The organism is Streptomyces echinatus, assembly GCF_014203595.1.
Classification (GTDB): Bacteria; Actinomycetota; Actinomycetes; order Streptomycetales; family Streptomycetaceae; genus Streptomyces; species Streptomyces echinatus.
On record NZ_JACHJK010000004.1, the window covers coordinates 338660 to 453715 of the forward strand.

Annotated in this window: 98 protein-coding genes and 1 riboswitch (1 of these 99 running past the window's edge); of the genes, 51 read left to right on the plus strand and 47 right to left on the minus strand. The window is 72.8% G+C overall.

The features are described 5' to 3' along the window. Positions 1-13: the end of an ADP-forming succinate--CoA ligase subunit beta gene (gene sucC / locus FHS34_RS14090; RefSeq protein ID WP_184964899.1), read on the plus strand. The gene continues 1169 nt to the left of window position 1, outside the view; the window shows 13 of its 1182 coding nt (coding positions 1170-1182); its start codon lies beyond the left edge, outside the window; its stop codon occupies positions 11-13. A 27-nt stretch (positions 14-40) separates the two neighbouring features. Continuing rightward, positions 41-925, plus strand: coding sequence for a succinate--CoA ligase subunit alpha (gene sucD / locus FHS34_RS14095; protein WP_184964901.1), 885 nt, complete (start codon positions 41-43; stop codon positions 923-925). A gap of 249 nt (positions 926-1174) precedes the next feature. Here sucD and FHS34_RS14100 read toward each other — a convergent pair whose 3' ends face one another. After that, complete coding sequence (locus FHS34_RS14100; RefSeq protein WP_184964903.1) at positions 1175-2152, minus strand: RNA polymerase sigma factor; 978 nt, start codon at positions 2150-2152, stop codon at positions 1175-1177. 110 nt (positions 2153-2262) lie between these two features. Here FHS34_RS14100 and FHS34_RS43795 point away from each other — a divergent pair, with 110 nt between their 5' ends. Next, positions 2263-4359 carry a cell division protein PerM gene (locus tag FHS34_RS43795; RefSeq protein ID WP_221508880.1) on the plus strand — a complete coding sequence of 699 codons (2097 nt, stop codon included), beginning with the start codon at positions 2263-2265 and terminating at the stop codon, positions 4357-4359. A gap of 93 nt (positions 4360-4452) precedes the next feature. Here FHS34_RS43795 and FHS34_RS14110 read toward each other — a convergent pair whose 3' ends face one another. Continuing rightward, positions 4453-5493, minus strand: a complete 1041-nt coding sequence (locus FHS34_RS14110; RefSeq protein ID WP_184964907.1) for a hypothetical protein — start codon at positions 5491-5493, stop codon at positions 4453-4455. A gap of 281 nt (positions 5494-5774) precedes the next feature. Between FHS34_RS14110 and purN the strand changes: the two genes are divergently transcribed. The 4 genes from purN (at position 5775) to FHS34_RS14130 (ending at position 10185) form a co-directional block, all read left to right on the plus strand. Continuing rightward, on the plus strand, positions 5775-6413 hold the full coding sequence (gene purN / locus FHS34_RS14115; RefSeq protein ID WP_184964909.1) for a phosphoribosylglycinamide formyltransferase: 639 nt from the start codon (positions 5775-5777) through the stop codon (positions 6411-6413). Beyond that, positions 6410-7996, plus strand: coding sequence for a bifunctional phosphoribosylaminoimidazolecarboxamide formyltransferase/IMP cyclohydrolase (gene purH, locus FHS34_RS14120; protein WP_184964911.1), 1587 nt, complete (start codon positions 6410-6412; stop codon positions 7994-7996). Before purN ends, purH begins: the two co-directional genes overlap by 4 nt. Positions 7997-8254: 258 nt before the next feature. Further along, complete coding sequence (locus FHS34_RS14125; RefSeq protein WP_184964913.1) at positions 8255-9577, plus strand: sensor histidine kinase; 1323 nt, start codon at positions 8255-8257, stop codon at positions 9575-9577. Next, complete coding sequence (locus tag FHS34_RS14130; RefSeq protein WP_184964915.1) at positions 9541-10185, plus strand: LuxR C-terminal-related transcriptional regulator; 645 nt, start codon at positions 9541-9543, stop codon at positions 10183-10185. Before FHS34_RS14125 ends, FHS34_RS14130 begins: the two co-directional genes overlap by 37 nt. Positions 10186-10294: 109 nt before the next feature. On the opposite strand, the gene FHS34_RS14135 is transcribed toward FHS34_RS14130, so the two are convergent. Further along, on the minus strand, positions 10295-10915 hold the full coding sequence (locus FHS34_RS14135) for a hypothetical protein (protein ID WP_184964917.1): 621 nt from the start codon (positions 10913-10915) through the stop codon (positions 10295-10297). 241 nt (positions 10916-11156) lie between these two features. Between FHS34_RS14135 and FHS34_RS14140 the strand changes: the two genes are divergently transcribed. From FHS34_RS14140 to FHS34_RS14165, 6 genes are all read left to right on the plus strand, one after another. Further along, complete coding sequence (locus FHS34_RS14140) at positions 11157-12011, plus strand: bifunctional methylenetetrahydrofolate dehydrogenase/methenyltetrahydrofolate cyclohydrolase (protein WP_184964919.1); 855 nt, start codon at positions 11157-11159, stop codon at positions 12009-12011. Beyond that, entirely contained in the window at positions 12001-12474 is a 474-nt protein-coding gene (locus tag FHS34_RS14145) for a DUF3017 domain-containing protein (protein WP_184964921.1), read from the plus strand. Before FHS34_RS14140 ends, FHS34_RS14145 begins: the two co-directional genes overlap by 11 nt. 216 nt (positions 12475-12690) lie before the next feature. Then, positions 12691-13860 carry a sensor histidine kinase gene (locus FHS34_RS14150; RefSeq protein WP_225817586.1) on the plus strand — a complete coding sequence of 390 codons (1170 nt, stop codon included), beginning with the start codon at positions 12691-12693 and terminating at the stop codon, positions 13858-13860. Between the two features lie 34 nt (positions 13861-13894). Continuing rightward, a complete protein-coding gene (locus FHS34_RS14155; protein WP_184964923.1) occupies positions 13895-14560 on the plus strand; it encodes a response regulator in 666 nt (221 codons plus the stop codon). A gap of 139 nt (positions 14561-14699) precedes the next feature. After that, a complete protein-coding gene (locus FHS34_RS14160) occupies positions 14700-16133 on the plus strand; it encodes a helix-turn-helix domain-containing protein (protein WP_184964925.1) in 1434 nt (477 codons plus the stop codon). Positions 16134-16502: 369 nt separating this feature from the next. Next, positions 16503-17492: a malate dehydrogenase gene (locus tag FHS34_RS14165; RefSeq protein WP_184964927.1), complete on the plus strand. Its 990-nt coding sequence runs from the start codon at positions 16503-16505 to the stop codon at positions 17490-17492. A gap of 286 nt (positions 17493-17778) precedes the next feature. Here FHS34_RS14165 and FHS34_RS14170 read toward each other — a convergent pair whose 3' ends face one another. Next, positions 17779-18603, minus strand: a complete 825-nt coding sequence (locus tag FHS34_RS14170; protein WP_184964929.1) for a serine hydrolase domain-containing protein — start codon at positions 18601-18603, stop codon at positions 17779-17781. 405 nt (positions 18604-19008) lie between these two features. Between FHS34_RS14170 and FHS34_RS14175 the strand changes: the two genes are divergently transcribed. The 6 genes from FHS34_RS14175 to FHS34_RS14200 all read left to right on the plus strand — a co-directional run bounded on the left by FHS34_RS14175 (position 19009) and on the right by FHS34_RS14200 (position 27662). Beyond that, on the plus strand, positions 19009-19632 hold the full coding sequence (locus FHS34_RS14175; protein ID WP_184964931.1) for a histidine phosphatase family protein: 624 nt from the start codon (positions 19009-19011) through the stop codon (positions 19630-19632). Positions 19633-20372: 740 nt separating this feature from the next. Then, the gene (locus FHS34_RS14180; RefSeq protein ID WP_184964933.1) at positions 20373-21893 is read left to right on the plus strand and encodes an aldehyde dehydrogenase family protein; all 1521 of its coding nucleotides are present in this window, start codon (positions 20373-20375) and stop codon (positions 21891-21893) included. A 43-nt stretch (positions 21894-21936) separates the two neighbouring features. Beyond that, positions 21937-23469 (plus strand): GMC family oxidoreductase, encoded by a 1533-nt coding sequence (locus FHS34_RS14185; RefSeq protein ID WP_184964935.1) that lies wholly within the window; start codon positions 21937-21939, stop codon positions 23467-23469. Further along, positions 23466-24755 carry a quaternary amine ABC transporter ATP-binding protein gene (locus FHS34_RS14190; protein WP_184964937.1) on the plus strand — a complete coding sequence of 430 codons (1290 nt, stop codon included), beginning with the start codon at positions 23466-23468 and terminating at the stop codon, positions 24753-24755. The genes FHS34_RS14185 and FHS34_RS14190 overlap by 4 nt, the downstream gene beginning before the upstream one ends. Then, the gene (locus FHS34_RS14195) at positions 24755-26701 is read left to right on the plus strand and encodes an ABC transporter permease (protein WP_184964939.1); all 1947 of its coding nucleotides are present in this window, start codon (positions 24755-24757) and stop codon (positions 26699-26701) included. The genes FHS34_RS14190 and FHS34_RS14195 overlap by 1 nt, the downstream gene beginning before the upstream one ends. A 1-nt stretch (position 26702) precedes the next feature. Then, a complete protein-coding gene (locus FHS34_RS14200; RefSeq protein ID WP_184964941.1) occupies positions 26703-27662 on the plus strand; it encodes an ABC transporter substrate-binding protein in 960 nt (319 codons plus the stop codon). Between the two features lie 6 nt (positions 27663-27668). Here FHS34_RS14200 and FHS34_RS14205 read toward each other — a convergent pair whose 3' ends face one another. Further along, positions 27669-28391 carry an isocitrate lyase/PEP mutase family protein gene (locus tag FHS34_RS14205; protein WP_184964942.1) on the minus strand — a complete coding sequence of 241 codons (723 nt, stop codon included), beginning with the start codon at positions 28389-28391 and terminating at the stop codon, positions 27669-27671. Further along, the gene (locus FHS34_RS14210) at positions 28388-28900 is read right to left on the minus strand and encodes a carboxymuconolactone decarboxylase family protein (RefSeq protein ID WP_184964944.1); all 513 of its coding nucleotides are present in this window, start codon (positions 28898-28900) and stop codon (positions 28388-28390) included. Before FHS34_RS14210 ends, FHS34_RS14205 begins: the two co-directional genes overlap by 4 nt. 47 nt (positions 28901-28947) lie before the next feature. Here FHS34_RS14210 and pdxR point away from each other — a divergent pair, with 47 nt between their 5' ends. Continuing rightward, on the plus strand, positions 28948-30438 hold the full coding sequence (pdxR, locus tag FHS34_RS14215; RefSeq protein ID WP_184964946.1) for a MocR-like pyridoxine biosynthesis transcription factor PdxR: 1491 nt from the start codon (positions 28948-28950) through the stop codon (positions 30436-30438). Between the two features lie 267 nt (positions 30439-30705). Here pdxR and FHS34_RS14220 read toward each other — a convergent pair whose 3' ends face one another. Beyond that, positions 30706-31530, minus strand: a complete 825-nt coding sequence (locus tag FHS34_RS14220; protein ID WP_184965310.1) for a DMT family protein — start codon at positions 31528-31530, stop codon at positions 30706-30708. Positions 31531-31648: 118 nt separating this feature from the next. Here FHS34_RS14220 and FHS34_RS14225 point away from each other — a divergent pair, with 118 nt between their 5' ends. Then, positions 31649-32071, plus strand: a complete 423-nt coding sequence (locus FHS34_RS14225) for a hypothetical protein (protein ID WP_184964948.1) — start codon at positions 31649-31651, stop codon at positions 32069-32071. Positions 32072-32085: 14 nt separating this feature from the next. Then, positions 32086-33270 carry a glutathionylspermidine synthase family protein gene (locus tag FHS34_RS14230; protein WP_184964950.1) on the plus strand — a complete coding sequence of 395 codons (1185 nt, stop codon included), beginning with the start codon at positions 32086-32088 and terminating at the stop codon, positions 33268-33270. Positions 33271-33318: 48 nt separating this feature from the next. Here the strand turns inward: FHS34_RS14230 and FHS34_RS14235 are convergent, their stop codons facing one another. Next, on the minus strand, positions 33319-33888 hold the full coding sequence (locus tag FHS34_RS14235) for a TetR/AcrR family transcriptional regulator (RefSeq protein WP_184964952.1): 570 nt from the start codon (positions 33886-33888) through the stop codon (positions 33319-33321). 83 nt (positions 33889-33971) lie between these two features. Between FHS34_RS14235 and FHS34_RS14240 the strand changes: the two genes are divergently transcribed. Next, on the plus strand, positions 33972-34433 hold the full coding sequence (locus tag FHS34_RS14240) for a nuclear transport factor 2 family protein (RefSeq protein WP_184964954.1): 462 nt from the start codon (positions 33972-33974) through the stop codon (positions 34431-34433). 16 nt (positions 34434-34449) lie between these two features. Here FHS34_RS14240 and rocD read toward each other — a convergent pair whose 3' ends face one another. Next, on the minus strand, positions 34450-35658 hold the full coding sequence (rocD, locus tag FHS34_RS14245) for an ornithine--oxo-acid transaminase (protein ID WP_184964956.1): 1209 nt from the start codon (positions 35656-35658) through the stop codon (positions 34450-34452). A gap of 130 nt (positions 35659-35788) precedes the next feature. After that, positions 35789-35877: riboswitch (ZMP/ZTP riboswitch) on the plus strand. A gap of 32 nt (positions 35878-35909) precedes the next feature. On the opposite strand from rocD, the gene FHS34_RS14250 reads away from it, so the two are divergent. The 3 genes from FHS34_RS14250 to FHS34_RS14260 all read left to right on the plus strand — a co-directional run bounded on the left by FHS34_RS14250 (position 35910) and on the right by FHS34_RS14260 (position 39233). Next, a complete protein-coding gene (locus tag FHS34_RS14250) occupies positions 35910-37358 on the plus strand; it encodes a glycine hydroxymethyltransferase (protein WP_184964958.1) in 1449 nt (482 codons plus the stop codon). Positions 37359-37476: 118 nt separating this feature from the next. After that, positions 37477-38502, plus strand: coding sequence for a tryptophan--tRNA ligase (gene trpS / locus FHS34_RS14255; RefSeq protein WP_372478594.1), 1026 nt, complete (start codon positions 37477-37479; stop codon positions 38500-38502). Between the two features lie 149 nt (positions 38503-38651). Then, positions 38652-39233 (plus strand): 2'-5' RNA ligase family protein, encoded by a 582-nt coding sequence (locus FHS34_RS14260; RefSeq protein ID WP_184964962.1) that lies wholly within the window; start codon positions 38652-38654, stop codon positions 39231-39233. Between the two features lie 145 nt (positions 39234-39378). Here FHS34_RS14260 and dprE2 read toward each other — a convergent pair whose 3' ends face one another. Beyond that, positions 39379-40143, minus strand: a complete 765-nt coding sequence (gene dprE2 / locus FHS34_RS14265; RefSeq protein WP_184964964.1) for a decaprenylphospho-beta-D-erythro-pentofuranosid-2-ulose 2-reductase — start codon at positions 40141-40143, stop codon at positions 39379-39381. Between the two features lie 85 nt (positions 40144-40228). Between dprE2 and FHS34_RS14270 the strand changes: the two genes are divergently transcribed. Beyond that, positions 40229-41158: a YihY/virulence factor BrkB family protein gene (locus FHS34_RS14270; protein ID WP_184964966.1), complete on the plus strand. Its 930-nt coding sequence runs from the start codon at positions 40229-40231 to the stop codon at positions 41156-41158. Here FHS34_RS14270 and FHS34_RS14275 read toward each other — a convergent pair. Further along, a complete protein-coding gene (locus tag FHS34_RS14275; protein WP_225817585.1) occupies positions 41106-42356 on the minus strand; it encodes a D-alanyl-D-alanine carboxypeptidase family protein in 1251 nt (416 codons plus the stop codon). The genes FHS34_RS14270 and FHS34_RS14275 overlap by 53 nt on opposite strands. 172 nt (positions 42357-42528) lie before the next feature. On the opposite strand from FHS34_RS14275, the gene FHS34_RS42555 reads away from it, so the two are divergent. Together FHS34_RS42555 and FHS34_RS14280 are read left to right on the plus strand one after the other, a co-directional pair. Continuing rightward, positions 42529-42768: an SCO4848 family membrane protein gene (locus tag FHS34_RS42555; protein WP_225817584.1), complete on the plus strand. Its 240-nt coding sequence runs from the start codon at positions 42529-42531 to the stop codon at positions 42766-42768. A gap of 226 nt (positions 42769-42994) precedes the next feature. Continuing rightward, positions 42995-44539 carry an ABC transporter substrate-binding protein gene (locus tag FHS34_RS14280; protein WP_184964970.1) on the plus strand — a complete coding sequence of 515 codons (1545 nt, stop codon included), beginning with the start codon at positions 42995-42997 and terminating at the stop codon, positions 44537-44539. 24 nt (positions 44540-44563) lie between these two features. Here FHS34_RS14280 and FHS34_RS14285 read toward each other — a convergent pair whose 3' ends face one another. Together FHS34_RS14285 and FHS34_RS14290 are read right to left on the minus strand one after the other, a co-directional pair. Beyond that, positions 44564-46009 carry a sensor histidine kinase gene (locus FHS34_RS14285; RefSeq protein ID WP_184964973.1) on the minus strand — a complete coding sequence of 482 codons (1446 nt, stop codon included), beginning with the start codon at positions 46007-46009 and terminating at the stop codon, positions 44564-44566. Beyond that, entirely contained in the window at positions 46006-46692 is a 687-nt protein-coding gene (locus tag FHS34_RS14290) for a response regulator transcription factor (RefSeq protein WP_184964975.1), read from the minus strand. The genes FHS34_RS14285 and FHS34_RS14290 overlap by 4 nt, the downstream gene beginning before the upstream one ends. 167 nt (positions 46693-46859) lie before the next feature. On the opposite strand from FHS34_RS14290, the gene FHS34_RS14295 reads away from it, so the two are divergent. Then, positions 46860-49274 (plus strand): MMPL family transporter, encoded by a 2415-nt coding sequence (locus tag FHS34_RS14295; RefSeq protein ID WP_184964977.1) that lies wholly within the window; start codon positions 46860-46862, stop codon positions 49272-49274. Positions 49275-49424: 150 nt separating this feature from the next. On the opposite strand, the gene FHS34_RS14300 is transcribed toward FHS34_RS14295, so the two are convergent. The 9 genes from FHS34_RS14300 to FHS34_RS14340 all read right to left on the minus strand — a co-directional run bounded on the left by FHS34_RS14300 (position 49425) and on the right by FHS34_RS14340 (position 55943). Next, a complete protein-coding gene (locus FHS34_RS14300) occupies positions 49425-50165 on the minus strand; it encodes a TetR/AcrR family transcriptional regulator (protein WP_184964979.1) in 741 nt (246 codons plus the stop codon). 11 nt (positions 50166-50176) lie between these two features. After that, on the minus strand, positions 50177-50686 hold the full coding sequence (locus FHS34_RS14305; protein ID WP_184964981.1) for a thiol-disulfide oxidoreductase DCC family protein: 510 nt from the start codon (positions 50684-50686) through the stop codon (positions 50177-50179). A 5-nt stretch (positions 50687-50691) separates the two neighbouring features. Further along, the gene (locus FHS34_RS14310) at positions 50692-51099 is read right to left on the minus strand and encodes a hypothetical protein (RefSeq protein ID WP_184964983.1); all 408 of its coding nucleotides are present in this window, start codon (positions 51097-51099) and stop codon (positions 50692-50694) included. A 95-nt stretch (positions 51100-51194) separates the two neighbouring features. Beyond that, positions 51195-51605: a VOC family protein gene (locus FHS34_RS14315; protein ID WP_184964985.1), complete on the minus strand. Its 411-nt coding sequence runs from the start codon at positions 51603-51605 to the stop codon at positions 51195-51197. Between the two features lie 177 nt (positions 51606-51782). Further along, positions 51783-52562, minus strand: coding sequence for a succinate dehydrogenase iron-sulfur subunit (locus FHS34_RS14320; protein WP_184964987.1), 780 nt, complete (start codon positions 52560-52562; stop codon positions 51783-51785). Beyond that, positions 52562-54316: a succinate dehydrogenase flavoprotein subunit gene (gene sdhA / locus FHS34_RS14325; RefSeq protein WP_184964989.1), complete on the minus strand. Its 1755-nt coding sequence runs from the start codon at positions 54314-54316 to the stop codon at positions 52562-52564. The genes FHS34_RS14320 and sdhA overlap by 1 nt, the downstream gene beginning before the upstream one ends. 19 nt (positions 54317-54335) lie before the next feature. Continuing rightward, positions 54336-54818, minus strand: coding sequence for a succinate dehydrogenase hydrophobic membrane anchor subunit (locus FHS34_RS14330; RefSeq protein ID WP_184964991.1), 483 nt, complete (start codon positions 54816-54818; stop codon positions 54336-54338). A 5-nt stretch (positions 54819-54823) separates the two neighbouring features. Then, positions 54824-55204 carry a succinate dehydrogenase, cytochrome b556 subunit gene (sdhC, locus tag FHS34_RS14335; RefSeq protein ID WP_184964992.1) on the minus strand — a complete coding sequence of 127 codons (381 nt, stop codon included), beginning with the start codon at positions 55202-55204 and terminating at the stop codon, positions 54824-54826. Between the two features lie 190 nt (positions 55205-55394). Further along, positions 55395-55943 carry a 2-oxo-4-hydroxy-4-carboxy-5-ureidoimidazoline decarboxylase gene (locus tag FHS34_RS14340; protein ID WP_184964994.1) on the minus strand — a complete coding sequence of 183 codons (549 nt, stop codon included), beginning with the start codon at positions 55941-55943 and terminating at the stop codon, positions 55395-55397. 158 nt (positions 55944-56101) lie between these two features. On the opposite strand from FHS34_RS14340, the gene FHS34_RS14345 reads away from it, so the two are divergent. From FHS34_RS14345 to FHS34_RS14365, 6 genes are all read left to right on the plus strand, one after another. Further along, entirely contained in the window at positions 56102-57763 is a 1662-nt protein-coding gene (locus FHS34_RS14345; RefSeq protein WP_184964996.1) for a beta-N-acetylhexosaminidase, read from the plus strand. A gap of 64 nt (positions 57764-57827) precedes the next feature. Beyond that, positions 57828-57953 carry a hypothetical protein gene (locus FHS34_RS43440; protein ID WP_263978425.1) on the plus strand — a complete coding sequence of 42 codons (126 nt, stop codon included), beginning with the start codon at positions 57828-57830 and terminating at the stop codon, positions 57951-57953. A 92-nt stretch (positions 57954-58045) separates the two neighbouring features. After that, positions 58046-58615 (plus strand): hypothetical protein, encoded by a 570-nt coding sequence (locus FHS34_RS14350; protein WP_184964998.1) that lies wholly within the window; start codon positions 58046-58048, stop codon positions 58613-58615. Positions 58616-58757: 142 nt separating this feature from the next. Further along, positions 58758-59144: a hypothetical protein gene (locus tag FHS34_RS14355; RefSeq protein ID WP_184965000.1), complete on the plus strand. Its 387-nt coding sequence runs from the start codon at positions 58758-58760 to the stop codon at positions 59142-59144. A gap of 165 nt (positions 59145-59309) precedes the next feature. Beyond that, positions 59310-59951 carry an RNA polymerase sigma factor gene (locus FHS34_RS14360; RefSeq protein WP_184965002.1) on the plus strand — a complete coding sequence of 214 codons (642 nt, stop codon included), beginning with the start codon at positions 59310-59312 and terminating at the stop codon, positions 59949-59951. A gap of 80 nt (positions 59952-60031) precedes the next feature. Next, on the plus strand, positions 60032-60382 hold the full coding sequence (locus FHS34_RS14365) for a hypothetical protein (RefSeq protein WP_225817583.1): 351 nt from the start codon (positions 60032-60034) through the stop codon (positions 60380-60382). 52 nt (positions 60383-60434) lie between these two features. On the opposite strand, the gene FHS34_RS14370 is transcribed toward FHS34_RS14365, so the two are convergent. The 4 genes from FHS34_RS14370 to FHS34_RS14385 all read right to left on the minus strand — a co-directional run bounded on the left by FHS34_RS14370 (position 60435) and on the right by FHS34_RS14385 (position 63666). Next, a complete protein-coding gene (locus FHS34_RS14370; RefSeq protein ID WP_308288309.1) occupies positions 60435-60677 on the minus strand; it encodes a ferredoxin in 243 nt (80 codons plus the stop codon). A 4-nt stretch (positions 60678-60681) separates the two neighbouring features. Continuing rightward, positions 60682-61860, minus strand: a complete 1179-nt coding sequence (locus tag FHS34_RS14375; protein ID WP_184965315.1) for a cytochrome P450 — start codon at positions 61858-61860, stop codon at positions 60682-60684. 94 nt (positions 61861-61954) lie between these two features. Then, positions 61955-63286: a cation:proton antiporter gene (locus tag FHS34_RS14380; RefSeq protein ID WP_184965004.1), complete on the minus strand. Its 1332-nt coding sequence runs from the start codon at positions 63284-63286 to the stop codon at positions 61955-61957. Next, positions 63283-63666, minus strand: a complete 384-nt coding sequence (locus FHS34_RS14385; protein ID WP_184965006.1) for a DUF6191 domain-containing protein — start codon at positions 63664-63666, stop codon at positions 63283-63285. The genes FHS34_RS14380 and FHS34_RS14385 overlap by 4 nt, the downstream gene beginning before the upstream one ends. Positions 63667-63831: 165 nt before the next feature. Here FHS34_RS14385 and FHS34_RS14390 point away from each other — a divergent pair, with 165 nt between their 5' ends. From FHS34_RS14390 to FHS34_RS14400, 3 genes are all read left to right on the plus strand, one after another. Continuing rightward, positions 63832-75252, plus strand: a complete 11421-nt coding sequence (locus FHS34_RS14390) for a non-ribosomal peptide synthetase (RefSeq protein WP_184965008.1) — start codon at positions 63832-63834, stop codon at positions 75250-75252. Positions 75253-75398: 146 nt separating this feature from the next. Further along, positions 75399-75944, plus strand: coding sequence for a DUF3995 domain-containing protein (locus tag FHS34_RS14395; RefSeq protein WP_221508883.1), 546 nt, complete (start codon positions 75399-75401; stop codon positions 75942-75944). Positions 75945-76124: 180 nt separating this feature from the next. After that, positions 76125-77396: an NB-ARC domain-containing protein gene (locus FHS34_RS14400; RefSeq protein ID WP_184965010.1), complete on the plus strand. Its 1272-nt coding sequence runs from the start codon at positions 76125-76127 to the stop codon at positions 77394-77396. Here the strand turns inward: FHS34_RS14400 and FHS34_RS14405 are convergent. The 15 genes from FHS34_RS14405 to FHS34_RS14475 are packed head-to-tail and all read right to left on the minus strand — an operon-like array spanning position 77382 to position 87830. Beyond that, positions 77382-77894, minus strand: a complete 513-nt coding sequence (locus tag FHS34_RS14405) for a 3-hydroxyacyl-ACP dehydratase FabZ family protein (RefSeq protein WP_184965012.1) — start codon at positions 77892-77894, stop codon at positions 77382-77384. The two genes, FHS34_RS14400 and FHS34_RS14405, sit on opposite strands and share 15 nt — an antisense overlap. Further along, a complete protein-coding gene (locus FHS34_RS14410; protein ID WP_184965014.1) occupies positions 77891-78340 on the minus strand; it encodes a hypothetical protein in 450 nt (149 codons plus the stop codon). The genes FHS34_RS14405 and FHS34_RS14410 overlap by 4 nt, the downstream gene beginning before the upstream one ends. Continuing rightward, positions 78337-78720: a hypothetical protein gene (locus FHS34_RS14415; protein ID WP_184965016.1), complete on the minus strand. Its 384-nt coding sequence runs from the start codon at positions 78718-78720 to the stop codon at positions 78337-78339. The genes FHS34_RS14410 and FHS34_RS14415 overlap by 4 nt, the downstream gene beginning before the upstream one ends. After that, on the minus strand, positions 78721-79146 hold the full coding sequence (locus FHS34_RS14420; protein WP_184965018.1) for a DsrE family protein: 426 nt from the start codon (positions 79144-79146) through the stop codon (positions 78721-78723). It abuts the gene before it with no gap. Next, positions 79137-79472: a hypothetical protein gene (locus FHS34_RS14425; RefSeq protein WP_184965020.1), complete on the minus strand. Its 336-nt coding sequence runs from the start codon at positions 79470-79472 to the stop codon at positions 79137-79139. The genes FHS34_RS14420 and FHS34_RS14425 overlap by 10 nt, the downstream gene beginning before the upstream one ends. Beyond that, complete coding sequence (locus FHS34_RS14430; RefSeq protein WP_184965022.1) at positions 79469-79729, minus strand: acyl carrier protein; 261 nt, start codon at positions 79727-79729, stop codon at positions 79469-79471. The genes FHS34_RS14425 and FHS34_RS14430 overlap by 4 nt, the downstream gene beginning before the upstream one ends. Before the next feature lie 41 nt (positions 79730-79770). Then, positions 79771-80487: a 2-hydroxychromene-2-carboxylate isomerase gene (locus tag FHS34_RS14435; protein ID WP_184965033.1), complete on the minus strand. Its 717-nt coding sequence runs from the start codon at positions 80485-80487 to the stop codon at positions 79771-79773. A gap of 29 nt (positions 80488-80516) precedes the next feature. Then, complete coding sequence (gene fabG, locus FHS34_RS14440; protein WP_184965035.1) at positions 80517-81263, minus strand: 3-oxoacyl-[acyl-carrier-protein] reductase; 747 nt, start codon at positions 81261-81263, stop codon at positions 80517-80519. Next, positions 81256-82317 (minus strand): beta-ketoacyl synthase N-terminal-like domain-containing protein, encoded by a 1062-nt coding sequence (locus FHS34_RS14445; protein WP_184965037.1) that lies wholly within the window; start codon positions 82315-82317, stop codon positions 81256-81258. Before FHS34_RS14445 ends, fabG begins: the two co-directional genes overlap by 8 nt. Continuing rightward, the gene (locus FHS34_RS14450; protein ID WP_184965039.1) at positions 82314-83321 is read right to left on the minus strand and encodes an acyl-CoA thioesterase family protein; all 1008 of its coding nucleotides are present in this window, start codon (positions 83319-83321) and stop codon (positions 82314-82316) included. Before FHS34_RS14450 ends, FHS34_RS14445 begins: the two co-directional genes overlap by 4 nt. After that, a complete protein-coding gene (locus FHS34_RS14455) occupies positions 83321-84193 on the minus strand; it encodes an alpha/beta fold hydrolase (RefSeq protein ID WP_184965041.1) in 873 nt (290 codons plus the stop codon). The genes FHS34_RS14450 and FHS34_RS14455 overlap by 1 nt, the downstream gene beginning before the upstream one ends. Beyond that, a complete protein-coding gene (locus tag FHS34_RS14460; protein ID WP_184965043.1) occupies positions 84190-85188 on the minus strand; it encodes a beta-ketoacyl synthase N-terminal-like domain-containing protein in 999 nt (332 codons plus the stop codon). The genes FHS34_RS14455 and FHS34_RS14460 overlap by 4 nt, the downstream gene beginning before the upstream one ends. Continuing rightward, a complete protein-coding gene (locus FHS34_RS14465; RefSeq protein WP_184965045.1) occupies positions 85185-86327 on the minus strand; it encodes a beta-ketoacyl synthase N-terminal-like domain-containing protein in 1143 nt (380 codons plus the stop codon). The genes FHS34_RS14460 and FHS34_RS14465 overlap by 4 nt, the downstream gene beginning before the upstream one ends. After that, entirely contained in the window at positions 86324-87550 is a 1227-nt protein-coding gene (locus FHS34_RS14470; RefSeq protein ID WP_184965047.1) for a beta-ketoacyl-[acyl-carrier-protein] synthase family protein, read from the minus strand. Before FHS34_RS14470 ends, FHS34_RS14465 begins: the two co-directional genes overlap by 4 nt. Before the next feature lie 25 nt (positions 87551-87575). Continuing rightward, complete coding sequence (locus tag FHS34_RS14475; protein ID WP_184965049.1) at positions 87576-87830, minus strand: acyl carrier protein; 255 nt, start codon at positions 87828-87830, stop codon at positions 87576-87578. 223 nt (positions 87831-88053) lie between these two features. Here FHS34_RS14475 and FHS34_RS14480 point away from each other — a divergent pair, with 223 nt between their 5' ends. Both FHS34_RS14480 and FHS34_RS14485 read left to right on the plus strand, forming a co-directional pair. Beyond that, a complete protein-coding gene (locus FHS34_RS14480) occupies positions 88054-88812 on the plus strand; it encodes an amino acid hydroxylase (protein ID WP_184965051.1) in 759 nt (252 codons plus the stop codon). A 39-nt stretch (positions 88813-88851) separates the two neighbouring features. Beyond that, on the plus strand, positions 88852-89514 hold the full coding sequence (locus FHS34_RS14485; protein WP_184965053.1) for an O-methyltransferase: 663 nt from the start codon (positions 88852-88854) through the stop codon (positions 89512-89514). Positions 89515-89536: 22 nt separating this feature from the next. Here FHS34_RS14485 and FHS34_RS14490 read toward each other — a convergent pair whose 3' ends face one another. The 3 genes from FHS34_RS14490 to FHS34_RS14500 are packed head-to-tail and all read right to left on the minus strand — an operon-like array spanning position 89537 to position 93514. Beyond that, positions 89537-91219 (minus strand): phytoene desaturase family protein, encoded by a 1683-nt coding sequence (locus FHS34_RS14490; RefSeq protein ID WP_184965055.1) that lies wholly within the window; start codon positions 91217-91219, stop codon positions 89537-89539. 22 nt (positions 91220-91241) lie between these two features. Further along, positions 91242-92306, minus strand: a complete 1065-nt coding sequence (locus tag FHS34_RS14495) for a beta-ketoacyl synthase N-terminal-like domain-containing protein (protein ID WP_184965319.1) — start codon at positions 92304-92306, stop codon at positions 91242-91244. Positions 92307-92311: 5 nt separating this feature from the next. After that, positions 92312-93514 (minus strand): beta-ketoacyl-[acyl-carrier-protein] synthase family protein, encoded by a 1203-nt coding sequence (locus tag FHS34_RS14500; protein WP_184965057.1) that lies wholly within the window; start codon positions 93512-93514, stop codon positions 92312-92314. Between the two features lie 223 nt (positions 93515-93737). On the opposite strand from FHS34_RS14500, the gene FHS34_RS14505 reads away from it, so the two are divergent. The 5 genes from FHS34_RS14505 to FHS34_RS14525 all read left to right on the plus strand — a co-directional run bounded on the left by FHS34_RS14505 (position 93738) and on the right by FHS34_RS14525 (position 105234). Further along, the gene (locus FHS34_RS14505) at positions 93738-93941 is read left to right on the plus strand and encodes an MbtH family protein (protein WP_184965059.1); all 204 of its coding nucleotides are present in this window, start codon (positions 93738-93740) and stop codon (positions 93939-93941) included. 43 nt (positions 93942-93984) lie between these two features. Further along, positions 93985-101604 carry a non-ribosomal peptide synthetase gene (locus tag FHS34_RS14510; protein ID WP_184965061.1) on the plus strand — a complete coding sequence of 2540 codons (7620 nt, stop codon included), beginning with the start codon at positions 93985-93987 and terminating at the stop codon, positions 101602-101604. Between the two features lie 11 nt (positions 101605-101615). Then, entirely contained in the window at positions 101616-103106 is a 1491-nt protein-coding gene (locus FHS34_RS14515) for a tryptophan 7-halogenase (RefSeq protein WP_184965063.1), read from the plus strand. Positions 103107-103399: 293 nt separating this feature from the next. Continuing rightward, a complete protein-coding gene (locus FHS34_RS14520; protein WP_184965065.1) occupies positions 103400-104062 on the plus strand; it encodes an RNA polymerase sigma factor in 663 nt (220 codons plus the stop codon). After that, positions 104062-105234, plus strand: coding sequence for a hypothetical protein (locus FHS34_RS14525; RefSeq protein WP_184965067.1), 1173 nt, complete (start codon positions 104062-104064; stop codon positions 105232-105234). Before FHS34_RS14520 ends, FHS34_RS14525 begins: the two co-directional genes overlap by 1 nt. A gap of 457 nt (positions 105235-105691) precedes the next feature. Here the strand turns inward: FHS34_RS14525 and FHS34_RS14530 are convergent, their stop codons facing one another. Beyond that, complete coding sequence (locus FHS34_RS14530) at positions 105692-106516, minus strand: L,D-transpeptidase family protein (RefSeq protein WP_184965069.1); 825 nt, start codon at positions 106514-106516, stop codon at positions 105692-105694. Between the two features lie 80 nt (positions 106517-106596). Between FHS34_RS14530 and FHS34_RS14535 the strand changes: the two genes are divergently transcribed. Further along, positions 106597-108177 (plus strand): acyl-CoA mutase large subunit family protein, encoded by a 1581-nt coding sequence (locus FHS34_RS14535; RefSeq protein ID WP_184965071.1) that lies wholly within the window; start codon positions 106597-106599, stop codon positions 108175-108177. Positions 108178-108225: 48 nt separating this feature from the next. Further along, positions 108226-108876: a leucine efflux protein LeuE gene (leuE, locus tag FHS34_RS14540; RefSeq protein ID WP_184965073.1), complete on the plus strand. Its 651-nt coding sequence runs from the start codon at positions 108226-108228 to the stop codon at positions 108874-108876. A 37-nt stretch (positions 108877-108913) separates the two neighbouring features. On the opposite strand, the gene FHS34_RS14545 is transcribed toward leuE, so the two are convergent. Further along, positions 108914-110290, minus strand: a complete 1377-nt coding sequence (locus FHS34_RS14545) for an FAD-dependent monooxygenase (protein WP_184965075.1) — start codon at positions 110288-110290, stop codon at positions 108914-108916. Positions 110291-110361: 71 nt separating this feature from the next. Here FHS34_RS14545 and FHS34_RS14550 point away from each other — a divergent pair, with 71 nt between their 5' ends. The 3 genes from FHS34_RS14550 to FHS34_RS14560 all read left to right on the plus strand — a co-directional run bounded on the left by FHS34_RS14550 (position 110362) and on the right by FHS34_RS14560 (position 113605). Next, positions 110362-111012 (plus strand): TetR/AcrR family transcriptional regulator C-terminal domain-containing protein, encoded by a 651-nt coding sequence (locus FHS34_RS14550; RefSeq protein WP_184965077.1) that lies wholly within the window; start codon positions 110362-110364, stop codon positions 111010-111012. Positions 111013-111212: 200 nt separating this feature from the next. Continuing rightward, on the plus strand, positions 111213-112199 hold the full coding sequence (locus FHS34_RS14555; protein WP_184965079.1) for a glycosyltransferase family 2 protein: 987 nt from the start codon (positions 111213-111215) through the stop codon (positions 112197-112199). Further along, a complete protein-coding gene (locus FHS34_RS14560) occupies positions 112196-113605 on the plus strand; it encodes a polysialyltransferase family glycosyltransferase (protein ID WP_221508886.1) in 1410 nt (469 codons plus the stop codon). The genes FHS34_RS14555 and FHS34_RS14560 overlap by 4 nt, the downstream gene beginning before the upstream one ends. Positions 113606-113687: 82 nt before the next feature. Here the strand turns inward: FHS34_RS14560 and FHS34_RS14565 are convergent, their stop codons facing one another. Further along, positions 113688-114869 (minus strand): acyltransferase family protein, encoded by a 1182-nt coding sequence (locus FHS34_RS14565; protein WP_184965081.1) that lies wholly within the window; start codon positions 114867-114869, stop codon positions 113688-113690. Positions 114870-115056 lie beyond the last annotated feature (187 nt).

Consider the following 115056-nt stretch of genomic DNA (forward strand, 5'->3'; position numbering starts at 1 on the left):
CGCCGCCAAGTAAGCACTCAGGACGAGGACACAACACACCATGGCTATCTGGCTCAACAAGGACAGCAAGGTCATCGTCCAGGGCATGACCGGCGCCACGGGCATGAAGCACACCAAGCTCATGCTCGGTGACGGCACCAACGTCGTGGGCGGCGTCAACCCGCGCAAGGCCGGTCAGAAGGTCGACTTCGACGGCACCGAGGTACCGGTCTTCGGTACCGTCAAGGAGGCCATCGAGGCCACCGGCGCCAACGTCTCCGTCATCTTCGTGCCGGAGAAGTTCACCAAGGACGCGGTCGTCGAGGCCATCGACGCCGAGATCCCGCTGGCCGTCGTCATCACCGAGGGCATCGCCGTGCACGACACGGCGTCCTTCTGGGCGTACGCGGGCAAGAAGGGCAACAAGACCCGGATCATCGGCCCGAACTGCCCCGGCATCATCACCCCGGGCCAGTCGAACGTCGGCATCATCCCGGGCGACATCACCAAGCCGGGCCGCATCGGCCTGGTGTCGAAGTCCGGCACGCTGACGTACCAGATGATGTACGAGCTGCGGGACATCGGCTTCTCCACCGCCGTCGGCATCGGTGGCGACCCGATCATCGGCACCACGCACATCGACGCCCTGGCCGCGTTCCAGGACGACCCCGACACCGACCTGATCGTCATGATCGGTGAGATCGGTGGCGACGCCGAGGAGCGCGCGGCCGCGTTCATCAAGGAGAACGTGACCAAGCCGGTCGTCGGTTACGTCGCGGGCTTCACCGCGCCCGAGGGCAAGACCATGGGCCACGCCGGCGCCATCGTCTCCGGTTCCTCCGGCACCGCGCAGGCCAAGAAGGAAGCCCTGGAGGCCGCGGGCGTCAAGGTCGGCAAGACCCCGACCGAGACGGCCAAGCTCGCCCGCGAGATCCTGAGCGCCTGAGTCTCCAGCCGGCCTTTCCCGGTCGGCTGCCGGTGGGCCCGCCCCCTGAGGGGACGGGCCCACCGCCGTCTCCGCCCACGGCGCCACCAAGCCGACGGAGCCGCCGAGGCCAACGGCGCGGCGGCTCCCCGGAGGCGCGGGGAACTGTGCGAGCGACCACGACGGCGCCGCACCCGGCCGCTGCCACGAGGCGCCACGGCGGGTCGCTGACGGCCGGTACCTCGCGGTGCCACGGCGGGTGCCGACTCGTCAGCGGGTGTCCGGTGTCAGTCTTTCCGGGCCGCTCGCCTCCGATCGGTGGAGCTTCGTGCGCAGCGCCTGCTCCTCCTGCGACAGCGGACCCAGCCCGGCAGGGGGCGGAACTCCGTGAACCGCCTGGGCCGGGGCCACCGGCGCCTCGTACCGCGTCGGTGCCGTCCTGAGCGTGAGCGCCGTCGCGCCGATGATCGTCACCGTGAACGCGATCGCCGCCCGGGTCCAGAAGACGTTCCGGCGTTCGCAGCCGGTCCGCACGGTCGGCGGCCTGGGCGCGCTCAGCCGCTCGGCCGAGGCCAGCACGAGCAGCCGGCGATGGAGCTCGGCGGGATCGGCCAGCTCCGGCACCCGCGCGGCCACCGCCTCCCGCGCGTGGGTCAGCCGGGTCGCCGCGGCCGGTGTGCTCGCCTCCGTCTCCGCCGCCGTCTCCGGCAGGTCGAGGCCCACACCGTCGTACAGCACCAGCGTGCGCCGGTACGACGGCGGCAGCGTGAGCAGCGCGTGCAGCAGTTCCCGCGCGGCCGGGTCGGCGGGCGGGGGCTCCGGGGACCGGTAGCGGGGGCGGAAGCGGTGCCAGGGGGAGAGCGCGCAGTCGTACGCGACTGCCCGCACCCAGCCGGCCGGATCCCGGTCCTGGGCCACCTCCGGCCAGCGCTGCCAGGCCAGCTGGAAGGCCCGTTCCACGGCCTCCCGGGCCAGCTCCCGGCGCCCGCTGAGCAGATACGTCTGGCGTACGAGGGCGGGGGCGCAGAACGCGTACAGCGCGTCGAATGCCTGATCGGGCGTCAGGGGCTGGGGAGGGCCGGACGCGGCGGGCACGTCGGCCTGTTGCTCCGGTTCCGCCGTCGGGGTGGCCGGACTCGTCCGCGCCGACATTTTATGATCCGGCGTCAGCGCGCCGGAGCGGCGCAGGCGTCGGCGTCTGCCCGTCGGTGGCGGCGGGCCGGCAGGGGTCTGCTTCGTCGTCACCATGCGCCCTTTCGTGCGATAAAGAACATAAACGTATATTGAGCGACACTTCGGGGGTTCGCCTGTTACGCCGGGAAAGCGCGTGTCGTTGGGAGCATGGCGGTGTGATCCGGATGACCGCTCGCCACTCGTCGTTGTCGCCCCTGCGCTCCCGGCTGCGTGACCGCTCGCCCGGCCTCGCCGCCGGCGTGCTGAACGGCGCCGTCGCGGCCGGTCTGGGCCTCGGCACCCTCGCCGTGCTCGTCATGATGCTGTGGGTCAGCTCGCCGTATCCGGACAGCGGGCCGGACGGGGCGCTGCACGTCGCCGCCGCCCTGTGGCTGCTGGCGCACGGCGTGGAACTGGTCCGCGTCGACACGCTCTCCGGTGCGCCCATGCCGGTCGGTGTCGCCCCGCTGCTGCTGCTAGTCCTGCCGGTGTGGCTGCTGTACCGGGCGGCACGGGACGCCACCGACGCGTCCGGCGACCCGGACGGCCCGCCGCCGGTGCCGGCGCGTACCGCGTGGGCGGGCGTGGTCCTCGGCTATCTGGGTGTCGGCGTCGCGGTGGGGCTGTACTGCTCCAGTGGTGAACTGCGGCCGGAATGGACCTGGGTGACGGTGTGTCTGCCGGCCGTCGCGGCGAGCGCGGCCGGCGCCGGGGTGTGGGCGGCGTACGGCTGCCCGCGCGAACCCCTGCTGCGCGCGCTCGGGGTGCTGCCCGGGCCGGTGCGGCGGCTGCTGTTCGGCACGGACGAGCGGGCCCGGCTGGGCGCGGCCGTGCGGGCCGCCGGTGCCGCGACGGCGGTGCTCTTCGGGGGCGGGGCCCTGCTGGTCGGGGGGTCGCTGGTGTGGCACGGCGACCTGGCGCGGGCCTCGTTCCTGCAGCTGACGGCGGGGTGGACCGGGCGGTTCGCCGTACTCCTGCTCGGTGTCGCGCTGATTCCCAACGCCGCGGTATGGGCCGCGTCCTACGCGCTCGGCCCCGGCTTCGTCCTCGGCGCCGGCCACCTGGTCAACCCGCTCGCGTCCCACCCCGCCCCGCTGCTGCCGCCGTTCCCGCTGCTGGCCGCGGTGCCGGAGCCGGGCGTCGGCACGCAGCAGAACTGGGCGGTGGGGCTGGTGCCGGCGGTGGCCGGGATGACGGCGGGGTGGTTCGTGGCGCGGGCGGCGGTACGGCGGGCGGAGCCCGGGGAGCGGGCGCGGGCCCGCTGGACGGCCGCCCGGACCTGCGGTGTGGTCGTGCTGACGGCGACGGTCTGCGCCGTGTCGCTCGCCCTCCTCGCCCTGCTGGCGGGCGGCAGCCTGGGGGAGGCCGCACTGGCCCACCTCGGCCCGCTGTGGTGGCTGACCGGGGGAGCGGCCGGCGTCTGGACTCTGGTCTTCGCGCTGCCGGTGGCGCTGGTCGCGCGGGCCTGGCGACTGCGCCGCCGACGCCCGCGTCAGGGCGCCATCCCGGCGCAGGGGACGGGGGCGGGGGCAGGGGGTACGGCGGTGAAGGGACCGCCGGCCGCCGACGGGGCGAAGGCCGGCAAGGCGGCCGTGGCGCCGGTGCCCGCGCCCACGGCGGAGGCGGCGGCGGAAGCAGGGAAGACGGTGACCGCGGAGAAGGCGGGACCGGCGGGGCCTGAGAGCACTGCGGGCAACGAGGGTACGGCGGGGACCGAGAGCACTACGGGGACCGAGAGAACCGCGGGGAACGGTACGGCGGTGGCGGCGGCGCCGGTTCCGGAGGCGGCCGATGCCGTCGGCGAGGCGGCGCGCACCGACGGTGTGCCGGCGGCCAGGGCCGACGGGACCGCAGGCGAGGGGGCGGACGCGGTCGGCGGGGCCGCCGGTGGGAGCGGCCTCTGGGCCACGTCCAAGAACGCGGGCAAGGAGAAGGAGACGCTGGGGGAGAAGGCGGCGGCGTCCACCGGGAGGGCGGCCTCGCCCGGTACCGCCGAAGTCGCGGAGGAGGACCTGTACGACTTCGTCCCCGCCGAGGACCCGTTCCCGACCCCGTTCTCCGAGCCCTTCCCCGCGGACTGGCACGACGACGTCGCCCGCGCCTCCCGCTGGGCGGCCCTGAGGGCGGCCGCGTCCCGGGACGCGGCCGGAACCGCTCCCTGGCCGGCCGCCGAGCCCCGGTCGGAGACTCACTCGAGGTCCCGGCCGGAGTCGGACCCCGAGCCCCGGCCGGAGTCCCGTCCCGACCCGCGTCCCGACTCCCGGCCGGACCCCGCCGAGTGAGCGGCCCCCGTCGTGCGGGCGGCCCTGTCGAGCGACCGGACCTGCCGTGTGGGCGGCCCCGTCGAGTGAGCGGCCGCCGTCGAGTGAGCGGCCTCAGTCGTCCTGCGTGCCCAGGACGCCCCGCAGCTCCCGCGGGAGCAGGGTCTCGCAGGACTGCTTGGCCTCATGGGTGAGGGCGTCGCCGACGCAGGTGTAGTAGTCGCGGTAGACCAGCTGGACGGTGAACGTCGAGGCCACCAGGACCAGTGCCAGGGACGCCGTGACCAGACCGCTGACGGCCGCCGTCCGCTGCGGCTTGCCGACCGCCGCCGGTGCCGCCGGTGCCGCCGGGGCGTCCGGGGACGGGCGGCGCGGCTTGGCGCGCAACGCGCTGCTGCCCCAGTACAGGGCCAGGGCGCCCAGCAGCAGGGCCACGTACGGCCAGCTGAACAGGGCGAAGAAGACGGCCCACATGCCGGAGAGCAGGGCGTACCGCGCGCGGCGCTGGGCCGGGTCCGTCGGATCCCAGCGCATGCCGGGGCCCTGCGGTCCGCCGGGCCCCTGCGGTCCGCCGCCCGGCCGCTCGCCGAACCCACCGGGGGAACGGCCCGGCTGCCGGTCGCTCCACTGACCGCCCCAGGGCGCGCCACCCTCGGGCCCATGACCACCGCCGGGCCCCTGCCCCGGCCCGTGACCCGGACCCTGTCCAGGCCCGTAACCCGGCTGTTCCTGCCCCTGTCCCTGACCCTGCCCCGGGCCGTAACCCGGCTGTCCCTGTCCCGGAGGGCCCCAGCCCGGAGCGTGACCGTGTCCATGGCCGGGCGAGCCACCGGGGTGACGGGGCTGCCACGGCCGGTCCGGCGCGCCCTCCGGCGGCGGCGCGAACGGATTCTCTTCCCGCGACCCACCGTCTCGCCCGGAACCGCCCTGCCCGGAACCGCCCTGTCCCGGACCGCCCTGCCCTGAGCCGTCCGCGCCGGAGCCGCCCTGGCCCGAGCCGCCGTTCCCGGCACCGCCCTGGCCGGAGCCCGGTCCGCCCTGGGGCGTCTGCGCCGGAGGCGAGGCCGGACGCTCCCGCAGCAGTGCGGCGCCCCTCTCGCCTCCCTGGGCCGGGCGCGGCGGGAACGTGAGGAGTCGCAGGCTGCGATCGGGCATCAAAAGAGCGTCTTCCCCTAGGTGACTACGGCAGTCCGACGTGAGCTTCCACCCCGTGAACGCACCGCACGACGACCGCGTTCCCGAGGTTGCTCTTTCGTGATTCCGTGCGAACGCTACCTTCCGGCCGGCCACCCGTCCCGGGGGGCCCGTCCTGAGTGCCGGTATCGTTGCTGGCGGTCGGCCGCTTCGTAGACTTCCCCGTATACGAGGGCGCGAAGCATTCGTACGACTGTACAAACCGGCCGTACACGGATCGCAACCCGAGAAAGGGCCCCATCGTGGCCGCCACCTCCGCCGGCCCGGCAGCCAAGCGCCTCGTCGTGCTGGTCTCCGGCTCCGGCACCAATCTGCAGGCGCTGCTGGACGAGATCGCCGCCGCCGGCGTCGAGGCGTACGGAGCCCAGGTCGTGGCCGTCGGCGCCGACCGCACCGGTATCGAGGGGCTGGCCCGCGCCGAGCGCGCCGGGATCCCCACCTTCGTGTGCAAGGTGAAGGACCACGCCTCCCGTGCGGAGTGGGACGCCGCCCTCACCGAGGCCGTGGCCGGGTACGAGCCCGACCTCGTGGTCTCCGCGGGTTTCATGAAGATCGTGGGCAAGGAGTTCCTGGCCCGCTTCGGTGGACGCTTCGTCAACACCCATCCCGCCCTCCTCCCCAGTTTTCCCGGCGCCCACGGCGTCCGTGACGCGCTCGCGTACGGCGCAAGGGTCACCGGCTGCACCGTCCACTTCGTCGACGACGGCGTCGACACCGGGCCGATCATCGCTCAGGGCGTGGTCGAGATCCGGGACGAGGACGACGAGAGCGCGCTGCACGAGCGCATCAAGGAAGTCGAGCGAAGGCTGCTCGTCGAGGTCGTGGGGCGGCTCGCCCGCAACGGCTATCGCATCGAGGGACGAAAGGTAGTTATCCAGTGACCGCCGAGAGCAACAAGCGGGCCATCCGTCGCGCGCTGGTCAGCGTGTACGACAAGACCGGCCTGGAGGAGCTGGCCCGCGGGCTGCACGAGGCCGGTGTGGAGCTGGTCTCCACCGGGTCCACGGCCGGCCGGATCACCGCCGCCGGTGTCCCCGTCACCAAGGTCGAGGAGCTGACCGGCTTCCCCGAGTGCCTGGACGGCCGGGTGAAGACACTGCACCCGAAGGTGCACGCGGGCATCCTCGCCGACCTGCGTCTGGACAGCCACCGCGAGCAGCTCGCCGAGCTGGGTGTGGAGCCGTTCGACCTGGTCGTCGTCAACCTCTACCCGTTCCGGGAGACCGTCGCCTCCGGCGCCTCGCCCGACGAGTGCGTGGAGCAGATCGACATCGGCGGCCCGTCGATGGTCCGCGCCGCCGCCAAGAACCACCCGTCCGTCGCCGTGGTCACGAGCCCCGGCCGGTACGCCGACGTCCTCGCCGCGGTGCAGGACGGCGGCTTCGACCTCGCCGCCCGCAAGCGCCTGGCCGCCGAGGCCTTCCGGCACACCGCCGAGTACGACATCGCGGTCGCCTCCTGGTTCGCCTCCTCGTACGCCCCCGCCGACACCGCGTCCGACAGCGGCTCCGCCGCGGGCGCGTTCCCTGAGTTCATCGGCACCACTCTGGAGCGCGCGCACACCCTGCGCTACGGCGAGAACCCGCACCAGCCCGCCGCCCTCTACACCTCGGGCGAGGGCGGCCTCGCGGCGGCCGAGCAGCTGCACGGCAAGGAGATGTCGTACAACAACTACACGGACACGGACGCCGCGCGCCGTGCCGCGTACGACCACACCGAGCCCTGTGTCGCGATCATCAAGCACGCCAACCCCTGCGGCATCGCGGTGGGCGCGGACGTCGCCGAGGCGCACCGCAAGGCGCACGCCTGCGACCCGCTGTCCGCGTTCGGCGGCGTGATCGCGGTCAACCGGCCGGTCAGCAAGGAGATGGCCGAGCAGGTCGCGGAGATCTTCACCGAGGTCATCGTCGCCCCGGACTACGAGGAGGGCGCGCTGGAGGCCCTCACCAAGAAGAAGAACATCCGCGTGCTGCGCTGCCCCGACGCCCCGGCCCACCCGGTCGAGGTCAAGCCGATCGACGGCGGTGCGCTGCTCCAGGCCGCCGACCGGCTGCAGGCCGAGGGCGACGACCCGGCCAACTGGACGCTGGCCAGCGGTGAGGCGCTGTCCGCCGCGGAGCTGGCCGAGCTGGCCTTCGCCTGGAGGGCGTGCCGCGCGGTGAAGTCCAACGCGATCCTGCTGGCCAAGGGCGGTGCCTCGGTCGGCGTCGGCATGGGCCAGGTCAACCGCGTCGACTCCTGCAAGCTGGCCGTCGAGCGGGCCGGCGAGGAGCGGGCCCGGGGTTCCTACGCGGCCTCCGACGCCTTCTTCCCCTTCCCCGACGGCCCGGAGATCCTCATCGGCGCCGGTGTCCGGGCGATCGTCCAGCCGGGCGGCTCGATCCGGGACGAGCAGGTCGTGGAGGCCGCCAAGAAGGCGGGCGTGACGATGTACTTCACGGGCACGCGCCACTTCTTCCACTGAGCCACCACCCGCGCCGAGCGTTCCCACGCTGAGCGTGCGCCGCACCGAGCGGTCCGGTCCCGCCCGTCCTCCGACGGGCGGGACCACGCGTATCCGGACGGCGTCCGTCCGGAACGGTCCCCGCAGAGAGGGGAGTTATCTCCACCGCTTTCCCCATCCCCGCGCCACCACAATGAGTGGCGGGCGCTTCGGCCCGCACAGCTGGACGGCACCGGCACCGCGTACGGCGGAGCACGGCGAAAAGGGGGAGCGAGTCGTATGGACGACCGCACGACACAGCCAGGCGGCTTCCGTCCGCCGGACGCGATCAGGGGTTTCTCGGTGTCCGCCGGGCTGACGGGCCTGCGGCGGGTGGCGACGCTGTGCCGGCTGTCGGTCGCGGCCTCCGGCCGGTCGCTCGCCGTGTCCGGAGCGATCGGTCTGGTCGGTCCGGGCCTCGGCCTGGTGCCGCGGGCCATGGAAGGGGTGCGCCACCTGGCCGCGCGGCAGCGCGAACTCGCCCGGGACTGGGCGGGGGTGGAGATACCGGGTCCGCCCGGACCGCTGCCGCCCGCACCCGACCGCGCCTTCGGTCTCGTCGCCCGCTACCGCTGGATCATGAGCGACCCGGGGACCCGGCGGGAGTACATCTGGGTGCTCACCGACCCGGTCGCCGGCGGCTTCCTGGCCTTCCTCCCGCTCGCCCTGATCCTCAGCGGCCTGTGGGGCGTCTTCCTCGCCTTCTCCGGCGTTCCGCTGTCCGCCGAGTGGGACGGCCTGTGGTACGGGTTCATCCCGGTCGAGGGCCGGGCCACGGCGGTGCTCGCCGGCGTCCTGGGGCTGCTCCAGCTTCCGCTGGCCCTGTGGGTGGCCCCGCGGGCCGTCCGCCGGCACGCCCTGTACACCAGGGCGATGCTGGCGCCGGGCGAGAGCGAGCTGATGGCCGGCCGGATCCGGCACCTGGCCGCCACCCGTTCCGAGGCGGTGGACACGCAGATGGCGGAGATCCGCCGGATCGAGCGCGACCTGCACGACGGCGCCCAGGCCCGCCTGGTGGCCATGGGCATGACCCTGGACGCGGCCGAGCACCTGCTGGAGAGCGACCCCGAGGCCGTGCGCGCCCTGCTGATCGAGGCCCGGCAGTCGTCCTCGGCGGCGCTGGAGGAACTGCGCAACCTGGTCCGCGGCATCCATCCGCCGGTCCTCGCCGACCGCGGACTCGCCGACGCCGTCCGGGCGTTGGCCCTGACCTGCCCGGTGCGCACCGACGTCCGGGCCGACCTGCCCGGCCGGCCCGCGATGCCCGTCGAGTCCGCCGCCTACTTCGCCGTCTCCGAGGCCCTCACCAACGCCGCGAAGCACGCGAGCGCCGAACAGGCCTGGATCGAACTCCGTTACGATCCCGGCATGCTCCACATCACCGTCACCGACGACGGTCACGGCGGCGCCGACGCCTCCCGCGGCACCGGCCTGCGGGGCATCGAGCGCCGGCTCGCCACCTTCGACGGTGTGCTGGCCGTGAACAGTCCGGCGGGCGGGCCGACGACGGTGAGGATGGAGATCCCGTGCGTATTGTCCTCGCCGAAGACCACTTCCTGCTGAGGGACGGGCTGATCCGGCTGCTCGGAGCCCACGGCCACGACGTGGTGGCCGCCGTGGACAACGGCACCGACCTGCTCGAAGCGCTCGGCCGGGAACAGCCGGACATCGCGGTCGTCGACGTCCGGCTCCCGCCGGACTTCACCGACGAGGGCCTGCGTGCCGTCCTGGCCGCCCGCAAGCGCGACCCGGAACTGCCGGTGCTGCTGCTGTCCCAGTACGTCGAACCGCTCTACGCCCGCGAGTTGCTCGCCGGCGGCGGCCGGGGCGTCGGCTATCTGCTCAAGGACCGCGTCACCAACGGCGCCCAGTTCCTGGAGTCCATCCGGCGGGTGGCGGGCGGCGGCACCGCCATGGACCCCGAGGTCGTCTCCCGGCTGCTGGCCCGCAGGGAGCGCGACGCGACCGTGGGCCGCCTTTCCGAACGGGAACGCGAGGTCCTCGAACTGGTCGCCCAGGGCCGCTCCAACGCGGGCATCGCCCAGGCCCTGTTCGTCACCGAGAAGGCCGTCGCCAAGCACATCGGCAACATCTTCACCAAGCTCGGCCTCCTCCCGGCCGACACCGACAACCGCCGGGTGCTCGCCGTACTGGCCCACCTGGACCAGTGAGGGGCCGGCCGCCGCGGGGCACCGCGCCGGCCCGGGGCCCGGAAACACGACCGGGCTGCGCCCCTCCGCGTCGGGGGGCACAGCCCGGTCGGGTGTCAGGCGGGTGCGCTCAGTAGCGCGGACGGTTGAACCAGGCGGAGCCGGACGGGGCGATCATCGCCGCCGCCATCACACCGCCGAAGCCGATCCACATCAGGGCCCACACCAGCGCGGCACTGGAGCTCGCGCCGGCCGCGCCGATGAGGATCAGGACGCCGAAGAGGGCGCCCAGGATGCCGTAGACCATGGTGGTGACGCGGATGCCCTGGCCACCCCGGGAGAACTTCACGCCCAGCGTGATCGACAGTGCGGCGAGGCCGAGGAAGAGCAGCGCGATGACGAGGACGATGCCGGCGCCGTCGTGCCCGATGTCCGAGAAGGCGTTGTTGCCGAAGGTGTCCTCGCTCGCGTTGGACGCGTCGTTGAGTGTCGCGGCGCCGAGCAGGGCGAAGATCCCGATGAGAACCTGGGCGCCCGCCACGATGTAGAGCAGGACCCGCGCGGTGGTCACCAGGCCCGGCATCGTCTGCTGCAGCGCGTTGGCGGTCGGATAACCCGGGTACGCGGCCTGCTGCGGGTAGCCCGGAACCTGCGGCGGAACGCCGGGAGGGGTCTGGGGGTAGCCGTACTGGGCGGCGGGCGGCTGCTGAGGCGGGGGGCCGTAGGGGTTGTTCGGGTCGCCAAAGCTCATGGCGGTCTTCCTCCGTTGCGATGCTCAAGTGCGGGGACGACGCGCGGCACGGTTCGGAGGAGAGTTCTACAGATGCGGTCCGTCCCCCCGGCACTGCCCGCGGCACTGTCCTCTCATCGTTCTTTAACGGCCTCTTACTTGTCCAGCCGGATACGCCAGGTGTTGTGCAAGTGCAACATCACTGATCATGCTGTGACACCCGGATTGGAACCGGGGCCGGGTCATCCGCGAGGATGGGGACATGACCGCCCAGATTCTCGATGGCAAGGCCACCGCAGCCGCGATCAAGTCCGATCTGACCGCCCGCGTGGCGGCGCTGAAGGAGAAGGGCGTCACGCCCGGCCTCGGCACGATCCTGGTCGGGGACGACCCCGGCAGCCAGAAGTACGTCGCGGGCAAGCACCGCGACTGTGCCCAGGTGGGCATCGCCTCCATCCAGCGCGAGCTGCCGGCCACGGCCACGCAGGAGGAGATCGAGGCGGTCGTCCGCGAGCTGAACGAGGACCCGGCCTGCACCGGCTACATCGTCCAGCTGCCGCTGCCCAAGGGCATCGACGAGAACCGCGTCCTGGAGCTGATGGACCCGGCCAAGGACGCCGACGGCCTGCACCCGATGAACCTCGGCCGCCTGGTCCTGAACGAGCCGGCCCCGCTGCCCTGCACCCCCAACGGCATCATCACCCTCCTGCGCGCCCACGGCGTGGAGATCAAGGGCGCCGAGGTCGTCGTCGTCGGCCGCGGTGTCACCATCGGCCGCCCGATGCCGCTGCTGCTCACCCGCCGCAGCGAGAACGCCACGGTCACTCAGTGCCACACCGGCACCCGTGACCTCTCCGCCCACCTGAAGCGGGCCGACATCATCATCGCGGCGGCGGGCGTCCCGCACCTGATCCGGGCCGAGGACGTCAAGCAGGGCGCGGCCGTCCTGGACGTCGGCGTCTCCCGCAACGCCGAGGGCAAGATCGTCGGCGACGTCCACCCCGACGTGACCGAGGTGGCCGGCTGGATCTCCCCGAACCCCGGCGGCGTCGGCCCGATGACCCGGGCGCAGCTGCTGGTCAACGTGGTCGAGGCGGCGGAGCGCAGTGCCGGCTGACGACACCCGCGGGCACGCGGAACCGACCGCTCGTGACGCGGTGAGCGCCCCCGACGGCGAGGGGCGCCCGCGCCGCACCACCCGCCGCTTCCCGCTGTTCACCAGGGACACCGCACGGCCCGAGGGCGGCGGCCGGGCCGCGGCCGGCGGCGCCCCGGCGCCCGCCCGGCAGTGGCCGATGCTCGCCGTCACCGGCCTGGTGGCGATAGGCCTGCTGGTGACCGCGCTGGACGCGTTCCGCCCGGGCACCCTGCTCATCGGTGCCGCGCTGCTGGGCGGCGCGGTGCTGCGCTGGCTGCTGCCGGACGTCGGCATGCTCGCCGTGCGCTCCCGCTTCACCGACATCGTCACCTACGGCGTGCTCGGCACGGCGATCTTCCTGCTGGCGCTGATGATCCAGCCCGATCCGCTGCTGAAGCTGCCGTTCCTCAAGGACATCCTGCACTTCACTCTCGCCAAGTAGCGCACGCGGTACGGCCGGTGGCCCGCGCCTCCCCCGGGGGCGCGGGCCACCGCCGTTCCCCCGAACCCGACGCTAGGGCGGCCCGCCCGCGCCGCGCGTCCGTCCCCGGGGTGAACCGCCCCGCCACCCGTGGCGGTAGCCGGCCGCGCGCTGCAACTTCCGCGGTACCGCGTCCGGTTGACTCTCCGCCGCGGCCGTGCGGGTTACCCTGCGGCGATGCGACCGAGGACCCCCCGCCCGCTCGTCGTGGACACGTTGATCGCGACGGCCATGGCCGTGGTGGCCGTGCTGCTCGGGCGGGAGTCCCGGTCGCAGGGATGGCCGGAACTCGACGCCCGTGCCTATGTGCTCGTCGCTCTCGCCCAGCTCCCGGTCGCTCTGCGCGGCCGTCACCCCGTCGCCGTCTTCGTCGTCGTCGAGGCCGCGGCGACCGTCTACGTCACCCTCGGCTACTGGCCGGTGGTGTGCACCTTCGGCGCCATGCTCGCCCTGTACACCGTGGCCTCCGTCCGCTCGCTGCGCGCCGCCCTGGTCTGCGCCGGCTGCCTGGCCGTGCTCTGGGTGTACGCCGGCGTGGTCAGCCACAGCCCCTCCATGGCGTCCGTGTGCGGTCAGGCGCTGCTGTACTGCTCGGTGCTGGTCTGGTTCGGGCACCTGGCCCGCCGCTCGGCCGAACTCACCCGCCGGCTGCGCGCGGAACAGGCCGAGCGGGCCCGCCGCGCGGTCGCCGAGGAACGCGGCCGGATCGCCCGGGAGCTGCACGACGTCGTCGCCCACCACATGTCGGTCGTCTCCGTGCAGGCCGGCCTCGCCCGGTTCGTCTTCGAGTCCGACCCGGGCAAGGCGCGCGGCGCGCTCGGCACGATCGCGGACACCAGCGCCGAGGCCCTGGAGGAACTGCGCCGCATGCTCCAGGTGCTGCGCGAGGAGGACCCCGACGCCCCCGAGCGGGCGCCGATGCCCACCCTGGCCCGGCTCGGCGAACTCGTCGACCGGGTCCGGGCCGGCGGTCTGCCGGTGGAGCTCGCCGTCGAGGGCACCACGCGTCCGCTGCCGCCCGGTGTCGAACTGTGCGCCTACCGCGTGGTCCAGGAGGCCCTCACCAACGCCCTCAAACACGCCGGCCCGGCACGCGCGCGCGTGGAACTGCGGTACGGCGCCCACGAGCTGTCCGTGTGCGTCAGCGACGACGGGGAGGGAGCGGATCCGGCCAGAGTGCCGACAGGCGGGGGACACGGCTTGATTGGCATGCGGGAGCGGGCCAAGCTCTACGGCGGGACGATCACCGTCGGCCCACGCTCCGAGGGCGGCTACGAGGTCCGGCTGACCCTGCCGACGTCGGCCGCCGAACGCAGCCGCGGGGACACGCCGCGGGCGGAGCGGTGACGGGAGGCGCACGCCGGGGGGACGACCGTACGGAATGACCAGAGTGCTCGTCGTGGACGACCAGTTCCTCATCCGCGCCGGACTCGTCGGCCTTCTGGAAGCCGCGCCCGGCTTCGAGGTGGTGGGCGAGGCGGGGGACGGTGAGGAGGCCGTACGGCTCGCCGCCGAGACCCGTCCCGACGTCGTCCTCATGGACATCCGGATGCCCGGCGTCAACGGCATCGAGGCCACCGGGCGGATCCTCGCCCAGGCCGCCGAACGCCCGCCCCGAATCCTGGTGCTGACCACCTTCGACCTGGACGAGTACGTGTACGGGGCGCTGCGGGCCGGCGCCTCCGGCTTCCTGCTGAAGGACTCCGGGCCCGAGCGGCTGCTCGCCGCGGTCACCGCGGTCGAGGGCGGCGACGCGCTCTTCGCGCCCAGTGTGACCCGGCGCCTGGTGGAGGCGTTCGCCCGGCAGCAGGCGCCCTCCGGCACCGATTCCCCGCCCGGCCTCGACGTGCTGACCACGCGTGAGGTGGAGGTCCTCAAGCTCACCGCCCGGGGACTGTCCAACCTGGAGATCGCCGACCGCCTCTACATCAGCGAGGCCACCGTCAAGACCCACCTCAACCGCACGATGACCAAGCTCGACCTGGGCAGCCGGGCGCAGGCGGTGGTCCTCGCGTACGAGACGGGACTGGTCACCCCCGGCGGCTGAGCCCGGCCGGCGCCCCCGCGCCGCCCCGCGCGCGTGCACCCCGTCCCGGGACCTGGGATCCTTGGTCAGCGCATCCTTGTGGGCGGCCCGGGGCCATGCGTGAGAACGACAGCACGACCGGGGGAAGAGGGGGAAACCCATGCCTCGTTGGAAAGCCCTGCCGGAGGATCTGGACCCGCAGATCAGGGAGTTCACCGGCCGGATGCGGCAGCTCGTGGACCGCAGCGGCCTGAGCGTCGCGGTACTGGCCGACCAGACGGGCTACAGCAGGACGTCCTGGGAGCGGTACCTGGGCGGCGGTCTTCTCGCGCCCAAGGGCGCGGTCATAGCGCTCGCGGAGGCCACCGGCACCCACCCCGGCCATCTGACCACGCTGTGGGAACTGGCCGAACGCGCCTGGAGCCGGGCGGAGATGCGGCACGACACCACCATGGACGCGCTCCGCATCTCCCAGGCGCGGGCCGCGCTCGGCGAGGCCGGGGCCGCACCGGAGAAGGACACGAGGACGACCGCCCGGCGCGGTGGCGGGGCCGCCGCGGTGCCGGGGATCGCCGGTCCCGCCGGGGTCTCGCCGACGATCCCCGCCCAGCCGGAGCCCTCGGACGCCGTCCCCCGGGACGGTGCCGGTGCCGGAGCCGCCCGCGGCCCGGCGGACTCCGGGGCGTCCCTGCCCGTCAAGAACTCCTGGGGGCTGGCCGGTTACCGGGGCCCGTCGCAGGCGAGCGCCCGCCCGGGCACCCGGCCGCCGGCCGGACCGAACGGTCCCGCCGACACCCCTTCCGGCCCGGCCGACACCCCGCCGGGCTTCACGGCCCCGCCCGGTCCGCCGGGTCCGCCGGGCTCGCCCGGCACCCCCGCACCTTCAGGCCCGTCGGGCCCGTTCGGCACCCCCGGCACCGGCATCCCCGCCACTCCCGTCGCGCCCGGCACTCCCGGCACCGGCATCCCCGCCACTCCCGTCGCGCCCGGCACTCCCGGCACCGGCATCCCCGCCACTCCCGTCGCGCCCGGTGCCACGGGCGCGCACGGCGGGCAGGCCGCGGTTCCGCGTCCGGGGCCGACGGCCCGGTGGTCCGCGCGCCGCCAGCAGGTGACGATGTTCTTCGCGGGCCTGTTCGGCGTGCTCGCCCTCATCGCCGGCGTCTTCTTCGTCACCCACCGCGACGGCGACGGCCACGGGACCGGCGGCGCGGCCACGTCACCCTCCCCGTCGGCCCACCCCCGCAGGAGCCCGCCGCCCGGGGTCAAGTGCACCGGCTCCGACTGCACCGGCAAGGACGCCGAGGCCATGGGGTGCAGTGGCGACCTGGTGACCACCGCCAAGACCGCCACCGTGGGCACCACCACGCTGGAGGTCCGCTACAGCAAGGCCTGCGGCGCCGCCTGGGGCCGCATCACCGGCGGCGCACCGGGCGACACCGTGCGGGTCACCGCGGGCAAGGAGCGGCGGACGGGTGACATCACCGCCGTCGGTGACACGATCGGGTACACCCCGATGGTCGCCGTACGGGGCCCGGCCCAGGCCAGGGCCTGCGCCACGCTCGCCTCCGGCCAGACGGGCTGTACGGAGTGAGGGGCTGAAGCGGGGAACGGGAGCGGGGGATCAGGGAGAAGAGAAACAGGGGAGGGAAATTCCGGGAGGCGCGCATGGCGGGCCGGATACTGGGCAGGCGAACGTCACCCCCACGGGAGTCCGGTAACCGGTACCCCCACCGGCGGCCGTCTCCGTCCCCTCCCTCTCCCGGACGACGGGCGGCCGCCTTTCTCGTGTCGCATGCCGATACGTCCCGGCTGATCCCTTGTGGGGTGAGCCACATGGCCCCGGACGTCTCGCATGGCGGATGCGCGATAGCCTGACCGCTGGATCTCTCTTGATACCAAGAGATCGATCATCCGCCCGGGGCAGGGACGCCCCACCGCCAGCTGTCATACGGAGAACGCCATGACCCGCACTCCCGTGAACGTCACCGTCACCGGCGCGGCCGGCCAGATCGGTTACGCCCTGCTCTTCCGCATCGCCTCCGGCCAGCTGCTCGGCGCGGACGTGCCGGTCAAGCTGCGCCTCCTGGAGATCACCCCGGCCCTGAAGGCCGCCGAGGGCACGGCCATGGAGCTGGACGACTGCGCCTTCCCGCTGCTGCAGGGCATCGAGATCACCGACGACCCGAACGTCGCCTTCGACGGCGCCAACGTAGCCCTGCTGGTGGGCGCCCGTCCGCGTACCAAGGGCATGGAGCGCGGTGACCTGCTGGAGGCCAACGGCGGCATCTTCAAGCCGCAGGGCAAGGCCATCAACGACCACGCCGCGGACGACATCAAGGTCCTCGTGGTCGGCAACCCGGCCAACACCAACGCGCTCATCGCGCAGGCCGCCGCGCCGGACGTCCCGGCCGAGCGCTTCACCGCGATGACCCGTCTGGACCACAACCGCGCGCTGACCCAGCTGGCGAAGAAGACGGGCTCCACGGTCGCCGACATCAAGCGTCTGACCATCTGGGGCAACCACTCCGCCACCCAGTACCCGGACATCTTCCACGCCACGGTCGCCGGCAAGAACGCCGCCGAGGCCGTGAACGACGAGAAGTGGCTGGCCGAGGACTTCATCCCGACCGTCGCCAAGCGCGGTGCCGCGATCATCGAGGCCCGGGGCGCGTCCTCCGCCGCCTCCGCCGCCAACGCCGCCATCGACCACGTGTACACCTGGGTCAACGGCACCGCCGAGGGCGACTGGACCTCCATGGGCATCCCGTCGGACGGCTCCTACGGCGTCCCGGAGGGTCTCATCTCCTCCTTCCCGGTCACCACCAAGAACGGCACGTACGAGATCGTCCAGGGCCTGGACATCAACGAGTTCTCCCGCGCCCGCATCGACGCGTCCGTCGCGGAGCTGGCGGAGGAGCGCGAGGCGGTTCGCGGCCTCGGCCTCATCTGAGCTGACGTGGTGTGACTCCGGCGCCGGTGCGCTATAGTTGATCACGCACCGGCCGCCGGGAAACCGGCACCAGGTGATGCGTTGGTGGTCCAAGGAAAGACGCCCCGCTTCCTGCGGGGAAATGCAGGTGCAAGGCCTGCCCGGCGCTCCACACACGAGGTCCCCTCCCGCGATTCGCGGGAGGGGACCTCGTCGTTTCGGGGCCCGGCGCCGAGTCGCCGAGAGCGCCGTCCGGCGGGGGCGCGGCAGCCGGGAGACCGGGAGGCGCGGCGCCGGGGGCGCGGGGTCACTCCGGCCGTCCGAGCCTGTCGACCCCGGCCTGGTCCGTGTCCTCCGCCCGCCCGTTCAGCCGGTGCACCACCACCCACCGGCCGTCGTCCACCGCACCGGCGAACACGGACGCGTCCCCGGTCGCGCCGTTGTGCCAGCGCAGCCGCCCCGTCGACTGCCAGCTGGCCGACGGCTCGCCCAGCCGCCGTTCCACCAGCAGCCCCACGACGAGACCGGCGACGGCGCGCGGCGTCGCCCACAGGCCGCCCGCCGGAAGGATCGCCCCGTCCATCGTCCACGGCCTGCGCCGTACGCCGGGCAGCAGGCCCGGTGCCGTCAGCCGCCGGCCGGGGGACGGGTGCGCGGTCACCTCGGTGACGCCCAACGGCCGCAGGACATGGGTGTCCAGGAGTTCCTCGTAGGCGGCACCGCCCGCGGCGGCCAGGGCCGCGCCGAGGACGGCGTACCCGAGGTTGGAGTACTCCTCGGCGCCCGGCGGGCGTACGGCGACCGTGTCCAGGCCGCGCACCAGCCCCAGCAACTCCGCCTGGCCGAAACCCGCGTACGGATCCCGTCGCCCGAGGCGCGGTGGCAGCCGCGGGAGGCCCGAGGTGTGCCGCGCCAGGTTCAGCAGGGTGACGCCCGTGCCGGGCGGTGCCGGCAGCCACCGTTCGACGGGGTCGTCGAGCCCGACCGTGCCCGCCTCCGCCATCCGGGAGAGGACCGTGCCGGTCAGGGCCTTGGTGAGGGAACCGATCTGCACATGCCGGTCCACCGCGTGCCCGCCGGTCACCTCCGGCGGACCCGCGTCGGTCAGCACACACGTCGGGATGCGGCGCATCTCGGAGTCCTCTCGTCGGGGTCTGCATTCTGGGCCTCCGGCCATGCCCCGCCGTCGAGTTCAGGCCACGGGTTCCGAGGGCGCCGGAGACCCGTCCCGGTCCGGGGTTCGTCCGCACGTCAGGTCACGGGTTCGCGGGCCGCCGCCGGAGTTCCGTCCCGGCCGGGGTGCCGTCGCAGCCGTCGGCCCGTCCATTCCTCGGGCTGATGCGCCGGGGACCGGTTCCCGGCCGGGTTGCCGGGGACGCGGATCCGGTGGGCCCGTCGTCCTGACCTCACGACGTTCTGATCCGGCTTGATGCCCGACTCCACCCTTCCCGGAACCGGCCGGTGCCGGTCGGCGTCTCTCCGCGAGTCCGCAAGATCGACCTCATCGACCTCATCGACCTCATCGAAGGGCACGTTCATGACCGGTACGGCCGCCCGCTACCTCTATCTCGCCCGTCACGGCGAGGCATCGCCGGACGAGAGTGAACTGACGGACGCGGGCCGCCGCCAGGCCGCCCTGCTGGGGGAGCGGCTCCGTGGGGTCCCGCTGACGGCGATCCACCACGGTCCTCTCCCCCGTGCCGAACAGACCGCACGGCTGGTCGCCGAACAGCTCGACGGAGTCCCTCGCCGTCGTTCCGAAGCGGCGGGCGACTACATCCCCTACCTTCCGGCACGCGAGGAACTGCCGCCGGAGGCGGCCGACACCTGGATCAGGTTCCTGGACCAGTTCCCGGCAGAAGAACGCGAGCAGGGCCCCGGGCTCGCGGCGGCGGCGCTCGCGCAATTCACCGGACCCGTCACCGGCGACGAACCGCGTCACGAACTCGTCGTCACCCACAACTTCCTCGTCGGCTGGCTCGTCCGAGCCGCCTTCGAGGCTCCGGAGTGGCGGTGGCTGGGCATCAACCACGCCAACGCGGCCCTGACGGTGATCCGCTACGCACCCGACCGGCCCCCGGCGGTCCTCCTCTTCAACGACACCGGCCACCTCCCCACCGAGCTCCGCTGGACCGGCTTTCCGCAGGAGCTCCACGTCTGACAGGCGCCGTGGGCGTCCGGTGAACCCTCGCTTCCCGGCCCGCGGCCCGCACGGCCGGGTTCGCCGTGTCCGCCCGCCTCACCCGGCCCGTAGCAGCTGGTCGAGCCTGGAGACGTCCACGGACTCCTTCGCGGACGGGGTCGCGGACGGGCTCGTCGTAGTCCGCGAGGGCGGGGGTCCGGTCGGTGCCCTTGCCCCGCTCGGTCTCCTCGCCCCTGGTCACGGAGCCGCCGGTGGAGGACCGGGCCGCGACCTCCTTCTGCAGGGCGGTGAGGTCGCAGGCGTCGGCCAGGCCCTCGAGGACGCGGTCCCTCGTGCTGCCGTGGATGTAGCGGTCCTCGAAGAGCCGGGCGGCCGTCTCGCCCCGTTCGCCGGCAGCTGCGCCTTCCAGTAGGCGGTGTCCCGCTTCATCCACATCCGGTCGCCCCGCTTGATGATCTCGACCGTGCCGCCGTCCGCCTTCAGGACCAGTTCGCCCCCGCAGTTGCCGTCGCGGTCCAGGGCCAGGTCCATCGTGTCCCGGACCGTCCGGTCGGTGCCGGGACGGTGGTCCGTGAGCTTTCAGATGCACGGAGCCACGTACTTTTGACCGATTTCGACCACATTTTCAGTGACGCCGCGCACTTTCGGCCATGGATTGCGCATGCGACGGGCGGGCCGGGGGCAGGCGTCCGCGGTCCCCGAGCGTGACCTGTGTGTGACACAGGGGCACGGAACAGGAACGGAAGGCAACACCGATCATGCCGGACAGAACGGAACGACACCCCCAGGCGACCATTCACGCCGGCGGCGAGTGGCTGGAATCAATCTCCGCCGCGACCCGCGACATCCTCGACCCCGCGGACGGGCGCCCGTTCGCCGTGGTCGCGGAGGGCGACGAGAAGGACGCCGAGCGTGCCGTGGCCGCCGCCCGGCATGCCTTCGACCACGGCCCCTGGCCCCGCACCCCCGTAGCCGAACGCGCCGCCCTGCTGCGCCGCGTCGCCGACCTCCTGGTGCGCGACCGCGAGGAACTCGGCCTGCTGGAGAGCCGGGACGCGGGCAAGACCGCCGAGGAGGGCCGCGTCGACATCGACTGCGTCGCCGACGCCTTCCGCTACTTCGCCGACCTGGTCGCCGCCGAGGCCCCCGGCCGGGTCGTCGACGCGGGCTCACCGGACATCCACAGCGTGGTCGTCCACGAGCCGGTCGGCGTCTGCGCGCTGATCACCCCCTGGAACTACCCGCTCCTCCAGGCCAGCTGGAAGATCGCCCCCGCGCTCGCCGCCGGCGACACCTTCGTGATCAAGCCCAGCGAGATCACACCGCTGACCACCGTCGCGCTGATCGAGCTGCTGACGGAGGCCGGCCTGCCCGCCGGCGTGGCCAACATCGTCACCGGACCCGGCCACACCGTCGGCGCCCGGCTCGCCGAGCACCCCGACGTCGACCTGGTCTCCTTCACCGGCGGCCTGATCAGCGGCACCAAGGTCGCCCAGGCCGCCGCGCCCACCGTCAAGAAGGTCGCCCTCGAACTCGGCGGCAAGAACCCCAACGTCGTCTTCGCCGACGCCTGCGCGACCGAGGAGGGCTTCGACACCGCCGTGGACCAGGCCCTCAACGCGGCCTTCATCCACAGCGGCCAGGTCTGCTCGGCCGGCGCCCGGCTCATCGTCGAGGAGTCGGTCCGCGAGCGCTTCGTCGCCGAACTCGCCCGCCGCGCCCAGAGGATCAGGCTCGGCCGGGGTACGGCGGACGGCGTCGAGTGCGGCCCGCTCGTCTCCGAGCAGCAGCGCGCCAAGGTCGAGGCGTACGTCGCCTCCGCCCTCGCCGAGGGCGCGGTGCTGCGCTGCGGCGGCAAGCGTCCGGAACCCGCGCCGGAACGCCCCGAGTCGGGCTGGTTCTACGAGCCGACCGTCCTGGACGCCTGTCACCGCGAGATGAAGGTCGTCCGCGAGGAGGTCTTCGGCCCCGTCCTCACCGTCGAGACCTTCCGCACCGAGGAGGAGGCCGTCCTCCTCGCCAACGACACCGAGTACGGCCTCGCCGGCGCCGTCTGGAGCGCGGACACCGCCAGGGCCCGCAGGGTGGCCGCGCGGCTGCGCCACGGCACCGTCTGGATCAACGACTTCCACCCCTACCTGCCGCAGGCGGAGTGGGGCGGCTTCGGCAAGAGCGGCACCGGCCGCGAACTGGGCCCGGCCGGTCTCGCCGAGTACCGCGAGACCAAGCACGTCTACGAGAACCTCGCGCCGAAGCCGGTGCGCTGGTTCGCCGGCTGAGCCCACCCGTCCCGCCCGGAACACTCCCTGGAGCAGTACTCCCATGTCCCACACCCCCCACGTCTACGACTACGTCGTCATCGGCGGCGGCACCGCGGGCTCCGTCATCGCCTCCCGCCTCACCGAGAACCCCGACGTCACCGTCGCCGTCATCGAGGGCGGCCCGAGCGACGTCGGCCGCGACGACGTCCTCACGCTGCGCCGCTGGATGGGCCTGCTCGGCGGCGACCTCGACTACGACTACCCCACCACCGAACAGCCCCGCGGCAACTCCCACATCCGGCACAGCCGGGCCCGCGTCCTCGGCGGCTGCTCCTCGCACAACACCCTCATCTCCTTCAAGCCCCTGCCCTCCGACTGGGACGAGTGGGAGGCCGCCGGCGCCAAGGGCTGGGGCGCCGTCCCCATGGAGGCCTACTTCGCCCGCCTGAAGAACAACATCGTCTCCGTCGACGAGAAGGACCGGAACGCCATCGCCCGCGACTTCGTCGACGCCGCCCGGTCGGCGCTCGGAGTACCCCGGGTCGAGGGCTTCAACCGCAAGCCGTTCACCGAGGGCGTCGGCTTCTTCGACCTCGCCTACCACCCGGAGAACAACAAGCGCTCCTCCGCCTCCGTGGCCTACCTGCACCCGGTGCTGGACGAGCGCCCCAACCTCCACCTCTTCCTGGAGACCTGGGCGCACCGGCTGGAGCTGGACGGCACCCGCGCCGAGGGCGTCCACGTGCGCACCAAGGACGGCGAGGAACTGCTGGTACGGGCCCGCAACGAGGTCCTGCTGTGCGCCGGCGCCGTCGACTCCCCGCGCCTGCTGATGCACTCGGGCATCGGCCCCCGCGAGGACCTCGAAGCGCTCGGCATCCCGGTCGTCCACGACCTGCCGGGCGTCGGCGAGAACCTGCTCGACCACCCCGAGTCGGTCATCGTCTGGGAGACGAACGGCCCGATCCCGGAGAACTCCGCGATGGACTCCGACGCGGGCCTCTTCGTGCGCCGCGACCCCGGCCACGCGGGCCCGGACCTGATGTTCCACTTCTACCAGATCCCGTTCACGGACAACCCGGAGCGCCTCGGCTACGAACGCCCGCGGTACGGCGTCTCGATGACCCCGAACATCCCCAAGCCGAAGTCCCGCGGCCGCCTCTACCTGACCAGCGCGGACCCGTCCGTGAAGCCCGCCCTCGACTTCCGGTACTTCACCGACGAGGACGACTACGACGCCCGGACCCTGGTCGACGGCATCCGCATCGCCCGTGAGATCGCCAAGGCCGAACCGCTGGCCGGCTGGCTCAAGCGCGAGGTCTGCCCCGGCCCTGAGGTCCTCGGCGACGCCGAGCTGAGCGAGTACGCCCGCAAGGTCGCGCACACCGTCTACCACCCGGCCGGCACCTGCAAGATGGGCGCCGCCGACGACGAACTGGCCGTCGTAGACCCGGAGCTCAGGATCCGCGGCCTCGACGGCATTCGCATCGCCGACGCGTCCGTCTTCCCGACCATGACCGCCGTCAACCCGATGATCGGGGTGCTCATGGTCGGGGAGAAGGCCGTCGACCTGATCGGAGGTGGTCTTCGATGACTCTCACCGTCCCCACCCGCAAGCCCCCCACCACGACCGAGTCCGTCTTCTCGGTGTCCGGCCTGTGGAAGGTGTTCGGGCCCAAGCCCGAGCGCGTCCCCGCCGACCCCGAGCTCAGCGCTCTCGACGCGGCCGACCTGCGCGCCCGCACCGGCTGCACGGCCGCCGTACGGGACGTCTCCTTCGACGTCCGCAAGGGTGAGGTCTTCGTCGTCATGGGCCTGTCGGGCTCCGGCAAGTCCACCCTGGTCCGCTGTCTGACCCGGCTGATCGAGCCGACCGCCGGCACCATCTCCATCGACGGCGAGGACGTCCGCGCGATGGACAAGTCCCGGCTGCGCGAACTGCGGCGCCACCGGGCAGCGATGGTCTTCCAGCACTTCGGCCTGCTCCCGCACCGCACGGTCCTCGACAACGTCGCCTACGGCCTGGAGATCCAGGGCGTCGGCAAGTCCGAACGCCGGGAGCGCGCCGCCGAGTTCGTCGCCAAGGTCGGACTGGAGGGCATGGAGAAGCGCCGCCCCGGCCAGCTCTCCGGCGGCCAGCGCCAGCGCGTCGGCCTGGCCCGGGCCCTGGCCGTCGACCCCGAGGTCCTCCTCTTCGACGAGCCGTTCAGCGCCCTGGACCCCCTCATCCGCCGCGACATGCAGGACGAGGTGACCCGCCTGCACCGCGAAGAGGGCCGCACCATGGTCTTCATCACCCACGACCTGAGCGAGGCCCTGAAGCTCGGCGACCGCATCGCCCTGATGCGCGACGGCCGGGTGGTCCAGCTGGGCACCCCCGAGGAGATCGTCGGCTCCCCGGCCGACGACTACGTCCGCGAGTTCGTCCGCGACGTTCCGCGCGAGCAGGTGATGACCTGCCGTACGGCCATGCGCCCGCTGTCGTCGGACGACACGGAGACCGGCCCCGCGGTCCGCCCGGAGGCCACGGTCGCCGAGGCCATCGAGGCGGTGGCCCGGGCCGGGGAACCGGCCCGCGTGATGGACCGGGGCCGCTGCCTCGGTGTGGTCGACCACGAGCACCTGCTCGGCGTCGTCGCCGGCGTGGACGCGGACACGGCCCCCGCGGAAGCGGCCGCGGGCACGGACGTCCACGACGTGACCCCGACGGCCGACGTGACCTCGACGGCCAGCCGTGCCACCGAGGCGGCACCCGCCCCGGGGAAGACGGCGCCCGCTCCGGAGACGGGGAAGGCGGCGCGCGGCAAGCGCCGGCAGGCGGTCCCGCCGGCCCCGCGCACCAGCCCGGAGGGCCCCCGCACCAGCCCGGAGGCCGTCTGATGGCAACGCTCAGTCTCCCGGCCTCCGGTACCGCCAAACCCCGCGTCCTGAGAAGCCGCGCCGCGGGCAAGCTGCTCCTCCTCGCCCTGGTCGCCGCCGTACTGGCACCCTGGGCCGCCACCCACTGGCCCGGCGCCGCCTGGCCCCACGCCCTGACCGTGAGCCTCGACAAACCCCTCACCACGGCCAGCGACTGGGTCATCGACAACCGGGACAGCCACCCCCTGTTCCTGTACTTCTTCGGTCACGTCAGCAACGCCGTCGTCCTGGCCGTCCGCGCCGTCTATCTCACCCTCCTCGCCGCGGGCTGGGCGGGCGTCACGGCGTTCGGCGCGCTGCTCGCCTGGCGGGTCGCCGGTGTCCGGCTGGCCGCCGGCACGGCCGTCGCCTTCCTCGCCTGCGGCGCCCTCGGTATGTGGGTCCCGACCATGCAGACCCTCGCGCTCATGGTCGTGGCGGTTCTCGCCTCCGTGATCGTCGGCGCACTGCTCGGCCTCGCCGCCGGGCTCTCCGACCGGCTCGACCGCGCCCTGCGTCCGGTCCTGGACACCATGCAGGTGCTCCCGGCCTTCGCCTACCTCCTCCCCGTCGTCCTGGTCTTCGGCATCGGCGTCCCGGCGGCCGTCCTCGCCACCGTCGTCTACGCCGCCCCGCCGATGGCCCGCCTCACCGCGCTCGGCCTGCGCGGCGCCGACCCCGAAGTCCTGGAGGCCGTGGAGTCGCTCGGCGCCACCCGCCGCCAGCGGCTGCTGACCGCCCGTATCCCCCTGGCCCGCAAGGAACTCCTCCTCGGCCTCAACCAGACGATCATGATGGCGCTGTCCATGGCCGTCATCGCCGCCGTCATCGGCGCAGGCGGCCTCGGCGACCGCGTCTACCAGGCCCTCGCCTCGGTCGACGTCGGCGCGGCCCTCTCCGCCGGCATCCCGCTCGTGCTGCTCGCGGTGGTCCTGGACCGCGTCACCGCCGCGGCCGGGAACGGCACCCCGGCCGACGGCCGCCCCCGCACGATCGGCTGGCCCTACGCCCTGGCCGCCACCGTGGCCGTGGCCCTCGCCACCCGCCTCCTCGGCGCGCTCGACTGGCCCGACGGCTGGACCGTGGGCATCGCCGAACCGGTCAACCGCGCCGTCGACTGGATGACCGGCCACCTCTACTCCGGCGTCCCGGTCATCGGCGGCACGGCCGACTGGGCGGGCCACTTCACCACCTGGGTCCTGGACCCCGTACGCGACGGCCTGCAGTGGCTGCCCTGGTGGTCGGTGCTGCTGATCGTGGCCGCCCTGGCCTGGCTGATCGGCACCTGGCGGACCGCGCTGACCGCCGTCCTCGCCATGGCCGCCATCGGCGTGCTCGGCGTGTGGGAGCCGTCGCTCGACACCCTCTCCCAGGTGCTGGCCGCCGTCGCCGTCACCCTCGTCCTCGGCTTCGCGACCGGTGTCGCGGCGGCCCGCAGCGAACGCGTCGAACGCGCGCTGCGCCCCGTCCTGGACGTCTTCCAGACCATGCCGCAGTTCGTGTACCTGATCCCGGTCGTCGCCCTCTTCGGCGTCGGCCGTGCCCCCGCCGTCGCCGCGGCCGTCGTCTACGCCCTGCCGGCCGTCGTCCGGATCACCGCGCAGGGACTGCGCCAGGTCGACCCGGCGGCGCTGGAGTCCGCCCGCTCGCTCGGCGCGACCGGACGGCAGCAGCTGTGGCAGGTACAGCTCCCGCTCGCCCGGCGCGCGCTGCTGCTCGCCGTCAACCAGGGCGTGGTCCTGGTCCTCGCCGTCGTCATCATCGGCGGCCTGGTGGGCGGCGGCGCCCTCGGCTACGACGTCGCCTTCGGCCTGGCCCAGGGCGACCTGGCCACCGGCCTGGTGGCCGGCGCGGCCATCGTCTGCCTGGGCCTGATGCTGGACCGGGTGACCCAGCCCACCGAACGGCGCCCGAAGAAGGGAGCGTGACATGCGCATCCGTACGACCCTCACGGTGGCCGCCGGAGCATCCGCGCTCGCGTTGCTGACCGGCTGCGGCGCCGCCGACATGACCAAACAGGCCAGCCCGTTCGCGAACGCCCGGGGCGCGAAGACGGTCACCCTGTCCGTGCAGTCCTGGGTGGGCGCGCAGTCCAACGTGGCCGTCGCCCAGTACCTGCTGGAGCACAAGCTCGGCTACCGCGTCGACACCGTCCAGGTCGACGAGGTGCCCGCGTGGGACGCGCTCAGCCAGGGCCGGGTCGACGCCCTCCTGGAGGACTGGGGCCACCCGGACCAGGAGAAGCGGTACGTCGAGGACAAGAAGACGATCGCGCGCGGCGGCGACCTCGGGGTCACCGGTCACATCGGCTGGTTCGTCCCGGCGTACCTGGCGAAGCAGCACCCGGACATCACGGACTGGAGGAACCTGAACAAGTACGCCTCGCTGTTCCGCACCCCGGAGAGCGGCGGCAAGGGCCAGCTGATGGACGGCTCCCCGTCCTACGTCACCAACGACAAGGCCCTGGTGAAGAACCTGAAGCTGGACTACCAGGTCGTCTTCGCCGGTTCCGAGGCGGCGCAGATCACCCAGATGAAGCAGTTCGCCAAGGAGAAGAAGCCCTTCCTGACCTACTGGTACTCACCCCAGTGGCTGTTCCAGAAGGTGCCCATGACGGAGGTGAAGCTGCCGCCGTACAAGGAGGGCTGCGACGCGGACGCGGCGAAGGTCGCCTGTTCCTACCCGCACACCCCGCTGCAGAAGTACCTCAACGCCGACTTCGCGCACTCCGGCGGCAAGGCCGCGGACTTCCTGAAGAAGTTCCGCTGGACGACGCGGGACCAGAACGAGGTCTCCCTGATGATCGCCGAGCAGAAGCTCAGCCCGCAGGAGGCGGCGGGGAAGTGGGTGGACAGCCACCCCGACGTGTGGAAGAAGTGGCTGTCCTGACCGGCCTCACGGCAGCAGGCCGGCCGCGATCTCCCGCAGCGCGGCCGCGGCCCGCCGCTGGAGGCCCGGCCCGAACGTGACGCGGGTGGCCCCGAGTTCGCCGAGCGCGGCGGGCGAGGGGCCGTCCCCGTCCAGCCGGGCCAGCAGGTTCAGCGGGCCCTCGATCCCGGACCGCAGCAGCGGCACCAGGGCCGGCGGGGCCAGGATCGGGTACACGCAGTCGGCGCCCGCGGCGCGGTACAGCGCGGCCCGCTCGATGGCCCGTTCGGGGTCACCGTCGCCGTGGACGAAGACGTCGACGCGGGCGTTGACGAACAACGCGTCGGCGGCCGCGGCGCGCACCTCGGCGAGGTACCCGGCGTGCTCGCGCGGGTCCTTGAGGACACCTCCGGCGGAGTCCTCGAGGTTGCAGCCGACCGCGCCCGCCTCCAGCAGCCGCTCGACCAGTTCCCGCGGCGCGAGCCCGTAGCCGCCCTCGACGTCCGCCGACACCGGCACGTCCACCGCCCGCGCGATCCGGGCGACCGCCGCGAACATCTCGTCGGCCGGGGTGTCCCCGTCCTCGTAGCCGAGCGAGGCGGCCACGCCCGCGCTCGGCGTGGCCAGCGCCGGGAACCCGGCCGCCACGAGGACCCGCGCCGCGGCCGCGTCCCACGGTCCGGGCAGCACCAGTGGATCGCCGTGGGGGCGTCCCCGGTGCAGGGCGCGGAACGCCTCCGCCTTGCTCACTTGTACTGGCCCGGCTGGTAGTGGCCCGGGACCATCCGCGTGCTCACACCGAACCGGTTCCAGGCGTTGATCACGGTGATCGCGGCGAGCAGCTGGGCCAGCTCGGCCTCCTCGAAGTGCCCGGCGGCCTTCGCGTACACCTCGTCGGGCACGAAACCGTCGGTCAGCACGGTGACCGCCTCGGTCAGCTCGATCGCCGCCAGCTCCTTGGCCGTGTAGAAGTGCCGCGACTCCTCCCACGCGCTGAGCTGCATGATCCGCTCGACGCTCTCGCCGGCCGCGAGGGCGTCCTTGGTGTGCATGTCGAGGCAGAATGCGCAGTGGTTGAGCTGCGAGGCGCGGATCTTCACCAGCTCGTACAGCTTGGGGTCCAGCCCCTGCCTGGCGGCGGTCTCCAGTCGGATCATGGCCTTGTAGACGTCGGGTGCGTGCTCGGCCCAGTTCAGCCGGGGGGTGTGCTCGGGGGCGTACTCGACGGTGTCCTGTGCGGTGTTCTGTGCAGTACTCATGCACTCGACCCTAGGGGCCGGGCAGCCCAGGAGTATGGTCCATTTCCATGGCGAATTCATGGGCCACTTTGGGCGTCGACCTGCACCTGGAACCGATCGGCCCGGGGGGCCTGCGCCGGGGCCTGACCGACGCGCTGCGCGACGCCGTCCGCTCCGGCCGGCTCGCCCCCGCCACCCGGCTGCCGTCCTCCCGGAGCCTTGCCGCCGACCTCGGCATCGCCCGCAACACCGTGGCCGAGGCGTACGCCGACCTGGTGGCGGAGGGCTGGCTCACCGCCAGGCAGGGCTCCGGCACCCGGGTGGCGCCCGGCGTGCCCGGCGGGACGGAGCGGCCCGCCGAGCCGGGCACGCCCACCGGGTCAGGCACGCCCACCGGGTCAGGCACGCCGGCCGGTACCGGCACGCCCGCCGGCCCGGCGCAGCCCGCCCGCGCCCGCCCGCCCCGGCGCACCCCTGTCCTGCGCCCGGCCTATGACCTCGTCCCCGGCAGCCCCGACCTCGCCGCCTTCCCGCGCACCGAGTGGCTCAAGGCCGCCCGCCGGGCGCTGACCACGGCCCCCTTCCACGCCCTCGGCTACGGCGACCCGCGCGGCCGGCCCGAACTGCGCACCGCCCTCGCCGGCTACCTCGCCCGCGCCCGCGGGGTGCGCGCCGACCCCGGGACCATCGTGATCACCGCGGGCTTCTCGCACGCCCTGGGCATCCTCGGCGGGGTGCTGCGGGCGCGCGGAGTGCGGACGGCGGCGGTGGAGTCGTACGGGCTGGACGTCCACTGGGCGCTGCTGCGGAAGGCGGGGCTGGCCACGCCCGCGCTGCCGTTCGACGGATTCGGCACCGATCCCGGTGAGCCGGGGGAGGCGGGCGCGGTGCTGCTGACGCCGGCGCACCAGTTCCCGATGGGCACGGCCCTGCACCCCGACCGGCGGGCGGCCGTCGTGGCCTGGGCACGGCGCACCGGCGGGCTGGTCCTGGAGGACGACTACGACGGGGAGTTCCGCTACGACCGCCAGCCCGTCGGCGCGTTGCAGGGCCTCGCCCCCGACCGGGTCGTCTACCTGGGCACGGCCAGCAAGTCGCTCGCGCCGGGACTGCGGCTCGGCTGGATGGTGCTGCCGCCGGAGCTGGCGGAGGAGGCGGTCGCGGCCAAGGGCCGGGTGGACACCGTGGGCGTGCTGGATCAGCTCACCCTGGCGGACTTCCTCGCCTCCGGCGCGTACGACCGGCACGTCCGCTCCTCCCGGCTGCGCTACCGGCGCCGGCGCGACGCCCTGGCCGCCGCCGTGGCCGAGCGGGCGCCGGAGGTCCGGGTCACCGGGATCGCCGCCGGGCTGCACGCGGTGCTGCGGCTGCCGCCGGGCACCGAGGAGTCGGTGGTGCAGGCGGCGGCCTGGCAGGGACTGGCCCTGCACGGGCTGGCCTTCCACCGGCACCCGCGGGCCGTCGCCGACCCGCTGGACGCCCTGGTCGTCGGCTACGGCACCCCACCGGACAGCGCATGGACGGGAGCACTGGACGCCCTGTGCCGAGCACTGCCGTAGGGGCCACGGCCACCGGGGCCCGGCTGCCGTCGGCCGCACCGACCCCGTCACCACCCGGGACCACCGTCGTGCCCGCCGGCCGCCGCGGCGGGGACCGGGGACGGGGAGCGGGAAGCGAGGCCGTCCGCATTGTTCGCTGCCCAGACGGTGATCAGGGCGCGGTGGGCGGTGGGCCGCCGGCCACCGTCCGCCGCCGTAGGGCCGCTCGCCGTCGCCGCGGGGGTCAGTGGCCGTCGGTCGCGGGGCGCGGGTGACGTCTCGCCGCTGTCACTCCTGGGTCACCGGTGCCTCCCCGAACCGGGCCAGGAGCAGTGCCCCCGCCACCGCGACCGCGAACCCCAGCGCCGCCAGCCAGGTCAGGCCCTCCCGGGTGCGGTCGCCGAGCCAGATCACGCCCACCGCCGCCGGGCCGATGGTCTCGCCGATGACTATCCCGGCCGTCGCCGTCGTCACCGAGCCCCGCTGCAGGGCCGAGGTGAGCAGCAGGAACGCGGCGCCGCCGCCGAGCAGCAGCGCGTACGTCGCCGGGTTGGCCAGCAGATCCGCCGGCCGCAGCGAGTCGATCAGCCGTACCGCCACCTCCACCACCCCGAACCCGCACCCGGCGCCGAGCCCCAGCAGCAATGCCCGGGTCCGTCCGGACAGCCGCCCGCCGATCCCGCCGAGCAGCAGCACACCGACCGCCGCCGCCACCATCGCGTACCGCAGCCAGTCCGGCCCGCTCCGGTCGCCCTCGGTGCCCGCGGCCAGGCCCAGCATGGCCAGGCCCGCGCACACCACGCCCACCGCGGCCCACTCCAGCCCGCTCAGCCTGACCCGCAGCAGCCGCGCCGCCACCACCGCCGTCACCGCGAGGCTGGCCGCCAGCGCGGCGCCCACGGCGTAGATCGGCACGGACCGCAGGGCCGCGATCTGGAGCAGGAAGCCCACCCCGTCCAGTGCCAGACCGGCGATGTACCGCCACTGCCGCAGCGCCCGCAGCAGCAGTGCCGCGTCACCGCCCCCGCCGTCGGCGCCGGCCGCCCGTGCGGCCACCGCCTGCAACACCGTCGCCGTTCCGAAGCAGACCGCTGCGCCCAGGGCGCACACCATTCCAAATAGCACGAAGTGACTTTAGACGAGCGCCCGATGGCGGCCCCGCTCTCGCGGGCCCGTACACCGATCCCTAGGCTGACCGCCGAACACGGCATCCGACGGGGGAGACAGCACCATGGCCAACACGCGCCGGCAACTTCGTTCCGGCACGGTCGTCCTCGGCGGCATGGGGCTGCTGGCGGCCGCGCTCACCGCCTGCTCGTCCGACCCGGACAAGCGCTGCGTCGACCGCGACAGCTACCACCTCACCAAGGGCTACAAGGTCGTCGCCGACAAGAACTGCAAGGCCGGCACCGGGTCCTCAAGCGCCACGGGCCGGAAGAAGCCCGTCAAGAAGGGCGCCAAGAGGCCGGTCGACGCCGCCTGGTACTACGACGGCAAGGAGGACGACGGCTGGGTCGACGGCGGCTCGTTCACCAAGTCCGGCGGCGGCTCGGGCAGCGGCTCGTACGACGATGACGACGACAACCACAGCGGGAGCCACAGCGGAGTCCACCGCGGCGGCTTCGGCGGCGGCAAGGGCAGCTCCGGCGGCTGACCGGAGACGACCCCATGGAACGCCGCACCCTGACGCCCCGCCCCGGCTGGCAGCAGACCGTCGAGGAACAGGGGCTCGTCTACCCGCTCACCCGTCACCCCGACGGCTCCCTGCGCCCCTACTGGGACGAGAGCGCGTACTACGTCTTCTCCCTCGACGAGGTCGAGGCGCTGGAGGAGACCGTCGAGGAGCTGCACCGCATGTGCCTCGCGGCGGCCGGGCACATGGTGGCCGAGGACCGGCTCGCCGACCTCGGCATCACCGATCCGCGGGTGGCCGCGGCGGTCACCGAGTCCTGGCGCCGACGTGCCGAACTCCCGTCCCTGTACGGCCGTTTCGACCTGCGCTACGACGGTGCGGGACCGGCGAAACTCCTGGAGTACAACGCCGACACCCCCACCTCACTGGTCGAGGCCGCCTCCCCGCAGTGGTTCTGGATGGAGGACCGCTTCCCCGGCGCCGACCAGTGGAACTCCCTGCACGAACGGCTGGTCGACGCCTGGCGTGCGCAGGCAGCCCTCCTCCCGCCCGGCAGCCCGCTGCACTTCGCGCACTCCGCGGTCGACGAACTCGGCGAGGACCTGATGACGGTCGCCTATCTGAAGGAGACCGCCGAACAGGCCGGCCTGGCCACGGACTGGCTCGCCATGGAGGAGATCGGCTGGGACACCCTCTCCGGCCGCTTCGTCGACAACCAGCTCCGTTTCATCCGCGGCATCTTCAAGCTCTACCCCTGGGAATGGCTCACGACGGACGCATTCGCCGGGCACGTCCTGGACACCCTCGACAACGGCGGCGGCACCGGCAGCACCCTGTGGATCGAACCCGCCTGGAAGATGCTGCTCAGCAACAAGGCCCTGCTGGCGATCCTCTGGGAGCTGTACCCCGGCCACCCCAACCTCCTCCCCGCCTACCTGGACGGCCCCCGCGAGCTGGCCGGGACGGCCGGCTACGTCGCCAAGCCCCTGCTCGGCCGCGAGGGCGAGGGCGTCACCGTGCACGAGCCGGGATCGCCGCCCGTGCTCCGTGACGAGCCCTGCTGCTACCAGCAGCTGGCCCCCCTGCCCGTCTTCGACGGCAACCACGTCGTCCTCGGCGCCTGGGTCGTCCGCGACGAGTCGGCCGGCCTCGGCATCCGCGAGTCCACGGGCCTGATCACGGACGAGTACGCCCGCTTCCTGCCCCACGTGATCCTCTAGGGCCTCTCAACTCCTCCGCCCGGCACGGCCGTCGGCCCTAAGGGGTGCTCACCGCCGGTCTCCGAGCAGCCGCTCCACGGCCGCGCGGGCGTGTCGCGCGGCGGCCGGGTCGGTGTGGACGCCGGCCGTGACGATGGCTCCCTCCGCGAGGAGGTGCACCGCTTCGGCCACCGGTGCGCCGGTGGCGCGCACCCACGCCGTGAGCTGGTCGTGGAAGGCCCGCTTGTGGGACCGGACCTCGGCCAGGACCGGCTCGGACGACGAGCCGAGTTCGCCGTGGGCGTTGATCCAGGCACAGCCGCGGAAGCCGGGCTCGGCGAACCAGGCGGCGAGCCAGTCGAAGACGGCGAGGACCCGCTCGCGGGGGTCGGCAACGCTCTCCACGTACGCGGTCAGGCTCGCGCGCCAGCGCCGGTCGCGCCGCCGGAGCACGGCGACCACGAGGTCCTCCTTGGTCGCGAAGAGCCGGTAGATCCGCTTCAGGGGCAGTCCGGAGGCTTCCCTGACCCGGTCCATGCCGACGGCCTGGATGCCGTGCGCGTAGAACAGCCTCTCCGCCGTGTCCAGGAGCGCTTCGCGGTCCAGCCGGGTCTGTGCCTCGGTGATGGGGGCGGGCATCGGGGCTCCTTGCGCTGAGAACGGGCGTTCTCTATCTTAGTCGCATCGATGGAGAACGCTCGTTCTCGACCTAGGAGGTCGCCGTGCCCGAAGGCCGCCCGCCCTGCCCGCCGTTCACCTTGGAGACCGCCCGCCGGAAGGTGCAGGCGGCCGAGGACGCCTGGAACACCCGCGACCCCCACCGGGTGGCTCTGGCCTACACGCCGGACTCCGTCTGGCGGAACCGGGACCGGTTCATCACCGGACGGGAGGAGATCGTGGCCTTCCTGACCGAGAAATGGCAGCGCGAGCTGGACTACGCGCTGCGCAAGAGCCTCTGGGACTTCCACGGCGACCGCATCGCCGTCCGCTTCCAGTACGAGTGCCACGACGCCGACGGCCGGTGGTGGCGCTCCTACGGCAACGAGCTGTGGGAGTTCGACGAGCACGGCCTGATGCGCCGCCGCGAGGCCAGCATCAACGACGTGCCCATCGACGAGGCCGACCGGCGCATCTTCGGTCCCCGGCCGGCCGGCCGGCACGGCACCGACATCCCGCTGCACTGACACGCCGCCGCGCCGGTCAGTCCCCGGCCAGCACCTCCCGCAGCTGCTCCACCCCCCACTCCAGTTCCTCCTCGCCGATCACCAGCGGCGGGCCGATCCGGACGGTCGACCCGTGGGTGTCCTTGACCAGGACCCCACGGTCCAGCAGCTTCTCGGAGACCTCCCGGCCGGTCCCGGCCGCCGGGGGGACGTCCACCCCGGCCCACAGCCCGCGCCCGCGCACCGCCGTCACCCGGCCCGCCCCGCGCAACTCGCCCAGCAGCCGGTGCAGCCGCTCGCCCAGCCGCGCCGCCCGCTCCTGGTACTCGCCGGTCCGCAGCATCGCGATCACCTCCAGCGCCACCGCGCAGGCCAGCGGGTTCCCGCCGAACGTCGACCCGTGCTCGCCCGGCCGGAACACCCCGAGCACCTCCGCGCTCGACACCACCGCCGACACCGGCACGATCCCGCCGCCCAGCGCCTTGCCCAGCACGTACATGTCCGGCACCACGCCCTCGTGCTCGCACGCGAAGGTCCGCCCCGTCCGGCCGAGCCCCGACTGGATCTCGTCGGCGATGAAGAGGACGTTCCGCTCACGCGTCAGCTCCCGCACCCCCGCCAGATAGCCGGCCGGCGGCACGATCACCCCGGACTCGCCCTGGATCGGCTCCAGCAGCACGGCGACGGTGTTCTCGGTGAGCGCCGCCCGCATCGCGGTCAGATCGCCGTACGGCACGATCTCGAACCCGGGCGTGTACGGCCCGAAGTCCGCCCGGGCCTCCGGATCCGTCGAGAAGCTGATCACCGTCGTCGTACGGCCGTGGAAGTTGCCGCCCGCCACCACGATCTTCGCCATCTCCCCGGGCACCCCCTTGACCCGGTAGCCCCACTTGCGGGCCGTCTTCACCGCGCCCTCCACCGCCTCCACGCCGGTGTTCGCGGGCAGCACCATCTCCATCCCGCACAGCTCGGCCAGCTCCGCGCAGAAGGCCGCGAACCGGTCGTGGTGGAAGGCGCGGGAGGTCAGCGTCACCCGGTCCAGCTGCCGCCGGGCCGCCTCGACCAGCCGCGGGTTGCCGTGCCCGAAGTTGAGCGCCGAGTAACCGGCCAGCAGATCCAGATACCGCCGCCCCGCCACGTCCGTCAGCCACGCCCCCTCACCGGAGGCGATCACCACCGGCAGCGGGTGGTAGGTGGGCGCGCAGTGCGCGTCGGCGGTGGCGATGAGGTCCTCTGCAGCGGTCACGGCCTCTCCCGGAGACGACTCGGACTCGACGGTGCACCCCCTCCCATCCTCGCGCGCACGGGGGCCGCGGACCACGATCGACATGCGGTCACCCGCCGCGTGTGCGCCGCGCGGCACCCCGGTAGGCTGGCGAACGGGCCGTGACTGGCGCGCTGGGATGGGACGGACCATCAGGGAGCGGCCCGAGCGGGAAAAGTGCCGTGCGCCTGGGCCGAACGTGAACGCTGTCAGCAGACCGTCCGGAGGTCCCCATGCCAGAGCAGCCCCTGTCGACCGAATCCACCGCCTTCCGTGCCGCGCTCGACGTGATCCGTACCGTCGAGCCCCGCGTCGCCGACGCCATCGGCCAGGAGGTCGCCGACCAGCGCGAGATGCTCAAGCTGATCGCCTCCGAGAACTACGCCTCCCCGGCGACCCTGCTCGCCATGGGCAACTGGTTCAGCGACAAGTACGCCGAGGGCACCATCGGCCGCCGCTTCTACGCCGGCTGCCGCAACGTCGACACCGTCGAGGCCCTCGCCGCCGAGCACGCCCGCGAGCTCTTCGGCGCCCGGCACGCCTACGTCCAGCCGCACTCCGGCATCGACGCCAACCTCGTCGCCTTCTGGGCCGTCCTCGCCGACCGCGTCGAGGCCCCCTTCCTGGAGAAGACCGGCGTCCGCCAGGTCAACGACCTGACCGAGGCCGACTGGGCCGAGCTGCGCCAGGCCTTCGGCAACCAGCGCATGCTCGGCATGTCCCTGGACGCCGGCGGCCACCTCACCCACGGCTTCCGTCCGAACATCTCCGGCAAGATGTTCGACCAGCGCTCCTACGGCACCGACCCGGCCACCGGCCTCATCGACTACGACGCCCTGCGCGCCCAGGCCCGCGAGTTCAAGCCGCTGATCATCGTCGCCGGCTACTCCGCGTACCCCCGTCTGGTGAACTTCCGGACCATGCGCGAGATCGCCGACGAGGTCGGCGCCACCCTCATGGTCGACATGGCGCACTTCGCCGGCCTGGTCGCGGGCAAGGTCCTCACCGGCGACTTCGACCCGGTCCCGCACGCCCAGATCGTCACCACGACCACCCACAAGTCCCTGCGTGGCCCGCGCGGCGGCATGGTGCTGTGCGACGACTCCCTCAAGGACCAGGTGGACCGCGGCTGCCCGATGGTCCTCGGCGGCCCGCTCCCGCACGTCATGGCCGCCAAGGCCGTCGCCCTCGCCGAGGCCCGGCAGCCCGCCTTCCGGGACTACGCCCAGCGCATCGTCGACAACTCCCGCGCGCTCGCGGAGGGCCTCATGCGCCGGGGCGCGACGCTCGTCACCGGCGGCACGGACAACCACCTCAACCTGATCGACGTCGCCTCGTCCTACGGCCTCACCGGCCGCCAGGCCGAGACGGCCCTCCTCGACTCGGGCATCGTCACCAACCGCAACGCCATCCCGGCCGACCCGAACGGCGCCTGGTACACCTCCGGCATCCGCGTCGGCACCCCGGCCCTCACCACGCGCGGCCTGGGCACGGCCGAGATGGACGAGGTGGCGGGCCTGATCGACCGCGTCCTGACGACGGCCGAGCCGGGCACGACGAAGTCCGGCGCGCCGAGCAAGGCCTCCCACGTCCTGGACGAGAAGGTGGCACAGGAGATCGCCCAGCGGGCGACGGACCTGGTGGCGGGCTTCCCGCTGTACCCGGAGATCGACCTGGGCTGAACCGCCCCGGGAGGGGCGCGGGGACCTGCGCGAGCCACCACGGACGGCCCGCGGTCCCCCGCGCCCCTGAAACCCCCTCCCGCCTCACGGGCCGATGCCGCCCCCGGCCGATGAGAGAATGGGCAACATGGCCTCTGCTGACCGACCCCGCGTGCTCTCCGGAATCCAGCCCACCGCAGGCTCGTTCCACCTCGGCAACTACCTCGGCGCCGTCCGCCAGTGGGTCGCCCTGCAGGAGTCCCACGACGCGTTCTACATGGTCGTCGACCTGCATGCGATCACGGTCCCGCAGGACCCGCAGGAGCTGCGCGCCAACACCCGGCTCGCCGCGGCCCAGCTGCTGGCCGCCGGCCTCGACCCGGACCGCTGCACGCTCTTCGTCCAGAGCCATGTGCCCGAGCACGCCCAGCTCGCCTGGATCATGAACTGCCTCACCGGCTTCGGCGAGGCGAGCCGCATGACCCAGTTCAAGGACAAGTCCGCCAAGCAGGGTGCCGAGCGGGCCTCCGTCGGCCTGTTCACGTACCCGGTCCTCCAGGTCGCCGACATCCTGCTGTACCAGGCCCACGAGGTGCCGGTCGGCGAGGACCAGCGCCAGCACATCGAGCTGACCCGCGACCTCGCCGAGCGGTTCAACGGCCGGTTCGGCCCGACCTTCACCGTCCCCAAGCCGTACATCCTCAAGGAGACGGCGAAGATCTACGACCTGCAGGACCCGTCGATCAAGATGAGCAAGTCGGCGTCCACGCCGAAGGGTCTGATCAACCTCCTCGACGAGCCGAAGAGCACGGCCAAGAAGGTCAAGAGCGCGGTCACGGACACCGACACGGTGATCCGCTTCGACCCCGTGAGCAAGCCGGGTGTCTCCAACCTGCTCACCATCTACTCCACCCTCACCGGCAAGTCGGTCGCCGAGCTGGAGCAGGACTACGCGGGCAAGATGTACGGCGCCCTCAAGACCGATCTCGCCGACATCATGGTCGAGTTCGTGACGCCGTTCCGGGAGCGCACCCAGCAGTACCTGGACGACGCCGAGACGCTCGACTCGGTCCTGGCCAAGGGCGCGGAGAAGGCGCGTGCCGTCGCCGCCGAGACCCTCGCGCAGGCGTACGACCGCGTGGGTTTCCTCCCGGCCAAGCACTGAGGCGTACGACCGCACGGGTCCGCGCGGGCAGAGCGCTGCACATCACTTCCGCTGCGCCTGCCCACAGGACATCCGTGGCCGTACAGTCGATATCCGACGGCCGGGGCGAGACGGCCGACAAGACGACAGACGCGACGACAGGAGACGACGTGGGGACCGTAACGATCGGCGTGTCGATCGCGGTCCCGGAGCCTCACGGCAGCCTGCTCCAGGAGCGGCGCGCGGGCTTCGGCGACCCCGCGGCTCACGGTATCCCCACGCACGTCACGCTGTTGCCGCCGACCGAGGTCGACGCGGCCGGCCTGCCGGCGATCGAGGCGCACCTCACCGGGGTGGCCGCGGCCGGCCGTCCGTTCCCGATGCGGCTGTCCGGCACCGGCACCTTCCGGCCCCTGTCGCCGGTGGTCTACGTGCGGGTCGTCCAGGGCGCCGAGGAGTGCGCCCGGCTGCAGCTGCGGGTCCGGGACGCCTCCGGGCCGCTGGCGCGCGAGCTGCAGTTCCCGTACCACCCGCATGTCACCGTCGCGCACGGCATCGACGACGCGGCGATGGACCGGGCCTTCGAGGAACTGGCGGACTACGACGCCGAGTGGCCCTGCACCGGCTTCGCGCTGTACGAGCAGGGCGCCGACGACGTGTGGCGCAAGCTGCGCGAGTACACCTTCGGGGGATCCGTCGTCCCGCCCCAGCCCGGCCACGCCGACCTGTACGCCCCGCGGGTCGCGCCCTAGAACCCAGGGCCGGCGACCCGCGCATGGCGCGGCGTCACACGAGGTCGGCGCACCCGGACGTACCGGTCGCCCTTGAAGAAGTACAGATCGCTGGTGCCGGGGACGCGGCAGGCGTCGTCGACTCACACGGACACGGGCATACGGCCTAGCCGAGCCGGCGGAACAGCCGTCGTGGTGTGTGCCGGAGTACCGCCGTCAGGAGGCGGAGCGCTCCCGGGACCCAGACCGTCTCCGAGCGGCGGCGCAGGCCCAGTTCGACGGCCGTGGCCACCGCCTCCGGCGTGGTCGCGAGCGGTGTCCGCGGCAGGCCCGCCGTCCCGCGCGTCCGGACGAACCCGGGGCGTACCACCATGACGTGCACCCCGGTGCCGTGCAGGGCGTCGCCGAGGCCCTGGGCGAACGCGTCCAGGCCGGCCTTGCTGGAGCCGAAGATGAAGTCGGCGCGTCGGACCCGCTCGGCGGCGGTGGAGGACAGCACGACCAGGGAGCCGTGGCCCTGGGACTGGAGCCCGCGGCCGGCGATCAGCCCCGCCGAGACGGCCCCCGTGTAGTTGGTCTGCACGACCCGCACCGCGCGGACCGGGTCGCGTTCGTCGTGCGCCTGGTCGCCGAGGATGCCGAAGGCGAACAGCACCATGTCGACGGGGCCCTCGGCGAACACCTTGCCGAGCACGGCCTCGTGGGACTCGGGGTCGAGCGCGTCGAACGCGACCGTGCGGGCGTCGGCGCCGAGCGCGCGCAGGCTCTCGGCGGCCTGCTCCAGGGCGGGGGAGGGGCGTCCCGCCAGCCACACCGTGCGGGCGCGGCGGGCGATCAGCCGGCGCGCGGTGGCCAGCGCGATCTCGGACGTGCCGCCGAGGACGAGCAGCGACCGGGGCAGGGCGGTGGGCGGTGGGGTGGCAACCTTCATGACAGCTGACCGTATAGCCCGCATATGACCGTTTCGGCGAAGAAACGCGGTGTTGACGCTCCCGTGCAGCGGGCACAGTCCGATCATGGACTGGCTGAAGAAGCTCCCCGGCATCGGGCCGGTCGTCACCCGGCTGACCGTCACGCACGCGTGGCGGTCCTACGAGCGGCTGGACCGGGTGAAGTGGACCCGGCTGGCCGCCGCCATGACGTTCGTCAGCTTCGTGGCGCTGTTCCCGCTGCTGACGGTGGCCGCCGCCGTCAGCGCCGCCACGCTCGGCGCCGACCGGCAGAAGACCGTCGAGCACAAGATCGCCGAGCAGTTCCCCGGCGTCGTCTCCGACCAGCTGGACCTCACGTCGCTCGTCGACAACGCCGGCACCGTCGGCGTCATCGCGGGCGCGGCCCTGCTGTTCACCGGCATCGGCTGGGTCGGCCAGGTCCGGGACTGCCTGCGCGCGGTGTGGGAGCTGCCGGACCGCGAGGAGAACCCGGTGCTCACCAAGGCCAAGGACACCGGCATCCTGCTCGGACTCGGCGGCGCCCTGCTGGTCACGCTCGCCACCTCCACCCTCGCCTCGGCCGCCGTCGGCTGGCTGTCCCGGCAGGCCGGCCTGGACGAACACGGCTGGGGCAGCGTGCTGCTCCGGATCGCCGCGTTCGCCGTCGCCGTGTTCGCCGACTTCCTGGTCCTGCTCTACGTCCTGACCCTGCTGCCCGGCGTCGAGCCGTCGCGCCGCCGCCTGCTGGTGGCCGCGCTGCTCGGCGCGATCGGCTTCGAACTGCTGAAGCTGCTGCTCAGCGGCTACATCCAGGGCGTCGCCGCGAAGAGCGTGTACGGCGCGTTCGGCGTCCCCGTGGCCCTCCTGCTGTGGATCAACTTCACCGCGAAACTCGTGCTGTTCTGCGCCGCCTGGACGGCGACGGGGAGCAAGGAGGAGGAGGGCGTCGAGGAAACCGGTCTCAGGGACGCGCCCGGCGGCGCATCAGGTCCGGCAGTGGCCACCGGCGATTGACCAGGAACACCCCGCCCCCGAGCAGCACCAGCAGGCCGCCCGCGATGGCCAGGGCGGTCCCCATGCCGGTGGGCCCGGACCGCGCGGTGGCGCTCGCCGCGGGCTTCGCCCCCGCTCCGCCGGCCGCACCGGACGACGGCTGCGCGCCCTGCCCCGGGGACACGCCGGCGTCCGGCTGCCGGGTGGCCGGGGAGGCGCTCTTCGGCGGCACCAGCTCGCCCACCGGATTGACCTTCCCGGCCGCCTGGAAGCCCCAGTCCAGCAGCTTCGCGGTCTCCTTGTAGACCTCGTTGTGCTCGTCCTTCTCCGGGTTCATCACGGTGACCAGCAGCACCTTGCCGCCCCGCTCGGCGACCCCGGTGAAGGTGGCGCCCGCGTGGCTGGTGTTGCCGTTCTTCACCCCCGCGATGCCCCGGTAGACGGGCACGTCGCTGTCGCCGCTCAGCAGCCGGTTGGTGTTCCGGATCTCGGCGGCCCCGAACTTCGCGCTCACGGTCGAGCAGTAGTCGCGGAAGTCCTTCTTCTGCAGTCCGGAGCGGGCGAACAGCGACAGGTCGTACGCCGACGACAGCTGCCCCGGCGCGTCGTAACCGTCGGGCGAGACCACGTAGGTGTCCAGCGCCTGCAGTTCCTCGGCGTGGTCCTGCATGTCCTTGACGGTCTGCTGGACGCCGCCGTTCATCGACGACAGCACGTGCACGGCGTCGTTGCCCGAGCGCAGGAAGACCCCGAGCCACAGGTCGTGGACGGAGTAGGTGCCGCCCTCCTTCACCCCGACCACGCTGGAGCCGGCGCCCACCCCCTTGAGGTCGTCCGGCGTCACCTTGTACCGGGTGCCCTGGGAGAACCGGGGCAGCACGGTGTCCGCGAACAGCATCTTGAGCGTGCTCGCCGGAGGCAGCCGCCAGTGCGCGTTGTGCGCGGCGAGGACCTCGCCCGACTCGGCGTCGGAGACGATCCAGGAACGGGCGGTCAGGTCCTTGGGCAGGACCGGGACACCCGGCGCGAGATTGACCTGCGTGCCCGCCTGCCCCAGCCGGGCACCGCCGAGCGTCGACATCTGGGCCGGGGGCGTGGCCGTCGGACTCGTCGAGGGAGCCGGCGCGGCGAGCGCGGCGGGCGCGGTGGCGGACAGGGACAGCAGGGTGGCGGAGGTGACCAGCAGGCACCGCCGGCCGGGCTTCTTCGGTGCGGGCACGGTCGAGAACGTACCGGCACCGGACCGGGAAGTCCCGCCACCGGCCCCACCCCCGGCGCGGAACCGGAACCGGGACGGCGATACTGGGATCACGCTGTGCCCGACCGGGGTCCACCCCCCGGCCCCCCGGGCGCCCGCGGGCGCCCGGTGATGTGCGGAAAGGTCCGTCCCTGTGAAACTCAGCCGCCCTGTCTCCTGGTTCCTGCTCGCCTTCGGGGTGTGGAGCTGGGTCATCTGGGTCACTTTCGTCAAGAATCTCGTCAAGGACGGCAGCGGGCTCGCCTTCGACGACGGCCACCCGACCGCGTACTTCTGGGTGCACCTGCTGCTGGCGGTCGTCTCCTTCGTATTGGGGACGGTCGTCGGGGTCATCGGGTTGCGCGGCGTGCGCGCACTGCGCCGGACGTCATAGCGGGCCGGCCGGCCGCCGTCGGCGCGGCTGTGCGAAAGCTGTGAAACCCCGGCGGAATCAACGCCTCGGTAAGTTCTTCCACAACTGGTCAGAAAGCCCTTCCCCGGGGCGAAACCCGTGTGATTAGGTGAGCCGCGTCACTCAAGGGGGAGTGGCCGATTCGTGCTGGGCCAGGGGTAGGGGCCTTGACGGCCCTGGGGAGGGCACCACCGTGCGATCTTCTCGCATGCGGATTCTCGTGACGTTGCTCGCGCTCGCTGTCGTGGGGATCGGCGGCTGGCAGCTCCTGCCGTCGCAAGGGGACAAGAACAAGACCATCGTCGTCGGGACGACGGACGCGGTCACCGCGCTCGACCCGGCCGGCGCCTACGACGCCGGGTCCTGGGCCCTGTTCAGCAACGTCTTCCAGTCGCTGCTGACGTTCGAGCCGGGCGGTGTCGAGCCGGTCCCGGACGCCGCCCGGGCTTGCGCGTTTAAGGGCAGCGGCCTGCGGACGTACCGGTGCACCCTGCGTTCCGGGATCACCTTCCCTAGCGGACGCGCCATGACCGCCGAGGACGTGAAGTACTCCTTCGACCGGATCAGGAAGATCGACTCCGACGTCGGCCCGGAGTCCCTGCTCGGCACGCTCGCCTCGGTGAGCGCCGACAGCGCGGACACCGTCACCTTCCACCTCTCGTCCGCGGACGCCACCTTCCCGCTGAAGGTCGCCACCGGTGCCGGTGCGATCGTGGACAGGGACAGGTACCCGGCCGACGCCCTGCGCACCGACCCGGGCGCCGACGGGACCGGGCCGTACACGCTGACGTCGTACACCAGGGGCGAGAAGGCCGAGCTCGCGCCGAACAGGCGCTACCAGGGCTATCTGAGCGGCACCGGCCGCCCGGTCGAACTGCGCTACTACGCCGACTCCGGGAAGCTGGAGCGTGCCTGGCGGAGCCGGCAGGTCGACGTCGCCACCCGGACCCTGCCGCCGGACGTGCTCTCCGCGCTGAACCCGAGCGACCCGGACCAGCGGGTCACCGACTCCGACAGCGCCGAGACCCGCAACCTGTACCTCAACACCCGCTCCGGCTCCCCGCTGCACGACGCGCACGTGCGCCGGGCGCTGGCCTGGCTGGTCAACCGCGAGCAACTGGCCGCGACGGTGTACGCGGGCACGGTCGATCCGCTGTACTCGCTGATCCCGACCGGCATCACCGGCCACACCACGTCCTTCTTCGACCACTACTCCCAGCCGAACGTCCGGAAGGCGCGCGAGCTGCTCACCGAGGCCGGGGTGAGCCTGCCGGTGCGCTTCACCTTCGGCTACGGCATCAACCGGGAGGCGAGCGCGGAGGAGGCCGCGGAGCTGAAGAAGCAGCTGGAGGCGGGCGGCCTGTTCAAGGTGGACGTCAAGGGGTACGAGTGGACCGACTTCCAGAAGCGCTGGGCCGCCGGGAAGATGGACGCCTGGTCGGTCGGCTGGGTGGCCGACTATCCCGACCCGGACACCTTCGGCGCCGCGCTCGTCGGCACCGGCTCCACCATGAGCACCGGGTACAGCAACAAGCTGGTCGACCATCTCATCCTGGACAGCCAGCAGTTCGCCGACCGCAGCCGGGCCGCGAAGGACTTCGAGGAGATCCAGGCGGACGTGGCCGAGGACGTCCCGCTGATCCCGCTGTGGCAGCGCAAGGAGTACGTGGTCAGCACCGAGGACGTCGGCGGCGGCCAGTACCTGGTGGACGGCACGGGCGTGTTCCGGCTGTGGCGGCTGACCTGGATCTGACGTGACCGCCCGGGTCCGGGGCGGTCACGGCCGTACGGACTTGCGCTCCGGCAGGGTCACCGTCACCGCGAGTCCCTCGCCGGGCGCCGTCCGCACGGCCACCTCGCCGCCGTGCGCGCGCACCACGCCCTGCACGATGGCCAGGCCCAGCCCGCTGCCCGCGCCGCCGCCCGCCCGGAAGAAGCGGTCGAAGACGCGGGCCGCGTCGTCCTCGGCCAGCCCGGGCCCCTCGTCGGCGACGCACAGCCGCACCACCCCGTCCGCCCGCTCCGCGCCCAGCCGCACCGGCGCGTCGCCGGGGGTGTGCGTGCGGACGTTGGCCAGCAGGTTGCCCAGCACCTGGCGCAGCCCCGACTCGTCGGCGTGCACCAGCACCACCCCGTCCGCCGCCACGCTGACCGGCCGGTCCGGCTGCTGCACCCGCAGGTCCTCGGCGGCCTCCCGCACCAGACGGGTGACGTCGACGTTGCGCAGGCGCAGTTCGGGCCGCTGGTCCAGGCGGGCGAGGGTGAGCAGCTCGTCGACGAGCCGGCCCATGCGGTCGGCCTCGGCGTTCATCCGGTCCCAGGCGCGTTTGCGCTGGCCCGGATCGCTCAGCATCCCCTTGTCGTACAGCTGGAGATAACCGCGGATCGCCGCGAGCGGGGTGCGCAGCTCGTGCGAGGCGTCGGCGACGAAGCGGCGCAGCTGGGCCGCGGTGCGCTCGCGCGTGCGGTACGCCGACTCCACCTGGTGCAGCATGGAGTTGAGGGCCAGCCGCAGCTGCTCGACCTCCTGCGTCGGGTGGTGGCTGGAGGGCACGCGCCGGGTGAAGTCACCCTCGGCGATGGCGGACGAGGTCTCCACCATGTCCTCCAGCGGCCTGAGCCGGCGCCGGACGCTGAACATGGTCAGGCAGCAGAGCAGGGCGAGCAGCAGCGTGCCGGCGGTGAGGTCGAGCTTGAGGGCCTTGGCTATGCCGTTGTCCAGGGCCTCGGTGGAGATGGCGACCAGGACGTAGGGGCCGTCGGCGAGGCGGGTCGCGGTCACGCGGTAGGTGGCGCCGTGCACGCTGACGTCGTGCGGGGCCGTGTCCGCGGCGAGGGCCTGCGGGCCGGCGACGGCGGTGGCGAGGGAGCGCTGGGCCTCGGTGGGCTGGATGCCGAAGAGGGCGAGGGGCTCGCCCCGGCTGTCGACGGCCGTGAACACCGAGTCGGAGGTGGCCTGCTGGTCCATGTACTGGGGCGTGATGCGGTCGCGGACGAAGTCCAGCACCCGCAGCGAGTCGACCTGCCGCAGGGTGACCGCCGAGCTGCTGATGGAGTCCCGCGTCTTGATCAGCTCGGCGTCGATCTGGCCGACCAGGTAGTGCCGCATGCCCATCAGGCTCACCGCGGTCGCCAGCACGATGCCGACGGCGAGCAGTCCGACGTTGGCGAGGGTGAGCTGGCCGCGCAGGGAGTGCAGCCCGCGCCGGGCGCGTGGCCTCATGCGAGCCCGTATCCGACCCCGCGCCGGGTGGTGATCACCGGCGGGCCCAGGGTGTCGAGCTTGCGCCGCAGATAGCTGATGTACGTCTCCACGACGGTCGACTCCGACGGGACGTGGTCGTACTGCCACACGTGGCGCAGGAGTTGCTCCTTCGGGACGATCCGGCCGCCGTTGCGCACCAGGAACCGTAACAGCGCGTACTCGGTCGGGGTCAGCTCGACGGTGCGGCCGGCGCGGTGCACCGAGTACGTCGTCTCGTCCAGCTCCAGATCGCCGTATCTGAGCGGCGGGCGTTCGGGGATGACGTCGGCGGAGCGGGTGCGGCGCAGCACCGCGCACATCCGGGCGACGACCACGTCGATGTCGAAGGGCTTGGTGATGTAGTCGTCGCCGAAGCCCAGGGCCCCGACTATCTCGGCGGGGGAGTCGCGCGCGGTGAGGAACACCAGCGCCAGGTCCGGCTGCCGGGAACGCAGTTCGCGGCCCAGGGCGCGGCCGTCCCCGTCCGGCAGCATGACGTCGAGCAGGGCGGCGTCGGGCCGGGTGCGCTCGGTGAGCGTGAGGGCCTCTCGTACACAGCCCGCGGTCATCACCTCGAAGCGGTGGTAACGCAGGGCGATGGCGAGGACGTCCGCGATGGACTCCTCGTCCTCCACGACCAGCACGGTTCCTGGAGCCGTCATGTCCCCAGTATCGGCCGGGCCGTCGGCGACGGGGGCGGAACGAGCTTTGGAGTTCCTTGTGAGTCATGCGTTACCTGTGCCCAGGCGCGCGTGCGGGTGCCGATCCTGGAGCCCGGCACCTTGGGGGACCGACCCAGTAAACACCTTCTGCTTAAGGAGAGTTGAACGTGACGGCATGGACACGGTGGTGCTACCGGCACCGGTTGGTGGTCCTGTTGTTGTGGGTGGGGGCGCTGGTCGGCCTGGGCTTCTCGGCCTCGGCGGCGGGCAAGGACTACGCGAACGTCTTCACCCTCCCGGACACGGACTCCAACCGGGCCTTCGAGCTGATGCAGAAGGCCTTCCCGGGGAGCGCGGGCGACACCGACACGGTGGTGTGGAAGACCGACAGTGGTTCGGTGCGTGACGCGTCCGTGAAGGCCCGCATCCAGCCGGCCCTGGACGAGATCGCGAAGTTCGAGGGCGTCGGCGGGGTCGCCGGCCCCTACACCGGGGCCCAGGGCGCGGCTCAGATCAGCCGGGACGGGCGGATCGCCTACGCCCAGGTCACGTTCGACAAGCAGGCGGAGAGCCTGCCCAAGGACCTGATCCAGAAGGTCGTCGACACCGCGCAGGACGCGCGGCGCGACGGACTGGAGGTCGAGCTGGGCGGTCAGGCCATCACGCGGGTGCAGGAGCCGCCCCAGGGCCTGTCGGAGATGGTCGGCATCCTCGCCGCGGCCGTCGTGCTGTTCCTGGCCTTCGGCTCGTTCCTCGCGATGCTGCTGCCCATCGGCATCGCGATCTTCGGGGTCGGCACGGGCATGTTCTCCGTCCAGCTGCTCAGCCACACCACCGACATCCCCGACCTGGCGCCGCTGCTGTCCTCCCTGATCGGCCTCGGCGTCGGCATCGACTACGCGCTGTTCATCGTCACCCGGCACCGGCGCGGCATCCAGCGGGGCATGGACCCGGAGGAGTCGGCGGTCGTCGCCCTCAACACCTCGGGCCGGGCGGTGCTGTTCGCGGGCGGCACCGTGTGCATCGCGCTCGCCGGCATGCTGGTGACGAACCTGCGCTTCCTGGACGGCGTGGTCATCGGCACCGCGCTGACGGTCGTGCTGAGCGTCTTCGCCGCCACCACCCTGCTGCCGGCCCTGCTGGGCTTCCTCGGCCCGCGTGTGCTCAGCCGTCGCCAGCGCCGCCGGCTCGCCGAGCAGGGACCGGAGACGGCACAGGCGAGCGGCCCCGCGGCCCGCTGGTCGGAGCGTGTGCAGAAGCGCCCCCGCACGGTCGCCGCGGTCGCGCTCGTCGTGATGGCGGTGCTCGCCCTGCCGGTGCTGTCCCTGCGCCTGGGCGCGGCGGACCAGGGCAACGACGACGAGTCCCTGACGACCCGCAAGGCCTACGACATGCTGGCCGATGGCTTCGGCCAGGGCTTCAACGGCCCGCTGCAGGTGGTCGTCTCCGGCGGTGACACGACCGCCCTGGTGAAGGACATCCAGTCGACCGAGGGGGTCGCCCAGGCCGGCGCGCTGCCCACGCGGCAGGGTGTGACGGTCGTGCAGGTGATCCCGAAGACGTCACCGCAGTCGAAGGAGACCGACGACCTCATCGACACCCTGCGGGACCAGGTGATCCCGGAGGCGAAGGTGCAGGCCCATGTGGGCGGTGCCACCGCGATCTACAAGGACTTCGCGTCCGTCACCGGCCACCGGCTCCCGTACTTCATCGCGACGATCATCGGCCTCGGCTTCCTGCTCCTGATGATCGCCTTCCGCTCGCTGGTGGTCCCGCTGACGGCCGCGGTGATGAACCTGGTCGCGGCGGCGGCCTCCTTCGGTGTCCTCGTCGCGGTCTTCCAGTGGGGCTGGGGCCTGGACCTGCTGGGCCTCGGCCGGGAGGGCCCGATCAACGCCTTCCTGCCGGTGATCATGCTGTCCCTGCTCTTCGGCCTCTCCATGGACTACCAGGTGTTCCTGGTCAGCCGGATGCACGAGGAGTGGGTGCACTCGAAGGACAACGCGCGCGCGGTCCGCGTCGGCCTCGCCGAGACCAGCCGCGTGATCAACTCCGCTGCCCTGATCATGGTCTGCGTGTTCATGGCCTTCGTCCTCAGCGGCGACCCGGGCGGCGCGATGGCGGGCGTGGGCCTGGCGGCGGCGGTCGCGCTCGACGCCTTCATCCTGCGTACGGCACTGGTGCCGGCCGCGATGCACCTGCTGGGGAACTCCAACTGGTGGCTGCCGAAGGGGCTGGAGAAGCGGCTGCCGCACCTCGCGGTGGAACCGAAGGAGGAGGAAGCGGGGGCGGTGCCCGCCGGCACTCCCGCTTCGGTGGTCCACGGCTACGTCCGCACGGCCGACGGTGAGCCGGTGGAGGAGGCTGCGGTGATCCTGCTGTCGAAGGGCGGGCGTCAGCTGGACAGCGTGACGTCGCTGGCGGACGGCTCCTACATCGTGTCGGTGCCGGGCCCGGGCTCGTACCTGCTCGCGGTGACGGCGGGGACGCACGGCCTGAGGGCGCAGCACGTGATCGTGGGAGAGGGACCGCTGGTCTACGACGTGGAGCTGACGGAGGGAGAGATGGACGCGGTCAACTAGGCCCTCCCGTTCGGATCGTGCCGGGCCCGCACACCCGGCGGCGATCCGGCCGGGCGGCGTGACCGTCTCGCCGGGAGCGTGGACACGGTGATCCGTGTACGCGCTCCCGGCGCACTCGGTGCGCGAAGGCGCCGGTGCTCGCGCCGGTGCTCACTCGTCCCGCCTGCGGCCCGGGTCCGGCAGCGCCTTCGTCATCCCCGGCAGGAAGTCCGTGAACAGCTCGTGGACCTCCAGGACCAGCGGCCGCAGCACCCGGAACCGGGCCAGGGACACGCCGCGGGCGGTGAGCCGGGCACCGCGCCGGGCCAGGCGGTAGCTGCGCTCCCGCCCCTCCGTGCGGTCGAAGATCCAGTACAGGACCAGGCCCATCTGGGAGAGCCACATCAGCTCCGGCAGGACCTCCCGCAGTTCGGGCGCCACCTTGGAGCGGGAGCCGGCCAGCACCTCCCGGTGCACGCTGATGGCCTGTTCGCGGGCGTGTTCGCTCTCCGGCGAGAAGGGGCTGAGCGGGCTGTCCGGGTCGGCGGCGTTCTTGAAGAACTGGACCGCGAACTCGTGGTACGGCCGGGCGATGTCCAGCCAGGCGGTCAGCACGCCCGCGAGCCGGGCCTCCAGGTCGGTCTCCCGGGCCAGGACCTCCCGGACCGCCGCCTGGTGCTCGGCGGCGATCCGGTCGTAGAAGCCCTGGATCAGGTGCTCCTTGCCCTCGAAGTAGTAGTAGGCGTTGCCCACGGAGACCCCGGCCTCCTTGGCGATGGCCCGCATCGTCGTCTTGTCGTACCCGCGTTCCTGGAACAACCGCATCGCGGTCTCCAGGATCAGCGCGCGGGTCTGCTCGGACTTGCTGCTCTGGGGGCCGGCCGCCTCGGGGCCGTCGTTCTTCGCGGGCACGGTGGAGAAGCCTAACGAGTGACGGGGGCGGCTCCGGCGCAGGACGGCGGCTCGTAGCTCCAGCCCGTCGCCGGGCGGTACGTCCAGCCGTCGGCCCGCCGGTACGCCTGTCCTCCCCGTCCCGCGTCCCGGCGCTGCGTCTTTCGCCACTTCGCCGCGGCGAGCAGGGCCCCGCGGGCCAGCTTCGCACCGGCCGGGGCCGCGAGCCGGTGGGCGAGCGGGCGGTGCTCGCGCAGGGCCCACAGGACGACGATCCAGGCGCGCGAGCCGCGGTAGACCTGCCCCGCGTCGCCGATGACGGTGACCTCGTCGAGGGTGTCGGCGTGGCCGAGCCGCGGGAAGCGGGCGCGGGCCGCGGCCGATCCGGCGGGCAGCAGCTCCAGCGGCACCAGCTGGGACTGGCGCGCCAGCCAGTCCCGCAGATGCGTGCACAGGGCGCACTCGGCGTCGTACAGGACGGTCAGCCGGCGGACCGGGGCGCCCTCGGCGCTCCGGCCCTCCGCGGCGGTCGCGGCGGTCATGCCGGTCACGCCCCGGCCGTCGGCGCGATCCACTCCTGCGGGCCGACCGGGGGCACCTGCTCCCGCTCCATGATCCCGCGGCGCCGGATCCGGCTGAGGACGTACACGTTGGCCAGGTGCATCGCGCCGAGCACCAGCAGGACCACGCCCAGCTTGGTCGAGAGGGCCTCGAAGACGCCGCGGGTGTCCTCGATCGTCTCGTCGTCGCTCAGGTACAGGGCGACGAAGCCGAGGTTGACGAGGTAGAAGCCGACGACCAGCAGGTGGTTGACGGCGTCCGCGAGCTTCTCGTTGCCGTGCAGGACGTCGGCCAGGAAGATCCGGCCGTTGCGGCTGAGCGTGCGGGCCACCCAGACGGTCAGCGCGATGCTGACGGCCAGGTATATGACATAGGCGACGACGGTGCGGTCCATGCCCCACCCCTTCTTGAACGCGTTCAAAACGCTGACAGGGATGACTGTAGACCTGTTTTTGAACGCGTTCAACCGTAGGGGTGACGGGGCCGGGCTCAGCTCCTGCGGCCCAGCTCCGGGCGCTTGGTGTAGTCCGTGAAGCCGAGGACGTTGCCCCAGGGGTCGGTGATCTCCACGGCCCAGCCGGTGGCCACCTGGAACACCTCGTCCAGCGGGGTGACCCCGGCGGCGGCCAGCTCCCGCGCCGCCGTCCGCGCGTCCGGCACCTCCAGCCAGACCCGCGGCGAGGGCCACGGCGGCGTCCGGCGGCCCAGCTCCTCCTCGGCGCGCAGCAGGATGCCGGGCGTCTCCGCGCCGACCTTCAGCAGGGCGATCCCGGCCTCGTCGAACCGGAACCCCACGGCGAACCCGGCCCGCTCGTAGAAGGCGACCGCCTCGCCGAGGTCGCCGACGGGGAGCAGCACGTTGTCGAAGCCGAGCAGTTCGTACGACTCTTCGTCTGACATGTCGTCAGATTAGGAGTCCTTGTGCCCGGATGCGAGGAGCCCCACCGGAGCGGACCGCCGGAGGGGCTTTCGTGGACGAGGGGGCGGCGGAGCCGCGGGCCGGACGGTGGTACGGCGAAGGCCCCGCCCCGGTACGAGACCGAAAGACGGGGCCGGACGGCCGCGGGACCGCGGCGATCAGTAGCGACGCGTGATCAGCGCGCGCTTGACCTCCTGGATCGCCTTCGTGACCTCGATACCGCGCGGGCAGGCGTCCGTGCAGTTGAAGGTCGTGCGGCAGCGCCACACGCCGTCGCGGTCGTTGAGGATCTCCAGGCGCTGCTCGCCCGCCTCGTCACGGCTGTCGAAGATGAAGCGGTGGGCGTTCACGATCGCGGCCGGACCGAAGTACTGGCCGTCGTTCCAGAACACCGGGCAGGACGACGTGCACGCGGCGCACAGGATGCACTTGGTGGTGTCGTCGAAGCGCTCGCGGTCCTCGGCGGACTGCAGACGCTCCCGCGTCGGCTCGTTCGTCTCCTTGGTGACCAGGAACGGCATGACGTCCCGGTACGCCTGGAAGAACGGCTCCATGTCCACGACCAGGTCCTTCAGGACCGTCAGGCCCTTGATGGGCTCGACCGTGATCGGCTTCTCGGGGTTGATGTCCTTGATCAGGGTCTTGCAGGCAAGACGGTTCTTGCCGTTGATCCGCATCGCGTCCGAGCCGCAGATGCCGTGCGCGCACGAGCGGCGGAAGGTGAGGGTGCCGTCGAGGTCCCACTTGATCTTGTGGAGGCCGTCGAGGACCCGCTCCTTGGGGTCGATCTCCAGCTGGAAGTCTTCCCAGGCGGCCTCCGCCGAGACCTCCGGGTTGAACCGGCGGATCCGGAAGGTGACCGTGATGTAGGGGGAGTCGGCGAAGCCGGGCTCGGGCTGGCCGGCCGCGTCCGCCTTGTCCAGAACAGGGGTAGCCATCAGTACTTACGCTCCATCGGCTGGTAGCGGGTCTGGACGACCGGCTTGTAGTCGAGACGGACGGTTTCCGAGCCGTCGGCGCCGACCTCGCGGTACGCCATGGTGTGGCGCATGAAGTTGACGTCGTCGCGGTTCGGGTAGTCCTCGCGGTAGTGACCGCCGCGGGACTCCTTGCGGGCCAGCGCCGAGACGGCCATGACCTCGGCCAGGTCCAGCAGGTTGCCCAGCTCGATGGCCTCCAGCAGGTCGGTGTTGAACCGCTTGCCCTTGTCCTGGATCGCCACGTTCCGGTAGCGCTCACGCAGCTCGGCGATCTTCTCGACCGCCGTCTTGATCGTCTGCTCGGTGCGGAACACCATGACGTTGGCGTCCATGGTCTCCTGCAGCTCGCGGCGCAGGGTCGCCACCCGCTCGCTGCCGGTGGAGCTGCGCAGCCGCTCGATCTGCTCGACGACCAGGGACTCCGGGTTCTCCGGCAGCTCGACGAAGTCCGCCGTGTGGGCGTACTCGGCGGCGGCGATGCCAGCGCGGCGGCCGAAGACGTTGATGTCCAGCAGCGAGTTGGTGCCGAGGCGGTTGGCGCCGTGCACGGAGACACAGGCGACCTCGCCGGCCGCGTACAGACCCGGGACGACGGTGGTGTTGTCCGCCAGGACCTCACCCTCGACGTTCGTCGGGATGCCGCCCATCGCGTAGTGCGCGGTCGGCTGGATCGGGATCGGGTCCGTGTAGGGCTCGATGCCGAGGTAGGTCCGCGCGAACTCGGTGATGTCCGGGAGCTTGGCGTCCAGCTGCTCCGGCGGCAGGTGGGTGAGGTCCAGGTAGACGTGGTCGCCCTCGGGACCGCAGCCGCGGCCCTCGCGGATCTCGGTGTAGATGGAGCGGGACACGACGTCACGGGACGCCAGGTCCTTCATGACGGGAGCGTACTTCTCCATGAAGCGCTCGCCGTCCTTGTTGCGCAGGATGCCGCCCTCACCGCGGGCGCCCTCGGTGAGCAGGATGCCCATGCGCCAGATGCCGGTCGGGTGGAACTGGAAGAACTCCATGTCCTCCAGCGGCAGGCCCCGGCGGTAGACGGCGGCCTGGCCGTCACCGGTGAGGGTGTGCGCGTTGGAGGTCACCTTGAAGAACTTGCCGGTGCCGCCGGAGGCGTAGATCACGGACTTCGCCTGGAAGACGTGGATCTCGCCGGTGGCCAGCTCGTACGCCACGACACCGGCCGACTTCTTGACGCCGTCGACCTCGGTGATCAGCTGGTCCAGGACGTAGAACTCGTTGAAGAACTCCACGCCCTCCTTGACGCAGTTCTGGTACAGCGTCTGGAGGATCATGTGGCCGGTGCGGTCCGCGGCGTAGCAGGACCGGCGGACCGGCGCCTCGCCGTGGTTGCGCGAGTGACCGCCGAAGCGGCGCTGGTCGATGGTGCCGTTCGGGGTCCGGTTGAACGGCAGGCCCATCTTCTCCAGGTCGAGGACGGCGTCGATGGCCTCCTTCGCCAGGATCTCGGCGGCGTCCTGGTCGACCAGGTAGTCACCGCCCTTGACCGTGTCGAAGGTGTGCCACTCCCAGTTGTCCTCCTCCACGTTGGCCAGCGCGGCGGCCATGCCGCCCTGCGCGGCGCCCGTGTGGGAGCGGGTGGGGTAGAGCTTCGTCAGGACCGCGGTGCGGCTGCGCTTCGTCGCCTCGATGGCGGCGCGCATGCCCGCGCCGCCGGCGCCGACGATGACGGTGTCGTACTTGTGGATCTTCATGTTTCTCGCAGCCCCGTGCCTAGCGGATGTTCGGGTCGAAGGTGAAGATCACCAGCGTGCCCAGCAGGATGGTGAACACCGTGGCGGTGTAGAGCAGCGCCTTCAGCCACATGCGGCTGGCCGGGCGCTCCGCGTAGTCGTTGATGATCGTGCGCAGGCCGTTGGACCCGTGCAGCATCGCCAGCCACAGCATCACCAGGTCCCAGACCTGCCAGAACGGGGACGCCCAGCGGCCGGCCACGAAGGCGAAGCCGATCTTGGAGACGCCGCCGTCCAGGAAGAGCTGGATCAGCAGGTGGCCGAGGACGAGGACGACCAGCACGATGCCGGACAGGCGCATGAAGAGCCAGGCCGCCATCTCGAAGTTGCCCCGGGTCGACTTCGGGGTCTTCTTGGTGCGCTTGCGCGGGGCCTCGATCACCGGGGCCGGGTTGTCGACGGTGTAGACGGGGGCGCCCTCGACGGGGCCGACTCCGGACGCGGGGGATTCAGTGGTGGACATCGGCGTCAGCTCCCAACGAGGACACGGAAGGCGTGGCCCAGCACCGAGTAGACGGAGCCGAGCATCAGCACGACCCAGACGACGCCGACGACCCAGAACATCTGCTTCTGGTAGCGCGGGCCCTTCGACCAGAAGTCGACGGCGATGACGCGCAGGCCGTTGAGCGCGTGGAAGAGGATGGCGGCGACGAGGCCGTACTCCAGCAGCGCGACGATCGGCGTCTTGTACGTGGCTACGACCTTGTCGTAGTCCTCGGGTGAGACACGCACGAGAGCGGTGTCCAGCACGTGAACGAACAGGAAGAAGAAGATGAGGACGCCGGTGACTCGGTGAGCCACCCAGGACCACATTCCTTCCCGGCCGCGGTACAGCGTTCCAGCCGGCACGGAAGAACCCTCCGGGAGCGGGGACTAGGGCCGCGCCGGCTTGGGTGTCGGTCGGGCCCGGCCGGGTACGGTCCACCGGCCCTCAGCATCGTAGCGAGGCGCCGCGCCGTGCCTTACAGGGGGCCTACCTGTGTGATCAAACTGGCACGCGGTTGGGCTAGCCGGTGCCGCTGCCGGGGTGGGGTGTCGCTCATCTGCCGGGTGCGGGCGCGATGTGGCCGGTGGCACCGGCCCTCGCGCCTCTCAGCAGGGCCAGGAGCCGCCCCCGGGCCAGGCGGCGCAGCTCGTCCGCCGCCGTCACCCGCTCCTCCTCCGGATCGTTCGTCAATCGTGACCGGATCGCTTCGAGGATGCGGTCGATGACCTCGTCCGCGGGGACATCACCCAGATAGATGACGAACGCGTGTCCGAATCTGGCCTCGTAGGCGGCGTGTGCCGCGCTCAGGGCCATATGGGCCGCCGAGTATGTGTCCTCGGGGAGCTCGGGCAGCGACTCGCCCGCCAGGGCGTCCGCCAGATCGGCCGGCGAGAGGTCGTACGCCGCCTCGTCCGCCGCCGCCAGCAGGGCCGCCGGATCGGGGTAAGGGCGGTGCGCGGCGATCCGGTCGGACCAGCGCAGGCTGTGCAGGCAGTGCAGGAGAAGGGCGCGCGTCTCGTCCGCGGGGGCCGTGTTGAAGGCGTCGAGGGGCCGGGGGAGATACGGCAGGTGGTGGGCGGGCAGCGTGGGTCCTCGCGTCACATGTGGTGTGGCAGGGGATGGATGCTGTGAAATGTGTGTCGTCAGGTTATCGAGAGTGTTCAAGCTGTGTCCGAGGGATACCTGAATTTCACCCGGACGGGAGAGTTTCGGGTTGCTCCGGTGACCATCGGGTCCCGGATCGGTCGTACGTTGGCACGGTGACCCAGCACAGGCGCCGTGGCTCGACGCGGCAGGTGATACGGAAGCGGGCGGTGGTGGCCGCCGCGTTCGCCGGGACGGTGGCGCTCGGCACGGGCGTAGGCGTGTGGGCCTCGTCGGACGGGGGCGGCGGGACGCCGGAGGGGGGTGCGCGGCACTCGTCGTCCGGCCGGATCTCCGGCACCGGCGCCGATCCCGCGCGGCCGGGCACCCCGTCGGCGAGCCCCGGCCGGTCGTACCCGCTGTCCCGGACGCCGCGCACGATCCCCGCGGTGCGCTCCCACACCCCGGCGCGCGGCCCCGGCTGGCAGCCGCGCGGCGGCGAACGGGTGGTGGTGAGCGACCCGGCGCTGGCCGACGAGGGCCGGCTGATAGCGGGGGAGCTGGGGCTGACGTACGCGGGGGAGAAGGGCGACACGCGCGCCGGCGACGTGCGGCTCGCGCTCGGTGGCGGGGGCGGGAACCGGGAGTCGTACACGATGACCGTCCGGGACGGGCGGGTCGACATCAGCGGGCCCGGCGAGGCGGGCGTCTTCTACGGCACCCGCACCCTCAAGCAGGAGGTCCACGGCGGGGGCACCGCCCCGGAGGGCGTCGTACGGGACGAGCCGGCCAAGCCGGTGCGCGGGTTCATGCTGGACATCGCGCGCAAGCCGTACAGCGAGGCCTGGATCGAGGACCGGATACGCGAGCTGGGCGACCTGAAGTTCAACGAGCTGGGCCTGCACTTCTCCGACGACCAGGCGTTCCGGATCCAGTCCAGCACCCACCCCGAGATCGTCTCGCCGGTCCACCTGACCAAGGCACAGGTCAAGAGGATCGTGGACCTGGCGGACAGCCGGCACATCACCGTCGTCCCCGAGATCGACTCGCCGGGACACCTGGGCGCAGTCCTCGCCGCCCATCCGGACCTGCAGCTGCGCAAGGTGAACGGGGTGGCGACCAGGGGCGCGATCGACATCTCCAAGCCCGCCTCCGCGAAGATCGTCGACGATCTGCTGAACGAGTACGCCGGGCTGTTCACCGGCGGGCAGTGGCACCTCGGCGGTGACGAGTACCAGGCGCTGACGGTGCAGTCGCCGGGGGCCTCCTACCCGCAGCTGGCGGCGGCCGCCCGGCAGAAGTACGGATCCGGTGCCACCGTCGCCGACCTGGCCACCGGCTGGCTCAACGACCGCGCCGCCACCGTCCGCGCCCACCACCGGACGATGCGGGCGTGGAACGACGGCTTCTTCCGGGACACCTCCGTACGGCCCGCCAAGGACCTCCAGGTCGCCTACTGGACCGGGAAGGAGATCGGCGCCCGGCAGCCGGCGGGGTACCTGGACGCGGGGCGGAAGGTCATCAACTACAACGACGAGTTCCTCTACTACGTCCTCGGGCAGCCGCAGACCTTCGTCTACCCCACCGGGCAGCGCATCTACGAGCAGTGGAACCCGCGCGTGGTGCGCGGCACGAGCGCCGTACCGGCGCGCTACGACGGGCAGATCCTCGGCGGGACGTTCGCGGTGTGGGGCGACTTCCCCGACGCGCAGACCCAGGACCAGGTGGCCGCGGGCGTACGGATGCCGCTGCGGGCCACCGCGCAGAAGCTGTGGGACCCGGGCACGCCCGCGCTGTCCTGGGCCGACTTCAGAAAGCTGGCGGACCGACTGGGCTGAGAACGGGCTGGGCCGAGAACCGTCCGGGCTGAACCGGCTGGGCCGAGAACAGGCTGGGAAGGCGATGCCGGTCTCCGGCGCGGTCGGCATCGGGGCGGCCGTCCTCGCCGTCGTGGTGGTCGTCCGGCTGACCCGGATGCGGGAACGCACGGTCCTGTCGGGCGAACCGCCCGCGCCGCTCCATGGCTGAAAACCTGTGACTGTGACACTCCCGCGCCGTCGCACGCAGTAAGGGGAAGTGCGGGCTCCGTACCGGTCGGCGCCCTGGCGAGGGAGGCATTCATGAGCCTGGTGGACCTGATCGCGCAGGCCGACGAACGCGGACTGGCCGCCAGCGGGTTGGCTTGTTTGGATCGGTGTCTGCCGCTGCTGGGCGGCGACGACGACCTTCTGCGCCCCCTGTGGGCGAGCCTCGCCGACGGCTCCGACTGGGCGGGGAACCTGACGCGGGCCCGCGACGCGCTCGGCTCCGCGGGCGCCGCCGGTGACGAGGCCGCGCGGCTCGCCCGCCGCATGCTGGAGTCGGCCCCGGCCGAGCGCACCGCCGACGCGGTACGGCCCTGGGCGGACGCCTGCTCGGTCGACTCGCTGTCCATCCACCGGCTGCTCGACCCGGCCGCCGACGGCGGCCCGGCCCCGGACGGCACGGACGCCGGCCGGACGGGGGACCCGTCGGACCTGCCGCCGCTGGTCGCCGCCGAGCTGCGCCGCCAGGCCGCGGTCCTGGAACTCCTCGCGGGTCATGGCGCGCAGGGGCTGCGCGGCGCGCTGGAGGTGTCGGTCGAGGGCCGCAGGGTGCTGCGCGCGGTGGTCTCGCGGCGGGCGCGCAGCGCCGCGGAACCCGGGGCGTGAGGGGAACCTGTGACCTTCCTGCGGTGGACGTGGGGCGGTCCTGCGGCGGTTGGCCAAACGTCGGAGAAACGTTTCGAAACCCGGTGACGGAATCTCGCCCCGGCTCGCTCTTCCCTATGTGACAGCCCATGTGACAGCTCATGTGACAGACCGGCAGGACACCAGGCCGCACGCCGCGGCGAAACCCGCGCGGTGGGCGGGGGACGCGGTGGCGGCGATGCGCGAGGGCGCGCGGGTGCGGCTCGACTACTCGGCGCAGAGCCTGTGGCGGGTGGACCGGATGATCGAGGAGATACGCCGCGAGGGGCCGCCGTACGCGGCCGTCGAGAGCGCGCTGCGCGGCTTCGGCGCCTACGCCGGCGAGGTGATCGTCCGGCAGACCGGCGCCGAGTGGTGGGCGACCGGCGGCGAGCACTGGGTGCGCACCCCCGACGGCCGGCTGTGGGACCCGATCGAGGAGGCCCGCCGCTGCTACGGCGGCCACGGCTCGCTCCGGCTGCTGTGCCGCGACGCGACCGCCTCCGGCTGACCGGCCCCGGCGGGACCGCCTGCGGCCGGACCCGGTGACGGCTGTGACACTTCCGTCGGGGCCGACGCTGATGATCCTGGAGGGCGACGGACACGGCCGGAGCGTGCCGCAGCGTCAGGGAGACGCCACGCAGTGGCCAGGAACTCGGCACGAACGAGGACGGTCTTGGGCCAGGGAGGGGAACCCCGCCGCCCGCAGCCGCGGGACGAGGAGCTGGGCGCGGCCGTCGCGCGGGCCCAGGAGGGTGACGAGACCGCCTTCGCGGTGGCCTACCGGATCGTGCAGCCCGGCCTGCTGGGCTATGTGCGGGGCCTGGTCGGCGAGGACGCGGAGGACGTCGCCTCCGACGCCTGGCTGGAGATCGCCCGGGACCTCGGCCGGTTCCGGGGCGACGGCGCCGGCTTCCGCGGCTGGACCGCGACCATCGCCCGGCACCGCGCGCTGGACCACCTGCGCCGCCAGCGGGTACGGCCGCGGGCGGCACAGCTCGAACAGGACGCCCTGGAGCTGCCCGGCCGGCACAGCACCCACGACCAGGCCCTGGAGTCGCTGTCCACGGAACGCGCGCTGCGGCTGGTGCGCGCCCTGCCCCGGGACCAGGCCGAGGCGGTGCTGCTGCGGGTGGTCGTCGGCCTCGACGGCCCGGCCGCCGCCCGCGTCCTCGGCAAGCGTCCCGGCGCCGTCCGCACGGCCGCGTACCGGGGGCTGCGCCGCCTGGCCCGCCAACTGGGCGCCCCCGGCGCCGCGGACGACCGTGCCGGGGGTGTGACGGACGGCGGGCCCCCGACGCCGGGCGGGCCGGGATGAACGGCACCGGGCGTGGGACGTACACAAGGGCGGACGGCGCCCCGGCCGCGGGGTGCGGGGCGACGAGGACGGGAACGGACATGGGTGAACGGCACAGCGGCGACGGGCCACCCGGCCGCCGGCCCGCGCACCCCGGCGGTACCGCCGCCGCGCCCGGACCGGCCGACGCCTTCCGCGAGGTCTCCGGGCTGGAGACACGGTTCGGCGCCGCACTGTGCGCCGCGGGCGTCGACCCCGAGGCCGAGCGCAGCGCCGTGGCCGCCTTCCGGGAGGCCCGCGACGCGGGCGCGCACGACGCGCGGACCCGTGCCCGGGACGACTGGCGGCCCGGCCGGCCGGTCCGGACGGCCGGACCGGACCGGCCTGGACGGTGGCAGGTGACGACCGCTCACGGGGAGCCGTCGGGTCCGCCACCGCTCCCGCGCGCCTGAGCGGGACGGCCGTCGAGCCGGACACGCCGGCGGAGCCGCGCTCCGGGCGCGGTCAGGCAGGAGTCTGCTCCCCCCGCCGGTGCGCCGGGGGGCCGACGGTGGTGATGGCCGCCATGGGGCAGAGCTCGGCGGCCCGGTGAGCCGCGGCGTGGTGGGCGGGTGCCGGCTCCGTGTCGAGGAGGACCACCCGGCCGTCCTCGTCGCCCTGGTCGAACACCGCGGGGGCGGTCAGTGCGCACATCCCGGCGCCGACACATCGGTCACGGTCGACGGTGACGGTCAGGGGGACGGCCACCGGGCTACGCCTCGTCCCACGTGACGGGGAGACTCTGCACGCCGTAGACGTTCGTGCTGACCCGCAGCGGTACCTCCTCCGGGGGGACGGCCGGCCGCAGCGTCGGGAAGCGGGTGAGCAGGGCCGGGAAGGCGACGCCCATCTCGACGCGGGCCAGCTGCTGGGCCAGGCACTGGTGGGCGCCGTGGCCGAAGGCCAGATGCCCGGCGGCCTTGCGGCGCAGGTCGAGGCGGTCGGGCTCCGGGTACTTCGCCGGGTCGCGGTTGGCGGCCGGGAGAGAGACGACGACCGTCTCTCCGGCCTTGATCAGCCGGCCGCCGATCTCGACGTCCTCCAGCGCGGCCCGCAGCCCCAGTTCGGCGATGGTGAGATAGCGCAGCAGCTCCTCGACGGCCTGACCGGCGAGACTCGGATCGTCGCGCAGTGCGGCGGCCTCGTCGGGATTGCTCAACAGCGCGAAGGTGCCGAGCCCGAGCATGTTGGCGGTGGTGTCGATCCCGGCCGCCAGCAGGAGAAAGCCGACACCCAGCAGTTCCTCGTCGGTGAGGTCGCTGTCGGTGAGGTCGCTGAGTATGTCGTCGGTGGGGGAGGCGCGCTTGGCGGCCACCAGCTGTGCCAGGTACGCCTGGATCGTGGTGAACGCGGCCAGCTTGTCGTCCATGTCCCCGCTGAAGACCGCCGCGGCCTGCTCCTGGAAGGAGTTCCGGTCCTGGTACGGCACCCCCAGCAGCTCGCAGATCATGATCGCGGGGATGGGCTGGGCGAACGCGGTCACCAGATCCACCGGAGGGCCGGCCTTCTCCATGGCGTCCAGATGCTCGGCGGTGATCCGCTCGACCCGCTCGGTGAGCTGTTGCATCCGCCGGACGGTGAACTTGCCCGCCAGCAGCTTCCGGTAACGGCCGTGCCGGGGCTCGTCCATGTTGATGAACTCGCCGGGTGCCGCCGGGGGGATCTCCATGCCGCCCAGGTCCATGGACGGGTTGTGCATGAGCTCCTTGCGGGAGCTCAGCCGTGCGTCGGCCAGGATCGCCCGGCACACGGAATACCCGGTGGCCAGCCAGCCGACGTGTCCGTCGGGGAAGGTCAGCCGGCGCAGCGGCTGCTCCTCGCGTAACCGTGTCAGTTCGGCGGGCGGGTCGAAGGGGCGGCCCGTGCGGCGCTCGTCCGGCCGCGTCACCAGCTCGAAACGCTGCTCCGCGTCGGGGGCGGGGGACGTGGGCGGCGGAGGGTGCGGCGGTGCGGAGGGTGCGGGGGACACCGCCGGGTGAGAACCCTCAAGGGGTCGCTCTTCGGCTCCCCGGGACCGCTTCCCGCGCCGGTCGCTCTCCCGGACCGGAGTCCGCCGGAGCCGATGTCCCGGCCGTCGTCCCGCTCCGTCCGGACGTCGGCAGGATCCGGTTCAGCAGGGGGCCGGTCAACGCCGTGGTCACCACGGCCATGACCACCATCAGCGAGTACAGCGTCCCGTCCAGCAGGCCCAGTTCCAGCCCCAGACCGAGCACCACCAGTTCGGTGAGACCGCGCGTGTTCAACAGGGCGCCGAGCGCGGCCGCGGGCCGACGGCCGGACCCCCCGAGACGCGCCCCGAGGTACGCGCCGAGGAACTTTCCGGCCATGGCCGCCACGAGGATGGCCGCCAGGGCGCCGAGGTCCGCGAGGGCCAGCCCGGAGAGGTCGACCTTGAGCCCGGCCAGCGCGAAGTACACGGGCAGCAGGAGCAGCCTGGACAGCGGCTCCATCCGCTGCAGCGCGCCCTCGCTCAGGGTGCCGCCGCCGTCCCGCGGAACGACGGCGCCGAACAGGAACGCCCCGAAGATGTAGTGCAGGCCCATCCACTCGGTGCAGGCCGCCGACAGCAGGAGCCCGACCAGCACCAGGACCACGAGGTTCAGGTCCTCACGGTGCCCCGGGGATCCGGTGCCCCGGGCCTTCCTGCGCCTGCTCGCCTCGCTCGCCCTGCGGAGCAGGGGGCGGACCACAGCGATCATCAGGACGACGTACGGCACCAGCAGCGCGAGCCGCCAGTCGAGGTCCTTCCCCGTGGCCATGGCGGCCACCGCCGCCAGCATGATCCAGACCAGCAGATCGGTCATGGCCGCGCACGCCAGGGCGGTCGTGCCGATCCGGGTGCGGGTCAGCCCGCGGTCGGCGATGATCCGGGCGAGCACCGGGAACGCCGTCGCGGCCATGGCGACCGCGAAGAACAGCACGAATGCCGGGAGCGGGCCCTGCCGGTGCGCATCCGCCAGCAGCCAGGCGAGCCCGGCACCCAGAGCGAGCGGCAGCGCTGTCGAGAGGACGGTCGCCCACCCGGTGACCCGGCCGCGTCCGCGCAGGACACCCAGATCGATCTCCGACCCGACGGTGAACATGAACAGCGCGAGGCCCACACCGGCGAGCGTGCTGAGCAGGGGCCGCACCTCGGCGGGGAAGAGGGCGTCGGAGAGGTGCGCGCCGAGCAGGGTGGGCCCCAGCAGGATGCCGGCGAGTATCTCGCCGATGACCGCCGGCTGGCCCAACGCCCGTGCGGCCACCCCCAGAACACGCGCCAGGCCGAGGATCAGGGCCAGGTCGAGGAAGAGGGAGAGCGTCTGCGACGGCGTCACCGGGAGGGGTCTTCCTCGGCCCCCGGCGAGCTGCCGTCGGCCGGCCCGGGACCGGAAGTCCGGTTCTCGCCCGGCAGGACGACATGTGCGGTGCCCTTGGCCAGGTCGATGCGCGTCCGCGGCGGGGCGCCGTCGCCCTCCTCGTCACGGAGCACTTCCTGCAGCTGCTGCTGCTCCATCTCCACCAGCTTGTTGCCGTTGAAGATGAGGTTGAACTGGTCGAACGCGGCGCCGGTCACGGGGCGCCGCGCCCCGCTGCGCCGGAAGAGGATGCTGCGCCCCTTGAAGAAGCGCCGCAGGACCAGCTCCGTTCCGCAGCATATGAACAGTAACAACGCGAGCACGGGGAGAACGGCCCCGCTCCACACAGCCGATGACATTGACAAGCCCTCCTGCCGACGGGTCGAGACTATCCAGCAACCGGAATCCGGTTCTTCAAGATCCGGTGTCCCGTTTCGTCCAGTGCCGTCTCGGACCTTGCACGGCATGCCCGCACGACAGAGCCTCCAGTGGAGATGAGCGCCTGCGCAGCCCGAGGAGATTCGATGATCCCGCTCTCGCACGCACAGCAGCGACTGTGGTTCCTCAACCGGTTGGAAGGGCCCAATGCCACCTACAACATGCCGGCCCTGCTCCGGCTGACGGGTGAGCTCGACCGGACCGCGCTCGTCGCGGCGTTGCAGGACCTCATCGACCGGCACGAGCCGTTGCGCACGGTCTTCGTCAGCCACGACGACGTACCCGGCCAGCGGATTCTCGCCCCCGGCGAGGCCCGCCTGGAGGCGGCCGTCACCGAGGTCGGACCGCAGGAGCTGGACGGCGAACTCGCCGAGCTGGCCGGCCGCGCCTTCGACCTGGAGGCGGAGATACCCATCCGGGCACGGCTGTTCGCCCTGTCCGAGCGCGAGCACGTACTGGCCCTGGTGATCCATCACATCGCCGCGGACGGCTGGTCGATGGCCCCGCTCGCGCGTGACCTCACCGCGGCGTACGAGGCCCGCCGCGACGGGCGGGCGCCCGACTGGCCGGCGCTGCCGATCCAGTACGCGGACTACACGCTGTGGCAGCAGGAGCTGCTCGGCGGCGAGGACGATCCGGAATCCCTGATCAGTGAGCAGGTCGAGTACTGGCGCAAGGCGCTGGCCGGGCTGCCGGAGGAGCTGCGGCTGCCGGTGGACCGGCAGCGCCCCGCCACGCCCGGCAACCAGGGCGGCAACGTCCCGTTCCGGGTCAGCGCGGAGCTGCACCGGAAGCTGTCCGAACTGGCGGCGCGGTCGGACGCCAGCCTGTACATGGTGGTGCAGGCGGGACTGGCCGCACTGCTGAGCCGGCTGGGCGCCGGCACGGACATCCCCCTCGGCTCGCCGATCGCCGGCCGCACCGAGGAAGGGCTGGACGAACTGGTCGGCTTCTTCGTCAACACCCTGGTGATGCGCCTCGACACCGCCGGCGACCCCTCGTTCCGCGAGCTCATCGCCCGGTCCCGGCAGACGGCGCTGGGGGCGTACGCGAACCAGGAGCTGCCGTTCGAGCGGCTGGTCGACATCCTCCGCCCGGACCGGACCCTCGGCAGGCACCCGCTGTTCCAGGTGATGCTGGCGTTCCAGAACAACACGCTGCCGCAGCTGCGGCTGCCCGGGCTGGTCGTGGAGGGCGAGCAGCTGTACACCGAGACCTCCAAGTTCGACCTGGCGTTCAGCATGGGCGAGCAGTTCGACGGCGAGGGCCGGCCACTGGGACTGGGCGGCACGATCGAGTACGCCACGGACCTGTTCGACCGGGAGAGCGTGGAGCGGCTCGGCGCCCGCCTGATCCACGTCTTCGAGGCGATGACCGCCGACCCCGGCGGGCGGGTCGGCGCCGTGGACGTGCTGCTGCCGGGCGAGCGGCAGCAGGTGCTGGAGACCTGGAACCGGACCGAGCGGGAAGTCCCCGCGGCCGGGTTCGCGGAGCTCTTCCGGGCCCGCGCCGCCGCGGCCCCGGACGCCACCGCGCTGGTCTCCGAGGCGGCCACGCTGACCTACGGCGAGCTGGACGCCGCCGCCAACCGGCTGGCCCGGCTGCTCGCCGGGCGCGGCGCGGGCCCGGGGCACCTGGTGGCGCTGGCGCTGCCCCGGTCGGTGGAGCTCGTGACGGCGATGCTCGCCGTGGCCAAGGCCGGGGCCGCCTACCTCCCGGTCGACACCGGCTACCCCGCCGAGCGCATCGCGTACATGCTCGAGGACTCCCGCCCGGTGCTGACGGTGACGACCGGGGCGCTGACCGGACGGCTGCCGGCCGCCGGAGAGGTCCTCGTGCTGGACGACGAGCACACCGTCACCGAGCTGCACCGGTACGGCACGGACGACCTGCCGTCGAACCGGACGCCCGGCAGCCCGCTGTACGTGATCTACACCTCGGGATCCACCGGGAAGCCGAAGGGCGTGGTGGTGACGGACGGCGGCGTGGCCAGCATGGTCCGCAGCCAGCGCGAGCGCCTGGGCGCGGGGCCGGACAGCCGGGTGCTGCAGTTCTCCTCGCCGAGCTTCGACGTCGCCTTCTGGGACTGCTGCATGGCGCTGCTGAACGGCGGAACGCTGTTCCTGCGCTCGGCCGAACAGCTCATGCCCGGCCGCGAGCTGGCCGAGTTCATCCGGGACCAGCGCCTCACGCACTTCACCATGCCGCCGTCCGTACTCGCGGCGATGCCCTCGGGCGTGCTGCCGGCCGGCCTGACCGTGTCGGTGGCGGGCGAGGCGTGCCCCGGCGCGCTGGTGGAGCGATGGGCGCCGGGCAACCGCATGTTCAACGCCTACGGCCCGACCGAGACGACCGTCATCGCGACCATGAGCGAGCGGCTGTCCGGCCCGGACGGCCCCCCGATCGGCAGGCCGGTGGACAACACACGGGTCTACGTCCTCGACGAGGCCCTGCGCCCGGTGCCGGCCGGTGTGGTGGGAGATCTGTACGTCGCGGGCGCGAGCCTGGCCGCCGGCTACCTGCGCCGCCCGGGGCTGACCGCGGAGCGGTTCGTGGCCTGCCCGTTCGGCGGTCCCGGGGAGCGGATGTACCGCACCGGGGATCTCGCCCGGCTGCGGGCCGACGGCCAGGTCGACTACGCCGGCCGCGCCGACGCACAGGTGAAGATCCGCGGCTTCCGGATCGAACCGGGTGAGGTCGAGGCCGTACTGGCCCGGCACCCCGGGGTGCAGCAGGCCGCCGTGCTGGCGCGGGAGGACCGTCCCGGAGACCGGCAGCTGGCCGCGTACCTCGTCCCGGCCGGGGACGACGCCGACCGGGACGAGGCGGCCGAGCGGCAGCAGCTCGGCAACTGGCAGGCCACCTACGACGCCCACCACGAGGGCCTGTCCGGCGGTCTGGGCGAGGACTTCTCCGGCTGGAACAGCAGCTACACGGGGCAGCCCATCCCGGTCGAGGAGATGCGGCGGTGGCGGGACGCCACCGTGGCCCGGGTACGAGAGCTCCGCCCCCGCCGGGTGCTGGAGATCGGTGTCGGCAGCGGCCTGCTCCTCGCGCCGCTGGCGCCGGACTGCGAGTCCTACTGGGGCACCGACATCTCCGAGGTCGTCATCGACCGGGTCCGCGCCCAGCTCGAAGGCCGGCCCGAGCTGGCCGGCCGGGTCGAGCTGCGCACCCAGCCCGCCCACCTCTTCGACGGCCTGCCCACGGGGTTCTTCGACACCGTCGTCCTGAACTCCGTCATCCAGTACTTCCCCAGCGCCGACTACCTGACCGACGTGCTCACCGGGGCGCTCGACCTGGTCGTGCCCGGCGGCAACGTGTTCGTCGGCGACGTCCGCAACCTCCGGCTGCACCGCGCCCTGCGCACGTCCGTCGAACTGCTCGCCGCCGACGCCACGGTCCGCGACGCCACCGAGGTGCGCAGGACGGTCGACCTCGCCGTGGCGCGCGAGACGGAACTGCTCGTCGACCCCGACTACTTCGCCGGCCTGCCCGCGACCGCGGACCTCGCGGTCAAGTCCGGCACGGACCGCAACGAGCTCACCGGCCACCGCTACGACGTGGTGCTGAGCACGGCGCCGCGGCCGGAGCCGGCCGCCGTCCGGGAGCTCGTCTGGGGGCGCGACGTCGCCGGTACGGAGGCGCTGCGCGCGACGCTGGCGGCCCGGCCGGACGCCCTGCGGGTCACCGGTGTGCCCAACCGCCGGATCGCCGGCGAGCTCGCCGCCGTGCGGGTGCTCGAAGCCGGCGACCTGCCGGCCGCGCCGGCCGCCCTGACGGCGGACCCGTCCGGGCTGCCGGAGCCGGGGGAGTTCACCGCCCTGGGGGAGGAGACCGGCTACCGGACCGCCGTCACCTGGGCCGGCGCCGACCGCGACGGCGGCACGCTGGAAGTGGTGTTCAGCGCACCCGGGACGGCGCCCGTCACCGCCTACCGCCCCGGTGCGCGCCCGGCCGCCGGGGGCGCCGCGTACACCAACGCCCCGGCCGCCGTGCTGGCCTCGGACGCGCTGGTCGAGTCGGTGCGTGAGCACCTGCGGCGCGTGGTGCCGGACCACCTGGTGCCGACCGCGTTCGTCGTGCTGGACCGGATGCCGCTGACCACGAACGGCAAGGTGGACCGGCGGGCGCTGCCGGCGCCGACGGTCCTCGGCAGGACCTCCGGCCGGGGCCCGCGCAACGACCGCGAGGCCACCCTGTGCCGGATCTTCGCCGAGACCCTCGGACTGCCCCGGGTGGGCATCGACGACGGGTTCTTCGACCTCGGCGGCCACTCGCTGCTGGCGACCCGGCTGGTCTCCCGGGTACGCGACGCCCTGGGCGTCGATCTGGCCATCCGGGACGTGTTCCGGACGCCGACGGTGGCCGGGCTCGGCGACGTGCTGGACAAGGCTGAGGGCACCCGGCGGCGGGTGGTACGGCAGCGGCGCCCCGAGCGCACACCCCTGTCGCACGCGCAGCAGCGGCTGTGGTTCCTCAGCCGGCTGGAGGAGGGGAGCGCCACCTACAACATGCCGATCGTGGTGCGGCTCACCGGTGACCTCGACCGCACGGCACTGGCCGCGGCCGTCCAGGACGTGTCCGACCGGCACGAATCGCTGCGCACGAGGTACCCGGACGTCGACGGCGTCCCGTACCAGGACATCGTGTCCCCCGAGCAGGCCCGGATCGAGCTGGAGGTCACCGAGACCACCGGTGAGGAACTGGCCGCACGACTCGCCGGCGCCCTCGGCCACGCCTTCGACCTGGCCGAGGAACTCCCCCTGCGGGTCCACCTGTTCGCGCTGTCGCCGCACGAGCACGTGCTGGCGCTGGTGCTGCACCACATCGCCGGCGACGGCTGGTCGATGGGGCCGCTGACCCGGGACCTCACGGACGCCTACGCCGCCCGCCTCGACGGCCGCCGGCCGCGGTGGGCGCCGCTGCCCGTGCAGTACGCCGACTACGCGTTGTGGCAGCGCGAGCTGCTCGGCCACGAGGACGACCCGGACAGCCTGATCAGCGAACAGATCGCGTACTGGCGCGGACAACTGGCCGACCTGCCCGAGAACCTGCGGCTGCCCGGCAGCCGGCCGAGCGGCACGGGCGGGGAGTACCACGGCGCCACCCTGTCGTTCCGTATCGACCGGGCGACCCACCGCCGCATGGCCGACCTGGCCGCCGCCACCGGCACCAGCCTGTACATGGTCGGCCAGGCAGGGCTCGCCGCCCTGCTCACCCGGCTCGGCTGCGGCACCGACATCCCGCTCGGCACGCCGGTCGCCGGCCGTACCGACAGCGCGCTCGACGACCTCATCGGCGACTTCCTCAACACGCTGGTCCTGCGCACCGACACGAGCGGCAACCCCACCTGGCACGAGCTGCTCGGCCGGATCAGCGAGACGAACCTCGGCGCCTACGCGAACCAGGACGTGCCGATCGAGCGGCTGGTCGAGCTGCTCAACCCGGACCGCTCGGCCGGCCGGCTGCCGCTGTTCCAGGTCCTGCTGTCGCTGCACGGAACACCGCCGGAACCGGCGTTCCCCGGCCTCGCCGCCCGCCCCGAGCCGGTCGAGCGGATCGTGCAGAACAAGTTCGACCTCGCCGTCCACCTCCGCGAGACCGTCGCCGAGGACGGTGGCCCGGGCGGTCTGGACGGAATGGTCGAGTACTCGACCGACCTGTTCGACGCGGCGGACGTCGAGCGGCTGACGGACCGCCTGGCGCGGATGTTCGCCGCGCTGGCCGCCGACCCCGGGCAGCGGATCGGTGCGGCCGGCCTGCTCGACGAGGCCGAACACGAGCAGGTCGTCCGGGGCTGGAACGACACCGCGCACGAGGTGCCGTACGCCACCCTGCCGGAGCTGTTCGCCGCGCAGGCGGCCCGTACCCCCGACCGCACGGCGGTGGTCTTCGAGGGCACCGAGCTCACCTACGCCGAACTGGACGCGCGGGCGGAGCGGTTCGCCCGGCTGCTCGCCGAGCACGGCGCCGGACCGGAGACCTGCGTCGCGGTGGTGCTGCCGCGCTCCGAGACCCTCGTCGTCACGCTGCTGGCGGTCCTCAAGGCCGGCGCCGCGTACCTGCCGGTCGATCCCGGCTATCCCGCCGAGCGCATCCGGTACCTGCTCGACGACGCCCGCCCGGTGCTCACCCTCACCGAGGACCACCCGCTCCTCGGCGCGGAGCCCGCGGGCGACGCGGCCGCGGCCGGCCCGGGCGCCTGCCTCCCGGAGCACCCCGCGTACGTGATCTACACCTCCGGGTCCACCGGAGCACCCAAGGGCGTGGTGGTGTCCCACGCGAGCATCGTCAACCGGCTGACGTGGATGCAGGGCCGGTACCGGCTCGACGCGACCGACCGGGTGCTGCAGAAGACCCCCGCCGGATTCGACGTCTCGGTGTGGGAGTTCTTCTGGCCCCTGCTCAACGGCGCCACGCTGGTGGTGGCCAGGCCCGGCGGGCACCAGGACCCGGCGTACCTGGCAGACCTGATGCGCGCGCAGCGGATCACCACCGCGCACTTCGTGCCGTCGATGCTGGCCGTGTTCGCCGCGGAGCCCGCCGCGGCACGGCTGCCGGATCTGCGCCGGCTGATCAGCAGCGGTGAGGCACTTCCGGCCGAGCTGGCCGAACGGGTCGGCGCCACGATCGGGGCCGGCCTGCACAACCTGTACGGGCCGACCGAGGCGGCGGTGGACGTGACCGCCTATGAGTGCCGGAACGAGCCGGGTGCGGTCTCGGTGCCGATCGGCAGCCCGGTGTGGAACACCGCCCTGTACGTGCTCGACTCCGCGCTGCGCCCGGTCCCGCCCGGGGTCGCCGGCGAGCTGTACATCGCCGGTGCCCAGCTGGCCCGCGGCTATCTGCACCGCCCGGCCCTGACCGCCGAGCGTTTCGTGGCCTGCCCCTTCGGCGGAGCCGGGGAGCGGATGTACCGTACCGGCGACGTGGCGGCCTGGCGGGCCGACGGCCAGCTGGAGTTCCTCGGCCGTGCCGACGACCAGGTCAAGGTGCGCGGCTTCCGGGTCGAGCCCGCCGAGATCGAGGCGGCCCTGGCCCGGCACGAGGGCGTCGGGCGCGTCGTCGTCGTACCGCGCGCGGACGCGTCCGGCGACACCCGGCTCCTCGCCTACGTCGTCCCGGCCGGTGCGGACCGGCCCCAGCCCGCGGCGCTGCGCGAGTTCCTCGGCGGCCTGCTGCCGGAGCACCTGGTACCGGCGGCGTTCGTCGTCCTGGACGAGCTGCCGCTGACCCCGAACGGGAAGCTGGACCGGCGGGCGCTGCCGGCACCCGACCACGAAGGCCGCAAGACCGGGCGTGGACCGCGCAACAAGCGCGAGGAGACGCTCTGCCGGATCTTCGCGGACATCCTCGGCCTGCCCGAGGTGGGCATCGACGAAGGCTTCTTCGACCTCGGTGGCCACTCCCTGATGGCGACCCGGCTGATCTCCCTGGTACGGGTCACGTTCGGGGTCGACCTGGCGATCCGTGACCTGTTCACGACGCAGACGGTGGCCGGACTGGTACGGATCCTCGACCAGGCCGACGACAGCCGTCGGCAGCCGGTCGTGCGCCGGCGGCGCCCGGAGCGGGTGCCGCTGTCCCACGCCCAGCAGCGGCTGTGGTTCCTCAACCGCCTGGAAGGCTCGAACGCCGCCTACAACCTGCCGATGGCGGCGCGGCTGACGGGCCGGCTGGACCACCGGGCGCTGGCCGCCGCCGTGGCCGACGTCACCGTCCGGCACGAGACGCTGCGCACGGTCTTCCCCGAGACCGACGGCATTCCCCACCAGCTGATCCTCACCCCGGACCAGGCGCGGCCGGACTTCGAGGTGACCGAGACCGACCGGGACGGGCTGGCCGCGGCGATCGCCGGGATCGCCGAGCGGGACTTCGACCTCCGCACGGACCTGCCGCTGCGGGTCAGGGTGCTCACGGTGTCCCCGACCGAGCACGTCCTCGTGCTGGTCCTCCACCACGTGGCCGGCGACGGCTGGTCGCTGGTCCCGCTCGCCCGCGACCTGAGCGGCGCGTACACGGACCGCTGCGCCGGCCGGGCGCCTCAGTGGACCGAACTGCCCGTGCAGTACGTGGACTACGCGCTGTGGCAGCGCGATCTGCTGGGCCGCACGGACAACCCCGACAGCGTCGTCAGCGAGCAGGTCGCCTACTGGCGGCAGGCGCTGGCCGGGATTCCGGACGAGCTGCCGCTGCCGGTGGACCGGCAGCGGCCGAAGACCCCGAGCTACGCCGGCGGCAGCGTCGACTTCGGCTACGGGCCGGAGCTGCACGCCCGCATCAACAAGCTGGCCGTCGACTGCAACGCGACGGCGTTCATGGTGGTCCAGACGGCGTTCGCCGCCCTGCTGACCCGCCTCGGGGCCGGTACCGACATCCCGGTCGGCTCGCCCATCGCCGGGCGCACCGACGAAGCCCTCGACGACCTCGTCGGGTTCTTCGTCAACACGCTGGTGCTGCGCACCGACACCAGCGGCGACCCGACGTTCCGCGAGATCATCGACCGGGTGCGGGAGGCCAACCTCAACGCGTACGCGCACCAGGACCTCCCGTTCGAGTACCTGGTCGAGGCGGTCAACCCGAACCGGTCCGCGGCCCGGCACCCGCTGTTCCAGGTGATGTTCGCCTTCCAGAACACCAGGGACACCGAGCTGCGCCTGCCCGGCCTCACCGCCGAGGCGCTCGAAGCCGGCACCGACGCCACCATGTTCGACCTGTCGGTCCAGCTGACGGCCCGGTACCACGAGGACGGCCGGGAGGGCGGCGCCCGCGGCGCGCTGATCTACAGCGGCGACCTGTTCGACCGGGAGACCGTGGAGGCGATCGCCGAACGCCTGCTGCTGATGCTGGAGGCGATCACCACCGACCCCGGGCAGCGGATCAGCCAGGTCGAGCTGCTCGACGCGGCCGAACGGCGGCGGATCCTGGAGGAGTGGAACGGCGGCACCGCACCGGTCCCGTCGGTCACCCTGCCCGAGCTGTTCACCGCGTCCGCCTCCCGCGACGGCGCCGCCACCGCGGTGCGTGCGGGGGACACACGGCTGAGCTACGACGACTTGCGGTCCTCCGCGAACCGGCTGGCGCGGCTACTGGTGGCCGGCGGCTGCGGCCCCGAGCGGCGGGTCGCGCTGGCCCTGCCCAGGGACGAACGGCTGCCGGTCGCGATGTGGGCGGTGCTGAACTCCGGTGCCGCGTACGTGCCGGTCGACCCCGGTCATCCGGCCGAGCGGGTGCGCCACCTGGTCGAGGACGCCCGCCCGGTGCTGGCGGTGACGGACCGCGCATCCGCGGACGTACTGCCCGAGGGGCTGCCCCGCATCGTGCTCGACGACCCGGCGACCGAGGCCGCGCTCCTCGGGCTGGAGGACGGCGACCTCACCGACGCGGACCGGTCGGCGCCGCTGCGCCCCGACGACGCGGCCTACGTGATCTACACCTCGGGATCGACCGGGCGGCCCAAGGGTGTGGTGGTCGCGCACCGCGCGGTGGCGAACCTCTCGGCGTGGGCGGGACGGGCCTTCTCCCCGGACGTGTTCTCCGCCGCGCTGGCCACCACCTCGGCGACCTTCGACGTCTCGGTGTCGGACCTGATCCTGCCGCTGCTGCACGGCGGCAGCATCGAGGTGGTGCGCGACGTGCTCGCCCTCGCCGACGGGGACCGTACCGAGGCCAGCCTGGTCTGCACGGCGCCGTCCGCGATGTCGGCCGCGCTCGCCACCGGCCGCCGACTGCGGATCGGCACCGTCATCCTGGTGGGCGAGGCGGTCACACCGCGGCTGGTGCACGATCTGCGGGCCGCGGCCCCCGGCGTACGGATCGCGAACCTCTACGGACCGACGGAGGCCTGCGTCTACGCCACCGAGTGGTACGACGACGGCAACGCCGCCGGCGTGGCACCGATCGGCCGGGCACTCACCAACTACCGGACCTATGTGCTGGACCACGGCATGAACCCGGTGCCCGCCGGGGTCACCGGTGAGTTGTACCTCGCCGGAGCCGGTCTCGCCCGGGGCTACTCCGGGCGGCCCGGGATGACCGCCGAGCGCTTCGTCGCCTGCCCGTTCGGCGGCGCCGGGGAACGCATGTACCGCACCGGCGACCTGGTGCGCTGGCGCTTTGACGGTCAGCTGGAGTTCGTCGGCCGGGTCGACGACCAGGTCAAGATCCGTGGCCAGCGGGCGGAGCCCGGCGAGGCCGAGGCCGTCCTCGCCCGGCACGACAGCGTCGCCCAGGTCGCGGTGATTCCGCGGCGGGACCAGCAGGGGGACACCATGCTGGTCGCGTACGCCGTGCCCGTCGACGGCCGTGAGGCGGAGCCGGCCGAGCTGATCGAGTTCGCGCGCCGGGAGCTGCCGGGCCATCTGGTCCCGTCGGCGGTCGTGCCGCTGGAGCGGCTGCCGCTGACGGCCAGCGGAAAACTGGACCGGCGGATGCTGCCGGCGCCGGGGGCCGTGCAGTCCGCCGCCGGACGCGGGCCGCGCGACGCCCGGGAGCAGGCGCTCTGCGACTTGTTCGCCGAGGTGGTCGGGGTGCCGGCGGTCGGGATCGACGACAGCTTCTTCGAGCTGGGCGGGCACTCCCTGCTCGCCACCCGGCTCGTGGCGAAGGCGCGGGACCGGCTCGGCATCGAGCTCGCCGTGCGGACCCTGTTCGAGGCGCCGACCGTGGCGGCGCTGACCGAACGTCTCGACGCGACCGGCCCGGAACGCTCCGGCGAGGACTCGCTCCAGGTCCTGCTGCCGCTGCGCGCCGAAGGCAGCCGTCCCCCGCTGTTCTGCGTGCACCCGGCGACCGGGCTCGGCTGGGTGTACGCGGGCCTGCTCGGGCAGCTCGAGAAGGACCAGCCGCTCTATGCGATCCAGGCCCGCGGCCTGGACGGGCGGGGCGGGTACGCCGCGTCGGTCGACGAGATGGCCGACGACTACCTCGCCCGGATCCGCGAGGTGCAGCCGCACGGGCCGTATCAGCTCATGGGCTGGTCGTCCGGCGGCGCGGTGGCCCACGCCATCGCCGGGCTGCTGCGTGACCAGGGAGAGCGGGTGCACCTGCTCGCCATGCTCGACACCACGGTCCCCGGGCCCGACTACACCGATCCGGACACCGACGTGATGTTCCAGGCCCTGCGCTACGTCGGCCTGGAACTGGCGCCCACGGAGGGGGAGGAACTCGACTTCGGCCGGGTGCACGCGTTCCTGCGCGAGATCGACCACCCGCTGGCCGGTCTGGGCGAGCGCAGCCTGGCCGCGCTGCCGGAGGTCCTCGGCCGGCAGACCGCGATGCTGAGAGAGCCGTTCGGCCGTGCGGTCGACACCGACCTGCTGTTCTTCACCGCGAGGCGCAGCCACCCGGACGAGCCGGACTTCGCGGGGAGCTGGCAGCCCCTGATCAAGGGCCGGATCACGGAGATCGAGGTCGACTGCGAGCACACTCAGATGACCGAACCGCAGCAGTTGACGCGGATCGCCCCGGCCCTGCGGGCCAGGCTTCTGCCGGCCGGCCGGTGAAACCCGTCGCACCGGCGGGACCGGCGGCGCCGTACACCTGGTTTGCGATTCAACATAATTTTCGGCGACGGCAGTTGGCCGCATATCACAGTCGGGCGGCGACAAAAATGCTTGCGTGAGCCGGTGTTGCTGAGAAAGAATCGGCCGTGTCGCAGGTTGCTGCGATGCGGTTGCAAAACGGGGGTTGCGAGGTGAGGTTGCGCTCGTCGCGCTGCTATGGACTTCTTGCTGCCGGTTGGGCGGTGGCTTTCGCCGGTCTGCATTTCTTCTGGGCCCTCGGCGGGGAAGTAGGGCTGGATGTCTCGTCCGGTGACCGTCTCGCGTCCGAACGGCCGGCCTGGTTCGTGGTCGGCGGGCTCTGGGGAGTGGGCATTCTGTGCCTCGTCGGCGCCGCGGTGGCGCTCGGGCTGCGCCGGCGCGGTGTGCACGGGCGCCGTTGGCGTGCGCTCCGGTGGCTCGGCGTCGCGATCAGCGTGCTGCTGCTGACCCGGGGGCTTCTCGTCGAGGTGCTCCTCATCGCCGGGGCGTCGGCCGTCGGCGAGATCAGTGCCGCGCAGAAGTTCTGGACGCTCGCCCTGTGGAACCCCTGGTTCATTCTCGGTGGATTGGTGTTCGGGCTGGCAGCCCGCAGCTTCGGCAAGGGTATGGCGGGTCGGACGCCAGAAAGACGCAGTCATTCACTGACCAGATGACACGGCGTCACAGCATCACAATTATCCGGCGATACGGGGGAGTGACTGTCCCGGATGGCGCTTCGCAAGGCATCGGATTTCATAGAACAGCTGCGGGAACTTCGGCTGAGTGTCGGCCAGCCTTCCATGCGGCATTTGCAACGGTTGGGAGGACAGACCAGAGCGGCCAATGGTGACGCGGTGGACGCGCTGCCACGGAGTACGGTTTCCACGGTCCTGCGTGGGAACAAGCTGCCGCGATCGGAGTTCGTCTCCGCGTTCGTGACGGCCTGCCTGGTGTACGGCGGGCAGCCCCCGGAGAAGGTGGCGGAGGAGACCGAGCGCTGGCTCGCCCGGTGGCGAGTCCTGTACGCCGCGGAGACCAAGGAAGGCCCGGAGGGGGAGACCGCCCAGGGCGACCCGGTCACCGAGACACCGAAGGCGTGGAACGTGCCTCATCACCTCCCGCTCGACGTGGGGTGCCTGATCGGCCGCGGGGCGGCGCTCAAGGCCGCTGACGAGCTGGTCCAGCGGCACAAGAACAGCGTCTTCCTCGTCTCGGGTCCGGTCGGCGTCGGCAAGAGCGCGTTCGCCATCCGGTGGGCGCACAGCATGGTCGACGACTTTCCGGACGGCCGGCTGTACGTCGATCTGCGGGGCGAGCACGGGGCGCTGGACGCCGAGCAGGCCCTGGGCGTGCTGCTCGGTGGCCTGGGTGTGCACGAGGACGACTGCCCGGCGGATCCGCGGCGGCGGGTCGAGCGTTACCGGTCGCTGCTCGCCCATCGCAGAGTGCTCGTCGTGCTCGACAACGCCAGTGACACCGACCAGGTGCGCCCGCTGCTGGCGACCGGGGAGCACTGCCGGACCATCGTCACCAGCCGCAACCGGATGTCGGGGTTACTGGTCCGGGAGGCCGCGCGCCGGCTGACCCTGGACGTACTCGCTCCGGAGGCGGCGTGCGCGGTGCTGAGCGCCATCATCGACCGGGAGTACCTGGTGGACGCGCAGGCCGAGCTGGAGGAACTGGCGCGGTTGTGCGGGTATCTGCCGCTCGTGCTGCGGCTGGCCGCCGTGAAGTTCGCCGATCGGCCCGGACAGGGCTTCAGGCACTTCGTCCGCACCATGCGCGACGACAGTCAGTTGCTCTCCCTGGCGCTCGACGGTGATCATGGCAGCTCCATCCGGGCCGAACTGGAGTTCTCCTACCGCAGACTCTGCTGCGAGGCGAAACGGTACTTCTGGAAGATCGGTCTCGCCGGCGACGCCGGATTCACGCTGGAGAGCGGAGCGGCGCTCGCCGGGATACCGCTCGCCGAGGCCGACCGGCTGACCGCCGTACTGGAGTCGGAGCACCTGGTGTCGGAGGTCGGCAGACGCAAGTTCACCATGCACCGGGTGCTGCAGGCGTTCGCCCGGACGAAGGCGAGGGAGCAGGCGGCCTGTGAGCCCCGCACCTTAGCGGTGGCGTGAAGCGGAGGACGCCTCGGCGGCGGCTCCCGGCGCCCCGCCGGTGACCACGGCGGCCGGACGTGCCACGGCGATCAGGGATCCGACCGTCAGGATCACCTGGTCGCCCACCCGGCTCTCGCCGGACATGAACGCGCCGCCGTCCACCAGCTGCTCGACGCGCACCTGGTGACGGATCACGTCGCCGGGGAACGCGGAACCGGTGAAGACGCAGTTCCGCAGGCGGCCGACCATCGGCAGGCCGTCCCCGGCGGCCCCCGGGCTGCCGAGCCAGAGCAGCGCGGCGGACTGCCCGAACGATTCGAGGATCATGGACCGCGGGTAGGCGTACCGCTCGGCCGGCAGGTCGTCGGCCATGTCCTGGTAGCAGGGCTCGCTGCCGGTCACGGCCTTGGCGGTCCCGATGGTGCGGCCGGGGTCGAAGCCGGTGACGCGGTCCACCAGCACCATCGGGTGCCGGACCGGGAGGAGCGCGAGGAGCCGCGCGTACCCGGAGTTCATGAGGTGCCTCCCCGGACGAGTTCGACGGTGGCCTTCGCGACCTGGACGCCGTCGGCGCGGCGGCAGTCGAGCGCGGCCCGCAGGGCGCCCGGACGTCCGGGCGTCACCCGGATCAGCAGCCGGAGTCCGTCGCCCTCGAGCATCGGCCTGAGCACCCGCGCGGAGTCGAGCGTCCCCAGTTCGAGCCAGTCCTCTCCCGGGCCGCCCGGACCCAGGTGCGCGGCGAGCGACGGGACACGATGGAGCTCGGCGCCGACCGCCTGCCGGATGCCGTCGAGCAGGAAGACCGCCGGATAGAGGGTGACCCCCGGGAAGTGCCCGGCGAGGTAGGGGTCGGTGGACCGCACCACCTTGTCCGCCTCGATCAGCAGCTCGTCGGCCTCGGCGCGGGCCGTGATCCGGTCGGCGCCGTCGAGCGGCCTGGCGTAGCCGCGCCGCCCGCTCACAGGAACCACACTCCGGCGTAGTCGCCCCAGCGAGCCGCGAGCCGGGCGGTGTCCAGCCGGGTGACGCCGGGGAGCAGGGGAGCGCGGTCCAGGCCGAAGGCCGCCAGCCCGGGCTCGTCGACGTAGACCGCCGCTCCCTTGGCCACCAGCGCGCCGACGGACCGCCGTGGGTCCGCGAGGGTGGTCAGCACCGTCGGGCCCACCTGAAGCGCGGGCGGCGGAGCGGCACCGGCGAGGGCGGCGGTCACGCTCGTCCCGCGCAGCACCACGTCCATGCCGCCGAGCTGGTCGCCGAGCATCTCGACGCCGTAGAGCGCGTCGAAGAACTGCGCCTCCGCGCTGCCGCGGTAGCCGCGGTCGATGATGACCAGGTAGGTCACCTACGCACCTCCGATGTAGAGGGTCCGGTGTGCCGCGGCGACCGTCGCCGCCAGCCGGGCGTCGGAGCGCAGCCGGACCTCGGCGATGTGGTCCCGGGCGCCGCGCTCGGCGCTGCAGGCCGTGCAGACGATCCAGCTGAAGCGGCCCTTGTACGCGGTGAGCAGGCCCCGGATCAGCGCGCCGGCCGTCGGCGCCGGTGTTGCCGGGTCGCGCAGGTCGGCGGGTTTGGTCTCGCCCAGCGAGGACTGGGTCAGCATGGTGTTGTAGCCGCACGCCCACACCCGGATGGTGCGCTCCCGCTCCAGCACGGCCTGGGCCAGCCGGAGCACCGTGGTCAGGGCGTCGGTCGTGTGGGGCGGTGCCGTGAGGACGACCAGCACGTCCCAGGTGCGGCGTTCGACGGTCGCGGCCATGGTCAGTGCCACACCACCCGGGTGCCGGGCTCCAGCAGCCAGTCCGCCAGGTCGCCCATGCCGGTGGTCCGCAGCCCGGGGGCCAGCGGTGCGGCGTGCAGCGCCCGGTGGGCGAGGGTGAACTCGTCGATCCACGCCTGCCCACCGGCACCGAGGAACCGCGTCAGCCCGGCGCTCACCCCGCGAATCCCGAGCGCGACCCCGTCCGCGGCGAGGAACAGGCGCACCCGCTCACCGGCTCCGGCGAGCGCGGCGGCGTCGGCCAGGAAGCGGTCCGCGGTGTCGCCGGACCGGGTCTCCACGAGCAGGTACTGCTCGGCCGGGAGGTCCTGGGTCATGCCGCCGACGTCCGCAGCTTCCGGAGCAGCAGCGCGGAGATGTCGGACATGGTCCGCACGTCCCCGATCTCATGCGATTCGATCTTGACCCGGTAGTGCCGCTCCAGGGTGACGGCCAGCTCCATGGCCAGGAGGGAGTCGACGCCGAGGTCGCGGACGAAGTCGATCTCCGGTGTGATCGACTCTCCGTCGACCTCCAGCACATCGGCGATCAGCTCACGCAGCTCTTCGGAGTCGAGGGGGGCTTCGGCGGTCATGGGGATCCCTTCCGTGGTTCGTCTTCGCGGCGGTCGCGGCGTCAGCCGCAGCCGCCCGCGTGGCCGGCATCGCCGCCGGCCGCTGTCGGCTCGGGCACCAGACCCGCTTCGTCCAGCCAGGTGAGCTCGGCGTCCGGACCCGGTTCCTGGCCCCGGACCTTCGCGACGTAGGCGCGCAACCGGTCGGCGCCGAAGAACTTGTCGTGGCCGTGGACGAAGAAGGGGACGCCGAACAGGCCGTCCTTGTACGAGCGGGTCAGCACCTCGGCTCCCCGGCGCCGCAGCTCCGGATCGTCCGGGGCGCCGGCCACCAGGGCGGGGTCCAGACCGAGTTCGGCGGCGAGCTCGGCGATGACGGCCCGGTCGGTGATGTCCCGGCTCTGCTGCCAGCGGGCGCGGTAGGCCAGTGCCACGTACTCCCGGCCCAGGCCGGCGTCCTCGGCCACCAGGTAGCCGAGGTGGGCGATCTCCCAGTTCGGGTCGCGGTCCACCGGCCAGGTGACGGAGAGTCCGCGGGCCCCGGCCAGCCGGCGGGCGTCCTGGAGGATGTAGAAGTTCTTCGCGCGGGACATCTCCACGATCGGCAGCTGGACGCCGTCCTTCTCCAGCAGTGCCTGGGTCTGGTCGTCCGGCTCCCAGAACGGGATCCACTCGATCGCGTCCGCCACATCGGGGTAGCGGTCCATCAGGTCGCGGTAGGCGAACCACGAGTACGGGCTGCGCAGCGAGAAGTACCAGCGGGGTGGTTTCCGGGCCATGTCGGGTGGCCTCCTTTCGGGTGGGGCGCTCAGAGCGAGATGCCGCCGTCGATCTCCAGTACCGTTCCGGTGACGAAGGACGCGCGGGGGGAGAGCAGGAACGACACCGCGTCCGCCACCTCCTCGGGCCGGCCCGTCCGGCGCAGCGCCGTCGCCCCGACGGCCTCCTTGACGACCGTCTCGGACAGGACAGCGGTCATGTCGGTGTCGATGAACCCGGGGGCGACCACGTTCGCGCGGATCGCGTACGGGCCCACCTCCTTGGCCAGCGACCGCGTGAACCCGATGATCCCGGCCTTGGCGGCCGCGTAGTTGGTCTGCCGGGCGTGGCCCTGCACGCCCGCGACCGACGAGAGGTTGACGATCGCGCCGGACCGGCTCTTCATCATCTCGAAGATCGCGGAGCGGCAGACGTTGTACATGCCGTCGAGGTTGATGTCGAGGACGGTGTGCCAGTCCTCGTCCGCCATCAGCACCAGCGCGCTGTCCCTGGTCACACCCGCGGAGGTCACCACCGCGTCGACCGGGCCCAGTTCGTCCGCCGTGTCACGCACCCAGGCGCGTACGGCCTCGGCGTCGGTCACGTCGACCCGGGTGGCGACCGCGCGCCTGCCCAGCCCGGCGATCTCCTTCTCCAGCTCCCGGGCCGGCTCCTCGCCGCTGACGTAGCAGAACGCGACGTCGTAGCCGTCCTGGGCCAGGCGGCGCACGACCGCCCGGCCGATGCCGCGGGAGCCGCCGCTCACCAGCGCGACCGGTGTCGGGGTTTCAGGCATGGTCACTCCTCGCTGCCTTCGCGATGCGGAAAAGGGCACAGCCGAGTACGTTGTCGCGGTCGGCCGACAGCACCGCCGCGACGCGCCCGCGGGCGGCGGGGTCCCGTTCGGCCGCGGCCAGCACGGACGCGATCTGGAACGGGGCCGCCGCGGCGCCGGCGTCTCCCCAGGACTCCTCGCCGGGCAGGGGCAGCGGGGCGTGCCCGGCGAGGCGGACCCCGGTCTGCCCGACCGCGGGGGACACGGCCCACAGATCCGCCGCGGCGACCCCGGCGCGGGCGAGAGCGCGGGAGAGGCAGTCCGTCAGCGCGGTGTCCCGCTCGCCCTCGCGGAACACCCCGAGGGTGACGCCGAGGACCTCGGCGAGCACCGGCCCGTCCGGGGGCGCGGCCGGTTCCAGCAACAGCAGGGAGCAGCCCTCGCCGAGCGCGGTCGGCCGGTCCGGGTCGCCGGCCAGGTGTTCCAGCCAGGCGCGGTCCTGGGTCAGTTCCTCCGCGCCGCCGCACAGCACCGAGCGCGCGCGGCCGGAGGAGAGCAGCCGCAGGGCGTAGCGCAGCGCGAACAGCCCTGCCGCCCTGCCGCCCGCGACGGTCGCGTTGGGGCCCTTGAGGTTGTGCCGGATGGCGCACTGCGCGGCGGAGCTGTTCATGATGGCGTTGGGGATCCGCGGCGTGTCGATGTGGAACGGCATCGCGCGGGTGTGGGTGTCCCGGGTGATGTCCATCATGCTCCGGCTGCTGCCGGCGGTGGTGCCGAGCACGAGCGCCGCCCGCTCACCCGACGCGACCTCGCGGTGGCGGCCGGCGGCCCCGAGCAGTTCGTCGGCCGCGGCCGCGGTGAGCGCCGAGACCCGGTCCATCGACCGGGTGCCCTTGCGCCCCAGCACCTCCGCGGTGACGAAGCCCGGTACCGGCGCGACCCGCTGCCGCGGGACGGGCCACTCCTCGGGCCGGGTCACCGCGGACGTCCCCGCCGCGACACCGGCCGCGAAGGCCCCCCGGCCGAGCCCGAAGGGCGAGACCGCGGACCAGGCGGTGATGACGGGTGCCGTCACGACGCCTCACCGGGCAGGCCCTTGAGGGCGCGGTCGATCCGGTCGTCCCAGGTGACGACCCGGGCCTGGTTGCCGTTCTCCACGACGCCGTAGCCGTGAGTGATCACACCCGTGGCCACCCGGGCCAGCCGGCCGTCGCGCACCACGTAGCAGTCCATGCGCGCGGTGTAGAGCAGGTTCTTGAAGATGCTCTCGACCGTGTAGACGGTGTAGAGGTCCTCTTCGAGCAGGGCCTCGCCGAGTATCTCGATCCGGGAGTGGGTGACCGCCGGGATCCAGTTGCGCTCGGCGAGCTGCGCTCCGATGGAGATGCCGCGGGCGTCGACGAAGCGGTGCTTGGCCTCCTCCATCTGCCGCAGATACGCCGACATGTGCATCCGGCTGAAGTAGTGCACATACGGATAGGGGATGCGGAACTTCCAGCCGTAGCCGTTGCGGCCGGCCAGGAGCCGGTCGAGCACGGGGTCCCGGTCGGCCGTGCCGCCGGAGCGCAGGTCCCCGTCGGTGGCCGGGACGGCCTCACCGGGTTCCGGGGTGCCGAGAGTGGCCACGGTGAAGCGGTCGAGCACGGCGGGGGCCGGCACCCGGCCGGGCAGCCGCCGGTCGTCCTCGTCCCGGCGCAGCACGGCCGCCGCCGAGGCGGTGACGATCTTCTTCGGCTCGCCGTCGCGGAGCACGGTGATGGACACCTTGAACCGGAACGCGGTGTCGTCGTCGCTCGTCACCGGCTTCACTTCGAGTACGGCCTCGTCGTCGACGAACACCCCGCCGCGCAGCCGGGCTTCCAGGTCGACGAGGTCGAAGCCCAGGCCGTAGCTCTCGTAGAGCCCGCCGACCGGCAGCCCCTGCCGCCGGAAGTGCTCGATCACCGCTTTCTCGACGAGGTAGTTGACGTGCTTGAAGCCGATGTAGGTGCCGATGTTGGCGCCCTCGTACCCGGGCGTGAGGGAGACCGTGGTGGTCTGCGTGACCACGTTCTTGACCGCGGTGTCGATGTCAGCCATCAGATTCGCTCCACTAGCGTTGAACGGGGCCGTTCCCCGGCCGCTTCGGGGGCGGCGGAAATACGGCGCAGGAAACCACCGAGCGCGTCGGCGAACCGGGCCGGCCGCTCGGCCATCGGGAAGTGCCCGGTCTCCTCGATCGTGTGCAGGGCCGCCGCGGGCATCCGGGCGACCAGGTCCTGCGCCTCCCCGGTCACCGCGATGCGGTCCTCGGTACCGGACACGACCAGCGCGGGCGTTCGCACCTGCGAGGTGGGCAGCCACGGCGTACGCAGGTACAGCTCGAAGAACCGCGACCAGCCGTAGGGGCCGATCGTCGTGCACAGCCGCTGCGCGAGGACGCGGTGCAGCTCCGGCTTCGAGCGCGGCCCGGCCGCCACCCGGATGCCCTCCTCCATGGTGCGGACGAACTGCTCCGGCAGGGCCGCCATGGTGTCCCAGTCGAAGTCCTCGGGCCGAGGCCGGAAGAAGGGGGAGACCAGCACCACCCCCGCGAGCCGGTGCCCGGTGCGCGCGGACGCACCGCAGACCAGGTCGAGCAGCAGCATGGCGGAGAAGGAGTGCGCCACCACGACATCGGCCGGGCCCACGGTGTCCGCGAGCTCGTCCAGCGTCTCGGCGAGCCACGAGACGGACTCCAGACGGTGCGCCCAGTCGGGCGGCCCGGTGCCGCGCCAGGGCAGTTCGGCCGTGTGGATCTCGGCTCGCCGCAGCTCCGCGTGCTGCGGCGCGAGCCCGATCAGCCGTTCCCAGACGGTGCTGCTGTCCGCCATGCCGTGCAGCAGCAGCACCCGGGGTCCGGCGCCGTCGCTGATCGTGCGCTGCCGGAGCAGCACGGGCCTGACGCCGCTGGGCGGGAATGCCGGGTTCACGCGCGGCCCTCCCCGTTCCCGGTCTCCGCGCCGGCCGGTGCGGTGAGGACGAGCCCGGCGACGGCGTCGTCGGCGTCCGTACCCGCCACCGCGTACACCGGGCCGCTGCCCCCGGCGGCGAAGTGCCCCACCGCGGCGGCGCACTGGAGGACCCCGAGCGCGCCCGAGGCCGGGCCCCAGCGGTCCTCGAGAGCGTGCCGGGGCACGCCGGGGAGGACGTCCGCCGGCGCGGGCCGCGGCGCGAGCCAGGCCCGGGGGACGCCGCCGAGCGCGGTGACGCAGCCGGCCAGGCTGCCGGTGCGGACGTAGCCGTCCAGCCCGGCCAGCACCGGAGCGTCGCGCTCGGCCGCGGCCGCCGCGGACTCCAGCACCAGCGCCGCGGCACCGTCGAACGGATGCGCGTGCCCGGTGAGGCGGCGGACGACGTCGTTGGCCGGCTCGGCGCCGACCACCAGGACGTGCCGTGCGCGGCCGCCCGCCAGCAGGACCGTGGCCCAGTGCACCGCGTCGAGACCGGAGGTCGGGCCGTTGCACACCATCAGGTTCGGGCCGCGCAGGCCGAACCTGATCGCGATCTCGGAGGCGGTGACGTTGCTCGACAGCCGCGGCGCGTAGACCGGGCTGAGGAGCCGGGTGCCTCCGTCGGCCGCGATGGTGGTGGCGACCTCGCACACCGAGTCCAGGTTGCCGAGGTTCGAGCTGACGACGACCGCGACCGACTCGGCGGGCACCAGCAGCTCGGCGGCCACGGTCGGGGCGCCGCCGCCGGCGGTCGTCAGCCGCGCGTCGCCGGTCATCAGCCCGGCGGCGTTCAGCGCGTCCCGTGCGGCGCAGAGCGCGAGCCGGGTCGCCTGGTCCAGATGGCGCAAGCCCTTCTTGCCGATCCGGGCCGCCGGGTCGACCGGCGCCGCACCCTCGGCGGTGCCCGTGGTGAGTTCCGTGGCGGCGGACGCGCCTGGCACGGCCAGGCCGACGCCGGTGGCGACCGCGCTCATCGCCGGCCGGCCACGAGTGCGACCGCGTTGACCCCGCCGAAGCCGAAGGCGTTGACCTGCGCCAGCGCCAGGTCCGCCGGTGCGGCCGCGTCCCGTACGATCCGGAACTCCGCGGCCTCCTCGATCGGTCGGTTCAGCCCGAGCGTCGGCGGGACCAGCCCGTCCGCCATGGCGCGCAGCGCGACGATCAGACTGTGCAGTCCGGAGGCCCCGGACGTGTGGCCGGTCATCGACTTCATTGCCGTCATCAGTGCCTTCTCCGGGGCGGGGCCGAACACCGCCCGGATGGCCCGGGCTTCGGCGGCATCGTTGGCGTGGGTTCCGGTGCCGTGCAGCATCACCAGGTCGATGTCCTCCGGCCCGGCGCCGGCCCTGCGGTGCGCCTCGCGGATCGCGGCGGCGATGCTCCCGGCATGGGGGGCGGTGGTGTGGTGGGCGTCGCAGTTGACGGCGACACCGCGCACCCGGCCGGGGCCCGGGCGGTCCGGGTCCTCGGTGCGGCGGAGGACCACGGCCGAGGCGCCCTCGCCGAGGATCGTGCCCATCCGGTCGAGATCGAAGGGGCGCACGGTGTCCGGTGCCACCGACTGCAGCCGGTCGGCGATCCCCACCATGCTCTCGGTGACGGTGTCGACGCCGGCCACGATCACGGTCTCGGCGCCGGCGGCCAGCAGATCGGTGCCCATCGACAGCGCGTAGAGCGACGCCGAGCAGGCGTTCGAGACGGTGTGGGTCATGGTCGCGCCGAAGCGCTCCCGCAGCGCGGTGCCGAAGTGCAGCTCCCCGGCCGGGAACGGGACACCGTCCCGGGCCCACAGCTCGACCGAGCGCAGCTCCCGCAGCCCGGTGCCGACCAGGACCGGGATGTCTCCCAGTCGCTCGTCCAGCCCGGCCTCGGCGACCGCCTGCGCGATCGCCTCGAGGAGGAAGGCGGTGGCCCGGCCCGGTACGTCACCGGCGTCGCCGCGGTCGTCGATCTCGTACAGCCGGTCGCCGGTGTAGTACGAGCGCTCGAAGCCCCGCATCGGATGCAGGCCGGACGTGCCCGCGCACAGGGAATCGAAGATCTCGGCCGGGGACCGGCCGATGGCGGCCACCGCGCCGGTTCCGGCGATCGGCCAGCCTGCGTGCTCGCTCAACGGGACTCCTCGTATCGGCCCAGGACCGCGACCGCGTTGTTGCCCCCGAAGCCGAGGCCGTTGTTCTGCACGATCCGCAGGTCGGCCTCGACGGCGTGGTTGGGCACGCAGTCGATCCGGCACTCCGGGTCCGTGCGGCTGTGGTTGATGGTCGGCGGGATGAACCGGTGGGTGATCGCCAGCGCGCAGGCGATCGCGGCCAGCGCGCTCGCCGCGCCCATGGTGTGCCCGAGCATCGACTTGACGGACACGGTGCGCGGCGGCCGGTCGCCGTAGACCTCCCGGATCGCCTGGGACTCGGTGATGTCGTTGGCCTTCGTGCCGGTGCCGTGCGCCGAGACGAGGTCGACCTCGTGCGGCTTCACGCCGGCGTTCTCCAGCGCGAGCGCCATCACCCGGGCCACGCTGGAGCGGTCCGGCGCGACCTGGTGGTAGGCGTCGCAGTTGAGGCCGTAGCCGAGCACCTCGGCGTAGATCCGCGCCCCGCGGGCGAGCGCCGACTCCAGGTCCTCCAGCACCAGTACGCCGGCGCCCTCACCGGTGAGGATGCCCTTGCGGTCGACGTCGAAGGGCCGGCAGAGGTCGGGGGCGATGGTGCCGAGCCGGTAGAACCCGGCGAAGGTCTTGCGGCACATGGCGTCCGCGCCGCCGCAGAGGGCGAAGTCGGCGTCCCCGGAGCGGACCGCGTCGTAGCCGTAGCCGATGGCGTAGTTCCCGGCGGCGCAGGCGGTGGGGATGGTCACCGCCTCCACGTCCGTGAGGCCGAGCTCCAGGGCCACGGCCGAGGACAGCCGGGCGGCCCGGAGCCGGCGCGCGACCCGGGGGTCCATGGCCGCGTGGCCGTGCGCCAACTGGGTCTCCACCAGCTCGTCGAGGTCACGCGACTCGCCGTCGGTGGTGCCGATGGAGATCACGCCGGGCCGCTCGCGCAGCGCCCCGAGGTCGAGACCGGCGTCCGCGACGGCCATCCGCGCCGCCGACACCGAGAACCGGGTCGCGGGCCCCAGCGAGTCGACGGGAAGGTTCCGGATCCAGGCCGCCGCGTCGAACGCGCCGAGCCCGCAGCCGGTGGAGTGCTCGAAACCGGCGGTGTCGAACACCGTGATCGGCCCCGCACCGCTGCGCCCGGCCCGCAGACCGGCGGTGAACTCCTCGACCCCGGTCCCGATACTCGACAGCACTCCCAGCCCGGTCAGGACCACCCGCCTGTCAGGTGACGCCATCAGCTCCTCATTCCCTGTGCGGGGACTACTGCTTCGCCCAGCCCGCGGTTTCGGCGACCACGTCGTAGACACCGCGGAGATTCGTCATCCGGGCGAGTTCGGCCTGGTCGATGACCACTCCGAACTCGCGCTCCAGCGAACCCAGGATCTCGATGGCGCGCAGCGAGTCGGCGCCGTACTCCTCATTGAACAGGCCCTCGTCCGTGACCTCGTCCTCTTCGAGCTCAAGGATTTCGCAGACGATTTCTTTAATCTTGGCGAAATTCCCGTCGGTGGTCATTGTCACGGTGGTGGCCTCTTTCTCCGGCAAGCGAGTCGAGCATCGGTTCAGTGGTTCAGATCTCATGCGTACGGGCGCTGTCCCGCAAGGTTGTGGACGGCACGGGACGGAACGAGACAGCCGTTCCTCGTATCCCGCCCGAGCGGCCGTGGGCTAGTGTGATCGACGGGATATGAAGGGGAGTTGTGCCGTAACTGCGAGGCGACGGGGGAAACAAGTCGCGATGACTGATGAATACGAGCGCCGGAAGGCCATACGTCAGCAAAAGGCAAGGGAATGGCAACTCGGTGAACCGTTGCCGGTCATCGCCTACACGGAGGAGGAGGACGCCCTCTGGGAGACGGTCACCGCCAAACTGAGTTCTCTGCACCAGGAAGTGGCGTGCGCGAACTACCGGCGGGCCGCCGAAGCGGTCGTCCTGGAACGGCGGCGGGTACCGCAACTGGCCGAGATCTCCCCGGTGCTGACCGAGCTCACCGGTTTTCATCTGCGGCCCGCCGAGGGCACCGTCCCCGCCAAGCGGTTCCTCGGCACGTTCGCGGACAGCGGGTTCCACGCCACGCAGTACCTGCGGCGGCCCGAATCGCCCTACCACTCCCCGGAACCGGACGTCCTGCACGAACTGATCGGCCACGCAGTGATGCTGGGCGACCCGGTCTTCGCGGACCTGTACCGGAGCTTCGGTGAGGCCGCCCGGCGGGTGTCCGCACCCGATGCCATGCGGGACCTGGTCCACGTCTTCTGGTTCGCCATGGAGACCGGTGTCGTGTACGAGGACGGCCGCCCCCGGGTCTGCGGCGCGGCCCTGCTGTCCTCGGTCGCGGAGATGGAGTCGCTGGACAAGGTGGAGCTGCGGGCGTTCGACACCGCCGACATCGTGGCGCAGGACTTCGACGACACGGACTGCATGCCGGTGCTTTTCGCCGCCGAATCGGTCGGCCACCTGGTCGCCGAGGTGCGGCGCTTTCTGAACCGGCTGTGACATCCCCGGCCGGCCGACATCACACCGAGAGGGACGATCATGAGGATCCAGGTCAGCATCACCGAGGAACTCCAGGACTACATCGCGGACGTCTCGCTGTCCGAACCGGCGCCGCTGAGCGAGCTGCGCGAGGAGACCTCGCGGCTCGACGAGCGCAATATGCAGATCTCGCCGGAGCAGGGCCAGTTCCTGTCCGTGCTGCTCCGGGCCATCGGCGCGAAGCGGACCCTGGAGGTCGGGGTCTTCACCGGCTACAGCCTGCTCCGCACGGCGCTGACCCTGCCCGCCGACGGCCGCGTCACGGCCTGCGACATCAGCGAGGAGTGGGCGAAGACCGCGCTCGGGCACTGCGAGCGGGCGGGGGTCGCGGACAAGGTGGACCTCCGCGTCGGCGACGCCCGGAAGAGCCTGGCCGCCCTCGTCGAGGAGGAGGGCGCGGCCGGCGGCTACGACTTCGTGTTCCTGGACGCGGACAAGGAAGGCTACGAGACCTACTACGAGTACGGTCTGACCCTGCTGCGGCCGGGCGGCCTGCTGGCCGCCGACAACGTGCTGTGGTCCGGGCTGGTCATCGACGAGTCGGTCCAGGACGACGAGACCCGGGCGCTGCGCGCCTTCAACGCCAAGCTGCGCGAGGACGACCGGGTCGACCTGTGCATGCTGCCGTTCGCCGACGGCCTGACACTCGCCGTGAAGCGCTGACCTCCCCGCGCGCCTTCCGGCCTCAGTCCACCTTGGCCAGTCCGCGCGCGTCCCGCCTCGCGGCACCCCGGGAGACGGCGAGCGGGTCCCAGCCCGCGGCGCGCGCGGGCAGCCGGCTCCGGTCACCGAAGACCGCGCCGGCGTGTGCCTCGGTCAGCAGCGGCCGCCCGAGGATCCGGGACGCGCAGGCCGTCCCGCTGACCATCACGCCCGTGATCCCGCTGCCGTAGCGGGTGCTCTGACCGACGACGTGCAGGCCCTTGACGCCGGTGGCGGTGTCCGGCCGGGCACCGGTGGCACCCCAGGTGGCCAGGCCGAACGGGGATCCGCCGGTGGAGAGCGTGTACCGCTCCTGGGTCAGCGGCGTGGCCAGCTCCAGGTGGGTGATGTGGTCCCGGAACGGCCCCAGCGCCCGCTCACCGGCCCGCAGCACCGCGTCGGTGAAGCGCTTCTTCTCCGCCAGATAGGCGGGCTCGCGGCGGTACCGGCCGCCCTCGGCCGGTCCCCGCGTGACGCCCCAGTGCCGGTAGCCCGGCGGGCACATCGTCATCAGCTGGAAGTTCGCCTGTCCGGGCGGGCAGAGGTGCCGCGCGCCGGGCTCCTTGAGCGAGGCGAACGAGATGAAGAGAAAGCGCACGTCGTCGGGCTGCTCGCCGGCGTACAGCCCGCGGTAGAGCTCGCCGATGTCCTCGTGCGCGTACCACCAGACGTTGGCCTCGGCCTGCCGCGCCGGCGGCCGGTCGAGGGCGACGTAGACGGTCGCGAAGGGCAGTCCCACCGTCGCCTCCCGGGTCGAGCGGACGATCCGCGGGCTGAAGTGCTCCGCGCCGACCAGCTCCAGCACCGTGCGCCGGTAGTCGGCGCCGGAGATCACCAGTGGCGCGCCGAGCGACGTCCCGTCCGCCAGGCGCACACCGGTGACCGTGCGCTCCACGACGTCGATCGAGGTGACCCGGCTGCGGGTGCGCAGTTCGCCGCCGTGCGCCTCCAGCACCTCGATCAGCGTCGCGGCCAGCGACTGCCCCCCGCCGACCGGGACATAGGCGCCCCGGATGTAGTGGTCGGTCACCATGGCGTGGGTGCCCACCGTCGCGATGTCGGGGCCCATGCCGTAGTTCGGCGACTGGGCGGCGAGCACCGTACGGGCCCGGGTGGACAGCCCGCAGTGGTCGAACAGCTCGGACAACGGCCGCCGGCCCCAGGCCCGTACGTGCTCGGTGCCGGCGGCGATCTGCGCCGGCCCGGCATCGGTGAGCAGCGCCCAGCGCTGCTCACCGCCGACGGCCCGGCAGATCCCGATGAAGGTGCGCAGGCCCTCCGCGTCCTCGGGCAGTGCCTGCTCGAGCCGGGCCAGGTACGTGTCCCAGTCGGCGGGCACGTCGAGGGTCAGCCCGGGGATCAGGATCTGGTCGAAGCAGTCGCGGTCCAGCTCGCGGAACCGTATCCGGTCGCCGGCGCCGAGGCCGGACAGGATGGCCGGGATGATGCCGTCGGGTCCGCAGTCGCCCAGGTAGTGCACGCCTACGTCGAACTCGTAGGCACGGCGACGGCGGAAGACATGGCTGTTGCCGCCCGCCCAGTCGTGCTGCTCGAGCACGAGCACCCGCCGCCCCGCGGTGGCGAGATGGGCGGCGCAGGTCAGGCCGCCGAGGCCGCCCCCCACCACGATGGCGTCCCACTGCTCTTCGGTGTCGGTGCTGGTCAAGGAGTCCTCGCCGGGGTCGTGGTCAGCGTGCGGGATACGGCCGCAGCAGCGCGCAGCCGAGGGTGCCGTCGTGGTCGACCGCGGTCACCAGCGCCAGACGGCCGGCCGCCGCCGGGTCCTCCTCGGCCCTGACGAGCACGGCGAGCACCTGGAAGGAGGCCGCGGCGGCCGCCGCGTCGCCGATCAGGCCGGTGCAGTCGGCCTGGGCGGGCGGCCGGTGGCCGAACAGGTCCCGGAGCGCGGCCTGTTCCGGGCCGTCGGCCGCGCCCGGGGCGACGAGCGCGATGTCCGCGGGCCGGGCTCCGGCCCGCTCCAGCGCCCGGCGCAGACAGCGGAGCAGGGCCGCCGGGATCTCCCCGGCGTCCTCGGACACGCCGAACTCCAGCGCGACGACCTCCGCCAGGCCGTCCCGCTCGGCGGCGGCGGAGCCGGCCGGCTCCAGGCGCAGGACCGCCGCCCCCTCGCCGAGGACCGTGCCGTCCGGGCCGCCCCGGCCGTGGTGGTGCAGCCGTGCCCGCGCCTCGGAGTACTCCTCGGCGCCGCCGCAGAACAGCGTCCCCGCGCGGCCGCCGGCCTGCAGTCGACGCGCGTAGTTGAGGGCCAGCAGGCCGGCCGCGCGGCCGCCGGCGATCGTCGCGTTCGGGCCCTTGAGCCCGTGCCGGATCGCGCACTGGCCGGCCGCGCAGTTCATCACCGTGTTGGGGAAACGGGCCGGGTCGACGTAGAACGGCCGTTCGCCCTCGAGCGAGCTGCGGGTGAAGTCCATCGTGGACTGCACACTGCCGGTGGTGCCGAGCACCAGGCCGGGACCCGGGCCCTCGGCCGGGGTGCCGGACGCCTCCGGCCCGCCGGCCAGTTCACCGACCGCCGCCACCGACAGCGCGGTGACCCGGTCCATCGAGCGGGTGCCCTTCTTGCCGAGCACGGTCCGGGCGTCGAAGTCCGGGACCAGCCGGCCGGGCGCGTACGGGGCGTGCCCGGCCGACGAGACGGGGGCCGGGACCCCGCCCCGCAGCCCGGCCCGGAAGGCGTCCGCGCCGAGACCGAACGGTGAGATCGCCGACCATGCCGTGATGACGGGTCCCATGTCTGTCACGCTGCTCCTTCGTCGTAGCGGCCGAAGATGACCACCGCGTTGTTGCCACCGAAGGCGAGCCCGTTGTTCTGCACGATCCGCAGGTCCGCGGTCACCGACTCGTTGGGCACGCAGTCGAGACCGCACTCGGGGTCGGTCGTGGTGTGGTTGACGGTCGGCGGGATGAAGCCGTGCTCCAGGGCCAGGGTGCAGCCCACCGCGGCCAGCGCGCTGGCCGCGCCCATGGTGTGCCCGAGCATCGACTTCATCGACACCGTGCGGGGCGGCCGGTCGCCGAAGACCGCGTGGATCGCCCTCGCCTCGGTGCTGTCGTTGGCCTTCGTGCCGGTGCCGTGCGCCGAGATGAGGTCCACCTCGTCCGGTGTGACGCCCGCGTCGGCGACCGCCAGCCGCATGCAGTCGGCGACCCCCTGCTCAAGCGGCGCGACCTGGTGGAACGCGTCGCAGTTCAGGCCGTATCCGAGTACCTCGGCGTGGATCCGGGCGCCCCGCGCGAGGGCCGACTCCAGGCTCTCCAGCACCAGCATCCCCGACCCCTCGCCGACCAGGATGCCCTTGCGGTCGAGGTCGAAGGGGCGGCAGCGGTCGGGGGCGATGGTGCCGAGCCGGTAGAACCCGGCGAAGGTCTTGAGGCAGACCGCGTCCGCGCCGCCGCAGAAGGCCAGGTCCGCGTCGCCCGCGCGGATGGCGTCGAGCCCGTGGCCGATCGCGTAGTTGCCGGCGGCGCACGCCGTCGGGATGGTCACCGCCTCGGCGTCGGCGAGCGCGAACTCGCGCGCCACGGAGGTCGACAGCCGTGAGGCGGAGGCCCGGCGGGCGATCCGCGGATCCATCGCACCCGGTTCCGCGACGTCCTGCGCCACCAGCCGGTCGAGGTCGCGGGTCTCGCCGTCGGTGGTGCCGACGGCCACCAGGACCCGGCTCGTGGCCAGCACCCCCGGGGTCAGCCCGGCGTGGCCCGCGGCCATCCTGGCCGCGGCGACGGCGAACCGGGCCGCCCGGCCGAGCTCCGCGGGGTCGAGCCGTTCGATCCAGCGCTCCGGCTCGAACCCGGTTATCTCGCAGCCGCCCGCGTGCTCGAAGCCGGTGGTGTCGAACGCGGATATGGGCCGGACCTCGCTGCGGCCCGCCCGCAGCCCGGCGAGGAATTCGGTGACCGAGGCGCCGATGCTGGAAACTGCGCCGAGCCCGGTGATCACTACCCGCCGGCCGGGTTTTGTCGTTTTTCCAGCAAGCAATGCACGACCCCAATTCGGAAGAGAAAAGCAATTCAGGTCCGTCCGGCAGACTACAAGCCGGAATCCCGGCGGGTACACAACCGCCGGTGTCTCGTTCCGTCCCGTACTGTCCGCCCACTTGCCGGGACATGGCCGTGCGGGCAACTCTGCAGTTCGAGCGCGCCGATGCGATAGGGGTAGCCCAATGACGAATCCGTTCGACGACAACGAGGCGGTCTTCTCTGTTCTGGTGAACGGAGAAGGACAGTATTCGCTCTGGCCGGTATTCGCCGATGTTCCGGAGGGCTGGACCGTGGAGCTCTCCGAGAGCGGCCGAGAGGAATGCCTGGCCTACATCGAGGAGAACTGGACGGACATGCGGCCGAAGAGCCTGCGCGAAGCCTCCTGACGTCCGCCGCCCTGGACCACCGGCCACTACCCCGGGAATGAACATGAGCAACATCGGCGGTGACCTGCTGCCGCTGTCCGCCGCGCAGCGCGGAATCTGGTACGGACACCACATCGATTCCAGCGGCCGACGCTATCGGATCGCGGAGTACTTCGACATCCACGGTCCCGTCGATCCCGAGGCGTTCGGTGCCAGTTGGCGCCAGGTCGTCGAGGAGACCGAGGCGCTGCGCGTCCGGTTCACCGAAGGGGCGGACGGGCCGGGGCAGTTCGTCGCCGGCGCGGAGGCCGCGGCCGTGGACGTCGTGGACGTCTCCGCGCTGCCGGACCCCGCGGGCGCCGCGCTGGAGCGGATGCGCGCCGACCTGGACCGGCCGGTCGAGCTGTCCCGCGGCCCGCTGCACACCGTGCTGCTGTTCAAGCTGGCCGCGGACCGCTGGCAGTGGTACTTCCAGTTTCACCACGTCGCCATGGACGGCTACAGCGGGGCCCTGGTGGTCCGCCGCGTCGCCGAGGTGTACTCGGCGCTCGTCGCCGGTGAACCGGCCGGCCGGGCGGACCCGCTCCCGCTGCGCGGCCTGCTCGACGAGGAGACCGGCTACCGGGCCTCCGACTCCTTCGCCGCCGACCAGGAGTACTGGCGTGCTCAGCTGGCCGGCCGGCCGGACCCGGTGACCCTGGCCGGGCGGTCGTCCGGCACGGACGGCGGGCCGGCGCGCTGCTCGGCACAGCTCGACGCGGACCTCCAGCGGCGGCTGACCGAGTCCACCGGGCGGGCGCTGCCCACCCTCGTGCTCACCGCCGTGGCCGCCTATCTGCACCGGCTGACCGGAGCGCGGGACCTCGTGCTCGGACTGCCGGTGACGGCCCGGCCGGGCACCGGCACTGCCGGAACGGCCGGGATGGTGTCCAACCTGCTGCCGCTGCGCCTGACCGTGACCAGTGGGCTCAGCTGCGCCGACCTCGCCCGGCACGTGCTGTCCCGCGCCCGTGAGGCGCTGCGCCACCAGCGCTACCGCTACGAGGACATGCGCCGTGACCAGCGGCTGTCCCTGGAGGACGAATCACTGGTCGGCCCCGTGGTCAACGTGCTGCCGTTCAGCTACGACCGCGGCTTCGGCGGCCACCCGATGACCTCCCACAACCTCGCGGGCGGACTGGTCGAGGACCTGTCGATCACGGTCTACGACCGCGGCGAGGGACAGGGTCTGCGCGTCGACTTCGACGCGAGTGCCCGGTACCGCCGCGAAGACCTGCTGACCCACCAGCGCGGCCTGCTGCGCGTGCTGCGGGCGATGGCGGACGACCCGGGGGTGGAGGTCGGCCGGATCGAGCTGCTCGACGAGGCGGAGCGCCGTCGGGTGCTGCACGAGTGGAACGACACGGCCCGCGAGCACCCGGCGGCGACCTGGCCCGCGCTCTTCGAGGCACAGGCCGCCAGGACCCCCGGCGCGACCGCGGTCGTCTTCGAGGACACCGAGCTGAGCTACGCCGGTCTGAACGGCCGTGCCAACCGGCTCGCCCGCTCGCTGGTCGCCTCCGGAATCGGCCCGGAGAGCGTGGTGGCACTGGCACTGCCGCGCTCGGTCGAGCTGATCACCGCCATGCTCGCGGTCGCCAAGGCGGGCGGCGCGTATCTGCCGCTCGATCTGGAACACCCCGCGGAGCGGATCGCGTTCATGTGCGCGGACGCCGCGCCCGCCTGCGTCGTCATCGGCGAGCGCGGCCCGGCGGGCCTGCCCGGCGACCTGCCCCGGATCACGCTCGACGGCCGGCCCGGCACCCACGAGGACACCGGCCCGGCGGACGGCCCGACCGACACCGGCCTGACCGACACCGGCCTGACCGACAGCGGCCTGACCGACAGCGGCCTGACCGACGCCGACCTGACCGACACCGGCCTGACCGACGCCGACCTGACCGACGCCGACCGGCTCGCCCCGCTGCTGCCGGACCACCCGGCGTACGTCATCTACACGTCCGGCTCCACCGGCCGCCCGAAAGGTGTCGTCGTCACCCATGCCGGTGCGGCGTCGCTCGCCTTCGGGCAGATCGCCCGGCTGGGAGTGGACGAGCGCAGCCGGGTGCTGCAGTTCGCGTCCCCCAGCTTCGACGCGGCGTTCTCCGAGGTGTCGATGGCCCTCCTGTCCGGCGCGGCACTGGTCCTCGCGCGCGCCGAACAGCTCGTCCCGGGCGTCGCCCTGACCGAGCTGGCCGCCAAGCACGCCCTGACCCATGTGACCCTGCCGCCGGCCGTCCTCTCCGTGATGCGGCAGGACGAACTGCCCGCGGACCTGACCCTCAACCTGGCCGGCGAGGCGTGCCCGGCCGAGGTCGTCGCCGCCTGGTCACCCGGCCGCCTGCTGCTCAATGCCTACGGCCCGACCGAGGCCACGGTCTGCGCGACCATGTCGGACCCCCTGTCCGGCAGCCGTACGCCGCCGATCGGCCGCCCGATCGACAACATGCGCGTGCTCGTGCTGGACGGCGCGCTGCGCCCGGTGCCCGCGGGGGTCACCGGCGAGCTGTACCTGGCCGGTCCGGGACTGGCGCGGGGCTACCGGGGACGGCCGGCGCTGACCGCGCAGCGGTTCCTCGCCTGCCCGCCGGAGGCCGCGCGGGTGCCGGGCGAGCGGATGTACCGGACGGGCGACCTCGTGCGGTGGCGTACCGACGGGCAGCTCGAATTCCTCGGCCGCGCCGACGACCAGGTCAAGATCCGCGGCTTCCGTATCGAACCGGGCGAGATCGAGTCCGTGCTGGCCGCCGGCGACGCCGTGCGCGAGGCCGCCGTGGTCGCCCGCGAGGACGTCCCCGGAGAGCGGCGCCTGATCGCCTACGTCGTGCCGCACGAGGGGCGGACCGTCGACCCCGTGGAGGTCCGGAGGGCGGCCGGCGAGGTCCTGCCCCGGCACCTGGTGCCCGCGGCGGTCGTCGTCCTCGACCGGCTCCCGCTGACCCCCAACGGAAAGCTGGACCGCCGCGCGCTGCCCGCCGCCCGGTTCACCGGCACCGGTACGAGCCGTGCCCCGCGCAGCCCGCGGGAGGAGATCCTGTGCGGCCTGTTCGCGGATGTCACCGGCGCCGCCAAGGTGCACATCGACGACCACTTCTTCGACCTCGGCGGGCACTCGCTCCTCGCCACGAAGCTGGTGGCCAGGATCAGGCCGGCCTTCGGCGTGGAACTCACCGTCCGCGACATCTTCGGCGCACCCACCGTGGCGGAGCTCGCGCGGCGCCTCGACGAGGTCGGCGGGTCACTGCGGCCCGCCGTGACCCGCGCGCAGCGGCCCGAACGGCTGCCGCTGTCCTTCGCCCAGCGCCGCCTGTGGTTCCTCGGCCAGATGGAGGGCCGGAGCGCGACGTACAACATGCCGGCCGTGCTGCGGCTGACCGGCGAGCTCGACCGTGCGGCACTGGCCGCGGCGCTCGGCGACCTGGCCGACCGGCACGAGACGCTGCGGACGGTGTTCGGGGAGGTCGACGGGGTGCCGTTCCAGCGGGTGCTCGACATCCGTCCCGAGCTGCCGTGCACCGACGTCACCCGGCAGTCACTGGACGCCGAGGTCGCCGGGTTCTGCGGCCGGGAGTTCGACCTGGCCACCGATCCGCCGCTGCGGGCACGGCTCTTCGCACTGTCCCCGACCGAGCACGTACTCGCCCTGGTGATCCACCACATCGCCGGCGACGGCTGGTCGATGGCCCCGCTGGCGGACGACCTCGCGGCCGCGTACCGGGCCCGGGCCGCCGGACTCGACGACGGTGCGCCCGGACTGCCCGTCCAGTACGCGGACTACACGCTGTGGCAGCAGCGGTTGCTGGGCACCGAGGAAGACCCGGACAGCCTGATCAACCAGCAGATCCGGTACTGGACGACGGCGCTGGACGGCGCGCCGGAGGAACTGCCGCTGCCGGTGGACCGGCAGCGTCCCCCGGTCGCCAGCTACCGGGGCTCCACCGCCCGGTTCGACATCGGCGCCGGCCTTCACGCCCGGCTCACCGAGCTGGCCCGCCAGAGCGACGCGAGCCTGTTCATGGTGGTCCAGGCGGGCCTGTCCGCCCTGCTCAGCCGGCTGGGCGCCGGTACGGACATCCCCATCGGGACGGCCATCGCCGGCCGGACCGACGAGAGCCTGGACGGGCTCGTCGGGTTCTTCGTCAACACCCTGGTGCTGCGCACCGACCTCGGCGGTGACCCGTCGCTGCGCGAACTCATCGCGCGGGTCCGGGAGACGGACCTCAGCGCCTACGCCAACCAGGACCTTCCGTTCGAGCGCCTGGTGGAGATCCTCAACCCGAGCCGGTCGACGTCACGGCACCCCCTGTTCCAGGTGATGCTGGCGTTCCAGAACCTGGCCGACGTCGAGTTCCGGCTGCCCGGACTGGAGGTGGAGGCCAGGCAGCTCTACACCGAGACGGCGAAGTTCGACCTGGCCTTCAGCGTGTTCGAGCGGTTCGACGAGCAGGGCGCGCCGAACGGCCTGACCGGCGTGGTCGAGTACGCGGTCGAGCTGTTCGACCCGGCCACCGTCGAGCGGATGCTGGACCGGCTGGTCCGGGTCTTCGAGGCGATGACGGCCGCCCCCGGGACCCGTCTGAGCGACATCGACGTCCTCGACCCCGCCGAGCGGCGGCTGGTGCTGCACGAGTGGAACGACACCGGCCGGGACGTCGTCCCGGCGGTCTTCCCGGAGCTCTTCCAGGCGCAGGTGGCCGCGACCCCCGACGCGGTCGCGATCCGCTACGAGGGCACCGCGCTCACCTACCGCGAGCTGAACGGGAACGCCAACCGGCTGGCCCGGCATCTGGCCGCGCGCGGGGTGGGGCCGGACGACTACGTCGCGCTCGCGCTGCCCCGGTCGATCGAGCTGACCACGGCCATGCTGGCGGTGCTGAAGGCCGGTGCCGCCTATCTGCCGGTGGACCCGGACTACCCCGCGGAGCGCGTCGCGTTCATGCTCGGCGACGCCGCGCCGCGGTGCGTGCTGACCGCGGCGGACAGCGCGGTCCCGCTGCCCGCCGGGCTGGAGCGGATCGCCCTCGACGACGCGACCCGCGCGGCCGTCCGCGCACTGCCGGACGGGAACCTGACGGACGACGACCGCGTGGCGCCCCTGCGGCCGGGGCATGCCGCCTACGTCATCTACACCTCCGGCTCCACCGGCGTGCCCAAGGGTGTCGTGGTCTCCCACGCGGGCATCGCCGGCCGGATGGGCAGCGAGATCGAGCGCCTGGAGGTCAGGCCGGACAGCGTCGTACTGCAGTTCGCGTCGCCCAGCTTCGACGGCGCCTTCTCCGACATGTGCATGGCTCTGCTGGCCGGTGCGACGCTCGTCGTGGCGCCGAGGGAGAGGACGCTGCCGGGACCGGCACTGAGCGCGCTGATGCACGAGCAGGGCATCACCCATGTGACCCTGCCGCCGCCCGTGCTCGCGGCCCTGCCGGACGACGGCCTGCCCGCGCCGATGATGCTGATCATGGCCGGCGACGCCTGCCCGGCCGACATCGTCGGCCGCTGGGCACCCGGCCGCCGGATGGTCAACGCCTACGGCCCGACCGAGGCGACCGTCTGCGCCACCATCAGCGACCAGCTGGTCCCCGACGGCACCCTGCCCCCCATCGGACGTCCGCTGGACAACACCCGGCTGTACGTCCTCGACGACCGGCTGCGGCCCACTCCGCCGGGCGTGGCCGGCGAGCTCTACATCGCGGGTGAGGCCCTGGCGCGCGGTTATCTGCGGCGCCCGGGACTGACCGCCGGCCGGTTCGTGGCCTGCCCGTTCGGCGCCCCCGGCGAGCGGATGTACCGGACCGGGGACGTGGTCCGGTGGCGCGGCGACGGCCAGCTCGAATTCGTCGGCCGCTCCGACGACCAGGTGAAGGTCCGCGGCTTCCGGATCGAACTCGGCGAGGTGGAGGCGGCGCTGACCGCCCACCCCGGCGTGGCGCAGGCCGTCGTCGTGCCTCGGGAGGACCAGCCGGGCGGCAGACGCCTCGTCGGCTATGTCGTCCCCAGCGGGGACGATCCCGCCGTGGCGAAGGACCGGGACGAGCGCCGGGTGGAGGAGTGGCAGCTCACCTACGAATCGCTCTACACCGGCGGGGAGACGGCCGGGTTCGGCGAGGACTTCTCGGGCTGGAACAGCAGCTACGACGGCCTGCCGATCCCCGTCGACCAGATGCGCGCCTGGCGCGACGCGACCGTCGACCGGATCCTCGAACTGCGGCCGAAGCGGCTGCTCGAGATCGGCATGGGCACCGGGCTGCTCTTGTCGAAGATCGCGCCGGAGTGCGAGAGCTACTGGGGCACCGACATCTCGCCCCGGATCGTCGAGGGAGTCCGCGGCCAGGTGGCCCGGGACCCGCGGCTGGCCGACCGCGTCGAGGTACGCGTCCAGCCGGCCCACGACCTCGACGGGCTGCCGGCGGGACACTTCGACACGGTGGTGCTGAATTCCGTCGTGCAGTACTTCCCGAACGCCGGGTATCTGGAGAAGGTGCTGCGGGGCCTGCTCGGGCTGCTGGCCCCGGGCGGCCGGGTGTTCGTCGGCGACGTACGCAACCTGCACCTGCTGGAGGGGCTGCGCACGGCCGTCGAGCTGGGCCGCCCGGCCGGCGCGGCGAACGGCGAGGCGCTGCGTGCGGCCATCGGGCAGTCCGTCTCCCTGGAGAAGGAACTGCTGATCGACCCCGCCTTCTTCACCGGCCTGGACACCGCGGCCGACCTCCGCGTCAAGCGCTCGGAGTTCCGCAACGAGCTGACCGCGCACCGATTCGATGTCGTCCTCCACAAGCAGCCGTACGAGCGCGTCGACACCGACGCCGCCCGTGAGCTCACCTGGGGTGCCGACGTCACCGGCCTGGACGTGCTGGCGGACCGGCTGGCCGCGGCGCACCCCGCGCCCGTCCGGCTGCGCGGCGTCCCCGACCCGCGGGTCGCGCACGAACTCGCGGCGGTACGCGTCCTGGCCGACGGCGGCACGCCGGAAGCCGCCCGCGACCGGCTGGCGGAACGGGACGACGCCCTGCCGGATCCCGAGGGCTTCGCCGGGCCGGCCGGCCGGGCGGGCTACCGCGCCCTGGTGCTGCCTCCGGGCGAGGACGGGACGCTCGACGTCCTGTTCGTGGAGCGCGGCGCGACCGGGGTGCCCACGACCGGGTACCGGCCGCGGCGCTCCGGAGCCCGGCCGCCGACCAACGACCCGTCCCGGTCCGCGGAAGCCGTCTCCCTGGTCGCCGCGGTCAAGGCCCGCCTGCAGGACACCCTGCCCCCCCACATGGTCCCCTCGGCGCTGGTCGTACTGGATCAGCTGCCGCTGACGCCGAACGGCAAGGTGGACCGGCGCGCACTGCCCGCACCGGACCGGGCCGGCGCCGGGAGCGGCCGGGGGCCGCGGGACGAGCGCGAGGAAGTGCTGTGCCGGCTGTTCGCGGAGCTGCTCGGCGTGCCCCGGGTCGGCATCGACGACGACTTCTTCGACCTCGGCGGCCACTCGCTGCTGGCGACCCGGCTGGTGTCCCGGATCCGGTCGACGCTGGGCGTCGACCTCGCCATCCCGGATCTGTTCAACGCGACCACGGTCGAGAAGCTCTCGGGCCGGCTGGCCGTGGCGCGCAAGCGTGAACGGCCGGTGCTGCGCCCGCGTTCGCGCCCGACAAGTTAAGGAGATTGTCCGTGTCATCTGCGGAAGAGTTCGATGTCGTCGTGGTCGGCGGTGGCCCGAGCGGCTCGACCGTCGCGTCCTTCGTCGCCAAGCAGGGACACCGGGTGCTGCTGCTCGAGAAGGAGTCCTTCCCGCGCTACCAGATCGGTGAGTCACTGCTGCCGGCGACCGTGCACGGCATCTGCGGTCTGCTGGGTGTCTCCGAGGAGATCGAGCGGGCCGGTTTCACCCGCAAGCTCGGCGGCACCTTCCGGTGGGGCAGCAGCCCCGAGCCGTGGTCGTTCGCCTTCGCCATCTCGCCCCGGATGGCCGGCCCGACCTCCTACGCCTATCAGGTCGAGCGGATGAAGTTCGACGACATCCTGCTCAAGCACTCCCGCAAGCTCGGGGTGGACGTGCGCGAGAACTGCGCCGTGACCGAGGTGATCGAGGACGGCGAGCGGGTCCACGGGGTCGTCTACACCGACGCGGCCGGCGCCCGGCACACGGTCCACGCGCGGTACGTCGTCGACGCGTCCGGCAACAAGAGCCGGATCCACCGCCGGGCCGGCGGCGAACGCACCTACTCGGACTACTTCCGCAACATCGCGATCTTCGGCTACTTCGAAGGCGGCAAGCGGATGCCCGCGCCGAAGCAGGGCAACATCTTCTGCGCCGCCTTCGACGAGGGCTGGTTCTGGTACATCCCGCTGGGCGACGACCTCACCAGCGTGGGCGCGGTGGTGACCCGGGAGTTCGCGGACTCGGTGCAGGGCGACCCCGCCGAAGCGCTCGCGCGGCTCATCGCGAAGTGCCCCCGGATCGACGACCTGCTGGCCGACGCCGAACGCGTCACGGAGGGCGTGTACGGCCAGGTGCGCGTCCGGAAGGACTACTCGTACAGCAACAGCCGCTACTGGCGCCCGGGAATGGTGCTGGTCGGGGATGCCGCGTGCTTCATCGACCCGGTCTTCTCCTCGGGGGTGCACCTCGCGACCTACAGCGCCCTGCTCGCCGCGAGGTCCATCAACTCCGTGCTGGCGGGCGACCTCGGCGAGGAGGAGAGCTTCGCCGAGTTCGACGCCCGCTACCGCCACGAGTTCGGGCTGTTCTACGAGTTCCTGGTGTCGTTCTACGACATGAACAGCGACCACGAGTCGTACTTCTGGCAGGCGAAGAAGGTCACCAACTTCGCGGACTCGGAGCTCGCGGCCTTCGTCGAGCTGGTGGGCGGGGTGGCCTCCCTCGACGGCGCCTTCGTGGACGCCGACTCGGTACGGACGCGGTTCCAGCACACCGCCGGTGAACTCGAGCGGTCGGTGGCCCAGGTCGACCGGACCGGCGGGGACGACGCCACTGCGCTGTACCAGTCGGAGATCATGGGCAGCGTCATGGAGCAGGGCACCCAGATCCAGGTCCACGCCGCGCTCGGCAACGACCTCGATCCGGCGGAAGCGCTGTTCTCCGGCGGGCTGGTGCCCTCCGCCGACGGCCTGCGCTGGGTGGCGTCGGCCGAGCAGTGAGCCCGAAGCCCTGACATGTGGTCGCCCCGCGTCGAAGCTGAGGCAACGGCCGGGGCCGCCACCCCCCACAGGAGAGGCCCCGGCCGTCGCGCTGACGGGCCGCGCGCGACCCGTACCTTCTTCAGCGCCGTGAGTGCGGTTTCTGTCACACCCCGGCCACGCCGGAACCTCACCCTGTGCACATCCGAACCCGGTCACGAGTTAGTTGCATCTTCTACAGACATGGACGAGCAGCGGTTTAACGCCGTAACGTGCCTTTCGCGCCGACCGAAGACAGGCGTAAAGGGAGTACGGTGCTGGGGGACGACGCGGAGCTGACCGCCGCGGTGCGTGCGGCACAGGACGGGGACGAGACCGCGTTCCGTACGGTGTACCGCGCCGTGCATCCACGGCTGCTCGGATACGTACGCACGCTGGTGGGCGATCCGGACGCCGAGGACGTCGCGTCCGAGGCCTGGCTCCAGATCGCCCGCGACCTCGACCGGTTCAGCGGTGACGCCGACCGGTTCCGCGGCTGGGCCGCCCGCATAGCCCGCAACCGCGCCCTGGACCACATACGCATGCGCGGCCGCCGTCCCGCCATAGGCGGCGACGAGACGGAGCTGACCGGAAGAGCCGCCGAGTCCGACACGGCCGGCGAGGCCATCGAGGCCCTGGCCACCGACAGCACCCTCTCCCTGATCGCCCGGCTCCCGCAGGACCAGGCCGAGGCGGTCGTCCTGCGCGTGGTGGTGGGCCTGGACGCCAAGACCGCCGCCGAGACCCTCGGCAAACGCGCGGGTGCCGTCCGTACCGCCGCGCACCGCGGCCTCAAACGGCTCGCCGAGCTGATCGGCGCGGATCCGGAATCGGCGGGCGGACTCGACGCGCTTCCGCCCCAGCGAGAACCGCGCCGTGGTGCGGTGACGTCCGCAACTGTGACGCATACGCGTGCGCGGACGCAGAAGGACATGTGATGGCCGACGAGCAGTACAAGTGGCTTAACCGGGAGACGGTGGAACGTCTGCTGCGCGGTGAGTCACTGGAAGCCGTCGACGCCTCCGCCCGTGACCAGGCCGAACGCCTCTCAAAGGCGCTCGGTGCGCTGTCCGGCGAGGCGGCCCCCGCCTCCGGTGAACTCCCCGGTGAGCAGGCGGCGCTGGCCGCGTTCCGCAAGGCCCGGGAGGCCGCGGAGGCGCAGCGCACCGCCGCCGCCCACGCCCCCGCCGCCCTCCGCCCCGCCGCGTCCCGCGCCGACGCCGGCCTGGTCCGTATCGGTGCCCCGGCCCGTACCGGAATCCGGTCCCGGCGCCCCCGCTGGGCCCGCCCGGCCCGCCTGGCGCTCGCCGCCGCGCTGGCCGTGGGCACACTCGGCGGAGTCGCCATGGCCGCCGGGACCGGAGTGCTGCCCACGCCGTTCGGCGACGAGCATCCGCGCCCCGGCGCCTCCGTCTCCGCCGGTACGACCACCGGGCCGCCGGCCGTCTCCCCGTCCACGCCGGGCACATCCGGCGGGGAGACCGGCACGGGCGCTCCGAGCGGGCGTACGGACGGGCGGCGCGGCGCCGGTTCCGACGAGGCCGAGGGGAAGGACGACGGCAAGGGCCGGGGCGCCGCTGCCGGCGCCCCCTCCGCGACGTCCGGCGCGGGAAGGCACGGCGTCGCCGCCGCCTGCCGGACCCTGCGGGACGGCAGGGACCTGGACTCCGGCCGCAAGCGCGCCCTGGAGAACCTGGCGGGCGGCCCCGCCCGCGTGACCAGGTACTGCAAGATCCTGCTGGCCGCCGGCGACTCCGTCTCCGGCACCACGAACGGCGGCACGGGCGGGGGCACCGGCGACGGGCACGACCGGGACAAGCGCACCGGCAAGGACGGCAAGGGCAAAGGCGACCAGGGCGACCAGGACAAGGGCGACGGCCGACACGGCGGCGCAGGAGACGACGCCCACGACCGCGACCACGGCCACGACCGCGACCGTGACCACGGCCACGACCGTGGCCATGACCGCGGCCGCAGCTACGGCGACGGCCACCGGGGCCACGGCCAGAACGGCCGGCACCGCGCCGCCGCACCCGCTCCCTCCGCCCCGCACCTGACCCGCCCGAGCGCCGAACGGCCCACCCCGAACCCGACGCACACAGCACTCTGACCCGAGCCCGCCTTTTCGGCGTCACTCTCTCCCGCACGTAGAACTGCCGGGCTCCCGCGCCCGCCACCCGCCCCGGCGTCACTCGCTCGTCTCTCCCGCGGCGCCCGCCCTCTCCCCGACGCCACTCACCCGCCTCCGCGCCCCCCCGGCGCCTCCCCCGTCCCCCAAGCCGCACCCAACCGGCCGGTGTCGCCCCTCCGCCTGCCTGTCCCGCCCCTCCCGCACAGTCCACGTCACCCGTCTGACCTGCGATTTTGCTCGATGCGAAAAATTCTCGGCGGGGGGTGTGACGTTTCTGGAGCCCGTGACGCAGTACTGAGTGAGCCGACTGGTCATCGGCCGTCGCACTGAGCCGGGGTTCCCCCCGTACCCAAGGCTCGTGCACCTGGCGCGGGCGGGACACGTTCCCCCGGTCCCGCCCGCGCCCCGCAACTCTCCCCAGCACGTCCGCCGCGTCTCACCAGTGGACGACGACCTTGTCGCCGATCCGCACCTGGGCGAAGAGCGAGGCCATCGCCGTCTCGTCGCGGACGTTCACGCATCCGTGCGAGCCGCCCGCGTAACCGCGCGCCGCGAAGTCGTACGAGTAGTGCACCGCCTGGCCACCGCTGAAGAACAGCGCGTACGGCATCGGTGCGTCATAGAGGGTCGACACATGATGCCGTGACTTCCAGTAGACGCTGAACACACCCTCACGGGTCGGGGTGTACTCCGTACCGAAGCGCACGGACATCGTGGACAGGGTCCGTCCGTCGACCATCCAGCGCAGCGTCCGGCTGCTCTTGCTGATGCACAGCACCCGCCCGGCCAGACAGCGCGGATCCGCCGCGTCGACCGGCTGACCGCCCATCGGATACAGCTCCCACCTGCCCGGCGGGCGCGTCATCGCCACCAGCCGTCGCCAGGTCTCGGTGTCCGTCGCACCGGTGCGCGCGAGCCCGCGCCTGCCCTGGAAGCCGCTGACCGCCTGCTCGGTCGGCCCGTCGTACGACCCCGTCGGCCCGCCGGTCAGCCAGGCGATCTGACGCAGCCGCGCCTGCAGCTCCCGCACGGCCGGCCCGCTGTCCCCGCGCGACCACAGCACCCGCGGTGCCGGCTGCCCGGCGCCCGCCGTCCGGCCGGACCCGGCACCGCCGCCGTCCGGCAGCCGGACATGCACCGGAAGGCCGTGTTTCCCGTCGGCGCCCGGCGGCTGCACGGTGCATCCGCAGAGCGCGGCGAGCGCGGTGACCGCGGCGGCGGCCGAGGCGAGCAGGGCGGCGGGTGTCCCCGAGATCCTCATGCCGAGGATGCTTCCCCGCGTGACCGGCGCCGAACTACGGGGCATGGTGAGTTGGTACGGGTCGTACTGCGGAGGCATCCATGGCACGTGAGTCGGAGTCGGGCCTGCCGATCGAGCCGGTCTACGGGCCGGCCGACCTGACCGGCTGGGACGCGGACCGGAAACTGGGCGAACCGGGCGCCTACCCGTTCACCCGCGGGGTGTACCCGAGCATGTACACCGGCCGCCCCTGGACCATGCGCCAGTACGCCGGCTTCGGCACGGCGGCCGAGTCCAACGCCCGCTACCGGCAGCTCATCGCCCACGGCACCACCGGCCTGTCCGTCGCCTTCGACCTGCCGACCCAGATGGGCCACGACTCCGACGCCCCCCTGGCACACGGCGAGGTCGGCAAGGTGGGGGTGGCCGTCGACTCCGTCGAGGACATGCGGGTGCTGTTCGACGGGATCCCGCTGGACCAGGTCTCCACGTCCATGACGATCAACGCGCCGGCCGCGCTGCTGCTCCTGATGTACCAGCTGGTGGCGGAGGAGCAGGGGGTGCCGGCCGGCCGGCTGACGGGCACGGTCCAGAACGACGTGCTGAAGGAGTACATCGCGCGGGGCACGTACATCTTCCCGCCCAAGCCCTCCCTGCGTCTGACGGCGGACATCTTCAAGTACTGCGCCGTCGAGATCCCGAAGTGGAACACGATCTCGATCTCCGGCTACCACATGGCCGAGGCGGGCGCGTCCCCCGTGCAGGAGATCGCCTTCACCCTCGCCGACGGCATCGAGTACGTCCGCACGGCGGTCGCGGCCGGCATGGACGTCGACGCCTTCGCCCCCCGCCTGTCCTTCTTCTTCGTGGCCCGTACGACGCTGCTGGAGGAGGTCGCCAAGTTCCGCGCGGCGCGCCGGATCTGGGCCCGGGTGATGCGGGAGGAGTTCGGCGCGCGCGATCCCAAGTCCCTCATGCTGCGTTTCCACACCCAGACGGCCGGGGTCCAGCTGACGGCCCAGCAGCCGGAGGTGAACCTGGTCCGGGTCGCCGTCCAGGCCCTGGCGGCCGTCCTCGGCGGAACCCAGTCCCTGCACACCAACTCCTTCGACGAGGCGATCGCGCTGCCGACGGACAAGAGCGCGCGGCTGGCGCTGCGCACCCAGCAGGTGCTCGCCCACGAGACGGACGTACCGGCGACGGTGGACCCCTTCGCGGGCTCCTACGCGGTCGAGCGGATGACGGACGACGTGGAGGAGGCGGCCGTCGGCCTGATGCGGAGGGTGGAGGACCTGGGCGGGGCGGTCGCGGCGATCGAGCGGGGCTTCCAGAAGGCCGAGATCGAGCGGAACGCGTACCGCATCGCGCAGGAGACCGACTCCGGTGAGCGGGTGGTGGTCGGCGTGAACCGTTTCCGGCTGGACGAGGAGGAGCCGTATCAGCCCCTCCGGGTGGATCCGGCGATCGAGGCCCGGCAGGCCGAGCGGCTGGCGGGGCTGCGGGCGCGGCGGGACCAGGGGGCGGTGCGCGCGGCACTGGACGCGCTGAGGAAGGCGGCGGAGGGGGAGGAAAACGTCCTGTACCCGATGAAGGAGGCGCTGCGCGGGCGGGCGACGGTGGGGGAGGTGTGCGGGGCACTGCGGGACGTGTGGGGGAGCCATGTGCCCAGTGACGCCTTCTGACCGACCCGCCCCGGACCGGGTGTCGTACCCCCGTGCGACACTCCTTCCATGTTCGGCGTGATCGACCTCCCCACCTACCTCGCGGGACTGACCCTGATCGTCCTGCTGCCCGGTCCCAACTCCCTCTACGTCCTGTCCGTGGCCGCCCGCCGCGGGGTGCGGGCGGGCTACACCGCCGCCGCGGGCGTGTGGTGCGGGGACACCGTGCTGATGACCCTGTCCGCCGCCGGCGTCGCCTCGCTGCTGCAGGGGAACGCGCTGCTGTTCGGGGTCGTGAAGTACGCCGGTGCCGGATATCTGACCTGGCTGGCGATCGGGATGCTGCGGTCCGCCCGGCAGCTGTGGCGGACCCGGCGGGAGCAGACCCTGGAGGACGCCGGGCCCGCCGGGACCGCCGACGAGCGGCCCTTCCGCCGTGCCTTCGTCGTCAGCCTCTTCAACCCCAAGGCGATCCTCTTCTTCGTCGCCTTCTTCGTTCAGTTCGTGGACCCGGGCTACGCCTACCCGGGCCTCTCCTTCGTCGTCCTCGGCACCCTCGCCCAGGTGGCCAGCTGCCTCTACCTGAGCGCCCTGATATTCGGCGGCACCCGCCTCGCCGCCGCCTTCCGCCGTCGCAAGCGGCTGTCGGCGACGGCCACCTCGGCGGCGGGTGCCCTCTTCCTCGGGTTCGCGGTGAAGCTGTCGCTCGCGGGCGCCTGACACCTCGTCGGGCCGGTGCCGCTCCCGCGACGCCGGCCTACGCCGCGGTGAAGGCTCCCGTGCCTTCCGCGTACGCGCGCAGGCCCTCCGTGGTGTCGCCCGCCCAGCCCACGTACCCGTCGGGGCGGATCAGGAAGACGCCCGGGCCGTAGGACGGCGGCGCCGAGGGGAGCGACCGGACTCCCGGCACCGACGCGCCCAGCAGCGTCCAGTGCGGTCCCCGGTACGCGTCGAAGAGCCGCACGCCGTCCACGCTGCCGTCGGGCGCGCGGTCGCCCGCGCGCAGTGCGGCCGGGGACGTACGGGCGTCCACGCTGAGCGACGACTCCCGGTAGCCCAGCCCCAGCTGCACCGTCGCCTTCCCGCGCCGGACCTCTCCGTGATGCACGGCCGTCGACAGGCCGAGCATGTCGGCCGCGACCGCGCGCCGCTCCTCCTCGTAGGTGTCCAGCAGGGCCCGCGGCGCCCCGTTCCGCAGGACCGCGCCCAGCTTCCAGCCCAGGTTGTAGGCGTCCTGGACGCTGGTGTTCAGGCCCTGTCCGCCGGCCGGGGAGTGGACGTGTGCCGCGTCGCCCGCGAGGAACACCCGGCCCACCCGGAACCGGTCGGCGAGACCGGTGCGCGGCCGGAAGCCGGAGATCCAGCGCAGCTCGGTCACCTGGTCCGCGGCCAGGTGGGTGTACGTGGCCACCAGTCCGCGGACCCCGTCCAGGGACAACTCGGCCGCGGTGCCCTCGGGGAGGCGTGCCTGCAGCTGGAAGTCGTCCGTGCCGGCGAGGGGGCACAGCGCGAGGCCGGTGTCCTCGGCCTCCCAGAACATGTGCCAGTGGTCGCGGTCGAGGCCCGTCAGCCGTACGTCCGCCACCAGGAACGAGGCCGGGTCGACCTGCTCACCGGCCATGCCGACGCCCAGCGCGCCCCGGATCACCGAGCGGCCCCCGTCGGCCGCGACGGCGTACCCCGCGCGAAGGGCCGTGCCGTCGGCGAACCGCACGGTCACGCCGTCCGTGTCCTGCTCCAGACCCGTCACCTCGTGCCCGAACGCGACCCGGCCGCCCAGCTCCACCAGCCGCGCGTACAGCACCTCCTGGGTCCGCCACTGCGCGACCATCAGCGGCTCGGTGTACGGCGTGCCCTCGTCCGCCGGGATCCTCTCGAACATCGGCTGTCCGCCGGTCCGCTCGCCGTCCTTCCAGATCATCCGGTCGGGATAGGGGCCGCCGGCCGCCCGGACGGCGGCCAGGACGCCGAGGTCGTCGAAGACCTCCTGGGTGCGGGGCTGGATCCCCTTGCCGCGCGAGCCGGGGAACAGCTCCTCGTCCCGCTCCACCACCAGCGCCTCCACCCCGCGCCGGGCGAGGTCGATGCCGAGCGCCAGACCCGTCGGACCCGCTCCCACGATCACGACATCCATCGCACATCTCCTTAACGCCGTTAAGTGCTGTCGCCGGCAACCGTGCCCTTAACGCTGTTAAGCTGTCAAGTGTGAGCCCCGAGAAGCGCGCCCCCCTGGACCGCCGACGCGTCGCCGACACGGCGCTGCGGCTGCTGAACGAGGTCGGTCTGGAGGGGCTGACCCTGCGTGCCATCGCCCGGGAACTGGACGTCAAGGCGCCCGCCCTGTACTGGCACTTCAAGGACAAACAGGCGCTGCTGGACGAGATGGCGACGGAGATGTACCGGCGGATGGTCGCCGGCGTGGCGCTCGACCCCGCCGACACCTGGCGGGAGCGGCTGCTGAAGGCCAACCGAGGGCTGCGGGCCGCGCTGCTCGGCTACCGCGACGGCGCCAGGGTCTTCAGCGGCTCACGCTTCACGGGCACGGACCACGCCCGCGAGATGGAGGCGACCCTGCGCCTGCTGACGGACGCCGGCTTCACGCTCGCCCAGGCCGTCCAGGCGGCCCGCGCCACACACATGTACACCCTCGGCTTCCTCATCGAGGAGCAGGGGGTGCGGCCGCTCCCGGGCGAGCGCCGGGAGGGGTTCGACGTCGAGGAACGCGCCCGCCGGATGGACGGGTACCCGCTGGCCGCCGAGGCCGGGAAGCTGCTCTTCGACGGTTACGACGAGCACTTCGAGGAGGGGCTGGCGCTGGTGATCGCCGGCATCGGGACGCGGTACGGGTTCGACTGAACCCAAGGGGAACAGGCCGGAGCGGGCCGGAGCGGACCGCGGCGGACGGGAAGGGCGGACGCCCCGCGAGGGGTGACTTCAGGCCGCCACTCCGCGTTCACCCCGCGTTCCGGCGGGGGTCGCCGCCCGGCGTCGAACACTTTCTACGGTCGCAGCGACCTGCCCCTGAGACGACCTGCTGAGAGAGCCCGGGTGTACGTGTGACCAACCGCTCCCCGAAACTGTCGGTGATCATCCCCTGTTTCAACGTCGAGACATATATTCCGGAGACGGTCGCCAGCCTCGTCAACAACGCCCGAAGCGACTTCGAGTTCCTCCTCGTCGAGGACCGGTCGACCAAGGACCAGACGTACGAGGCGTTGCTCGAACTGACGAAACGGCTGCCCAACAGCAGGGTGATCAGGCACGAGCAGAACGGTGGTCTCGCCACCGCGCGCAACACCGGCATCGACGCGTCGGAGGGCCGCTACCTCACCTTCCTCGACGGCGACGACTGGCTCGCCCCCGGCTACCTCGACAGCCTGGTGGACCGGATCGAACGCCTGGACGTCGACTTCGTCCGCACCGACCACGTCCAGGTGACCGGAGTGCAGCGCTCCGTCCACCGGGCCCCGGAAGGACGCCGTGACACTCCGCTCGACCCGCGCGGCTCCATCCTCCCCGTCGGCGAGACGACCATGGTCGACTACCCGTACGCCTGGGCCGGTGTCTACCACCGGCGCCTGCTCGACCGGGGCCTGCTGCGCTTCCACGACGGACTGCGCACCGCCGAGGACCGCCCCTGGATCTGGGAGCTGCACCGCAGGGCGGAGTCCTACGCCGTCGCCCCCCTGCGCGGCGTCTTCTACCGCAGGGGCGTCGCCAGCTCCCTCACCCAGATCGGCGACGTGCGCCAGCTGGACTTCTTCCGCTCCTTCGACCTCGTCCTGGGTGAACTCGCCGACGACCCCGAGGCCGGCACGCTGCGCAAGAAGGCCCTGCGCAACTACTGCGTCGTCATCGCCCACCAGCTGCTGAGCCGCGACCGGTTCGAGCGGAGCGTCGCCGCCCGGCTGCGGCAGCTCGCCGGTGAGGCGCTGGGCCGGATGGGCGAGGAAGAACTGAACGAAGCCCTCGCCGGCATGGGCGAGCAGCGCGTACACGTCCTGCGGCGCATACGCGGCGGTATGAAGGGAGTCGCCGCATGAGCGGCACGGACCGTAACGACAGCGGCCCGGGCACGGCCCCGGCCGGGGGCACGCCCCGGCGCGGTACGACCCAGATATTCTTCTCGGCCACCCAGTACGCGGCCGCCACCGTCACCGCCGCCCTGCGCGCCGGGCTCTTCGGCCCCCGCGCCGAGCACCGCCGCATCCTCGTCGTCAGCAACACCGCCGCCGTTCCCGAGGTCGGCACCCCGCTGGACCGGATGGCCGGATTCGAGCGGCTGCGCCCCGAGTTCGACGAGGTCCGTTCCTGGAACGACTTCATCTCCCCGCACCACCCGGCCGGCTGGTCGCCGCGCGGCCAGGACCTGGTGCTGTGGGAGAAGGCCGTACGCCTCGCGTGGAACCTCGGCGACGAGCCGGTCGAGATCGCCTGCGAGTCGATCCAGGCCAACCCCTCCCGGGCGGTGGCCGACATCTTCGCCGACAGCCCGATCCACGTGTACGCGGACGGCCTGATGAGCTACGGCCCCACCCGCAACCGCATCCCGCACCAGATGAGCACCCGCATCGCGCGCGTGCTCCACCTCGACCTGATACCCGGGCTGCGCCCGATGCTCCTGGCCGAGTACGGGGTCGAGCCCGTGGCCGTGCCGAACGAGTCCATCGTCGAGGTCCTCTCCCAGATCGGCGAGGAGGGCGCCGGCATCCTCGCCGGCCGCGTCCCCGCCGAGGACCGGCCCACCGCGGTGCTGCTGGGCCAGTACCTCTCGGCGATCGACCTGATCACGCAGGACGAGGAGGAGGAACTCCACGTCCGGATGCTGCGCGCCGCCGCCCGCGCCGGCCACCGCGGTGTTCTCTTCAAGCCCCACCCCAGCGCCCCTTCCGTCTACAACAGGACGCTGGAGGCGGAGGCCGAGGCCCTCGGGGTGCGGCTGACGGTCCTGAGCGAGCCCGTGCTCGCCGAGACCGTCTTCGCCCGGCTGAAGCCGGAACTCGTCATCGGCTGCTTCTCCACCGCGCTGATGACGGCCGCCGCCTTCTACGGCATCCCGGTCGCGCGGGTCGGCACGGAACTGCTCCTGGACCGCATCACGCCGTACGAGAACAGCAACCGCATCCCGCTCACCATCATCGACGCGGCCCTGCCCGACGCGGAACGCGACGAGACCGGCGCCCCGCTCCCGCTCGACTCGCTCGGCGGGAAGCTCGGCCCGCTCGTGCGCACCGTCGGCTACTGCATGCAGTCCCGCAAGCACCCCGGCCTGCACGAGGAAGCGGCCGCCTGGCTCGCCGCGCACCTCGCCGGACATCCGCAGTACTTCAAGAAGCGCCGCCTGACCGCGCTCCGCCTGCCCGGCGGCAGCCCCGTACGCGCCGAGGCGCTGCGCCGCCACCCGGCCGTACGCAAGGCCGTGAAGCAGATCCGCGCACGTCAGCGGTAGCCGTACCCGGGAAGACCGCGGCGGCCGGCGGGAGCGCTCAGCGCCCGCCGGCCGCCGTCTTCCGTCCCCGGCGAGAGCCTGTTCAGCGCACGGGGACGATCCTCGGCCGCTTCTCCGCCAGCGCCCGCTTCAGCCGGGGCCCGAACGGCCGCTCCACGAAGCGGTGCATGAGCCAGGCCAGCCCCAGCAGCACGGGGACCGTCACCGCGAGCGTGAGGTACGGGCCGAGGCCGAGACCCCGGTGCAGCACCCGGATGACGAACCAGCCCAGGTGTTCGTGGATCAGATAGAAGGGGTACGTCAGCGCCCCGGCCACCGTCAGCCAGCGCCAGTTCGCCCAGCGCGTCCAGCCGAGCGCGACCACCGCCACCGCGGCGAACGACAGGAAGACGATGACCTGGACGACATGCGGGTCGCGCGGGAAGTCGCCCTGCACGCCCGGGTGCCACAGGGCCGTGACCGAGTAGCGCTGTCCCAGCAGGAAGGACATGGCGACGATGCCCCACAGCAGCAGGTCGCTGCCGAAGCGGTGGATCAGGTAGAGGGCCAGGCCGCCGATGAAGTACGGCGCGTGGTCCCGCATCACCAGTTCGTCCGTGAGCGGGGTGTCGGCGACCCGGGCGAGCGCACCGGCCAGCGTCCACAGGATGCAGAACGTCACCACACGCCGGTAGGTGACACCGCGCCAGATCACGAAGAGCGCGAAGAGCACGTAGAACCGCATCTCCACCCAGAGCGTCCAGCACACGCCCAGCACCCGCGGCACGCCCATCGGCTGCTGCAGCATGGTGAAGTTGATCAGGAACTCGTCCGACCTGAGCGGGTGCACCACCACCGGCAGCAGGACCGAGGCGGCGCCCACGAGGAGCAGCGCCACCCAGTAGGCCGGGTAGAGGCGGGAGACGCGGGAGCGGAAGAACTCGCCCAGGGTGCGGCCCCAGCTGCTCATGCAGATGACGAAACCGCTGATGACGAAGAAGAACTGGACGCCCAGGCAGCCGTAGGTCGCCGCCCGCGACAGGGTCGGGAACACGCCCGACGGGGACTGGTGCCAGGAGTCGGCGACCTCGCCGTTCTTGCCGGCGAAGTGGTAGAGGCAGACCATCAGCGCGGCCAGTAGCCGCAGCCCGTCCAGGGCGCGCAGCCGGTCACCCGCGCGCTTGCGGGCGGGACCGGCGGGCAGGGCGCCGGGGACCGGCAGCCGTTCGGCGGGCAGCGCCCCGACGGTGCTCGCCGGTGCGAGGGTCTGGTCGGCCGGATTCATCGTGGGCCTCTCTCGGCGGGTGCGAAGTCTGGAGTGTCGTCGGTGAGTCAACGGAACGACGCTATGCACCACGGACGGAGGAAAGGCGATTCAAAGTTGACGTGCGTCAATCGCACAGATGTCGCGCGAGTGAATGATGTGGCGCCCACTTGACGTACGGGCCCCGAAAAACGCGTCGCCCCCCGGG

Bases quoted from the DNA above. Each gene is read 5' to 3' on its own strand.
- sucD (WP_184964901.1), top strand. From the start codon at position 41: ATGGCTATCTGGCTCAACAAGGACAGCAAGGTCATCGTCCAGGGCATG.
- FHS34_RS14100 (WP_184964903.1), bottom strand. From the start codon at position 2,152: ATGGTGACGACGAAGCAGACCCCTGCCGGCCCGCCGCCACCGACGGGC.
- FHS34_RS43795 (WP_221508880.1), top strand. From the start codon at position 2,263: ATGACCGCTCGCCACTCGTCGTTGTCGCCCCTGCGCTCCCGGCTGCGT.
- FHS34_RS14110 (WP_184964907.1), bottom strand. From the start codon at position 5,493: ATGCCCGATCGCAGCCTGCGACTCCTCACGTTCCCGCCGCGCCCGGCC.
- FHS34_RS14125 (WP_184964913.1), top strand. From the start codon at position 8,255: ATGGACGACCGCACGACACAGCCAGGCGGCTTCCGTCCGCCGGACGCG.
- FHS34_RS14135 (WP_184964917.1), bottom strand. From the start codon at position 10,915: ATGAGCTTTGGCGACCCGAACAACCCCTACGGCCCCCCGCCTCAGCAG.
- FHS34_RS14140 (WP_184964919.1), top strand. From the start codon at position 11,157: ATGACCGCCCAGATTCTCGATGGCAAGGCCACCGCAGCCGCGATCAAG.
- FHS34_RS14150 (WP_225817586.1), top strand. From the start codon at position 12,691: ATGCGACCGAGGACCCCCCGCCCGCTCGTCGTGGACACGTTGATCGCG.
- FHS34_RS14155 (WP_184964923.1), top strand. From the start codon at position 13,895: ATGACCAGAGTGCTCGTCGTGGACGACCAGTTCCTCATCCGCGCCGGA.
- FHS34_RS14160 (WP_184964925.1), top strand. From the start codon at position 14,700: ATGCCTCGTTGGAAAGCCCTGCCGGAGGATCTGGACCCGCAGATCAGG.
- FHS34_RS14165 (WP_184964927.1), top strand. From the start codon at position 16,503: ATGACCCGCACTCCCGTGAACGTCACCGTCACCGGCGCGGCCGGCCAG.
- FHS34_RS14170 (WP_184964929.1), bottom strand. From the start codon at position 18,603: ATGCGCCGCATCCCGACGTGTGTGCTGACCGACGCGGGTCCGCCGGAG.
- FHS34_RS14175 (WP_184964931.1), top strand. From the start codon at position 19,009: ATGACCGGTACGGCCGCCCGCTACCTCTATCTCGCCCGTCACGGCGAG.
- FHS34_RS14180 (WP_184964933.1), top strand. From the start codon at position 20,373: ATGCCGGACAGAACGGAACGACACCCCCAGGCGACCATTCACGCCGGC.
- FHS34_RS14185 (WP_184964935.1), top strand. From the start codon at position 21,937: ATGTCCCACACCCCCCACGTCTACGACTACGTCGTCATCGGCGGCGGC.
- FHS34_RS14190 (WP_184964937.1), top strand. From the start codon at position 23,466: ATGACTCTCACCGTCCCCACCCGCAAGCCCCCCACCACGACCGAGTCC.
- FHS34_RS14195 (WP_184964939.1), top strand. From the start codon at position 24,755: ATGGCAACGCTCAGTCTCCCGGCCTCCGGTACCGCCAAACCCCGCGTC.
- FHS34_RS14200 (WP_184964941.1), top strand. From the start codon at position 26,703: ATGCGCATCCGTACGACCCTCACGGTGGCCGCCGGAGCATCCGCGCTC.
- FHS34_RS14210 (WP_184964944.1), bottom strand. From the start codon at position 28,900: ATGAGTACTGCACAGAACACCGCACAGGACACCGTCGAGTACGCCCCC.
- pdxR (WP_184964946.1), top strand. From the start codon at position 28,948: ATGGCGAATTCATGGGCCACTTTGGGCGTCGACCTGCACCTGGAACCG.
- FHS34_RS14220 (WP_184965310.1), bottom strand. From the start codon at position 31,530: ATGGTGTGCGCCCTGGGCGCAGCGGTCTGCTTCGGAACGGCGACGGTG.
- FHS34_RS14225 (WP_184964948.1), top strand. From the start codon at position 31,649: ATGGCCAACACGCGCCGGCAACTTCGTTCCGGCACGGTCGTCCTCGGC.
- FHS34_RS14230 (WP_184964950.1), top strand. From the start codon at position 32,086: ATGGAACGCCGCACCCTGACGCCCCGCCCCGGCTGGCAGCAGACCGTC.
- FHS34_RS14235 (WP_184964952.1), bottom strand. From the start codon at position 33,888: ATGCCCGCCCCCATCACCGAGGCACAGACCCGGCTGGACCGCGAAGCG.
- FHS34_RS14250 (WP_184964958.1), top strand. From the start codon at position 35,910: ATGCCAGAGCAGCCCCTGTCGACCGAATCCACCGCCTTCCGTGCCGCG.
- trpS (WP_372478594.1), top strand. From the start codon at position 37,477: ATGGGCAACATGGCCTCTGCTGACCGACCCCGCGTGCTCTCCGGAATC.
- dprE2 (WP_184964964.1), bottom strand. From the start codon at position 40,143: ATGAAGGTTGCCACCCCACCGCCCACCGCCCTGCCCCGGTCGCTGCTC.
- FHS34_RS14270 (WP_184964966.1), top strand. From the start codon at position 40,229: ATGGACTGGCTGAAGAAGCTCCCCGGCATCGGGCCGGTCGTCACCCGG.
- FHS34_RS14280 (WP_184964970.1), top strand. From the start codon at position 42,995: ATGCGGATTCTCGTGACGTTGCTCGCGCTCGCTGTCGTGGGGATCGGC.
- FHS34_RS14285 (WP_184964973.1), bottom strand. From the start codon at position 46,009: ATGAGGCCACGCGCCCGGCGCGGGCTGCACTCCCTGCGCGGCCAGCTC.
- FHS34_RS14290 (WP_184964975.1), bottom strand. From the start codon at position 46,692: ATGACGGCTCCAGGAACCGTGCTGGTCGTGGAGGACGAGGAGTCCATC.
- FHS34_RS14305 (WP_184964981.1), bottom strand. From the start codon at position 50,686: ATGACCGCCGCGACCGCCGCGGAGGGCCGGAGCGCCGAGGGCGCCCCG.
- FHS34_RS14310 (WP_184964983.1), bottom strand. From the start codon at position 51,099: ATGGACCGCACCGTCGTCGCCTATGTCATATACCTGGCCGTCAGCATC.
- FHS34_RS14315 (WP_184964985.1), bottom strand. From the start codon at position 51,605: ATGTCAGACGAAGAGTCGTACGAACTGCTCGGCTTCGACAACGTGCTG.
- FHS34_RS14320 (WP_184964987.1), bottom strand. From the start codon at position 52,562: ATGGCTACCCCTGTTCTGGACAAGGCGGACGCGGCCGGCCAGCCCGAG.
- sdhA (WP_184964989.1), bottom strand. From the start codon at position 54,316: ATGAAGATCCACAAGTACGACACCGTCATCGTCGGCGCCGGCGGCGCG.
- FHS34_RS14330 (WP_184964991.1), bottom strand. From the start codon at position 54,818: ATGTCCACCACTGAATCCCCCGCGTCCGGAGTCGGCCCCGTCGAGGGC.
- FHS34_RS43440 (WP_263978425.1), top strand. From the start codon at position 57,828: ATGCCGGTCTCCGGCGCGGTCGGCATCGGGGCGGCCGTCCTCGCCGTC.
- FHS34_RS14350 (WP_184964998.1), top strand. From the start codon at position 58,046: ATGAGCCTGGTGGACCTGATCGCGCAGGCCGACGAACGCGGACTGGCC.
- FHS34_RS14365 (WP_225817583.1), top strand. From the start codon at position 60,032: ATGGGTGAACGGCACAGCGGCGACGGGCCACCCGGCCGCCGGCCCGCG.
- FHS34_RS14385 (WP_184965006.1), bottom strand. From the start codon at position 63,666: ATGTCATCGGCTGTGTGGAGCGGGGCCGTTCTCCCCGTGCTCGCGTTG.
- FHS34_RS14390 (WP_184965008.1), top strand. From the start codon at position 63,832: ATGATCCCGCTCTCGCACGCACAGCAGCGACTGTGGTTCCTCAACCGG.
- FHS34_RS14405 (WP_184965012.1), bottom strand. From the start codon at position 77,894: ATGAACTCCGGGTACGCGCGGCTCCTCGCGCTCCTCCCGGTCCGGCAC.
- FHS34_RS14425 (WP_184965020.1), bottom strand. From the start codon at position 79,472: ATGACCCAGGACCTCCCGGCCGAGCAGTACCTGCTCGTGGAGACCCGG.
- FHS34_RS14430 (WP_184965022.1), bottom strand. From the start codon at position 79,729: ATGACCGCCGAAGCCCCCCTCGACTCCGAAGAGCTGCGTGAGCTGATC.
- FHS34_RS14435 (WP_184965033.1), bottom strand. From the start codon at position 80,487: ATGGCCCGGAAACCACCCCGCTGGTACTTCTCGCTGCGCAGCCCGTAC.
- fabG (WP_184965035.1), bottom strand. From the start codon at position 81,263: ATGCCTGAAACCCCGACACCGGTCGCGCTGGTGAGCGGCGGCTCCCGC.
- FHS34_RS14450 (WP_184965039.1), bottom strand. From the start codon at position 83,321: ATGGCTGACATCGACACCGCGGTCAAGAACGTGGTCACGCAGACCACC.
- FHS34_RS14460 (WP_184965043.1), bottom strand. From the start codon at position 85,188: ATGAGCGCGGTCGCCACCGGCGTCGGCCTGGCCGTGCCAGGCGCGTCC.
- FHS34_RS14470 (WP_184965047.1), bottom strand. From the start codon at position 87,550: ATGGCGTCACCTGACAGGCGGGTGGTCCTGACCGGGCTGGGAGTGCTG.
- FHS34_RS14475 (WP_184965049.1), bottom strand. From the start codon at position 87,830: ATGACCACCGACGGGAATTTCGCCAAGATTAAAGAAATCGTCTGCGAA.
- FHS34_RS14480 (WP_184965051.1), top strand. From the start codon at position 88,054: ATGACTGATGAATACGAGCGCCGGAAGGCCATACGTCAGCAAAAGGCA.
- FHS34_RS14485 (WP_184965053.1), top strand. From the start codon at position 88,852: ATGAGGATCCAGGTCAGCATCACCGAGGAACTCCAGGACTACATCGCG.
- FHS34_RS14495 (WP_184965319.1), bottom strand. From the start codon at position 92,306: ATGGGACCCGTCATCACGGCATGGTCGGCGATCTCACCGTTCGGTCTC.
- FHS34_RS14505 (WP_184965059.1), top strand. From the start codon at position 93,738: ATGACGAATCCGTTCGACGACAACGAGGCGGTCTTCTCTGTTCTGGTG.
- FHS34_RS14510 (WP_184965061.1), top strand. From the start codon at position 93,985: ATGAGCAACATCGGCGGTGACCTGCTGCCGCTGTCCGCCGCGCAGCGC.
- FHS34_RS14525 (WP_184965067.1), top strand. From the start codon at position 104,062: ATGGCCGACGAGCAGTACAAGTGGCTTAACCGGGAGACGGTGGAACGT.
- FHS34_RS14530 (WP_184965069.1), bottom strand. From the start codon at position 106,516: ATGAGGATCTCGGGGACACCCGCCGCCCTGCTCGCCTCGGCCGCCGCC.
- FHS34_RS14535 (WP_184965071.1), top strand. From the start codon at position 106,597: ATGGCACGTGAGTCGGAGTCGGGCCTGCCGATCGAGCCGGTCTACGGG.
- leuE (WP_184965073.1), top strand. From the start codon at position 108,226: ATGTTCGGCGTGATCGACCTCCCCACCTACCTCGCGGGACTGACCCTG.
- FHS34_RS14545 (WP_184965075.1), bottom strand. From the start codon at position 110,290: ATGGATGTCGTGATCGTGGGAGCGGGTCCGACGGGTCTGGCGCTCGGC.
- FHS34_RS14560 (WP_221508886.1), top strand. From the start codon at position 112,196: ATGAGCGGCACGGACCGTAACGACAGCGGCCCGGGCACGGCCCCGGCC.
- FHS34_RS14565 (WP_184965081.1), bottom strand. From the start codon at position 114,869: ATGAATCCGGCCGACCAGACCCTCGCACCGGCGAGCACCGTCGGGGCG.